Genomic DNA, 81,102 nt, shown 5'->3' with positions numbered 1-81,102 from the left:
TGCTCGTCGTCCTCGTCGGGGGGGAGATCGCCGAGCCCCTCACCGGGGAGGCTAATGAGATTTTCGCGGCCGATCCGAAGTTTGTCGATCCGGTCGGCCTCGTCCATCGCCGAGAGCAGCTGTGAGACCTTCGCGTTCGACCAGCCCGTCTCCTTGACGATCGTCGCCTGCTTCATCCGCCCGCCGTTGCGTTCGAGGAGGTACTCGACCCGCTCCTCGTCGGAGAGGAGATCGAAGTCCGGCTCGTCGTCGGGAGCGTCCCCGGCGGTTGCGGTCGCCGCGGCCGAAGCATCGGTGTCTGCGTCTTCATCGTCGGCATCTGCGGTGCTCACATCGGCGTCCCGAACATCTGAGGAGCTCGGCACCGACTCGTCGGAGTCGGGGGCCGAGTCCGAAGTGCCGGGGAGCAAGAGACCGCCGCCCTGGGTGCCATCACTCCGACGCCGCGCGAACAGGAGGTACACGCCGAGCAACAGCGCCGAGCCGCTCAACGCCAGCGCGCCGACGACGAGGACGGTCGAGGCGCCGCCGACCGGGCTCGCCGTCGAATTCGGGGAATACACGATAGTGAAGTATCCCGGTTCGAACGTCGCGGGGCCGCTCCAGTGGAGATCGCCCTCGTCGGCGCCGATCGGGGACGTCGTCGGGCCGCCGTAACCCGGTGGGGGGCGGATCGTCAGCGACTGCTCGGCGCTGAGTTCCGGAAGCCACGTCCCGTCGGTGGTGTTGAACGCGTCGCCGACGTACAGCGTGCTGTTCTCACCGACCCGGGCGAACGACTGCCACGTGAACGAGACTCGGAGCACACCGTACTGTGGGCCCGGCTCGGATTCGGTACCCGTTGCGGTCGGGGGGCTGTCTTCCGCGACGATCTCGCTGTCGCGACGTATCGACCGAATCGACATCTCCCGGCCGCTCGCCGCCGAGGCCTCGGCGGCGGCGCGCTCGAACGCGTCCGTGCCGAGGTCACCCTCTCCGGCCTCGAAGCGTTCGGCGAACGCCTCGAACTCCTCGCGATCGTCGTCGTTCTCGATTGGGACCCAGAGGGAGACGGTCCACGTCGCGTCGCCGTCGGCGTGAAGCTGTACGTCGAAGTGAGTCCCGCCGGTCTGTGGCTGTCCGGCGATGGGGATCGCACCGAACGGGGCAAGGACGAGGAGGAGGGCACAAAGCAGGATGGGGACCCGACACCGCATGGATAGATCATCGTCACCCATACGGGAAAACGCTTTCCATACCGCGATAAAACGTCTCCTGCCTCGATAAATCGTCTCGGCGACGCTCCGGCGCGCGTTCGGTCGGAGTCAGGACGGCGGATTTTTGGTTCTCCGGGCCACACCACGAACATGGACGGTCCGCGCGCGCTCGTCGTCGCCCTCCTCCTCTGTGTCGCCCCGATCGGCGGGGGCGTCGTCGCGGATACCGCCGGCGTCGCCGGCGAACCGCAGCAGACGGCAGAAGACTCCGAGCAGTTGATGTCGGTATACACGGCCGAGAACACTTCCGAATATCTCGCGCCACCGGGAAATAGGATCGATCGAGCGGACGGCCGAACGGTCGGACTCGATGTCGCCGCGGCGGTCGAGTCCGACGCCGGGGCGGTCGAGAGCGCCTACCTCGTGAGGCCGCTCGAACGACGCTACGCGAACGCCGAGACCGACGCCGAGCGTCGAGCCGTCGTCGAGAACGGCAGCGAACGGCTGGCGGCCCACATCGACGGGCTGGCCGCGAGAGAGCGGAACGCCGTTCGGCGGTACAACGACGGTGCGATCGGAACCCGAGCGTTGCTTCGAACGCTGACGGCCGTGAGCCGCCAAGCGGAAGTGACGGCCGACGCGCTCGAGTGGATGGAGAACGCGGCCGACGAGCTCGACATGGAAGCGGAGGCCGAGCGGGCCACGAGCGGGCAGGTGCGCCTCGTGCCGATGCGGGGACCGGTCAGAGCGGGGCTCGTCGACGCCGCGTCGGGCGAACAGTCACTCGACGTGTACGTGGAGACAGCCAGCGACGGGATCGTGCTCGCCGCGATCGATGGCGACGACGGTGTCTACCTTCGGGAGGCGCACGACCCGACGGTGAAGACCGACGCGGTGGGCGACCAGTACGGCGGCAATCCATCGCCCGCGTTGGACCGGTTTACCGAGCTCTACCCGTGGGCCACAAACAGCTTCGACGGGATCGACGCCATCGGACCCGAGCAGGTTCGACTGTATCGGTTCAGCGCGACACATTCTCACGGGGAGCTCCAAACGTATCTCGACAGCGGTTCGACGGAAATCCTGTACGAGCAACAGCGGATCAGGCCGGAATCGGTACCGACGACCACGCTCGAACGGACCGACGGCGACCTCACGGTCCGGCTCAACACCACCCGTCCGGGCGGGCCGCTCGGCGTCACGGTGCTCGACGCCGCGAGCGAGACGCCCGTTGACACCGAGATCGAGGTGAACGGCGATCCAATCGGCTCGACCGGCGGCGGTCGGTTGTGGACCGTCGCACCGCGCGGGTCGACTATAGTAAACGCGACTCACGCGGGCGAGGCGGTCTCGATCGAGACGACGTTCGGGTGAGCGACGATTTATATACAAAGACGGGACCAGACCCCCCGTGTCATCCCGTGGACTCACTCCCGTTGTCGGCGTCGTCTGTCTGCTCGCGGTGACGGTTCTGCTCGCCGTCACGGTGGGTGCGACCGCCTCGATCGAACCCCCTTCAGAACCGACCGTCGCCGCGTTCGAGTTGACCGTCGATCCTGCCGGCGAGCTACGAGTGACGCATCTCTCCGGTGACGCGATCGACCCCGAGGAACTCTCGGTTCGCGTTCGGGTCGACGGCGAGTCGCTCGACGAACAGCCACCCGTGCCGTTCTTTTCCGCGCGCGGGTTCGAGAGCGCTCCAACCGGGGCGTTCAACAGCGCGACGACGAGCGAGTGGCGGGCAGGTGAGACCGCCTCGCTCCGGGTGGCGGATACGAACCGACCGGCGATCGAACCGGGCGACACCGTGACGGTTCGGCTCGCCGTGAACGACGCGGTGATCGCCACCCTCGATGCGACCGCCTAGACCGGATCCACCGCGTTGTTGTCGTCCGGGACGCGCGCGATCGTGGTGATCGCCCGAGGCGTGCCGGACGCGCGCTGTTGGATGCGATGTTCGAACGTTTCGAACCCGGCCTCGGCGAACATACGGTCCGCCTCAGCCTCGTCGTAAAAGAGCATGATCGCGTCGGCGAGCCGCTGAAACACCGTCGAGTTCGGATAATCGGGGCCGACGATCAGGACGGGGCCACCGGGCTTCGTCACCCGGCGCGCCTCCCGGAGCGCGGCGACGGGGTCGGGCCAGTATTCGATCGAGCCGGACGACCAGTAGGCGTCGAACGAATCGTCGGCGAACGGCAATCGTTCGGCGTCGCCGCGGTGGAACTTCACCCGACCACGCTTGCCGAACTTCGCGTAAGCCTTCTCGAGTTGGTGTGCGGACTGGTCGAGCCCCCAGACGTCGTCGGTGTAGCCCAACAGCCCCTCGGTCGCGAAGCCGGTCCCACAGCCGACATCGAGGACGCGGTCGCTCGCGTCGATCCCGAACCACTCCAGCGCCTCGTTGCGCATCTCGTCGTTCCAGATGAACGGGTTGATTGTGTCGTACACCCTCGAGAGGTACTTATAAAAGAGGCGGGCGTGGGCCTTGTCTTCGAGCACTCCCATTGGGGTAGTGTTGTACCTCTCGGGGCATAACCCCCCTGATTTCTGTCCCGGTCGCGAAACGAGAGTGCGTGCCGTGTACGGACCGCACGAATCGTCAACACTCATTACGGGGCCCGCCCACAGACGAAGCATGGCTTTCGACGATATGGACGTCGACACGATCTGGATGGATGGCGAGTTCGTCGACTGGGACGACGCACAGACCCACGTGTTGACCCACTCGCTCCACTACGGTACCGGGGTTTTCGAGGGCGCTCGCTGTTACGACACCGTCGACGGTCCGGCGCTGTTCCGCTGGGAGGAGCACCTCGACCGACTTTTCGACTCCGCGAAGGTGCTCGATCACGACATCGATCACACGCGCGAGACGCTCACCGACGCGACGCTTTCGCTCATCCGCGAGCAGGGGCTGGCGTCGTGTTACATCCGACCGCTTGTCTACTACGGCTACAACTCCCTCGGCGTCTCGCCGAAGGACTGCCCGACGCGGACGACCATCGCCTGCTGGCCGTGGGGCACGTATCTCGGCGAGGAGGCGATCGAGGAGGGCGTCGACGTGATGGTCTCCTCGTGGCGCAAACACGCCTCCAGCCAGCTGCCGACCAACGTGAAGGCGACCGGGCCGTACCTCAACTCGATGCTGGCCGGCGAGGAGGCCCGCCGGAACGGCTACGTCGAGGCGATCGTCCTCAACAAGGAGGGCAACGTCGCCGAAGGACCCGGCGAGAACATCTTCATGATCAACGACGGCGAACTGTTCACGACCGGCGTCTCCGAGTCGACGCTCGACGGGATCACCCGCGATACGGTCATCGAACTCGCCCGCGATCTCGGTTACACCGTCCACGACGAGGCGTCGATCGGCCGCGGCGAGCTGTACACCGCAGACGAACTGTTCTTTACTGGCACGGCCGCCGAGGTCACGCCGATCCGAAGCGTCGACGACACGACGGTCGGCAACGGCAGCCGTGGGCCGATCACCGAGGAGCTCCAACAGCAGTTCTTCGATCTGGTCGAGGGGCGACTCGACGGCTACGACGAGTGGTTCCTCGAGGTGTAGGCGCGGGAACGGACGAAAGACAGAGCCCGAGCAGTTCAGTAGAAGGCGACTGGGGTGCCGGGCGAATCGTCGCGTTCGATCTTTTGTAGGGCGGCGTCGAAGTCCTCGCGGGCGACCTCCGTCCGGCCGTCGCGGATGGCGAACATCCCGGATTCGGTCGCGAGGCTCTCGAGTTCCGCCCCCGAGAACCCCTCCGTGTCCCCGGCGATCCGTTCGAGGTCGACGTCGGGATCGAGCTGCATGCGGCGGGTGTGAATCGAGAGGATCTGCGTGCGACCCTCGATGTCGGGCTCGGGCACCTCGATGAGTCGATCGAAGCGGCCAGGGCGGAGGATCGCGCGATCGAGCATGTCGAAGCGGTTCGTCGCCGCGATGATCGAGATGTCGCCGCGGCGGTCGAAACCGTCCATCTCCGAGAGCAGCTGCATCATCGTCCGCTGGACCTCGGCGTCGCCGGAGGTCTTCGATTCGGTGCGCTTGGCGGCGATCGCGTCGATCTCGTCGATGAAGATGATGGCGGGTTCGCGCTCGGCGGCGAGTTCGAAGAGATCACGAACCAGCCGCGCGCCCTCGCCGATGAACTTCTGGACGAGTTCGGATCCGGCCATCTTGATGAACGTCGCGTCGGTCCGGTTCGCGACGGCCTTGGCCATCATCGTCTTCCCGGTGCCCGGCGGCCCGTGCAACAGGACGCCGGTCGGCGGGTCGATGCCGACCTTCTCGAAGGCCTCGGGGTTCAACAGCGGATCTTCGACGGCCTCTCTGACCTCGGTGATCTGCGCCTCGAGGCCGCCGATGTCGGCGTAGGTGACATCAGGCTTTTCGGCGATCTCCATGGCCTGCGCGCGGGCGTCGGTTTCGGCGTCGAGGATCGTCTGGATCGCGAAGGAGTCGTTGATCGCGACCCGGTCGCCGGCCTCAAGCTGGTCGTACAGTCGCGGCGAGACGTCGGTGAGGACCTCCTGGTTGTTGCCGTGCTGTTTGAGAAGCACCTGATCGTCCGTCAGTTCCTCGACGGTAGCCAGATACAGCGAAGACGTTTTCAGCGCCTCGTTTTCCTTCTGGAGTTCCGTGACATCCTCGCGGAGCTCCGATTGGCGGTCGCGGGCGAGTTCGAGTTGATCTGAAAGCTCGTCGTGAACCCGTGAAACGTTGACGTAGTGCTCTCTGAGTGCGACCAAGCGCTCCTCGACCGGCATGTCGGGGTCGAGGTTGAGCGTCGGCCGGTCCGGGAGCGAGGGGCTATGCGACATTAGCGTCTGATAGTCGCCGGAGATTAAAAGGGCCTTTGGGTGTGGGAGATGCTTGCGGTGTACGTTGACACGGAGACTGCGGCGAGTCGTGTCGTTCCGAATGCGTCAAGATGTGCGAGTTACGTCAGCGACGCGAACTCGGCGACCATCTCGTCGTAGGTGTCGATCGCCGCCTCGACGGGGGCCGAGGACGACATGTCGATCCCGGCGATCTCGAGCAGTTCGAGCGGGTACTCGTGCGAGCCGGAGCGGAGGAACTCCCGGTAATCGGCGGCCGCGGGCTCGCCCTCGGTCGCGATACGGTCCACGATGGCGTTGGCCGCGCTGATGCCCGTCGCGTACTGGTAGACGTAGTACGCCCGGTAGAAGTGCGGGATGCGCATCCATTCGCGGGCGATCCGATCGTCGATGGTTGCGGGCTCGTAGTAGTCGGCCTTCAGCCCGCCGTAGAGCTCGTCGAGGCGGTCCGGCGTCAGCGCCTGTCCGTCGAGTTCGAACTCGTGGGCGCGGTGTTCGAAGTCCGCGAACATCGTCTGTCGAAACAGCGTCGATCGGAAGCGCTCGAGATACTCGTCGAGGACGTGTCGGCGGAACCGCTCGTCCTCGACGACGTCGAGTAGGTGCCGGGTCAACAGCGCCTCGTTGACCGTCGAGGCGACCTCGGCGACGAAGATCTCGTAGCCCGAGTAGACGTACGGTTGCGCCTCGCTGGTCAGTTCCGAGTGCATCGAGTGGCCCAGCTCGTGGGCGAGCGTGTACATTGAGGCGATGTCGTCCTGATAGTTCAACAAAACGTACGGCTGGCTGTCGTAGGTGCCGCCGCTGTACGCGCCCGACTGCTTGTTCGCCGTCTCGTATACGTCGATCCACCGCGAATCGAGCCCCTCGGCCATCCGATCCCGGTAGGCGTCGCCGAGCGGTTCGACGGCCTCGACCACGTACTCTCGCGCGCGTTCGTACTCCAGATTGGGACTCTCACCGTCGGCGAGCGGCGCGTAGAGATCCCACATCCGCAGTTCGTCGACGCCCAGCGCGTCGCGTTTCAACTCGGCGTGGCGGTGGAGCACGTCGAGATTCGATTCGACGGTGTCGACGAGCGTGTCGTACACCTCGCTCGGGACGTTCGGCCCGTCCAGCGACGCTTGCCGGGCCGAATCGTAGTTCCGCGCGGCCGCCAGCTTCTCGTCGGCCTTGACGCTGTTTTTGTACGCGGAGCCGATGCTGTTTCGGTACTCGGCCCACTCGTCGTAGAAGGCCTCGTAGACCCGCCGTCTGAACGCCCGATCGGGGTGTTTCTGCAGCTTCGTGAAGTTCGACAGCGTGATGCGCCGGTCGTCGCCGTCGGGGCCCTCGACCGTCGGGAACGCCATATCGGCGTTCGTCAGCATGTTGTACACGTCGCCCGCGGCCCCTGTCACCTCGCTCAGATCGGCGAGCAGCGCCTCGATCTCGGCCGACCGAGTGTGCGGTTTCATCCGCAGCACGTCGTCGAAGTAGTGCCGGTAGGTCTCGAGATCGGGACGCTCCTCGACGAACCCGGAGAGCGTCTCGCGATCGACCGACTGCAGCTCCGGTTCGATGAAGCTCGCCGCGCTGGAGGCGTCGGCTGCGAGCGACTGTGAGCGAGCCGTGAGCGCCTGGTACTGCTGATTCGTCGTGTCCTCGTCCCGGCGCATCCGCGCGTAGGCGGCGACGTTCGAGACCGCTCGCATGATCGACTCGCGGAGTTCGAGGATCTCCGCGAGCGTCGCCGCGCTCTCGGTGACGCGACCCTCGTAGGCCGACAGTTCGTCGATCCGATCGGCCGCAGCCTCGTAGGCGACCTCCCACTCGTCGTCGTCGGTGAACAGGTCCGTCAGATCCCAGGTGTACTCCTCGGCGATGTCGCTTCGCTCGGGAACCGAACTCATACCCGCGCTACGGATAGCAGCGCCCTAAACCCGTCGTCGTCGGTCGGAGATCGATAGCGGACTACGGCTCGCCGTCCACCAACGACCCGACGACGCGCGCCGTCGCGAGCCGGCGTCTGCGTCGCCGATCGAAGATCTTCCGCGTGGTCGCGAACGCGTCGTCGTCAGTCTCGAACTCGACGCCGGGGTAAACGACGTTCAGGAGGACCAGCGGTTCGGGGGCGGCGGGGGCGATCCCCTCCGGGCCCGAGAGCGGGTCGGAACCGAGCGCGAGGGTGAGAAACGACGGCTCACGGGCTCCACGCCCGATCGCCTCGACGACCGAGACGAGCCGACGGACGAGCTGTCTGGCGAACCCGCCAGCGACGCAGTCGATCACCAAAAACGCGTCCGCACGTCGGGTCGACATCGAGAGGTCTCGGACGGTCCCGTCGTCGTCGGGCGTGAAGTTGTGAAAGTCGTGTTCGCCGGAGAGCCGTCGGCAGGCCGCTCGTGCCAGTTCGTCGTCGACCGCGGGAGCGTGGAGGAAGTACCGGTAGCGTCGCTCTGCGGCGTCGTGGGTCGCGTGGAAGTCGTCGGGTACGTCGGCGGATGCCCACGCGCGAATCGATGCTGGGAGTTCGCTGTTGAACGCGCGGGGGGACAGCCATTCGGGCGCGTCGAAGGCGACCGTCTGCGTGCGCGCCGAGACGCCGGCGTCGGTCCGGCCGGCGGCCGCGTAGCCGACCGGCGCGCCGTCGTCGAACTCGATACCGAGCGCGTCGAGCCCCGCGAAGATCGTGTCCTCTATCGTCTCGCCATGGGACTGTCGCTGGAAGCCTCGATAGCCCGAACCGTCGTAGGCCACCCGGAACGCGCGCATGGTCCCGAGGAATCGTCCAGGCGGTTTATACGTGCCGTCCTCGCGCTCGCTCCCCGTCGACCAGCCGCTCCAGCCCTGTCTCCAGGTCGACGCTTGGCTCGTATCCCAACGCCCGCTCGGCCCGCGAGATATCGGCGCGGCTGTGGTCGATGTCGCCCTCGCGCGGCTCCGTGTGGACGATCTCGGAGTCGCTGTCGAGCGCCGAGCGGATCAGTTCGGCCAGCTCGCGGATCGTCACGGACTCGCCCGTCCCGACGTTGAACGCCCGACCGAACGCCTCCGGGTCGGCCGTGGCGGCGGCGAAGTTGGCCGCCACCACGTCATCGACGTTGACGAAGTCACGCGTCTGGGAGCCGTCACCGTGAACCGTGATCGGCTCGCCCGCCCGGGCCTGTCGGCGGAACACGTCGATGACGCCCGCGTAATCGCCGTCCGTCCCGCCCGGCCCGTAGACGTTGAAGTACCGCAACGCGACCGTCTCCAGCCCGTAGAGGTCGGCGTACAGCCGCGTGTAGTGATCTGCCGTCAGCTTGTCGACGCCGTACGGCGAGGTCGGTTCGAGCGGATGATCCTCCGCGATCGGCGTTCGTTCGGGGCGGCCGTAGATCGCCGCGCTGGAAGCCGTCACGACCCGGGCGTCGTGCGCTCGGGCGGCCTCGAGGATGTTGAGTGTACCGGTCGCGGTCGTCTCGTGGCTCACAGTCGGCCGCTCGACGGATTCGGCGACGCTGACGAGAGCCGCCTCGTGGAAGACGATGTCGCACCTCTCAACGGCCGCCGCGACGGCGTCCGCGTCGCGAATATCGCCCTCGAGCACCTCGCAGTCGGGATGGGGTGACTCCGGGGTGAGATCGAAGATCGCCACATCGTTGTCGTCGGCGAGCGTCCGCGCGATGTGGCCGCCGATGAACCCTGCCCCGCCCGTCACGAGCACCGAAGCGTTCTGCATTGTGTGTCCTGCGAGGTAACAGCCGAATAAGTATTCGGAGCCTATCGCCCGAAATGCGCGGCTAACCGCTCCGCCGCTTCCTCCGCCCGCGGCGTCACGACGGCGAATCGGAACCACTCGGCGTGCGAGTCGCCGAACGCGTCGCCCGGCATGCCGGCGACGCCGGCCTCGTCGATCAACCGCTCCGTATTGTCGAGCGTTCCCGGGTGGCCGTCGAAGCGCGCCATCACGTAAAACCCGCCCCGCGGCCGGGCGTACTCGGCGCCCGCGCGATCGAGCGCTGCACAGAACGCCTCGATCCGCTCGTCCAGCAGTTGCCGGTTTCGCTCGTAGTACGACTCGGGCGTCTCGCGGAGCGCGTCGAGGACCGCCCGCTGGGCCGGTCGCGAGCCGGCGACGTTGACGAGCATGTGTCGCGTCCGGATCGCGTCCGTCAGGTGATCGGGATAGATCCCGTAGCCGACCCGGAAGCCGGTGATCGCCATCGACTTCGAGAACGCGTTCGTGACGGCGACGTTCGCGGAGTCGAACCCGAGCGCCGTCTCGAAGGCCTCCTCGTCGTAGACGAACCGATCGTACACCTCGTCGGAGACGAGCAGCGCGTCGCACTCCTCGGCGATCGCGACGAGATCGCGTTTCGTCTCCCGACCGTAGACACCGCCGGTCGGGTTGTTCGGCGAGTTGATCACGATCGCGGCGGTATCCTCGCTCACCACCTCGCGAACGGCGTCGGAATCGAGCGTCCCGTCCGGTTCGCTCGGCACGAACGTGGCCGTCGCGTCCAGCATCTCCGTGCGCTTGTGGTAGTACGGGTACACGGGGGTGGCCATGGCGATCTTGTCGCCGCCGAACGCCTCGAGGGCGGTCGCCATCGCCAGATAGTTTGCCTCGCCCGCGCCGTTCGTGACGACGACGCGCTCGACGTCGACGTCGTGACGCTGCGCGATCTCCGCTCGGAGTTCCACCAGCCCGTCGCTCGGCGGGTACTGGAACTCGTCGGGCGTTCCGTCCGCGTACGTTTTCAGTCCGGTTCGAAGCGCCTCGGGCGGCTCCCAGTCGGGGTTCCCCGACACCATATCGACCACGTCCCGATCGGCCTCGGCCGCGTACTTCATCAGGTGGAAGAACAGCGGCCGTTCGTAGTCGTCCATGCCGCCGCTTGGCGCGGGTGATACCTCGGTCTATCGCTTTTGAGCCGGCAGCATCGCGTCGAGGGCCGGGTTCAAGTCCGCGGCGACCGTTCATCGCACATGGCAATCGAAGAATCGGTCGGCGACGCCCTCCGCGAGCGCGGGGAGTTCGTCGCAACGGCCGAATCCTGTACGGGAGGGCTCATCGGGTCGCTGCTCACGGACGTGGCTGGATCGAGTGACTACTTTGACCGATCGGTCGTCACCTACAGCTACGACGCCAAACTGCAGTCGCTCGCCGTTCCCCGGGAGATGCTTGACGAGGAGGGGGCCGTCAGCGACCCCGTCGCCGAGGCGATGGCGCGCGGCGTCCGAGACACGGCCGACGTGACCTGGGGCGTCGCGACGACGGGGATCGCCGGGCCGACCGGGGGAACCGACGAAAAGCCGGTCGGGACGGTCTACATCGGCGTCGCGTACGCCGACGAGTGGGGAACCGGCGGGTCGTGGTGTCGGGTCGAGCGGTACGACTTCGACGGGAGCCGAACCGAGATCAAACGGAAGATCGCAGAGCAGGCGCTCTCGGATCTGCTCGCCGCCGTCGAGGCCGCCTGACGTCGACGCGTAGCGAACACCCTTTTATCGCGGCGGGCATTCGGCCGATATGAACAAAGAGGGACACGTCCTCAACGCCGCGCTCTTGGGGATCGGCCTCGGGTTCGTCCTCGAACCCTCGGGGACGATCGAGACGCTTCGGACCGTCGTCGCGGTCACGGTCCCGGTCACGCTCGGCGCGCTGTTTCCGGACGTCGACACCGCCTTCGGCAAGCACCGAAAGACGCTGCACAACCTCCCGGTGCTTGTGATATTCGCCGCGTTCCCGCTGCTGTTCGAGAACCTCAGCTACGTCTGGATCGGCGTGCTCACCCACTACGTACTTGATTATCTCGGCAGCCGACGGGGGATCGCGCTGTTTTATCCGCTGTCGAGCCAGGAGTACGGCTTCCCGTCGGGCGTGACGACGTCGAGTCGGTTCGCAAACGTCGTCACGATGATGGTCACCGGTGTGGAACTGGCCGTCGCGGTCGCGATCGTACACGTCCTCCCCCAGTACGTCGACGTGGGGCGCGTCGCGGCGGCGCTCCCGATCTAGTCCGTATCCGTGTAGACGCTCACGGCGTCGAAGCGGCCCTCGTAGGCGATGTGTTCCGGGTGCGTCGGCTCCGTTCCGGACAGAAAGAGTCGGTCGATCTTTCCCCAGCTGTTCTCATAAAAGAGGTGCGCGAACTCCGCGGCGCACCGCACCCGGTGTCGCGGTCCCGATCGGTGATACACCGATCGAGGGACGCCGTCGCGAAGCGCCGCGACGACCTCGGGAACGGTCTCGAACGACCCCTCGAACGCCGTCCACACCTCGCCGACGGTCTTCGGGAGATGGGCGTACGACGAGCCGAACGCCGGCAGATTGAACGTCGCAGCGAGTTCGCGGGCACGTTCGGCGTGTCCCGCGAGGTATTTCGGATTGTACACCTCGATCCCGTGGATCCGGTCGCGGTGAGCGCGGATGTCGTGCGCCTCGAGACTGACGGTTGCGAACTCCGGATGCGGCGCGAGTACGGTCGCCCCCTGCTGTTCGAACTCGGCCATCGCCCCCTCGAGCGTGATGAAGTCCGGAACCGGCTCGGAGAGACCGAGCGCCAACACGTGTTTTCGGTTCCGCCAGTCGCCGGTAAACACCTCCCGGCCGGGCACGACCAACAGTTCGTCGTCGGTGAATCGCTCGGCGCGGCGGCGGATCTCCGGCAGGCGAACGAAGTGGGGCGCGTAGACGAGCGCGTCCAGCCCTCGATCCTTTGCCCGCTCGACCACAGCCTGGTCAAGTAGTTTCACGTGCGCGTCGAGACGAAACCGATCCATGGCCGAGACGGCGGGCGCGAGGGCGTTATCCGTTGCGATTCTGTACGAAGGGTTTTGTATCAGGACGACGACTGTCCGCGCATGTGGGAGTGCGCCATCGGCGGCTGTGAGTATGCGATCGATAACGCCGAGGACCTACTGGTCCATCAGGCGAACGCGCACGAACGGCACCGGTGTGCCGTCTGCGGGACGACGATGCCGGACGGCTACTTCGCGATTCGACACGCTTTCTCGGAGCATTCGCGGGCCGAGTATCTCCGCAGTTACGAGGCAGAGACCGACGACATCCGACTTCGAGAAATGTTGATAAAAGAGGTCGAGGCCGAGGCCGACATCGAGGCCGTCGTCCGGCGGCTCAGCGGCGACAGACAGGAAGCGGCGACCGAGGCGTGAGAGAAAAACAGCGTACGGTTACCGCTCGTCGGAATCGAGAACGCGTATCTGGTCGCCACGGACGGTGACCGGGATCGGCACCGTCGCCTCGTACAGTTCGACGGTGACCTGATCCTTTCCTTCGTCGATCCGCTGAACCTGCGCTTTCTCGCCCTTGAACGGCCCGGCGATCAACTCGACGATGTCGCCCTCCGCGATACCCTCGACATCGGGTTTCGGACTGAGGAAGTGTTCGATCTCGCTGAACGGTGAGGGACGATCTGACACCAGCGTCCGGGCGTGCGGGATATCCTCGAGCGCCCGCTCGATGACCCCGGTGTCGTCGGCTTCGACCATCACGTAACTCGTGAGCGCGTCCGGCGCGAGCGCGGCGTGGATCGAGGGCTCCTCGCGGTTGATGAGCATGTCGGCGACGGTTCGCTCCTGGCTCGCCGTCGTCTTGACCGCGTAGATAGACATCACGGACCCCCCGGCACGAACGTCATGACCGCGAAGATGACGAAGCCGATGAGGCCGACGAGCATGATGCCGAGCCCCGCGATCGTCGCGACTTTCGAGAACTCGTCCCACGCGGGCGTACTCGCGAGCTTCAACACGCGAACGTACGACGTGAGGTCGGTGGGCGTATTCATACTGGTCCGTTCCGTCTCCGGGGTTTTCTACTTGTTGATCCGTACAGCAGCCGTTTCGGGGCAGGGATCGCTCGGGAGACGATCACTCGACGAAGTCGATGTCGTCGCCGCCTGCGGTGACAGCGCGCTCCTGTTCGGCCTCGCTCTTGCCGTATATTTGGGGGCTCTCGACGCCCGTGACGACGATCATCGTCTCCATCTTGCCGTCGAACTCGGGGTTGACCGAGGCTCCCCAGATGATGCGCGCATCGGGGTCGATACGGTCGTAGATCTCCTCGACGACGCCCTCCGCCTCCTCGATCGACATGTCCGGACCGCCGACGACGTTGACGAGCGCGCTCTGTGCGCCGTCGAACTCGACGTCGAGAAGCGGCGAGCGGAGCGCCGAGCGAATCGAGTCCTGCGCTTTGTTCTCCGAGTCGGACTCGCCCAGCCCGATCATGGCGACGCCGCCGTTCTCCATGATCGTCTTCACGTCGGCGAAGTCGACGTTGACCAGCCCGGGCTTCGTGATGAGCTCGGTCATCCCCTTCACCGATCGCATGAGGACGCGGTCGCAGATCTTGAACGCGTCCTGCAGCGGCATGTTGGGGGCGTAATCGAGCAGTCGGTCGTTCGGGATCACGATGACGGTGTCGGCGACCGCCCGGAGTCGCTCCAATCCGGCGTCGGCGTTCGCCCGACGGCGTTCGCCCTCGGCCGTGAACGGGATGGTCACGATGGCGATGGTGAGCGCGCCCTGATCCTGGGCGGCCTGTGCGACGACGGGGGCCGATCCGGTGCCGGTTCCGCCGCCGAGTCCGGCGGTGATAAAGACCATGTCGGAACCGTCGATGGAGTTATTGATGTCCTCTAAGTTCTCTTGGGCGGCCTCCTCGCCGATCTTCGGAACCGACCCCGCACCGCGGCCGCCGGTTCGCTGTCGGCCGATGAGGATCTTCTCGTCGGCGTCGACCTCCGTGGCGAGGTGTTGGGCGTCGGTGTTCGCGGCGACCAGTTTCGCACCGTGGATGCCGGCGTCGGCCATTCGGGTGACGGTGTTGCCGCCGGCCCCGCCGCAGCCGACGACGGTGATCTTCGTTTCGAGATCCTTGACGACCTCCGCGAGCTCCTCGTCGGTCATCGTCCCGGAGCCCTTCACGTCGGAGGTTGTTCCCGCCGTGTCGGATGTGGCCTCCGCGGCGGGGACCTCCCCGTCCTCTTCGGCCTCTTCGATAGCGTCCTCGATAATCGAGTCCATTGTCGCCGTTGTAGCGTACGCGCATAAAGTATCTTTCCCTGCCCGTCTGACTGCCGTCAGACGTTGACCCGGTCACCGACGGCGTTGTGAGCGATAAACTAGATGATGGGATATCAATTCCGGATCTGGCGTCAAGTCGGGGGACGAGGCGATGGCCGAGACGCGGCGTGGCGGGGGTACGCCTATGCGTCTGCGAATCGAACGCTTCGGCCATGCCCAAGCCGCACGGGCTGGCTTCGGATCGTGTTCTCGATGACCTCGGCTCGCAGCCGGAGGGACTGTCGAGTGACGAAGCTCGTCGACGACTCGAATCACACGGCGAGAACGAGCTCGTCAGCGACGGCGGGCGGTCGCCGTTCGATATCGTGCTCGAACAGTTCGACAGCGTGCTGATCTGGGTGCTCGTGGCCGCCGCCGCACTCTCCATCTGGGCGGGCCACGCGGTCGATGCGGTCTTGATCCTCGTCATCGTGGCGGCGAACGGCGCGTTCGGGTTCGTCCAGGACTACCGAGCCGAGCGAAGCCTCCAATCGCTCCGCAAAATGGTGGCACCGACGGCCGCAGTCAGACGCGACGGCGACCTCCAAGAGATCGACGCGTCGGGCCTCGTTCCCGGTGACGTGATCGTGTTGGGCGGTGGGGACGTCGTTCCCGCCGACAGCCGGCTGCTCGGTTCGACCGATCTCGAGACTGACGAGGCCGCGCTGACCGGCGAGAGCGTTCCGGTTTCGAAATCGACGGATCCGGTGGGTTCGGAGACGTCGCTCGCGGAGCGGACGAGCATGGTGTACAAGGGGACGAACGTCACGCGGGGAAAGGGCGTCGCCGTCGTCACCGAGACGGGGATGGAGACGGCGGTCGGAGAGATCGCACAGCGACTCGCCACGACCGAAGACACGCAAACACCGCTGCAGGGCGAACTGGACGAGTTGGGGCGAACGCTCGGGGTCGGGGTCGTGATCCTCTCCGCACTCGTCGTCCCGCTTTTGTTCGTTCGTGGAACCTCAGCGGTACAAGCCGCACTCACGGCGGTATCACTCGCCGTCGCCGCGGTTCCGGAGGGGCTGCCGGCGGTCGTCACGCTCACGCTCGCACTCGGCGTCCGGAAGATGTCCGACGAGAACGCGCTCGTCCGTCGGCTCCCGGCCGTCGAAGCCCTCGGGGCCGTCGACGTCATCTGTACGGACAAGACGGGGACGCTCACTAGGGGACAGATGACCGTCGACAGACTCTGGATGAACGACTCGGTCGTCGACGCGACCGATACGTCGGATCCCCGTTCGGATCGGGAGAAACTGCTTCTGCGGATCGGCATCCTCTGTAACGATTCGACCCTCGAAGACGGCGATCCGACCGAGCAGGCACTCTTGGAGGTGGCCGACCGCCGAGGGCTGGACGTCGACGGGCTCAGAGCGGAGCATCCGAGGACCGGCGAAGTTCCCTTTTCGTCCGAACGCAAGTGGATGGGGACGGTCCACGGCGACGTCGGATACGTCAAGGGCGCACCGGAAGTCGTCATCGAGAACTGCGACCGGATACTGACCGCCGACGGTCCCGTCGAACTGACAGATACTGCTCGCGACAGGGTCGAGGCGACCGTTCGGGAGTTCGGCGACGACGCGCTCCGCGTCCTCGCGATGGCGTACCGCGAGGACCCAGCGGACGCCGACGACCTCGGTGACGGGCTGATCTTCGTCGGGCTGTCCGGGATGATCGATCCGCCGCGCACGGAGGTCGCCGACGCCATCGCCGCGACGACGCGTGCCGGGATCGCCGTGAAGATGGTGACCGGCGACAACGCCCGGACCGCGCGCGCGATCGCCGACGCGCTCGGGATCGGAACGAAAGTGCTGGAGGGCGGTGATATCGAGCGGATGGACGACGAAGCCCTCATCGGGCGCGTCGAATCGGTCGACGTGTTCGCTCGGACGTCGCCGGAACACAAGGTCCGCATCTTGCGCGCGCTTCAGGAGCTCGGCCACGAGGTCGCGATGACGGGCGACGGCGTCAACGACGCGCCGGCGTTGAAAAGCGCAGACGTCGGCGTCGCGATGGGGATCCGCGGCACCGACGTCGCGAGACAGGCGTCGGATATCGTCCTCCTGGACGACAACTACGAGACGATTGAACGGGCCGTCGAACGCGGCCGAGCCATCTTCGACAACATCTGGAAGTTCGTCGCCTATCTCCTCAGTGCGAACGTCGCCGAGGTCGCGCTCGTCTTCATCGCTTCGCTGTACGGCTACCTCATTTTGCCGGCCGTGCAACTGCTCTGGATCAACCTGTTGACCGACGGTCTGCCGGCGCTGGCGCTCGGTGCCGATCCGAAAGGCGAAGGCGTGATGAACCGACCGCCGCGCGATCCCGAGCGGGGCATCGTCGGGCGTCGGATGCTCGGCGTGATCGCCGCTACCGGAGCCGTCACCACGGTCGTCATGCTCGGGCTCATGGCGTTCGCGCTGGAGGGCGCAGCTGTCGTCACGCCGTACGCGATGACGATGGTGTTCACCGGCTTCGTCTTCCTCGAATTCGAGAAGCTCTACGTCATCCGCTGGCTGCGCGAGACCCCGACGCTGTCGAACCCGTGGCTCGCAGCCGCGGTCGCGGGGTCGGCCGTTCTTCAATTGGCCGTGCTGTACACGCCTCTCAATCAGTACTTCGGGACCGTCCCGCTCGGTCTGACCGACTGGGGGATCATCGCCGTCGTACTCCTCGTGTGTCTCCCGATCTACGTCGCGATCGCCGCGCTCATCCGACGAACCACCGGAACTGATCCGTCCCGATGATCATCGGGAGACGGACCCGGAACTAAGCGTGTGCAGGTCGATGGCGTGACTATGAACACCAAGATACGCCGCCTCGTCCTCGACGTCCTGAAACCCCACGAGCCCGATGCGATCGTGGTCGCCACCGCGATCGCAGACCACGCCGGTATCGACGGCGTCAACGTGACGCTGCTCGAAACCGACCGCGAGGTCCAGAATCTCACACTCACGATCGAGGGCGAAGCGATCGACGCGGCGGCGATCGAGGAGACCGTCAACGACCTCGGGGGAACGGTCCATTCGATCGATCAGGTCGTCTGCGGGGATCGAACGGTCGAGCGGGTCAAAACGCCTCAGGACCGCTGAGCCATGGGTCGACTGTCCGCCCTCCGAGCGCTCACCGACGACGAGGACGTGCGATCGATCTCCCGGCGATACTTCATCTCAAACGGGTTCGACGGGACGCTGACGAGCATCGGCGTCGTCGTCGGGGCGTACATGTCCGGCGTGACGGACGGGATAACGGTCTTCACCATCGGAATCGGCGCGGCCGTCGGGCTCGGAACCTCGGGCGTCTGGAGCGTCTGGGAGATCGAGCGGGCCGAAAAGCGGGCCGAGCTGCACCGGATCGAGCGGGCGATGCTGACCGATCTCGGCGACACGAGGGCCCAATCGCGGCGGACGAGCGCCCGAAAAATCAACGCGATCGCGAGCGGCGTCGGGCCGATCATCGGTATCGTCCTGCCCCTCCTGCCGTTTCTCCTCCACGGCGTCGTCTTCAGCCTGCTCGAAGCCGTCTTCGTCGCCGTCGGAATCGGGGTCGCCGTGTTGTTCCTGTTCGGGGCGTACCTCGGGTCGGTCTCGAAGCAAAACGTGATCGTGGCCGGCGTTCGGATGGGTCTCGCGGGGATCGTCGTCGCGATTCTCAACCTGTTGTTACCCGGGTGAACGCCCCAATTGCTTGGTCTCCGGAACGGTCGAGGATTCCGCCGGGTGGGTCAGATCTCGAAGCACCGCTCGCGCGTCGTTCGGACGGCGGCGGGCGCGACCTGCGCCCCGTCGACTTCGACCGCTTCGCCGGCCGAAAGCCGCCCGAACGCGGGGCCGTCCTCGACGCCGGCCGCCCGGGCGAGTTCGGGATCGAACGCCTCCCGCCGAACGAACACCTCCGAATCCCGTACGTCGACGACGTCGTATTTCTTCTCGAGGACGGCCGCGAGTTTGCGGATCACGGTGCGGTATCCGTCGGCGTCGAAAAGCGCGATGGATCCGGCGACGAGCGAGCCGCTATCAGCGGTCTCGTAGGCGATCGCGGTCGAATCGACTGCTTCCAGCACGGCACCGCGATCGATCCCGTTGGCCTCCTCGAGTAGTTCCGCGGGGAGATCTCGAGTGAGGAACTCGCCGTCGTGCGCCGTCGCGGACGCTCCGAGTCGGGTGCCGTCATCGATCGACCCGAGCGCTCGTTCGATTCGCCCGACGAGATCGAGGGAGACGCCGGTCGTCTCCCGGAGGAACGTTTCGGAGAGGCGTTCGAACCCCAACTCGTCGATAGCGACCTCGAGATCGGGGTGGGAACCGTCGAGCAGTGCAAACTCGCTTCCGCTCATCTGGAACGCCTTGGCGACGACGGCGCGCGCGTCGCGGGGGTCGCCCAGCTCGTCGAGCGCCCAGTCGGCCGCAACGTGGCCGACGCCCCAGTCCGTCTCGGTCAGCGCACGATCGAACCGCGGGGCGTAGTGGCTGCCGCCGAAGCCGACGACCGTCCGTTCGCGGTGGGGGGCGACGCCGCGGAGCTCCAGGATCGCGCGCGCGACCGCCCGGGCGGCCTCGGGATCGTGCCACTGCGGTTCGTCGCTCCCGACCTCCACGAACAACGACGGACAACCGACGGTGCTCGGACCGTGGTGGGTACACTCGACGCCGATGTCGTATCCTGACGGCGCGTGCGTTTCGAGCGCGCCGCGAACGACCGAGAGGGCGTTCGGCGCGGCGCGGGCGAGCGATCCCGCTCGGCCCCCGTATTCGGCCGATCCGAAGTTTCCGGTGGCGTGAGCGGTGAGCAACGGCCCGGTGTCGCCGGCGTGGCGGGAGGCGAAGACCAACAGATCGGGATCGTCGAAAGTGGCCGCGACGCCGTCGAGGTGAATGTGGAGGTCGTCGAACGTCCGGAGTTCGACGCCCTCGGCTCGGTAGTAGCGGCCGCCGCCGTTGGCGTCCGACCGGCGCTCGTCCTCGAGTTCGTCCCACTCTGCGAGGTCGAGGAGCTGTTCGCCGATGTGTTCGGAGGCTTCGTCCGCGCGAGAGACGACGACTGCGAGCATACTCACTCTCGGAGAGCGGTGAACAAAGGCCGTGTGATCCGACCTCAGGTAGATTTCGTATCCCGACATACGGTATACCAGGAGATTCGTTTAAACGCAGTCCCGCCGCTCACCGGAGCAACCGTCGAGCGGGCGGGAGAACGATGGTTCCAGCGGGACGGCGAGAGCTGAATCGCGGAATCCTTTTGCCCGCTCGCGGGGTCGCTCGCGTATGCAGGTCTTCGGTCTCATCGGAAATCCGGTCGGGCACTCGGTGTCGCCGCCCATGCACGAGGCGGCCTACGAGGAGCGCGGGATAGACGCTCGCTACGTGACGTTCGAGCCCGAACGGGGCTCGATCGAGCGCGTCATCGACGGCGCGGACGCGCTCGGGATCGCGGGGCTGAACGTGACGATTCCGTTCAAGCAGGACGTCGCGGCGGTCGTCGCCGCCGACCCCCTCGCCGAGCGAATCGGCGCGGTCAACACCGTCGCCTTCGACGGTGAACCGACGGGGTACAACACGGACGCCGCCGGCGTCGTCCGGTCGTTCGAGCACCACGACGTGGCGCTTTCGGGTCGGGCGGTCGTCGTCGGTGCGGGCGGGGCCGGTCGCGCCGCGGCGTTCGCGCTCGCCGACGCGGGGATGGAGGTGCACATCGCGAACCGGACCGTCGAGCGCGCAGAATCGCTCGCCGAAGCCGAGCCGAACGCGAGTGCGAGCGGCCTCGACGCTCTCGACGCGGCGCTGGCCGATGCGAGCGTGCTCGTCAACGCGACGAGCGTGGGCATGGAATCGGACGAGACGCCGGTGCCGAAGGCGGCGCTGCACGGGGGGCTGGCAGTGCTCGACGCCGTCTACGCGCCGATCGACACCCGGCTGCTCACCGAGGCGCGGGCCATCGGCGCGACGACGATCGACGGCGCGTGGATGTTGCTGTTTCAGGGCGTCGAGGCGTTCGAGATCTGGACCGGACGCGACGCGCCGATCGACGCGATGAACGCTGCCTTGCGGGACGCGCTCTAAAGAGCGGGGATCTCTCCTTGAATCAGGTAGCGCCGGCAATCCGACCGGGCCGTTTATCTTTCGTGGCCGGACACGTTCGGACGTGTATCTGTTGGAGTTGGCGGGCGATTCGGACGCCTTCGCGGTTCGCGAGGCCGAAAGCCGCTGCTCGGCGGTCGAACTCCTCGCGCCCGGACTGGCCACGGCGCGAGGCGTGGATCGACCCGACGCCCTCGCGTACACCCGTCGGGTCTGTCGACTGATCGGGACCTGCGAGCCCGACGTGGGGACGGCGGTCGCCCTGCTGCAGGCGGCGACTATCGAGCGAACGGGAACGGTGGCGGTCCGAGCCCGCGACGTGCGGGGACTGACCGGAATCGACACCCAAGCGATCGAACGCCGACTCGGGAGCGTCCTCGTCGATCGCGGCTTCGGTGTCGACCTCGACGAACCCGACTGGACGCTCGTCGCCCTCTTCTCGGAGGGCGTGGCCGCGTTGGGGTGGCTCGAAACCGAGACCGTCCGGGACTTCTCGACGCGCAAGCCGACGGACAAACCGTTCTTTCAGCCGGGGAGCATGGATCCGATGGACGCCCGGGCGCTCTCGAACATCGCCGGGGCCGCACCCGGAAAGCGGATCCTCGATCCGATGTGTGGAACCGGCGGGATCCTCGTCGAAGCCGGTCTGTCCGGGGCGGACGTCGTCGGCGTCGACGCTCAACAGAAGATGGTCCGGGGGGCGCGCCGGAACCTCGAGGCGTATCTCGACGCCGGCTCGGTCGTCCGGGGCGACGCGACGCGGCTCCCGTTCGTCGACGGGGGGTTCGACGGCGCGGTCTTCGACGCCCCCTACGGCCGCCAATCGAAGATCGAGGGCGAATCACTGGAGGAACTCGTCGGCGAGGCACTCGGAGAAGTTCGACGCGCCGCCCCGCGGGCGGTTCTCGTCGGCGATCGGCCGTGGAACGACGCCGCGGAGGCGGCCGGGTGGACGGTCACGGATCGGTTCGATCGTCGAGTGCACACCTCGTTGGTCCGGTACGTGCATCTCCTCGACTAACCGCTATCGGTCGAGCAACCTGAGCAACTCGTCATCCGTCGCGTTGCCGCATCGGACCGCCTCCCGCGGCGAACGACCGGCGTTTTCGACGGTTTCGATCGCCGACGCGGGTTCATAGCCGCGAGCGCTCGTCAGCCACGCGGCCCCGACGACGCCGGTTCGACCGAGCCCAGCGTTGCAGTGGAGGACGCAGCCGTCGCCGTCCGAGTCGGCCGTTCGGATCGCGTCGAGGGCGGTTTCGAGCACGTCGGCGTCCGGCAGGTGTCTGTCGCGGATCGGCGCGTGCGTCGTCTCGAACCGATCGGCGTAGGCGTCGGGCAACTGGTAGCGTCTGGCCTCCGACTCGGAGAGCAGACAGACGACGCGACCGACGTTTCCCGTCGAGAGCGTCGCCGTCCACTCCTTGAGGCTCTCGCCGAGGTGGCCCGGACGACAGACGCCGAAGACCGCTTCGGCGGGCGCGATCTGACCGAAGTTCGTCATCGGTTCAGCTCTGCGAGCAGCCGACCGAGGTGGACGCGATCGGACGTACCCTGGGTGAGTTCGAACTCGATTTCGCCCGCGAGTTGATGGACGCGAGCGAGCGCGTCGCCGCTGTATCGACCGCGGGCGGCGACGAGGAGTTCGCTCAGGATCTCCTCGCCGTCGTATCCCTCGTCGTAGATCAGTTCGTCGAGGCCGCCGCGGGCATCCTCAAACTCGCCGTCGTCTGCCGTCGCGAGGATCGACTCGAGGCGATCTCGCATGCCGATGTCCCCCAGCGCGTCGTATGCGGCATCCATCGTCACCGCGCCCGCGTCCTCGGCAGCCGTCTGTGCACTAAGAATCGCCTTCCGGAGGTTACCGTCGCCGTAGCCGGCGACGTATTCGAGGCCGTCGTCGTCGTACTCGACCCCCTCGCGGGAGACGATCCGTTCGAGGACCTCGACGGTCTCGGCGTGCGTCGGCGCGCGCATCGCGATCGGGAAACAGCGCGACTCGATCGGCGGGATGAGCTTCGACGGCTGACGGGTCGCGATGACGAACTGCGTCGCCTCGTAGTGTCGCTCCATCACCCGGCGCAACGCCTGCTGAAAGTCCTCGCGGATCGCCTCGGCGTTGTCGAGCAAGATCGTGCGGAAATCGCCCGACACCGGGCGGTAAGAGGCCTGCTCTTTTAGCACGTGGCTGATCATATCGCGCTTCGAGAGGCTCGATCGACCCTGCAGAAAGCCGCCGAAGCGCTCGTCGTTTTTTATCTCCGTTTTCGTCCGGTTGAAGAAGTCGGCGACGTTGATGACGACGAAGTCGTTGTCGGGGTCGGCGTGTGTTTCGCGTGCGAGCGCGCGCACGGCGGCCGTCTTGCCGACGCCGCGTGGGCCGAACACGACGAGGTTCATCGGTTCCGAAACCGCGCGCTCGAGGTGGTCACGAACCTCCGATTGCGGAAGCTCCGAGTGGTCCGGAGCGTGTAGGTCCGTCCAAAGCGGCCCGTCCATGTGCGTGGGTCGTTCCGGGGCGGCAAAAGCCCTCCTTTCGCGGCCGGCCGATCGCGCTACAATCGATCGACGACGGCTTCGGCCAACGCGTCGAACTGCGCCGTTTCGGGGACGACATCGACGTCGACGCCGAGCGCCTCGGCGGTCTCTCGGGTCGGTTCGCCGATCGCACCGACGACGGCGCGGTTCAACCCGTCGATCGCCTCGCGCCGGAGACCGCGGTCGTCGGCCGCCGCCAGGAAGTGTTCGACCGTCAGCGAGGAGGTGAAGCAGACGCCGCCAAGGTCGCCCTCGGCCGCGGCGACGGTCGACGCACCCGCGCCGTCGGGACGAACCAGCCGATACAGAACGGTTTCGTGGACGTACGCGCCAGCGTCGTTCAGCCCGTCGGTGAGGACGTCGGAGCCGTGATCGGAGCGAGCGACTTCGATCGACGCGCCCGGCGCATCGGCCCCCAGTTCCGACACGAGCCCCGACGAGGAGAACTCCGACGGGAGGCGATCGACGGTGTATCCCACAGCTTCGAGCGCCTCAGCGGTCGGCGTGCCGATGGCGGCCAGCTCGCCGCCGGGCGTCCAGTCGGTCTCGGCGACGAGTTCCGCGCCGGTCTTGCTCGTCAGGATCGTGATCGCGGCGTCCGTCCGTGGCGTGTCGCCCGTCGGTTCGACGGCCAACATCGGATCCGAGAGCGGCTCCGCACCCAGCGATCCGATGAACTCCGCGGCCGACTCGGCCCGATCATCGGCCGGCCGGAAAAAGGCGATCGTGCTCATATCGCCCCTCCAGACGGCATTTGGTATAGCGGTATACGGTTCATTTTTGCGACACCCCCGGGTCGGCCCCGTTTCGCAGAAAGTCGACGACGCGGGCTCTCGTGGCTGCAACGTCGCCGATAACGGTGATCGCCGGGGGTTCGATGCCGGCCTCGTCCCGCACGTCGACGATCGTCTCGAGGGTCCCGACCGCGACCCGTTGGTCCGGCCACGTCGCCCGTTCGATCAGCGCGACCGGCGTCTCGAGAGCCATTCCCGCAGACGTTAGCTCGTCGATGTACAGTGGCAACTTTCCAACACCCATCAGGACAACGAGGGTCCCGCCGGTCGTCGCGAGCGCCGCCCAGTCGATCGCCGATTCGTCCTTCGTCGGATCCTCGTGACCGGTGACGAACGAAACCGACGAGGCGTGTTCGCGGTGCGTGACCGGGATCCCCGCCACGCCGGGGCCCGCGATGGCGCTCGTCACGCCGGGAACGTACTCGAAGGGGACGCCGTGTTCTGCTAGGTGTTCGGCCTCCTCGCCGCCGCGGCCGAAGACGAACGGATCGCCACCCTTGAGCCTGACGACGGTTTGATCCTCGTTCGCAAGTTCGACGAGCCGTCTGTTGGTGTACTCTTGGGGTGTCCACTCCCCGCCCGCTCGCTTGCCGACGTCCTCGCGTTTCGCCGCGGGGATCGACTCGAGGATCTCCGGACCCGGAAGCTTGTCGTGGAGGACGACATCGGCCGTCTCGATGAGCCGCCTGGCCTTGACCGTCAACAGGTCCGGATCGCCGGGACCGCTCCCGACGAGGTACACCGTCCCGGTCATTCGTCCCTCCGTGCCCGCTCGATGAGGTCCGTTGCACCCTCGCGGGCGAGGGCATCGGCGAATTCCACCGCTGCTTCGGGATGATTCTCGATCGGGATATCCCGAGCCATGTCGATCTCCTCGCTGCCGTCCTGCGAGAGGACGCGAACGCGTGTCTGGACGAACTCACCCTGTACGATCGCGTAGATACCGATCGGGGCGACACAGCCCCCGCCGAGCGTGCCGAGGATCGTCCGCTCAACGGTGGTTTCGACCCGCGTTCGCGGGTGATCGAGCGCGCCCCGGATCCGGTCGGCGAGGTCGCCGTTGCGCGCCGTCACGGCCAGCGCACCTTGCCCCGGTGCGGAGACGAACGTCTTCGGGAGTCGAGTGTACTCGATAGCATCGAGCAACCCGATTCGGTCTAGCCCGGCCTCCGCGAGGACGATCGCATCGAATTCGGTTTCGACGTCCCGGCCGAGCGCCTGCCGCTCGAACTCGTCGAGATCGTCGAACCACTCCTCCGGCGAGCGGGCGTACGGGTCCTCCTCGTCGGCGTCATCGCTTTCGGTCGCTTCGAGACGCCGCTCGTGTTCAGCCTGAAGATTCGGCGCGAGGAGCTTTTCAACGCGCGTATCGACGTTTCCGCGAAGCGGTTCGACTCGGAGATCCGGTCGCGCCGCGAGGAGTTGCGCCTTCCGTCGCAGACTCGACGTCCCGACCGTCGCTCCTCGGGAGAGGGCAGAAAGCGCCGTTCCGTCGGGCGTGACCAGTACGTCTCCCGGCGCGGCGCGTTCCGGAACACCCGCAACGACGAGTTCGGTGGGAAATTCGGTCGGCATATCCTTCATGGAGTGAACGGCGGCGTCGACGTCACCGTCCAACACCTTCTCGTCGAGGCTCCTGACGAACGCACCGGTCGTTCCGAGTCGGTGGATCAACTCGTCTCGGACGGCGTCGCCGGTCGTCTCGACCGAAACGAGTTCTACGTCCCGACGGCGGCTCCCGAGGGCGTCGGCCACGCGCTGGGCTTGTCGTAGCGCGAGGGCCGACCCCCGGGTTGCGAGCCGGATCGTCTCTGTCATACCACCATCTCGGTTGCGGCAGTTGAAACGCCCTTCGGCTTTCGTGAGGCAGCATGCGTGGTCGTTTGCGCGGAGAAATAAACTAAATAGTGCGATATAGAATTCGATGTTCGGCCGAGCTCAGTACGTATTCAGCCAGAAAACGACTGCCCTGACGTAGAGAGCGGCCCCAGAGCTTCCGCGGTCACGTACACCGAGTGTCACACCTGCCATGCAGGGTTTCGACGGGTCGTGAGGAACACGTCGAGCAGTTGCTCGCGATCGGAGAGAGCAATTCGTACACATGACACGAGACAATGAAAAGCAAAACCAGGCCGCACACAACGACCAACCGACAACCCCGACACTCCGGTGACAACGGCGGACGAATTTCACGAGGTTCTCCAAGAGCTCGTTACCGCGGCAAGCTCGAACGGCGTCGACGTCCCTGGTAGCTGGCCGGTGGCTGGAAGCGAAAGAGAAACCAGTTGAGACATCGAGATAACGCGACTCACTCGGCGGTCGAGATTTCAGATCGACGAATCGGACGATCCGGCGTCGGCGGTCATCGACGCGTTCGCAACCCACAAACAGATTGAGGCGACCGAACTCCCGCCGCTGTACGACGCGATCGATCCGGAAATCATCAACACACTATCCGAACCGGGCGAGGGCGGGAACCGGAGACACATGACGTTTCAGTACTGTGGCTGTGAGATCGCGATCCACGCCGACGGCTCGATGATCGTCGACGAATAATCGTCCACCGCCGGAAGGCTCTCGAGTCGATCAGTGAGGGTCAGGCCTCGATCTCGCCGCGGTCGCGGATCAGGTTCTCGAGTTCCTCGGGATCGTCGATGCGCTCGAACTCCTCGCGCTCGATGAGTGCGGTCCCCTCGACGGACTCCTGACCGCCGGCTCGATCGACCACGTAGACGGAGCGCGTCCGCGTCACCTGACCGACCGAGGACATGATCCGGGCCCGCTTTTCCGCGGTTCGGTTGAAGTTCGAGTGGCCGGTGAGCATCGTTCGCTCGCGGGATTCGTCCTCGCTGACGGTCTTGAACGGCGCACGGGCGGTTGGGTGAACTTCGAAACCGACGCGTGTGAGCACCGTGACGATGTCGGCGTCGTCGGGGGTAGCCTCTGGTTCCTCCGGCGTATCGACCACGTCACGGACGTCCTCTGCCCCGTCCAAAACGTCGACAGGGCTTGCGAGCGGTTTGTTGAACAGCTCTTCGAGTTGGGCCGCGACCTCAACGCTCGCGTTCATGCCGTCCTCGTACTTCGAGACGGTTCGGCGGGAGACGCCGAGTTCGTTCGCCAACTTCCCGAGGGACATGTCGTGCTCGTTCCGGATATCCGAGAGGAGATCGCCGTCGATGTTGACGTACAGCCCGCCCGGCGCGGCGTAAATCAGCGGCGGCACGCCCTCAATAAACAGGTCCATCGCGGTATCGGGCGAGAACACCGGGACGCCGTGTCGGAAGTAGACGACGCCCGGGTTCAGTTCCTCGTCGCGCGTCCGGAGGCCGACGACGATCGGCGTCGCGTGAAGATATTCGCCCAGTCTACGCATCTCGGCACCAGTATATCCGTCGAACGCGTCGATATTCGCGAGCACTTTGAGCAGGAGCACGTCATCGCCCCGTCTCGCGGCGATATCGAAGCTCTTCGGGCGGATCGCACACCGGTCGCTCACTGTAAAGCCAGCGTCTTCGAACATCGCGGTGATGTTACCGACCAGTGCGGATCGGGACATAGCGATATGTAAGCGTTTTCCCGTTTAAATGTGTTTCCCCGATAGCGGGGATTTCTTCCGGATCGCAGGGAGCAACGGATCGAAACGTCGTTACGCATCGGTGGCATACGACCGGCAGTGACGATCATCGGGATCGACGACACGGATTCCCGAGAACGGGGGATGTGCACGACGTACGTCGCCGATACGGTCGCCCGTCGACTCACCGACCGGGGGGCGACAGTCGAACGTCTCCTGTTGATTCGATGCAATCCGGCCGTCGTACACAAGACACGGGGAAACGCAGCACTCGCGATTCATGCGGAGATAGCGGACGGTGTGGCGTTCGACGTCGCTCAGCGCGTTATTGACGACATCGCCGAATCGGCGGACGATCGGACGAATCCCGGGCTCGTCGTCGCAGCAGACGATCCGGCGCGCGTCTCCGATGCGGTCGTCTCGTTCGCTCGAGAGGCGATCGCCGACCATCACACTCGCGAGAACGCGCGTAGACTTCTCGAAGACGCTGGATACGCACACCGTGGGTGGAAGAACGGTCGTGGGCTCATCGGGGCACTGGCCGCGATCGGCGCGTGGCGGGCGCTCGACGCGTGGACCTACGAACACATCGCGTACAGAGCGCCCGAGCGGTGGGGAACCGAGCGGACGGTCGATCCGGAAAGCGTCCTCGATGCCGCGAACGAGCGCTATCCGACCGTGTGGGACACGGTCGACCGCGGCACCGGCGAGACAGTCTGTGTGCCGCGGACACCGGGACCGGTCCTGTACGGTATCCGGGGTGACGAGCCCGAAGCCTGTCGGTCGGTCGCGAAACGGATCGAGAGCGAACCGATCGATCGCGAGCGAACGTTCCTCACGAATCAGGGGACGGACGGGCATCTTCGGGACGGCACTGTCGAAGCCGTTGGCGACGGCTACGCATACCGCCTCGACGGAGCGGTCACGTCCGCACCCGAAACGCGCCGAGGCGGTCACGTGTTCTTCGAACTCGCTGACGGTCCAGCGACCATCGAGTGCGTCGCCTTCGAACCGACCAAGCGATTTCGCGAACGCGTCCGCGAGCTTCGCGTCGGAGACGAACTCACCGTCTGTGGCGAGGTGAGTCACGGAACGGTAAAGCTGGAGAAGTTCGCCGTTCGGGAGCGCGTCGAGACGAAACGGACGACGCCAACCTGTCCGGAGTGCGGTCGAACGATGGAGTCCGCCGGGCGTGAGCAGGGTTACCGGTGTCGGGCGTGTGGAACGTCTGCCACGGGAAAGACCGAGGAGCCGCTCGACCGCGCGCTCGAGCAGGGGTGGTACGAAGTCCCACCGCGGGCGCGGCGACACATCGCTAAGCCGCTCGTGCGGGGCGGATTCGACGCGCCGACGCATCCGGAACGGTGAGGGCGGCCACAGCTACGTTTTCCGCCCGGTCCCGAAAGCGGAACGACGCCGTCGGGAGCGATGATCCAAGTGTAGCGATCACGTCACACGGGACGGTACCCGCGCGATCTGATATAAACGCTCGCCCGGAGAGTGTTCGTTTAGACGCGATCGATACTCGTGCCGACCGAACAGACGTACTCGCCGGTGGCGACCTGCGGGAGCCGGCGGTGCCGCCAGAAGATTCCGTTGGAGTCGGCGGTGACCTTGGCTTTGACCGTCCCGAACGGATCGGTGACCTCGAAGAGCGTGTCCCCGCGTTCAACCTCGTCGCCGAGGCCGACTTCGAAACTGACGAGGCCGCCCGACGGCGATCCGTACTGTTCGAAACTCGACGCGCGGGTCTGCGTCGTGGTGGTGATCTCACCGTCGAGGAATCCGTAGTGATAGAGGACGTTGAACACCCCTTTGACGCCCTTCTGGATGGACGTTTCGTCCCAGCCGACCGCGCCTCCCAACTCGGGATCGACGGTCGGGATTCCCTTGTCTGGAGCCGCGCGCGCGAGTTGGCCGTCGGGGCCTTTGAGATCGAGAATGTAGCCGCAGCCGAACACCTTCGCAAGTTCGAGGCAGTCGTGGTGGAGACGGTGTCTGGAACCGCATCTGACGCGCGTCTCATTGATCATGCACGACGTCGAGCCCTGGTGGAGATCGAGCGCGAGATCGGCACGTTTTACCGCATCGAAGATCGCCGCCGAGATCCGTTCAGAGGCGGTTCCAGATGGGTTACCGGGAAACGTTCGGTTGAGTTTCGTGTCGTCGATGGGGTTTCGATGCTCGGCGACGAGAAACCCGTAGTAGTTGGCGATACCGACGATGAGGATCGTTCCGGCGAGTTCCTCCGGGTCGAGTTGCGGGACGAACCGGCGGATGACGCCGAGTCCGTTGAGCTCGTCGCCGTCGGACACCGCTTGAATGTAGAGCGTCTTGCCCTCGTGGCGTCCGTTTATTACGGCGACTGGAAGTCCGATTTCGGAGCCGTCGCGTGCTTCGCCGACCGGGAGCCGACCGATGTCGATCTCACCGGGTGCTGCACTCGCGGTGCCGAGGGTCGTCATTGTGTGTACTGGATTCGTGGCTGGTATTAGACCTACTGATCGATCGTTCGGGACCGCCCATCAGCCGGTAGGAGATCGTCGGTTGTGAATCGACCAGCGGCGGTAGGGGTGTGAAAAACGGACCGTAAACGACCGTCCACGGAAACGGTAACTCTTTTCTCCCGGGCACGGAAACCGGTATAACATGACCGAGGAGCTCAAAAAAGGGCTAGAAGGCGTTTTAGTCGCCGAATCGTCGTTGAGTTTTATCGACGGCGACGCCGGGAAGTTGATCTATCGTGGCTACACTATCGATGACCTCGCACGGAATGCAAGCTTCGAGGAAGTCGTCTATCTGCTGTGGCACGGTGAACTCCCGAGCGCTGCCGAACTGTCCGATTTCAAATCGTCGATGGCCGAAGAGCGACACATCAACGACGACGTCCAGCGACTCGTCCGCGATCTGGCCGAGGCCGACGAGGAGCCGATGGCGGCGCTTCGGACGATCGTCTCCGATCTCTCGGCGTACGATCCGGACGCGGACGCGGACCCGACCGCCGAGGCGGCGAATCTCCGGAAAGGTCGTCGCATCACGGCGAAGATCCCGACCGCGCTGGCCGCGTTTTCGCGGATCAGAGACGGGGACGAGCCGGTCGACCCCCGCGAGGATCTCGACCACGCGAGTAACTTCCTGTACATGCTCAACGACGAGGAGCCGGACGACGTGCTCTCGGAGACGTTCGACATGGCGCTCGTGTTGCATGCCGACCACGGCCTGAACGCCTCGACGTTCTCGGCGACGGTGACCGCTTCGACGCTCGCTGACCTCCACGCGGCGGTCACCTCGGCAGTGGGGACGCTCTCTGGGAGCCTCCACGGCGGGGCGAACCAGGACGTGATGGAGGCGTTGCTCGAACTCGACGACTCCGGCAAAGAACCGGTGCCATGGGTCGAGGACAGACTCGCCGCGGGCGATCGCGTTCCCGGGTTCGGTCACCGTGTCTACAACGTGAAGGATCCGCGCGCGAGGATCCTCTCGGCCGAGTCCGAAGCTCTCGGCGAGGCCGCGGGCACACCTCAGTGGCACGATTACTCGGTGACTATCGAGGAGTACCTCGGCGAGGAGAAGGGGCTCGCGCCGAACGTCGACTTCTACTCGGCCTCGACCTACTACCAGATGGGGATCCCGGTCGACATCTACACCCCGATCTTCGCGATGAGTCGCGTCGGCGGCTGGATCGCGCACGTCCTCGAACAGTACGACGACAACCGTCTCATCCGACCGCGCGCCCGCTACGTCGGCTCGGAGGATCGGACAGTCACGCCGATCGACGATCGATAACGGCTCTATCGGTGATGCTTTCAGTCGCCGGCGCGTAGCCGAAGCGAATGACCGAGGAGTATGGCCTGTTGGAGGTCGACGCGGACGAACCCGTCGGCGACGAGTGGGAGAACATCGACGTCGCCGACACGGAAGCTGACCGCATCGCCCGCAAGCAGGATCGCGAGTTCCTCGAGTTTCGCAAGCGGATCAAAGACACTGAACAGTTCAAAGTTGAGGCGTCTGTCTTCGACGACGCGACGCTCGGCGCGCTGTACAAACTCGTCCAAGACGGCTACATCGACGCCTTCGGCGGTCCGATCTCGACGGGGAAGGAGGCGAACGTGTACACGGCGTTGGGCCCCGACAGCGAGATCGCGGTCAAGGTCTATCGCATCAACGCCTCCGACTTCCGGCAGATGCGCGACTACCTCGACGGCGATCCGCGGTTCGAGGGGATCGGCTCGGACAAAAAGAAGGTCGTCGTCGCGTGGACCAAAAAGGAGTTCGCGAACCTCAAGCGGGCCCAGCGGGCGGGCGTCCGCGTTCCGGAGCCGATCGCCATCGAGCGAAACGTCCTCGTGATGGAGTATCTCGGCGGAGAGAACCGCCGTGCGAAACGACTCAGCGAGGTCGACGTCGAGAACCCCAAGACTGCGTTCGAGGTCGTCCGCGAGTACATGCGGCGGCTCTACCGCGCCGGCCTCGTCCACGGCGACCTCTCGGAGTACAACATCGTCGTCCACGACGGCGAGCTCTGTCTGCTCGATCTGGGGCAGGCGATCACCGTCAACCACCCGAACAGCCGGGAATTCCTCGAACGCGATTGTCACAACGTCGCGGCGTTCTTCGCGAGACAGGGGTTCAACGCGGACGAGACGGCGCTGCTCGACGCCGTCACCGAACCGGAGCCGGACCCGACCGGCGACGCCGGACGGGAAGCGTAGCTTTTTCGAACTGCCGCGAGATGAGCAGATATGTTCGATATCGTTCCGGAATCCGCCATCGACGAGGGGCGGGCGACGGACGCGTACTTCCTTCGGACGGAGGAAGCGCTCGCACACGCGGGAAAGAACCCGCGTGTGGTCGTAGAGGTGACCGCCGACCAGTTCCCGACGGGGGAGTTCGAGCTGTTGGCGGGAGTGGCTGACGTCGCACGACTTCTCGAGGGACGGAACGTGGACGCCGACGCGATCCCCGAGGGAACCCTGTTCGACGGCGGCCCAGTGATGCGGATCGAGGGGCCGTATCTCGAGTTCGCACGCCTCGAAACGTCTATTCTCGGCTTCCTCTCGCACCCGTCCGGGATGGCGACTGCCGCGCTACGAGCGCGTCTGGCCGCCCCGGAGACGTCGCTTTTGAGCTTCGGCGCGCGACACGTTCATCCGTCGATCGCCGGAACGGTGGATCGAAGCGCCCTTGTGGCTGGATTCGACGGATTCTCGCACGTGGCGGCCGGCGATCTCATGGGCCGAGCGGCCTCGGGGACGATGCCGCACGCGTTGATGATCTGTTTCGGGCCGGGGAATCAAGAGGACGCGTGGCGCGCCTTCGACGAGGCGGTCGACGCGGACGTGCCGCGCATCGCGCTCTGTGACACCTACGACGACGAGGTCAACGAGGCGATTCGCGCGGCCGAGTTGGGGTTCGACAGCGTTCGGCTCGACACGACCGGCTCCCGACGCGGCGATTTCCGACACATCATCCGAGAGACACGGTGGAAGCTCGACATGGCGGGTCACGAGGACGTCGACATCTTCGTGAGCGGGGGTATCACGCCGGCGGCGATCGACGAGCTCGCGGACGTGGTGGATGGGTTCGGCGTCGGCAGCTACATCACGAACGGCGATCCGATCGATTTCGCGCTGGATATCGTCGAACTCGAGGGCGAGCCCACGGCGAAGCGCGGAAAGCTCTCGGGGGTGAAATCGGTCTACCGGACGCCCGATGGCGGACACCACGTCGAGTTGGCCGACGCGGAGGCCCCCGCGGAGGGGACGCCGCTGCTCGAACCTCTGGTGCGCGACGGTGAGGTCGTCGCGGAGTTCGACATCGACGCGGCGGCCGAGCGGGCGATGGCGGAGGCGGAGCTGGTCGGCTTCGGCGAGTCGATGTCCGAATAGCCGGCCGTATTGGATCGGGGGTGCGTCCCGGAAGATCAGACGACGAGGAAGTAGACCTGCTTTCTGGCGTCGCGAAAGGAGTATCGCGAGTCGACGAGCGATGCCTCTTCGAGCCGGGTGAGGGCGTATCGGACGGTCCGGTCCGGGAGTAGCGACTCCTCGGCGAGTTGGCCCTGCGAGAGCGGCGGCGTGTCGTCGAGGACCTTCGCGACGAGCTTCGCGCTCGGGGGGAGTCCGCGAAGCGTCTCGCGGAACTCCGGATCGGCGAACGGCGATTCGGCCTGGCGTGAGCGGTCCTCCGTGATGGTGCTCATATCAGCCAGTGGTCGAACGGAGTGGGTAAACGTTCCCCATATGTATGACAAAACAATGAATACAATCAAGTGTGTATAATTATCCCTTATATATTTGACCGTCTGATGAGGCCGGCCCGACAGTGACGGCGAGTGGCGGGTTCCCGACGTATCCAGCATCCTTTTATGTCCTGGGAAGGTCGATCCTGATAGCGTGAAGGGACAGGAGTGGTACCAAGAGAACGACGTCGCGAATGCGTACGACGACAAACGGTTCTCCGGTGGCGGGCGTTTCATCGATCGCCGCGAGAAGGCGGCCGTGTTGGACGCCCTCGCACCGGTCGAGGACAAGCGGATTCTCGAGGTCGCCTGCGGAACCGGGCGGTTCACCGTCATGCTGGCCGACCGCGGTGCGAATATCGTCGGGATGGATATCTCCGAGGCGATGCTCGAACAGGGCCGCCGGAAAGCGCGTGCGGCCGGCGTCGCGGAGACGCTATCGTTTATGCAGGCGGACGCCGGGCGACTCCCGTTCCCGGATGATCACTTCGACACGGTCTTTGCGATGCGGTTTTTCCACCTCGCCCCCGATCCGGAGGGGTTCATCGAGGAGATGTGCCGCGTCTCGAAATCACAGGTGTTCTTCGATACGTTCAACCGATACTCCACACGATCGATCTACAACTGGGCGCTCCCCATGGGTTCGCGACTGTACTCCGGGCGAGAGGCGCGGGAATTGATCGTGGGATCGGGGCTCGAGCTCGCTGACGTCGCCCACGACTTCGTGCTCCCGTACGGGTTCTACCGAGCCATTCCGGATTGGATCGCCCGCCCGTTCCGCGCGGCTGACAGAGCGCTCGGCCGGACGCCGATCGGGGATCACCTCGCCTCGGTGTCGTACTGGGACACCCGGATTCGGGAGTAGCGCGCAGACACGGTACTTTTGGTGATCGGCCACGCTACCTTGGGTATGAACGTCTCGGTGGTGGTTCCGACGTTGAACGACCGTGAGGAGTTACGGGGGTGTCTCGACGCGATCGCGGCCGAGAACCCCTACGAGGTCGTCGTGGTTAACGGGCCCTCCACCGACGGGACGAGCGGGATGGTCCGGGATCGGACGGACGTCGACGTCCTCGTCGAGATCGACGAGCGGAACGTCAACGTCTCTCGAAACGCCGGACTGGATCGAGTCCGCGGCGACGCCGTGGGATTCGTTTCGCCCACGATGGCCGTCGAACCCGGATGGCTCGACGCAGTCACGGTTGCGCTGGAGAAGGCGGCGGCCGTGACGGGCCCGACCCACGAGCGACTGGACACCGGCGTCGCGACCGACACCGCCGAGTCCAGACGGATACGGGGGCGGACGGTGACGTACTTCAACGGTGGCAACGTCGCGTTCTCGACGGAGCTCGCGACCACCCTCGACGGGTTCGACGAGTACCTCGGGATCGGCGGCGCGCGCGATGCGGCCCACCGGATCGCCGGGCTCGGACACGAGGTCGCCTGGTCGGCCGACATGTGCGTCTCCAGGGAGGCGGCGGCGGACGGCGGGACGACAGAGCGCGACTGGCGAATGCGCTACCGGTCACTGTCGTACCGGTTGGCGAAGAACTACGGGATTTATCCGACCGTCCCACTCCGGACGCTCAGACACGCCATCGCGGACGCGGGCGGCGGGGTTCGAGACGTCGCCCGCGGCGACGCGAAGCCGACATCGTGGATCGGGAACGGGCGGGACGTCGTGCTCGGCGGCGGCCGCGGCTACGCGGACGGGCTTCGAGCCCGATACGCCGACAGAAGTCCGCGTCGGAATTCGCGAGGGGTCTCCTCGCGAGCGGACCGGGCCGTGGCGGTCCACGATCGGCGATGAAATCCACGGAGGGGACGCCAGTCAAACGGATCTCCATCTCCCGCTCGTTACGGAACGTTTATATAGAACCGCTGACGACATAGTAGATGAACATGTCACAGCAAATGCGTCAGCGGCGCGGACAGCCGCTCTTCATTCTCAACGAGGACACGGAGCGTACCCGTGGCAAGGATGCCCAGTCGTCGAACATCACCGCCGGCAAGGCCGTCGCCGAGTCCGTACGAACCACGCTCGGCCCCCGCGGGATGGACAAAATGCTCGTCTCCGACTCGGGCGACGTCGTCATCACGAACGACGGCGCGACCATCCTCCAGAAAATGGACATCGAACACCCAGCGGCACAGATGATCGTCGAGGTCGCCGAGACCCAAGAGGAAGAGGTCGGCGACGGCACGACGACGGCATCCGTCCTCGCGGGACAGCTGCTCGCGCAGGCCGAGGACCTCGTCGAGGACGACATCCACCCGACGACGATCGTCGAGGGGTATCGAGAGGCCGCTCGCCTCGCCCTCGAGGCGATCGACGAGGTCACGCTAACGGACGAACTCGACGACGAGCTGCTCGCCGCCGTCGCCGAGACGTCGATGACCGGTAAGGGAACCGGGGACATCGACGCCGCCGCGCTCGCGGAGACGATCGTCGCCGCGGTCCAGCAGGTCCGAAGCGACGACGGCGTCGACCGCGACGCGATCACGATCCGAACCCAGCGGGGAGCGGGCGCCTCGGCGACCGAGCTCGTACAGGGCGTCATCAGCGAGGAGGAACCGCTCAACGACGACATGCCGACGCGGGTCGATGACGCGTCGGTTGCCGTGCTCGATCTCGATCTCGAGGTCCGCGAGGCCGAGATCGACGCCGAGTACGATATCACCAACGTCGACCAGCTCAACGCCGCGATCGAGGCCGAGGAAGCCGAACTCCGCGGCTACGCCGAGTCGATCGCCGGGGCCGACGTCGACGTCGCGTTCGTCACGGGTGACGTGGACGACCTCGTCGCCTCGTATCTCGCCAAGGAGGGCGTGCTTGCGTTCGACTCCGTCGACGACGACGAGGCGAGCTCAATCGCCCGTGCGACCGGCGCGCGAACGGTCGGCACGCTGAACGACTTCGAAGCCGACGATCTCGGTCACGCCGAAGTCGTCCGCGTCGAGTCCTTCGGCGACGACGACCTCGCGTTCATCGAAGGCGGTGCGGCCGCCGAGACCGTTACCGTCTTCGCCCGCGGCGGAACCGAACACGTCGCCGACGAACTCGAGCGCGCCCTCGAGGACGCGCTGGACGTCGTCACGGCCGCGCTCGACGCCGGCGGCGTCGTTCCCGGGGCCGGCGCGACCGAGGTCGCCATCTCCGATCATATCCGCACGAGCGTCGCGAGCGTTCAGGGGCGCAAGCAGCTCGCCATCGAGGCGTACGCCGACGCGATCGACGTGTTGCCGCGAACGCTCGCGGAGAACACCGGCATGGACCCCATCGACGCGCTGGTCGAACTCCGCTCGGTCCATGACGCCGAGGGCCGAGCCGGACTCATCAGCCAGGGTCAGTCGGGCGATGTCGGCGACCCCGTCGAGTACGGCATCCTCGACCCCGCCGCGGTCAAGCGCGAAGCCGTCGAGTCCGCCACCGAGGCGGCCACGATGATCGCGCGCATCGACGACGTCATCTCCGCGGAATAAACGGCGAGGACTGCACCTCGCATTTTTCGACGCGCTGGCGTACGGCGAGCTACTGGCGTCTACATTGGCCAACATATTTGCATACTGTTGTATTTTTGAGCCGTGAAAACAGGTTCCAAAGGGCCTCTCAGGCGGCCAAAAACAATATCCTATCGAATTACTACCATTTAGGAACGAGCGGCGTCCTCGCGGAGGGCGGCGAGGCGAGCGTCGAAACGCCCGGCAGCGCGCCGCTGCAGTTCAAACAGGCCTTCGAGATCCGCGCCGAGAAAACATAGCGAGGCCAGCGGTGACGCCGCGTTTCAGAACGGCTCGACGTGCGGCCGGAGATCCAACTCCAGCGTCCACGACGACCGCTCTTGGGTGACGAGGTGCCAGTACGAATCCGCGATCGCGTCGGGGTCGAGCAGTTGCTCGTCGTCGCGCTCGCTATCGCCACCGGGCGGCCGAATCCCCCCGTCGATGACGACGTGGGCGACGTGGATCCCCTCGGGGCCGAGCTCTCTGGCCATCGATTCGGCCATGCCGCGGGCGGCGAACTTCGCGGCGCTGAAGCCGATTGCGCCGTCGCGACCGCGGATCGCGGAGGTCGCGCCGGTGAAGATGACGGTGCCGCCGTCACCGTCGAGCATGTCCGAAACCGCCGCTTGCGAGCACAACAGACCGCCGTGTGTGGAGACGCGCAACGCCTCCTCGAAGGCGTCCGGAGAGATGTCGCACAGACCCTGCCACGCGCCGCCGCTGGCGTTGTTGACGAGCACGTCGACCGGGCCGAACGCGGACCGGACCGCCTCGAAGCCGGCCTCCACCGCTTCCGGATCGGTGATGTCGGTCGGCACGGCGAGGGCGTCCGCTCCCAGTTCGGCCGACAGTTCCTCGAGATACGTCTCCGAGCGGGCGAAAAGGCCGACTCGGCAGTCCTCCTCGAGGAACCGTCGCGCGATCGATTCGCCCAGCCCCGATCCGACGCCGGCGATGACTGCGGTTCGCGTCATGGCCGCGCCGACGGCCGCCGGGGGCAAAACCGTGTCGTCCCTCGGATTTTTGAGCGGTCCACGCGACCGGATCCACATGGAACGACTCGACGGCGAGACGGTGATCGTGACCGGCGCGAGCCGGGGGCTGGGCGAATCGATGGCGAAGCGGTTCGCCCGCGAGGGTGCGAACACCGTGTTGACCGCCCGAAGCGGCGACGAACTGGGGGCGGTCGCGGACGCCGCGGACGGGGAGACACTCGTCTGTCCGGCCGACGTGACCGATGAAGCGGCGGTCGAAGCGCTCGTCGAGACGACGGTCGAGGAGTACGGCGAACTCACCGGGCTCGTCAACAACGCGGCGATCGGCATGTTGAGCCTCTACGACGAACGCCGGACAGTCGCGGAGATCGATGCCGACGACTGGCGAAAGATAATCGATGTAAACGTCACCGGCGCGTTCCTCTGTGCGAAACACGCCGCCCGAACCATGGAAGCCGGCAACGTCGTCAACATCTCCTCGGGGCTCGGTCGGCGCGGATCGGCCGGCTGGGGGCCGTACGTCGCCTCGAAGTGGGCGCTCGAGGGGTTCTCGAAGACGCTGGCGTACGAACTGGAACCGGCGATCAACGTCAACTGCCTCGATCCCGGCGGCCGGGCCAAGACGGGGTTTTGGGATCATCTCGGCGAGGCGGAGTACGAGACGATCCTCGACCCGGACGTGATGGACGGGGCCGCCGTGTTGCTGATCGAACAGGAGCCCGGCGATGTGACGGCCGAGTCGATGACAGCCGACGAGTGGGAAGCGCGGCTGGGTTAGGCCGGTTCGCCCTCGCTTTCTGGGTCACGCTCGCCGTTTTCGCCCTCCCGCCGGGTGCGATCCGCGGCGAGTTCCTCGTCGATCTCGTCTTTGAACGCCGAGAGCGATTCGACCGTCAACACGTTCCCGCCCCCGGGGTCGACCACCATCACCTCCTCCCCCTCGGTGATTTCGCCGTCGAGCGCCCGGGCCTGATAGTACGGATTGAAGCCGCCGCTTTCGAGTTTCACTTCACCGTCGCTTTTCGTGACGCGTTGGGTGACGCGGCCGGTCTTCCCCTGAAGCGATTTCGAGTCGCTCGTCTGCCCCGTTCCCTTCCCGCCGTAGAAATCGAACTGCCGATAGCCGTACAGCGCCACCCCACCGGCGACGAGGACGATCGCTGCCAGAACGATCGGCAACACCGCTGCCGGGAGGATGCTGCCCAACAGTAAGCCGACGAGCCCGGCCGCGAGCAGTGCGATCCCGACGACGATGAAGTGTGCGCCGGGGGCGAACGCCTCCATAACCATCAGGGCCGCCCCCACGAGAATCAAAAAGAACGGCAGTGACAGCCCGAACAGTTCAGCCATACACGTGGTAGGGTTCCGCGGTGGTTAACGCTTCGGACGCGAGTGGGCCGCTATCCGACGAACAGCCGAGAGATGATAAAGAGCGCCAGCGCGACGCCGAGCAGGACGAAGAGGACGTTCTCGGGGGACGGCGTACCAGGTTCGATCGGTTCCGTGCGTCGGCGTTCAGCTTCGGCTGCCGCCTCAACCGCTGTCTCGCGCGCCTCGATGTCATCGAGGGAGAACCGCCACTGACCGTCCGGTCCCCCGTCGCCGTCGCTTGGGACGCCAGCCGCGTCGTCCGATCCGCCGCTCGCCTCGTCGTGATCCCGGCTCATGATCGCGCTACCGGCGGCGATCGGAAAGGCGTGTCGACGCGGGTCACCGCACTTTCGTCCCGGGAACCGCGTCCCCGTGGGTGGTCAGAAGGTCCGCCTCCTCGCCGGCGGCGAGCAGCATACCGTCGGACTCGACGCCGAACAGCTCGCCCTTTTCGAGGTTCGCGACGACGACGATCCGGGTTCCGGGCAGCTCGTCGAGGTCGTGGAGCTGTTTGATCCCGGCGACGATCTGCCGCGTCTCGAGCCCGATGTCGACCTCGAGCTTCGCGAGCTTGTCGGCTCCCTCGATCGGTTCGGCGCTCACGATCTCGCCGACGCGGAGATCGAGCTCGGAGAACGTCTCGAAGCTCACGCGGTCGTCGGCGATCGGATCGAGGTCGGTGACGTCGGCGGCTTCGTCACCGGCGTTCGAGTCGTCGCCCTCCGCCTCCTCGTCGGCGGTCGCCGCCTCGACGCGCGCTTCGAGCTGCTCGTTGAGTTCCTCGACGCGGTCGTCCTCGATCTTCTCGAACAACTCCTCGGGCGCATCGAACGCGGCGGGCGGACTCGACAGCGCCGCCTCTACCTCGACGTCCGCGACGCGACCGTCCTCGCCGAGCTGTGCCCACAGCGCGTCGGCCTTCTCGGGCAACACCGGCTCCATCAACACGGCGATTGCCTTCGAGAGCTGGACGCAGTCGCGGATGACCTGGGCGGCCGTCTCCGGCTCGTTGTCGGTGAGCTTCCAGGGCTCGTGGCGCTGGATGTACTCGTTGCCGAACTTCGCCAGTTCGACCGGCACGCGCCCGAGGCCGCGGACCCGGTAGTCGTTGACCGCCTCGCGAAACTCCTCGATCGCCTCCTCAATCCGGGTTTCGACCTCCTCGCTCACCTCGGCGTCGGGCGTGCCGTCGTAGTTGCGCTCCGCGAAGAGCAGCGAACGGTACAGGAAGTTCCCGAGCGTGCCGACCAACTCGTTGTTGACCCGCTCTTGGAGGCCGTCCCACGAGAAGTCGACGTCGGCGGTGAACTCGCTACCCGTGACGATGTGATACCGGTACAGATCCGGGTGGAATCCGGACTCGACGTAGTCGTCCGCCCAGACTGCCCGGTTCCGGGAGGTCGAAAAGGCCTTTCCGGCGAGGTTGACGAACCCGCAGGCCATCACCGCGCGCGGCTCGTTGAACTCCGCCCCGCGCAACATCGCGGGCCAAAAGACCGTGTGGTGCTGAATGATGTCGTGGCCAATGACGTGGACGATCTCACCGCCATCCGGCTCGGTGTCGGTACCGTGGTTCTTCCAGACGGCCTCCCAGTCGAACTCGTCGGCACCGACGCGCTCTGTGTACTGCTTCGTCGAGGAGACGTACTCGATCGGCGCGTCGACCCAGACGTAGAGGACGAGGTCCTCCTCTCCCTCTCCGGGGAAATCGATCCCCCAGTCCATACCGCGGGTGATACACAGGTCCTGCAGTTCGCCTTCGATCCACTCACGTGGCTGGTTCCTCGCGTTGTCCGTGCCCTCGAGGCGGTCAATGAACCCCTGCAGGTACTCCTGGAAGTCCGAAAGGCGGAGGAACTTGTGCGGCCGGGTGCGGTACTCGGCTGGGTTGCCGGTGATCGTCGAGACGGGCTCTTCGATCTCGCCGGGTTCGAGGTGGCGCTGACAGCCCTCGTCGCACTCGTCGCCGCGGGCGAGCTCGCCGCAGTACGGGCAGGTCCCCTCGACGAACCGGTCCGGGAGGGGCTGGTCGGTCTCGGCGTCCCACGCGACCTCGATCTCCTTTTCGAAGACGTGGTCGCCGTCGATCCACGAGCGGACGAACGACTGGGTCATCTCCGTGTTCGTCTCGTCGTGGGTGTGGCCGTAGTTGTCGAACTCGACGTTGAACTCCGGGAACGTCGACTCGTACTGTTCGTGGTATTCGAGCGCGAACGTCTCCGGATCGACGCCCGCCTCCGCGGCGTTGACGGCGATCGGCGTTCCGTGCATGTCCGATCCGCAGACGAACGCGACCGATTGGCCGATCCGGTCGAGCGCCCGCGAGTAGGCGTCGCCGCTGACGTACGTCCGGAGATGGCCGACGTGGAGGTCGCCGTTGGCGTAGGGCAACCCGCAGGTGACCACCGCTGGGGAATCCGTCGGGAACTCCTCGTGCATACACGGTATCCGGAGCCAGGGCGGTAAAACACTCCCGTTCTCGCGGCGGCGGGAGATCAGGCGAGTCGATCGACATCGGCGAGGAACGCCTCGAGCATCGGCCGGGTGACGTGGGGCATACAGACCACGCGGCCCTCGCCGGCCTCGGTTCGGGAGATCCGCCAGCCGGCCTCGCGGAGGTCGGCGATCAACGCGTGGGGGAAGTCGATCGTGACGATCGGTAGCGTGGGTTCGACGACGTCGAAGCCGCGATCGCGAGCTTCGGCGGTGAGCCAGTCGGCGTTCGACCGAGCTGTGTGGTACTGCTTCTCGTAGCCGTCGCGCCACAGTTCCGAGAGTGCGGCGGCCGCGCTCGCGACGCCGGCACCGCTTCGCGTCCCGGTCAGCGTCATCTGCGAGGTGGATTCGAGATACGGCGTGTCGATGGCCAACTCGTCGAGTAGTTCGGGACCGCGGGCGAGCAGTCCGCCCGCGGGGACCGCCGCCCGCCCCATCTTGTGGGGGTCGATGGTTAGCGTGTGGATATCCGCGTCGGCGAAGTTCCACGCGTGTTTCGTGAACGGGAGGACGAAGCCGCCCCACGCCGCGTCGACGTGACAGAGCGCGCCGACGTCGTGGGCCATGTCCGCGAGCGCGGGGATCGGATCGACCCGGCCGTACTCGGTCGTGCCGGCGACGCCGACGATACAGACGGTGTCTGGGTCGATCAGTTCGGCGACGGCGTCGAGGTGCACCCGGTAGTCCTCGAGCGGCGCGGTGCGGAGTTCGACGCCGAGGACGTCTGCGGCCTTGTGGAACGAAAAGTGCGCCGACGCCGGCGCGACGAAGTTCGGCGTCCGCGTGTCGGCGCGGTTTCTGGCGAGTCTGATCGCCTGGATGTTGGACTCCGTGCCGCCCGACGCGACGTAGCCGGCCGCGTCGGGGAGGCCGGTGATCTCGCCGAGCAGATCGACTGCCTGCCGTTCGAGCTTCGAGACCGTCGCGTACGTTCCGGGGTCGCCGGGGTTGGTCGCTAAGAAGCGTTCGGCCGCCTCGCGAGCCGTCGGATGCGGAACCGTACACATCGACGACAGCACGCGGGAGAAATCCTGAGGCTCGGACCGCTGCATATCCGTTTCCAAACGGTGGGGCCGTTTAGCCGTTGTGTTTCCGGCCGTTTACCGGACCGAATCGAGCAGCAACTTCTGCTCTTTCCGTTTGACTTCGTGTTGGACGTCGCGAACAGCGTCGATGTTCGCGGAGATCGAGGAGACGCCCTCCGTGACGAGGAACCGAACCATGTCTGGTTTCGAGCCGGCCTGTCCGCAGATGCTCGTCGCGACGTCGTGCTCGCGACAGGTCTGAATCGTGTCGCCGATAAGTCGAAGCACCGCGGGGTGCAGTTCGTCGAACCGATCCGCCACGTGTTCGTTGTTCCGGTCGACGGCGAGGGTGTACTGGGTGAGGTCGTTGGTCCCGAAGGAGGCGAAGTCGATACCGGCCTCCGCCATCGCCTCGACGCCCAACGCCGCCGCGGGCGTCTCGATCATGACACCCCAGTTCCGTCGGTCGGGATCGATGCCCGCGGACTCCATCAGGTCCCGCGCCCGGATGACATCCTCCGCGTCGTTGACCAAGGGAAACATGATCTCGACGTTGTCGTAACCCATCTCGAAGAGGCGGCGAAACGCCTCGAGTTCGTAACCGAACAGTTCGAGTCGGTCGAGGCTGCGTCGGATCCCGCGATAGCCGAGCATCGGGTTGTGTTCGTGGGGTTCGTTCTCACCGCCCTCCATCTGGCGGAACTCGTCGGTGGGGGCGTCGAGCGTCCGCACGCGAACCGGCCGGGGGTAAAACTCGTCGGCGACGCCACGGACGCCGTCGACGATCTCCTCGACGTACGCGTCCTCGCCGTGATCTTCGATGTACCGCTCGGGCGTCTTGTTCGTCGAGAGGATCATATGTTCCATGCGGAGCAAGCCGACGCCGTCCGCGCCGGTCGCGGCGGCGCGTTCGGCGGCCTCTGGAATGGAGACGTTCACCTTCACCTCGGTCGCAGTCATCGGCTTGACCGGGTTCTGGGGTCGGACGTCGTCGACCGAATCGGTCTGCTCGTCCGGCTCGACGGCACCCTCGGTGACGCTCCCCTTGTCTCCGTCGATGGTGACGATCCGCCCGTCCTCGAGCTGTTCGGTCGCGCTGCCGGCACCGACGACCGCGGGCGCACCGAGCTCGCGGGCGACGATTGCGGCGTGGCTCGTCATGCCGCCTTCATCGGTGATGATGCCGCTGGCGCGCTTCATCGCCGGCACCATGTCTGGGGTGGTCATCTCGGTGACGATGATGTCGCCCTCGCCGACCTTGTCGAGCTGATCGAGCTTTCTGACGATTCGAACCGGACCCGATGCGATCCCCGGCGAGGCGCCGAGTCCGTTCAAGATTAGGTCGCCGCCGCCTTCGCCGTTGGCGGCCGCCTCGGCCGCCGATTCCTCCGAAATCGTCGTGATCGGACGGGACTGAAGCATGAACACCTCGTCGCCGACGATGGCCCACTCGACGTCCTGCGGTTCGTCATAGTGAGTCTCCGCGCGTTCGCCCAGCTCGACGAGTTTGGCGAGCTCTTCGTCGGCGAGGACGCGGGCGTTCCGCTTGTCGTCGGGGACCGCGCGCTCGACGGTCTCGCCCGTCTCCTCGTCTTTGAGCATCATGAGCTTCTTATCCGCGACCGTCGCTTCGACGGTCTCGCCCGTCTCGCGGTCGATAACGTAGTTATCCGGCGACACCGCGCCAGAGACGACCGCCTCACCGAGACCCCACGCGGCCTCGATGATGATCTTCGGCTTCCCGGTCGAGGGATGGGAAGTGAACATGACGCCCGACTTGTCGGCCTCCACCATCCGCTGGACGACGACGGCGATGTCGACGATATCGTGATCGAAACCCTGTTCGTTCCGGTAGTAGATCGCGCGCTGGGTGAACAGCGACGCCCAGCACTGTTTGATGCGCTCGATGAGATCATCGCGCGTGATGTTGAGGAACGTCTCCTGTTGGCCCGCGAAGGAGGCGGAGGGAAGGTCTTCCGCGGTCGCCGAGGACCGGACCGCGACGAACGCCTCGCCGTCGTCGAGGTCGTCGTAGGCCGCGAGGATGTCCTCGCGGACGGACCCTGGGATCTCCGTTTCGAGGATGAGTTCCTCCGCCTTTGCTTCGGCTCCCGAGAGCGCCTCGGAGTCGTCCGAATCGATCTCGACCGCGTCGAACAGTTCCTCGTCGATACCGGTCTCCTCGATGAACGCGCGATATGTCCCCGCGGTCACGACGAACCCCGGCGGGACGGGCAGTCCCGCGGCGGTCATCTCACCGAGAGATGCCCCCTTGCCGCCGACCGATCCGATGTCATCGGACCTGATTTCGTCCAACCAGAGTACGGGCGTATCGAGACTGTCTGTCCCGTCTGCTGTCATCGTTGGACGGTTTAGAGGCCCCCAACTTAGACCATTCGTTCGTCGTTCGACGTGTCCACGACCGAGGAGCGGCCACAAACGCAGGAGGGCGTCGCGAAGCGACTCGAACATCGCGTCGTCACGCTTCGATGATCTCGTCGGCCTCGAACGCGGGGACGGCGATCGTGCCGTCGAGCGCCGTCACCGCGCGGCCGCCGACGGCGATCGGGTCGGTCTCGCCGCGAACCCGTACCCGTCCCGGCCTGTCGACGAAGTGACCCTGCTCGAACGTCATCTCGTCCGGGAACTCGCCGTCGAAGGCGCCGAACTCCCGGAGATAAGCCGCGACTGCGCCTGAGGCAGTCCCCGTCACGGGGTCTTCCTCGATCCCGGCGCGAGGCGCGAACATCCGGCCGTGCAGCGTCGAGTCGCCATCGAGCGTGTCGAACGTGAACGCGTAGACGCCGGTCACGTCGAGCTCCACGCTCAGTGCTTCGATCGCCTGCAGGTCCGGCTCCAGTCCCGAAAGCGCCTGCAGGAAGTTCATCGGAACGACGAGATACCTGAGCCCCGTCGAGGCGATCGCCAGCGGAAGGTCGGCACCGATATCCTCGAGCGTCGCCGGGTCCGCCCCGAGCGCCGACGCGACTCGATCGTAGCCGAGATCGGAGCGAGTCACCGCCACGACCTCGCCGTCCATCCAGACCGTTTCGTCGTCGAGTTCGGTTTCGAGCGTGCCGACGTTCGTCTCGAAGGTGTGTGTGCCGTCCTCGATCCGTCCCGCTTCGGCCAACCATGCGACCGTGGCGACCGTGGCGTGCCAGCAGCGGTCGATCTCGCCCGCGGGCGTGAAGTAGCGAATTCGACGATCAGCCGCGTCGCTCGCGAGGAGGAACGCCGTCTCCGAGGCGTGCAGCTCGCGAGCGATCGCGGCCATCGCCTCCGTCGAAAGCCCGTCGGCGTCGGGGACGAGGCCGGCCGGGTTGCCCGAGAGCGGCTCGGTCGCGAACGCGTCGACGAGCAGTGTGCGTCGAGTATCCATGGCGGGCGTTCGGTCGGGCGCGTAAAAAGCCACCCGCCGATGCGACGACGACGACGACGATGTCTGTGAGGTCGGCAGCTATTAGGTCCGACACCGACCAGAGGTGGTATGAGCGACCTCCCGGAGGAGTTCAACTGCACCGTCACCAACTGGGAGTACATTTACGGCCTCTGTCGCGAGGTGGCCGACGCGATCAAGGCTGCCGAGTTCGACCCCGACGTGGTCGTCGCGCTGGCACGCGGCGGCTGGTTCGCGGGACGGTGTATTTGTGACTTTCTCGGGCTCGACGACCTGACGAGCCTGAAGATGGAACACTACATCGGAACCGGTGTGAAGGCCGACGAACCACAGGTGAGGTATCCGATGCCGGAGGGCAGCGTCGAGGACAAAGACGTCCTCATCATCGACGATATCGCCGACACCGGCGGCTCGATCCGGCGCGCTCACGAGTACGTCATCGAACGGAACGCAGCCTCGGTCCGGACCGCGACGCTGCAGCTGTTGCAGACGAGTGAGTTCGACCCCGAATTCGTCGGCGAGCGCCTCGAGACGTGGACGTGGGTCGTCTACCCGTGGAACTTCATCGAGGACATGATCGATCTCATCGGCGGCGTGATGGCGAAGGCCGACGCCGAGGCGTTCACCAGCGAGGACGTTCGCCACTACCTGTCGGTGTATCACGACCTCGAACGCATCGAGATGGAGGTCGCTCAGCCCGGCCGACTCGATGAGGTGCTCTCGGAGATGGAGCGCCGGGGGGTCGCGGATCGGAGCGAGGACGGCTGGCGGCTCGCCGAGTAACGTCCCGGCTCACCGCCGTCAAGCGTGTTCGTGGACGTACGACAGCGCCGTGATCACGTCGTCAGGGTCGACGCGCTCCCGTGTCTCCGCCAGCCGTTCTCGGAACTTTCGTGCATCGATGGTACGTTTTGCCATATGTATTAGTTATTATGTACATCTAGTGGAACCTTCCCAAAGCGCGGGTGAAAAACCAAGCGCTCGACGTGGAGAAATTTGTGACACCCCTACGGGGGACGAACCGCGGCCGACCGCAGTCCGCCTCAGTCGTCGGCCGAGGCGGGTTCCTCGACCGGAGTCGTGGCAGGATCGCGAACCCACAGATCCCCGAAGAGATCGTCCTGTTGGAGCCGAATTTGCCCCCGGTGCGCTAAAAACAGCAGCCCGAGGAACGTGTTGACGACGCTGCCGCCCGCCTCTCGAACCTCCGCGAACAACACCTCCTCGCGACCTCGGTCGTAGTGCGTCCGGAGCGCGCGGTAGACGTCGTTGATGATGTCCTCCATGTGCTCGTCGTGGGTCTGGCCGGTCACCTCCTCGGCGGTCGGCTCGTCGTCCAGCCGGAAGTCGTCGCCCGTGTGGTAATCGAGCGTCTGCGTCCCGCGGCTGTAGCCCGACGGGGAGCCGGAGGTGTCGTACGTCCGCGAGGACTTCCACCACGTGTCACGCTCGTGTTCGCGGAGGTCCCGAACCAGTTCGTCGAGCGTCTCGGGCATTCCGCGCGCGCGCTTTCGCTCGATCCGCCGGTCCATCTCCCGTTCGAGCCGATCGAACGGGTCCGGCTCGAACCCCTCGGGCTCCTCGCCGGGGGCGAGCTCCCACGGCTCCGGCTCGAACTCTGGCTCCTCGGGCTCGTCGTCGGCCCACATCGCGTCGCTTTTCATCCGCAACAACACGGAGGCGTAAAACAGCGCCCGTCCGCCAGTCCGCAGATCCGAGCCGTCGAGCCGATCGAGGAACTTGTCCGTTACCGTCACCACGTCTATGTCCCACGGATCGATCTCACCGTCGTCGGCCAACTGGACGAGCAACTCGACGGGTTCGACCTCGTCGTCGGCGCTCTCGCGGGGATCGGAGACGTCGAACTCGGAGAGGATGCCGTCGTCGTCAGCGTCCGCCTCGCGGCGCTTCTTCTCGGCGTCGTGGCCCGCGATGTTCAGCGGGATCTCGTCAGCCGCTCCGCCGTCAGTTCGGAGTTCGGAACGGTCGTTCTCGCTGCTCGCGTGTCGCCGCTCCGCTCCTCCCGCTCGCATCTTCGAGGATTCGCTTCGCTCATCCTCGCTGCTCGCGAGTCGCCGCTCCGCTCCTCCCGCTCGCATCTTCGAGGATTCGCTTCGCTCATCCTCGCTAGTCACCAGCAGCCACCCCCATACTCGACAGGTCGATCCCCGTCACGGCCGACACGTTGTCCTCTTGCATCGTCACGCCGATGGCGCGCTCGGAACGCTCCAACAGCGCCGCTCGGTGGGAGACGACCACGAACTGCGCGTCGCCAGCCAGCTCCTCGACCATCTCGCCGACCATCTCCGCGTTCGCGGCGTCGAGGAAGGCGTCGACCTCGTCGAGCGCGTAGAACGGGGCCGGGTTGTACCGCTGGATGGCGAAAATGAACGCCAGCGCCGTCAACGACTTCTCACCGCCGGACATCGCGTCGAGACGCTGGACGGGCTTGTCGCCCGGCTGGGCCTTCATCGTCAGCCCGCCCTCGAAGGGGTCGTCGGGATCCTCGAGGACGAGTTCGCCGCTTCCGCTCGACAGCCGCGCGAAGATGTCCTCGAACTCCTCGTTGATACCCTCGTAGGCATCCATGAACGTCTCGCGCTTGCGGGACTCGTACTGGTCGATCCGGTCCCTGATCTCGTCGGCCTCCTCGATCAGCGTCTCGCGTTTCGACTCCAGATCGTCGAGTTCGCCCTCGACCTCGTCGTACTCGTCGATCGCGAGCATGTTGACCGGTTCGAGCGCGGTCATCTCGGCGTCCAGTCGCGTGATCTCCGATGTGACCGTCTCGTGGTCGGGGATCTCCTCGGGATCGTACCCCTCGACCTGCGAGTCGAGTTCGTCGACCTCCCACTCCAGTCGCGATTCGGCGTCCCGGAGCTCGTCGAGTTTCGACGCGACGCGGGAGACAGCCTCCTTCTGCTCGTCGCGTGCCGCCTTCGCGTCGGCGAGTTCGTTTTTCAGCTCCTCGCGGTCGGCTTTGAGATCGGTCAACTCCTCTTCGAGGTCGGCGACGGCGGCCTCCTTCTCCTCGAGCGTCTCCCGTTCGGCCTCGATGTCGTCTTCGAGGTCGATGATGCGCTCTTCGGCCTCCGCCTTCTTGTTCTGAGCCGCCTCGATGTCGTCGTGGAGCTCCTCGATGGCTTCCTCGGCGTAGCGCTTCTCGAGTTCCAACTCGTTGAGGTCGCCGTCGATCTCGGCGATCCGATCCTCGAGCTCGCCGATCTCCTCGCGGATCTCCTCGGCGCGCTCCGTCAGTTCCGGGATATCGGAGTCGGCGATCTCTGCCTCGAGCTCCTCGATCTCGGACTCGACCGACGCGACCTGCTCGTCGATCGCGCCGATGTCGGCCTCGATGGAGTCCATTCGGTCGGCGACGGACCCCCGCTCTCCTTCAATCTCTTCGAGTTCGGTCTCGAGCGAGTCGATCCGGTCCTCGATCGATTCACGCTTCTCGTCGATCGATTCGATATCGGCCTCGATGTCTCGGACCTGCTCGGCGGCGTCCGTCTGGCGATCCCGCGCGTCGTCGAGCCGCGATTCGACGTCGCGCAGTTCGTCCCGGAGCGACTGCTTTCGGTCGTCGAGCTCCGTGATTCGCTCTGCGACCCGCTGGAGCTGTCCCTTGCCGCTTTTCGTGAACGAGTAGCGCGATCCCGAACTGGAGCCGCCGGTCATCGCGCCGGACTTCTCCACGAGATCGCCGTCAAGGGTGACGAGCCGGAACTCGCCCATCAGGTCGCGGGCCGTCTCCATGTCCTCGACGACGAGCGTGTCGCCGACGACGTAGGAGAACACGTCGGCGTAGCTGCCGTCGAAGTCGATGAGGTTGTACGCGAAGTCGACCACACCCGGCAGATCGGGCGCGGACGGGAGCGATCGACCCCGCATCTTCGTCATCGGAAGGAACGTCGCCCGACCCGCGTTCCTCGATTTGAGGTACTCGATACAGCGCTGACCGACGCCGTCGTCGTCGACGACGACGTTCGCCAATCGGCCGCCTGCGGCCGTCTCACACGCCGTCGCGTACTCGGCGGCGACGCCGCCCAGCTGGCCGACCGTGCCGTGAACGCCGTCCATCTCGGCGTTCAGCACGGTGGTCACCGCGCGCCCGTAGGAAGTGTCGCCGCTCTCGCCGGCGCGTGCCTCCAGTTCGGCGTACTCCTGTTGTTTCGCCGAGATCTCGTCCTCGACGGCGTCGAGTTCCTCCTGCAGGTCGCGCTTTTCGACCTTGAGATCCTCGACGACCTCGGTGATCGTCCCCCGGTTCGCTTCGGCCTTCTCGAGTTCGTTCTCAAGATCGGCGCGTTCGGCCTCGAGTTCAGGGAGTTTCTCCTCCGCGGCCTCGATCTGCTCTTTCGTCTCTCGCTCCTCGTTCGTCCGCCGGCGCGACTCGTCGAGCAGTCGATCCTGCGTGCGCTGGAGTTCGTTCCGCTCGTCTTTCAGCTCCTGCAGCGCCTCGCGACGCTCTTCGAGGGCGTCGCGGACGGATTCGTACTCCGTGTCGACCGCCTCGATCTCGGATTCGACCTCCGCGAGCTCGGCCTCTTTCTCCTGTACGTCGGCCTTCAGCGAGGACTTCTCCACCTTCCGGTTTCGGATGTCGGCTTCGAGCTCCTCGACGGTCTCGCCCTTGCGGTCGATCTGGACGAACGCCTGCCGGCGCTTGGCCTCGGCCTCCTGGATGCGCTCGTTTTCGGCGTCGATGCGGTCTTCGAGCCGGGCGATCTCGCCTTTGATCTCCTCGATCTCGCGTTTGATCTCGAGCTGTTCGTCCTCCCCCTTCCGCTCGATCTCCGCGTTGAGATCGGCAAGGTCCTCCTCGAGTCTGGTGAGGCGACCCTGTCGTTCGTCGAGTTCGCGTTGCAGGTCGTCCAGTTCGGCCTCCCGGTCGTCGATCCCCTCGCGAACCGCCTCGAGTTCGCCGCGCTTCTCTTCGAGTTCCGCCGCCTTGAGATATCCCTCGTACTCCTCCTTTTCCGACTTGAGCTCTTTGTACTCCAGCGCCGTCTCGCGTTCGTCCTCGAGCCGATCCAATCGCTCGCGCTTCTCCTCGATCCGGAGTTCAGCCTCGTCGACGCGGTCTTGGACCGTCTCGAGCTCGCCGAAGGCGTCTCCCTTTTTGTCGTCGAACTGGGCGACGCCCGCGATCTCGTCGATGATCGCCCGGCGGGAGCCCGAGGTCATCGTGATAATCTCGGTCACGTCACCCTGCATGACGACGTTGTACCCCTCCGGCGTGACGCCGGCCTGAGCGAGCAGATCACGGATGTCAGAGAGGTTCACAGAGCGGCCGTTGAGGTAGTAATACGAGTAGTAGGTCTCCTCGTCGGTCTGTTTGACGCGCCGCCGGATCGAGATTTCCTCGATATCGCCGATCTTTTCGGAGCCAGCCGCCGAGACGACCTGCTCGCGCGCCAGCGTGCCGTCGTCGTTGGCGAGGATCACCTCGACGCTCGCCTCGCGCTCGCCGCCGAAGTCGTCGGCGTCGTCGTCGTGACCGGGGTTGTAGATCAGATCGGTCAGCTTGTCCGCCCGAATGCCCGACGTTCGGGCGAGTCCGAGCGCGAAGAGCACCGAGTCGATGATGTTCGACTTGCCGGAGCCGTTCGGCCCGCTAATGGTAGTGAAATCCTCGTACAGCGGGATTCGGGTCTTGCGGCCGAAGCTCTTGAACTTGTCGAGGACGAGCGCTTTGATGTGCATGGGGTGTGGTGGTCGACCCGATCAGGCGACGATAATGTCGTCGCCGAGGGTGTCCGCCGTCTCCTCCGTCTCCCCCTCGCCGTCCTCGCTACTTTTGTGTGCCGATGTCTCGCCGTCGGTCGGGTCCTCGGCGTCTGACTCGTCGGACCGGCCGGATCGCGTGAGTCGTCCCTCCAGTACCTCGAGTTCGATACCCGCCTCGTCCTCGATGGCTCCCAACCGCTCTTTCGTTTCGACGAGTTCGTCTGTCAACCCGTCGATCGTCGCCTCGAGTTGCCGCACTTTGGCCTCGAGTTCCTCCACTCGGTTCCCAGACATACATCCGTTTCGTCCCCCCGAACGTATAAATGTGCGTCAGACGTTACCACCGCTTCGCACGAGCAGCGGCGATCGATAAGCGGTGCTTACTCGGCGTACTCGTCATACGTCGGTCGCCCCTCCGCTGGCGGAAACTCCGCCAGCGGCACCTTCGTCTGCTCGCCGGAGCGCATGTCCTTGATCGTCACGCAGTCGTCTTCGAGGTCCTGTTCGCCGACGATCACGACCGTTTCGGCACCGATGCCGTCGGCATACGAGAGCTGGTCGCCAAAGCCCCGACCGTGCAGATCCGACTCGACGACGTGACCGAGTTCGCGGAGGTCGCGTGCGATCCTCGCGGCCACGTCACGGGTGTCGCCGACTGTCAACACGTAGTAGTCGGTCTCGACGGTCTCGTCGGGCCAGACGCCGGCGCGCTGACACAGAAGCGACAGCGTCTCGTGGCCGATGCCGACGCCGACGGCGGGGGTCGGCTGCCCGCCGAAGCCCCCGATGAGGTCGTCGTAGCGGCCGCCGCCGAAGACGGAGCGAGAGACCTCGCCGGCGGTGTCGAAACACTCGAAGACGACGCCGGTGTAGTAATCCAGCCCGCGCGCGGTCTCGAGCGACACGGTGCAGTACTCGCGAACGCCGAAGTCCGCCGCGGCCTCGAGGACCGCGCGCAGGTTCTCGACGGCGGCGGAAACGCGCTCGGTGTCGGCGAACGCGACGAGGTCGTCGAGGTCGTCCGTCCCAAGCACGTCGTCGAAGCGCTCGGCCTCGCCGCGCGAGAGCCCCGCGTCGACGAGGAGGTCGTAGTACGCCTTGCGGTCGATCTTCTCGCGTTTGTCGACCGCGCGGATCGCGTCCGCGGTCTCGACCTCGCTGTCGAGCGATTCGAGCAGGCCGCCGAGGATGTCGCGGTGGGAGACGCGGAACTCGAACTCGTCGACCTCGAGGCCGAGGTCCGTCATGAGGTCGGCGGCGACGGCGAGGATCTCGGCGTCGGACTCCGGCCGGCTCGATCCGAAGATGTCGACGTTCGTCTGGTAGAACTCCCGAAATCGCCCCTGTTGGACCTGTTCGTAGCGCCAGAAGGAGCGAGTCGAGAACCACTTGATCGGCCGGGAGAGCGCGCCCTGCCTGGCGACGACCATCCGGGCGACCGTCGGCGTCAGCTCCGGCGTCAGCGCGACCGATCGGCCCCCTTTGTCCTCGAAGGCGTACAGTTCGTCGACGATCTCCTCGCCGGATTTGTCGACGTACATCTGCGTTCGCTCGAGCGCCGGCGTCCCGATCTCCCGGAAGCCGTACCGCCGGACGCGTTCCTCGATGGTGTCCGTGACCGCCCGGCGGGCGGACATCTCGCCGGGGTAGAAATCCCTGAATCCCTTGAGGCCGTCGTACATGGCCTGAAGTTCGGTGGCGAGACCCTAAAAGGTGCGATCCTCGTCGGTCGGGCGACGATCGAGATCACGTCGCCAGGGCTATCCGACATCGTGAAGAAACAGAGAGTGTCCGTGGCGATCAGTCGTCGACGATCACTTCGACCGGTTCCTCGCCGACCTCCTCGTCGACGGAGCCGGTCGATCCCTGCTGTTGGTAGAACAGCGCCGCCGCGACGCCCAGCACGATCCACGAGCGCCAGTTCGCCAGGTTCAGCGTGTAACCGATCCCAAACGGTTTCTCGACGAGCATCCCCTTTCCTGGCTGCCAGTACGCCGATAGCATCCGCCCGAGAGAGGGTCGAGCGAAGTTATACGGAACCCCGAACAGTTCGCCGGATTGTGGCTTCTCGGTCATGCTCGCTCCTACGAGAGGGCGGGACTTATAGACATGCCCTCGCGCTCGATCACTGGTAGCGACCGCGGGTTTCGATCTCCCGCAACCGGCCAAGAACCCGCTCGTCGCCGACAGCTCGGTAGGCGTCCTCGAAGGCGCCGATGCACGCCGCGGGATCGTCGGCCGTGCCGGCGACCGCGCCCTCGAAGACGTGCAGATCCATCGCGTAGTCCTCGACGTGATCGCTGTGGTAGCCGAGGCCGAAGTCGATGAGATAGACGAGGTCGTCGGCGGCCTCACCCCGACGGACGCGAACGTTTCGCGGCGTCGGATCGCCGTGGACGAACCCCGCGCCGTGACACCGCGCGAGGTGCTCGCCGACCCGCCGAACGCGCGTCTCGGAGATCGCGTCCCGGAGGTCGGCGTCGCCGACGAACTGGAGTTCGAGCAGTCCCTCGCGGGGATCGACGTCGAAGACGACCGGCGTCGGGACGCCGACGCGACGGGCCTCGCTGGTCAACCGCGCCTCCGAACGCGTCCGCCGTCGCCGAAGCCGGGCGTCGAGTTCGGGGTGTCGATACGCCTTCGAGAGCCGACGTTTGTACGCCGATCCCCCGTCGCGGTCGAGGTCGACGATCGCCTCCGCGCCCCGCGTTTGCGCCGGCTCCGTGCCTGTGGGGGCTCGATCACTGCCGTCGTCCGCTCGCCACGTCACGGGTACCTCGTCGGGGCGGAAGTCCGGTCGAACCCGCGACTCATCGATCGTGATCGTGTCGCCGGCCTCGTACATTTTCGCGCCGAGGACCGCGATCATGCCGGCGTTGTCGCGGAGAAATCGCGGTTCCGGCGCGTAGAACGACGCCCCGCGCTCGGCGCACATCGTCTCGAGCATCTCGCGAAGCCGCCCGTTTTGCCCGACGCCGCCGCCGAGGACGAGTTCGTCCGCGCCGGTCAAAGAGAGCGCGCGCTCGCTCACCTCAGTGAGCATCGCGAACGTCGTCTCCTGGAGGCCACGGCAGACGTCTTCGACCGGCGTCCCGTCGTCGATGGCGTCCTGCGCCGCGGAGGTGATCCCGGAAAACGAGAAGTCCATCCCCTTGACGACGTAGGGCAACGCGACGTACTCACCGTCTTTCGCTCGCCGTTCGACCTTCGGCCCGCCGGGATGCGTCCAGCCGACGTGGCGGGTGAACTTATCGATCGCGTTGCCGATCCCCGTGTCCATCGTCTCGCCGAGCACCCGGTACCGCCCGTCGTGATAGCCGAGCACGTGGGCGTTCGCCCCCGAGGCGTTCAGGCAGACGGGTGCGTCGAACCCCGATCGGTGGCGACCGATCTCGAGGTGAGCGACCATGTGGTTGACGCCGACGAGCGGGAGGTCGAGCGATCCGGCGAGCGCGCGGGCGGCGGTCGCGGCGATCCGCAGACACGGTCCGAGTCCTGGCCCGCGGGAGAACGCAATCGCGTCGATCGCCCCGCCCGGAGCGCCGTGTTTCGATTCGACCAGTTCGACGGCCTCGGCGACGACCGCCGGGATTGCACTCCGCATGTGTTCGGCTGCCTCGCGCGGGTGGATTCCACCGCTGTCGGGTTGGTAGGCATCGGAGAAGATCCGAACGTCGTCGCCCGTGACGTCGAAGACGGCCGCGCTAGCGCACCAGGCGGTCCCCTCGATACCGAGCACGCGGGTCACGGCCTAGTTGAATTCGGTGTAGCTGCACTTGCCGCAGTGTTTACGGTCGCCGTACTCGCCGAGAAACGTGTCGCCGCAGCGCGGGCAGTGCTCGTGATCCGTGGTGCCGTCCTCGTTGTACAGTTCGTAGCGCGCCATCTCAGGCTTCCTCCGCTTCGACCTCGGCATCGGCGTCGACGTCGTCGTCGGCGTCGTCCGCCCCGGCGATCTTGTTGCGTTCGAGGGCGTGGCCCTGCTCGACGGCCTGGGCATGTTCGGCGTCGTCGTAGACCTTCGCGTGACCGATGGTCTTTCGCATCCCGTACTTCGTGTCGAGCATCCGAACGACGACCTCGCTCGCGTCCTTGTTCAGCTTCGCGGCGAGCGAGTCTCGAACCGAAAGCCTCGACGGCGTCGCTTCCTCGTGGGTCAGCTGGAACCGGACGTCGGTCCGGTGCAACATCGGATTTTCGTCTTCGTCGATGATTTCGACTTCCATGGTTACGTTGTCCGAACGTTTCGCCGAAACGCGTAAAAGGATTTCGAAGCCGCAGACGGACGCTACGCACCGATTCGACGATCGTACAGCTCACGTCCGACCTCGATGAGCAACACGACGAGGAGGGCGACCACGAACGGGAATCCGGCCGGTTGCCAATCGCCACCCTGCACGCCGTACAGATAGACGTTCCCGACGACGATGATCGCGCCACCGATGAGGAAGGGCCAGTACTCGCGTACCCACGCTCGGTCCATGCCCGTCCGACGGGTCGATGTGTAAAAAGCGCTACGGGGCGAGGATTTCGGCGATCCGCTCGTAATCGCTCTCCATCCGCTCTAAGAGGTCCCGACAGCGCGCCCTGGTCTCGTCGGAGATCGACACGAGCACCATCCCCTCGTCGGGTTGCCCGTAGACGATCGAGCCGCCCTCGGGGACGGCGAGCACGGCCGGAATCGCGGCGAGGTCCTCCTCGCCGTCGACGACGATGACGGTCGACGCCGACCGACCGACCGCGCTCGCGAGCGCCTCGAGGAGATCGTCGGTGATCGTCGATTGGGGGTTCACGACGTCGATCCGGTCGTCGAAGCCGTCGATGGCGTCGAGCACCTCGCGCTCGACGCGCTCGCGCTTCGTCTTTCCGTCGACGATGGCGATGTCGGGGCGCCGGTCGGCTTCCAGAAGGTGGTACGTGACGATGTCGCCGACTGCGACGATCGGGTCGCCGGCCTCGGCGAGGAGTTCGTCGGTGTCGGTGTAGATCGGGCCGAGCGGCGCTTTGAGATCCTCGCGCATCTCGATCGGGAGCTTCGCCAGAATCGTCGACATCTCAGCGGACCTTCAGCGCGTATCGACCTGCTTCTGTGATCCCCATCGCCTCGGCGATCTCGCTCTGGTCAGGGTGGGCGATGACGACGTAGCCGGCCCAGTCCTCGCTGAGGGAGTTCGAACCGCACGCCGGACACTGCTCGCCGCTCTCGACGTCGAGCACGCGGTGACAGTCGCGACACACCAGTCGAGTCGCCATCTAATCACCCGCCTGCGCCTCGCGGCGCTGCCGTTCGTCCTCGAGCCAGCCGTGCTTGCCGAGCCCCGGCTGCTTCGCGGTCAGCCCGATCTTCGAGTCGCGGGGGTTCCGCTCGTCGATGCTCTTCGTGACGATTCGCGCGCGAACGGCGTCGCCGACGCTCAACACGCGGTTCGAATCCCGCGATGCGAGCTGTTGGTTCTCCCCGTCGTACGCCAGATACTCATCGGATATCTGAGAGACGTGGAGCAGCCCGTCGACCGGGCCGATCCCGACGAACGCGCCGAAGTTGACGACCTCGACGACCTCGCCGTCGACGACCTCCTGCATCTGCGGATCGAAGGTGACCGCGTCGAACTCGGCCTCGTAGTAGACGCCGGGACGGTTCGGAAGCACGGCGCCGTCGCCGATGTCGTGGACTTTCGTCACGGAGACGACGCTCCCGACATCCCCATCCATCTGTCCTTCGAGCTTGTCCTGCAGCAGCCGCTTGACCAGCTCGGGCGAGACGTCAGCGAGGAACCTGGGCGGAACCTCCACCGTATCTTTGAGTCGGACCCGTTTGTACATACTATGGTTCAGTGATCTCGAATTTGGTTCGCCCCCGTAAACAGATTACGGGAACGTTCGCTTCCAACAGCCGCCCTCTGAGCGGCATATCGCTCGTGACCGCGTAGTCGACACGCTCGGCGAGTTCGAGCACGGCGTCGTCGGCGTAGCTCGCGTCGTGGCCGACGGGGCGACACTCCCGCCGAGCGAGATCGGCACCGACGCTCGCGGCCGTGGCCTCCTTCCCGTTCCCCTCCCCGAGCCGGTCGAGTTCGGCGATAACCGCCTCGGGAACGAGCGCTTCGTACTCCCCGAGGAGCCGATCGAGTTCCTCGAACGTCCTGACGCCGACCTCGACGGGGGCCATCAGCGCGTTCGCGTCGAGCACCACGCGCATCACCGCAGCGTCCCGACGCCGATGAGCCGCCAGCGCGCGCCGACGCGGCGGTTAATGGCGATCTTCGCGCCCTCGGGCGCACAGACGGGGCGTTTCAGATTGACCTCGCACTCGTCGTCGCGGGCGCTGGTCACCGCACCGACAGTTGTCGCCGTCCCGACGGTGAGCATCAGCGGTTCGCCGGTGTTGATCGGCTCGATCTCCTCGGCGTTCTCGCCGACGACTCGATCGAGCAGGTCGACGTCCATCGTGAACGCCTCCCGCGTGGGGGGCAGCGATCCCGGTGGGCCCGCGACCTGTCCGGCGAGCGCGTCGCCCTTCGTCAGCGAGGGATCGAGTCCCGTCCCGACGCCGAGCAGTCCGCCAGGCGTCACCTCGTCGACGAACTCGCCGCCCGCCTGAAGCGATCGGATCGTGGTCTCGACCGGTTGGTACTCGGACTGACCACCCTCCTCGACCTCTCGGCCGGGCTTGATCTCGATCTCGTCGTCGACCGTGAGACGGCCTCGGGTGGGCGATCCGCCGATGACTCCGCCGATGAGATCCTCCCACGTCGTCCCCGGTCGGTTGATATCGAACGAGCGGGCGACCTGCATTCGCGCGTCCGTGTCGGGGTCGCGCTCGGGTGTCGGGATCTCCTCCTCGACCGTTTGGATCAACAGATCGACGTTGACGTCGCGCTGGGCGGAGATCGGGACGATCGGCGCGTCCTCGGCGACCGTTCCCTCGACGAACTCCTCGATCTGCTCGTAGTTTCGCACCGCCTGTTCGCGATCCACGAGGTCGATCTTGTTCTGGGCGATGACGATGTTCTCGATCCCGATGATATCGAGCGCCATGAGGTGCTCTTCGGTCTGGGCGCGCGGAACCGGCTCGTTCGCCGCGATGACCAACACCGCACCATCCATGATCGCCGCGCCCGACAGCATCGTCGCCATCAGCGTCTCGTGACCGGGGGCGTCGACGAACGACACCGTCCGGAGGTGCTCGCTCTCGGAGCCGTCCGGACAGGTTTCGTCGACGGTGTAGCGCTCGGGCTCGTCGAGCCCCGGACACTCCCGGAACGTCGCGTCGGCGTAGCCGAGGCGAATGGAGATGCCGCGTTTCATCTCCTCGGAGTGTTGATCCGTCCACTCGCCGGAGAGCGACTCGACGAGCGTCGTCTTTCCGTGGTCGACGTGGCCAACCAGCCCGATGTTCACCTCCGGTTGTCGGTGTTTCTGCGTCATTTAGTAATGACGTGAATATCCACCCCTGCGACTGATAAACCTACTGTTCCGACGACGCTGGCAAGCCCACGCTTCGGCGGGGCGTTAAAAGTCGCTCTCGACGGTGCCGTCCGCGTCGAGGGTGACGACGCCGTCGAACAGCGTCTTGAACGCGTCGACAGTGGCCGCGTCGTGAACCTCCTCGGAGAGGTGAAACAGCCCGACTGCGTCGTACTCCTCGAGCAACGCGAGCAGTTTCTCGACCGTTTCGATGGCGCGCTCCTCATCGGCGTAGTACGCCATCTCCGTGACTGAGTCGAGGCTAATCCGCCGTTTGCCCCCGTGTTCGTCCAGAAATCGGCGGGTCGTCTCGACGATCCCGTCGAGGTCGTCGGGTGCGGAGACGTAGTGAACGTGCTCGGAGGATCGTCGCGAGTACCCACGCTCGACCGAGAGCGTGTCCAAGATGTCCGCTTTCGTCTCGTCCACGTCGTAGTACTCGAGTTTCTGTTGAACCTCGCGGGCGGTCGTCCGCGTCGAGATGACGAGGATCCGGTCCGTGTCCGTCTTCAGAAAGTCCGTGTCGATGCGGTCGGTCTCGCCGGTGCTCGGGTGGATCAGAAGGATTCCGGTGCCGCCCGGGATCGTCTCGGGCGCGTTCTCGATGGCGAGGTCGTAGTCCATGGAACGTCTGGCGTGCGGCGGTGCCTTAAATCATTGTTCGTCGCCGCGTCTCACGGCGGAAAGACCGTGATGAAAAGCGGCCGGGGGTGCGGTGAGTGTGTGAGGTCCGACCATCGATCTGTGCCGCTCCTCGCGTTCGCTACGCTCACGGATTCACTGCACGGGCCGAGAGGGATTCGAACCCCCGACCGTCTGGTTAAAAGCCAGACGCTCTGCCGAACTGAGCTATCGGCCCTCACCACTCCCTTACCGTGGTCGTCGATAAACTCTTTCGATTAGAGATACTCGATCAACGCTTGGGCGACGATCTGCCCGGGATCGGTCTCCTCAAGCGCGGCGTGCCGACGGAGTTCCCGATAGGTTCCCGGCGGCAACGAGACGGTGAGGCGCCCGAGATCGATTCCCTCGATCGCGAGCGCGTCCGCGACGCCTTGGCCCTCGTTGACCCCGGAGGCGATCGAGCGAACCTCTCGGACGGTCAAGTTGTGATCGAGGGTCGCCCACGCGAGGAGAAAACGTGACTCACCCGAGACACGGGCGATGTGTTTCGCCGCCGTCGGCGCGATCTCCCCCAGGGCGACGTGGCGACGGATCGACCGGGGGAGGTCGTGCACTCGGGCCCACTTTCGGATGAACGAGACCGTCGCCTCGCCGCCGGCCCGCTCGACGGCGGCCTTGTACGAACCGGTGCCGCGAACCAGCGCTGCGCAAGCGGCCGCCCCGCGGAGCATGTAGACGTTGTCCTCGCTCCCGGCGGTGTTCGAGGCGAACCGACGGACGGTGTCGGCGGCCTCGGCGACGCTTTCGGGGTCGCTCGGGTCGAAGCGGACCGCCTTCTCGCCCGCGACCGCCGGATCGCGACGGATGACCGGCTCGCCGACCGGCGACTCGCGGTCCGTTGGGGGATCGTCGCCGGGATTTTGACTCATGAGGCGGTGATACGGTAACGGGGGTGAAAAACGTCTCGCCGCGGCGTGCAGCGTACACACACGGTCACTCGTCTCGCTCGTCGGAGAGGTGCTCCCAGATCTCCGTACAGCCCGCACCCTCGACGATGTCGTCGAGGTGGCTCGTGTCGATCGGCTCCGGGTCCTCGTCCGCATCGTCGACGCGTCCGGTCATCGCCGATCCTCCTCGTACAGTTCGGGAGCGACGTCAGCAGATGTGTGCTGCCGCTTTGTCTTCCGCTGTCTGTCTCTCATTGGCCCGTCGTAGGTCCTGTCGAGTATTAAGCGACGCTGCACCCCTAAACGCTGCCCGAGATCCCGAATACCGGAAGCAACGTCCCCTTTCGACGACGAGCCGGCTCGACACATTCGGCCGGAGTACGTCGATTAAGTCGAAATCGTCCGTCACCGCAGTTCGTGACGCCCGGCAACCGCCGTGGGGTGTCGACGGGCTTACTCCGGGCGCGGACGTTTCGGGTGTATGGCGACCTCGGTACACCAACTCGACGACGGGGCGTGGCTGAGCGTCAACGACTCGCGCGTCGTGAACGTGAGCGACCTGTGGTGGCTCGCACGCCACGACGTCTGTTCGTGCGAAATGGCCGACTTCCTGGCCGAGAGGTTCGTCGAGATCGGCGTCGATCACCCGGCGATCGAGGGGCGGATCGCCGGGCGGTGCATCGAGTGCGGCGAGAGCGGCGTCACGGACTGGCTGACGCTCGGCCGCGTCGTCGATCCCGAATCGGGACGATTCTTCGGCGTCGACCCGGCGAGCGTCCACGTCCCGAGGCGCAGGCAGCGGCTCGCGTCGTCGACCGGGTAACCGGAGAGACTGTCCGCTACGGGGGAGTCGCGGGGAGGATTGACGACACGGGTGGTCGTATATGTTCGGCGACACTGCATCGCGGTATGCCGAGCAAGGTCGAGGGCTGGAAGGACGAAGCGTACGGGATGGAGGTCAAAGATCACCTCTATCGGTTCGCCGAGGAGGGCTGGAGCGCCATCCCGGAGGACGAACGCGACGCGTGGTTCGAACGGTTCAAATGGTGGGGGCTGTACCACCAGCGGAAGGGCCAAGAGGGCTACTTCATGATGCGAATCGGCCTCCCGAACGGCCGAATGGCGCCCGATCAGTTGCGCGTCGTCGGCGAGATCGCCGACGAGTACGCCAGAGGGCCGGTCGAGAACCCCGAATTCGGTGGCGCGTACTGCGATTGGACGACCCGACAGTCGATCCAACTGCACTGGATCCAGCTGGGGGACATCCCCGAGATATTCGACACACTAGAAGCCAACGGGCTCTCGACGATCCAGGCGTGTGGCGACTCGTGGCGGAACATCGTTGGTTCGCCCGTCGCCGGACGGGACAGAAAAGAGCACGTCAACGCGTGGCCGGTCATTCAGTCGCTCAACGAGGCGTTCACGGGCAACGACGACCACTCGAACCTCCCGCGAAAATGGAAGGTGGCCGTCACCGGTGACACCCGTGGATCGGGGCAGGCGGAGATCAACGACCTCGGCTTCGAGCCCGCGACGAAGGAGATCGAAGGTGAGGCGACGAAGGGATTCAACGTCACCGTCGGCGGCGGCCTCGCCCGCAAGGAACCACGCTTCGCCCGCGATATCGACGTGTTCGTCACGCCAGAGGAGGTCCCCGAGGTGGCCGGCGGCATCTCCGCGCTGTTCCGCGACCACGGCGACCGCGAGAACCGCTTCAACGCCCGGATCAAGTTCCTCGTCGACGAGTGGGGGCCCGAGAAGCTCCGGCACGTCCTCCAGGACGACTACGTCGACTTCGAGCTCCGGTCGGCCGGTGATGACCTCCGCGATCAGTACAGCTACAACGCCGGTAGAGCCGACGAGGTCGGCGATTACGTCGGCGTCCACGAACAGACGGACGGCGACTACTTCGTCGGCCTCTCGGTGCTCGTCGGGCGGATGGGGGCCGAGGACGTGATCGAACTCGCGGACCTCGCCGAGGCGTACGGCTCCGAACTGGTCGGCCTCACCCAGCGGCAGAACGTCATCGTCGCCGACATCGACGAGGAGGACCTCGATGATTTCCTCGCCGAGGAGTTGCTGCAGTACTACTCGCCAGAGCCACACCCGTTCCTCCGCGGGTCGATCGCCTGTACCGGCACGGAGTACTGCTCGCTGTCGATCGTCGAGACGAAGAACCGGATGGTCCGATACGCCCGCTGGCTAACCGACAACGTGGACGTCCCCGACGGCGTCTCGGAGTTCCACATCCACCTGTCGGGCTGTACGGCCTCCTGCGCGCAGCCCCAGATCGCCGACATCTCTCTGCGCGGGATGAAGACCCGAAAGGACGGGGAACCCGTCGAGGCGTTCGACATCGGCCTGGGCGGCGGCCTTGGGAAGAACCCACAGTTCGCCGACTGGGTGGAGATGCGCGTCGCCGCCGACGAGGTGCCCGGGTATATCCGGAACCTGCTCCGGATCTACGAGGACGAGCGGGCCGACGGCGAGTCCTTCCGCGAGTTCATCGCCCGCCACGACGAGGACGACCTCAACGGGCTCGCCGAGACCGAGGAAACGTCCTACGAAGATCCCTACATGGGGAACACGAAGATGACATGGTACCCCTACGCCGAGGACGCGGAGATGGACGCCTCGCCGGCCCCGTCGCTCGCGGACGACTGATAGTCGCCATCGGCCGCATTTTTAAGCGGATTAGCGGGGGAGCGACGGTGTTTATATACCCCTCTACTGCCACGCAACCGCGACGGAAGCAGTGCCCGTGGATCCTATCCGCCAATTGTGGGCGATTGCGCCGGGCACGGGTGATATATAACCCGAGTCGCCATCCACCGCCGCGATCGTTTATAAATCCACGGTCCGACGGATCAGCGCCGCGAGTCGGTCGTAAAACCCCGCTTCGTACTTCGTCTCGGCGTCGACGGTCGGGCGCGCGTTCGTCTCGTTGACGACGGCCCGATCGCCGGCGACGAGGACGTCGACGCCGAGCCAATCGATATCGAGTTCGCGAGCGGTCGCCTCGGCGAGTCGCCGGTGTTCGTCGGCGAGTTCGACGCCCGTCGCCACCGCACCCCGGTGGACGTTGTGTTTCCAGCGACCCGCGGCCCGGTCGTCGTCCGGCAGTCGGCGTTCGACCGCGCCGACGTACTCGCCGTCGATGACCATCGCGCGGAAGTCCCGAGCCTCGGGGAGGTACTCCTGCACGAGAAACGAGCGGTCGTCGGCGACCCGGAAGTCGTGGATGACGGAGAGGTAGTCGCAGAGGCCGAGAAACGAGTCGAGGTCGTGCGCCTTCGCGATGCCGACGCCGCGGGTCGTCGAGTTGGGCTTGACGACGACGGGCGGCTCGAACCGCTCGAAGGCGGCCCGAAGCTCGGATTCGGCGGCGGGGTTCGAGACGTAAACGCTCTCGGGCGTCGGGATCCCGGCTCGTCCGAGCCGGGCGAGCGCGCCCGCTTTGTTCCGACTGCGGAGGATCGCCTCCCGACCGTTGACCCACGGGACGTCGAGGAGCGCGTCGGCGACGCCGCCTTCCATCAGTCGGGAGGGGTAGACGAACCCCGCGTCGAAGCGCTCCTCGACGAGCGGTTCCGAAAGCGGCTGTGCGCGTTCGGTCGTCGGGAGGTGGATCGCCTCGATACCGCGCTCCGCGAGGGGGTCGCGGATCCGTTCGAGGGTCTCGGCGTTCGTCGCAACCGCGAGCCGGAGCATACCTCACGCAGGGACGGCGATGACTTGAAAACGCCGGTCGGTGGGGCGGCAGCGAACGCCCTCAATCAGTCGTCGTCGGCCTCGGTCCGGGCCTGCCGTTCCGCGGCGCGCTCGATGAACTCCTCGGGCAGTTCGTCGATCTCGCCCGCTTGCACGCCCCAGAGGTGGGCGTAGAGGTCGCCGTTCGCCAGCAGTTCCTCGTGGGTGCCGCGCTCGACGATCCGGCCGCCTTCTAACACGACGATCGTGTCGGCGTCCTTGATCGTCGAGAGCCGGTGGGCGATGGCGAACGTCGTCCGATCGGCGGTGAGCCGATCCAGCGATCGTTGGATCAGCATCTCCGTCTCGGTGTCCACGTCGGAGGTCGCCTCATCGAGGACGAGGATGGATGGGTCTTTCAACACCGCGCGGGCGATCGAGAGGCGCTGGCGCTGGCCGCCGGAGAGCTTCACGCCCCGCTCGCCGACCATCGTGCCGTAGCCGTCGGGGAGGTTCGCAATGAACTCGTGGGCCTCGGCGGCCTTCGCGGCCTCGACGATCGCCGACTCGTCGGCGTCGAAGGTGCCGTACGTGATATTCTCGCGCACGGTGCCGTAGAACAGGAAGGTGTCCTGTCCGACGTAGCCGATGTGCCGCCGAAGCGAGGGAAGCGTCACCTCGCGTAGATCTTGCCCGTCGATCCGGATCGCGCCCTCGTCGACGTCGTAGAGGCGCAAGAGGAGCTTGAGCACGGTCGATTTGCCTGCCCCGGTCGGCCCCACGAGCGCGAGCGTGTCGCCGCCGTCGACGGTGAAGTCGACGTTTTGGACTGTCGGCTCCGCAGTATCCTCGTCGTAGCCGAACGTCACATCGTCGTACTCGACCGTACCCTCACGGATTTCGAGAGGGGTCGCGTCGGGTGCCACGGGAAGGCGGTCGGGTTCGTCCATCAGCCCGAAGATGCGCTCGGCGGAGGCGTGCGCCCGCTGGTACATGTTGATGATCTGGCCGAACTGGGCCATCGGCCAGATGAACCGCTGGGTGAAGAGGATGAAGACGACGAACGTCCCGACGGTCAACTCCCCGGTGAGCGGGCCGGGGGCGCTGCCGGTGAACACCCACAGGCCGCCGACGATGAAGGTGACGACGAAGCCGATGCCCGCGAGCAGCCGCAGCGCGGGGAAGAACTTGATCCGCGTCTCGATCGCGTCCCAGTTCGCGTCGAGGTACTCTCCGGAGACGTCGTCGACGCGCTCCGATTCGTACGGTTCGGTGTTCGAGGACTTGATCACCTGGATGCCGCCGAGGTTGTTTTCGAGCCGGGAGTTGACGGTGCCGACGGCGGATCGAACGCGGGCGTACTTCGGCTGGATCGTCTCGATGAAGCGGTACGTGAAGAGCGCGATGAGCGGGACCGGCAGCAGAGCGATGATCGCGAGTTGCCAGTTGTAGTAGAGGAGGACGCCGCCGATCCCGAGCACCATCACCCCGAGCCGAAACACCGAGTTGAGCCCGTCGTTGAGGAACCGTTCGAGGCGGTTCACATCGTTCGAGAGCACGGACATCAGTTCGCCGGTCTGTTTGTCCGCGAAGAAGTCCATGTTCAGCCGCTGCATCGTGTCGTAGGTGTCGGTCCGGACGTCGTGTTGGATCCGCTGGGCAAAGGCGTTGAACCCCCAGTTTCGGACCCAGTGAAAGATCGCGCCGAAGGCGAACGCCCCCGCAATGATCCCGATGACGAGCCAAAACTGCATCGCCGGATCGGCCGGGATCCACGCGTCGGGGACGAGCCACAGCGAGAACGACTGCTCGTCGCGGAAGACGGCGTCGATCGCCAGCCCGAGCATGATCGGCGGTAAGAGGTCCAAGAGTCGGGCGAGGACGCTCGCGACGATCCCGATGCTCATCGGGAGCAGATTCGGCCGACCGTAAACGCCGAACAGTCGGCGCATCGGGTCGTCGGTGTTCGCCCGCTGTTTCTCGAACGGGTCGTCGTCGTCCCAGGCGATATCCTCCATTACCGCTAGTCACCGGTCGGCGGGCAAAACGTTTGGCCTAGAGGCGAGTCGGCATGTACCAAACCGTTACAGATCGAATCGGACCTCGTCGCCGACCTCGACTCCCCGCTCGGCCATCCACCCGCGGTTCACTTCGAGAACGTACTGACCCGTTCCGGGATACTCCTGTGCGTTGCCGTCCTCGTCGGGGGCCGGCTCGGGCGCTTCGTGAATCGTCGTGATCGTCCCATCGGCGTCGGCGAAGACGATGTCGATGCCGAAAGACATGTTTCGCATGACGTAGGTCCGTTCGGCGACGCCGTCGTGGACGAACAGCATACCGCGATTCTCGGGGAGGTCGTCGGTGGCGCTGAGGCCGAGGTACCGCGTTCGCGACGTGTCGGCGATCGCCGCCTCAACGTGCCCGAGTTCTTCGCCGGAGTCGGCGTCGTGGACGGTGACGGTCGTGTGCTTGTAGCCGTCGTGCGTCCCATTCGCCGGCTCGGCCGCCGGATCGTACCCGTCGCCGAGGAACGGCACGATCGCGCCCGTGGAGAACGCGAGCACGCCAGCGGCGAGCACGAACGCGACTGCCGCGACGCCGTAGGTGAGCCACCGCGAGTCCATTGATCGGGAGGACGTGGCGAACGCGCCTAAGGGTTGCCGTCCGAGAAGGTAAGCGTTATCCGCCCCCGGAGGCTCCCTCAGGACGTCGGGTCCGTGGTCTAGTGGTTATGACGCGTCCCTTACAAGGACGAGATCGGTGGTTCGACTCCGCCCGGACCCATGCGATTCTGCGAGGAGCGCAACGCGACGAGCGAATCGTACGTTGGGCGGATCGAACCCTAAAAGACGAACGCAGTGAGTCTTTTTTCCGGTTCGACTCCGCTCGGATCCATTTTGTGCCGCAACGCGACGAGCGAAGCGAGGAGTCCGCGGTACAAAATGGGCCAAAGGAATCGGACCCTGCCAGTCGCGCGCAGCGGAGCGAGCACGTCTGGCTCCGGTTCGACTCCGCTCGGATCCATTTTGTGCCGCAACGTAACGAGCGGAGCGAACGGACAGTAGTGATTTGGGCTGCCGCCCCGATGGTCGAGTATCGATATGTTCCGCCGATCCCGGGAGCTCGGTCCGGCACTACTGGTACCGTTCGCGTGGACGTTCGTCATCGCCGCACATCTGGGAGTCGTAATCCCTCGGACGCTGTTCATCGCGCACGTCGTGATGACCGTGCTGCTCGCGGGGTTCGCGGTGACCGGACGGGGAGACATGCGCGAAGGGGTGTTGCACGTCTGGTGGCGGATCATCGCCGTCGGGGTCTTCGTGACGCTGGCTGGCGTGTTCAGTTTCCGCGTCGACGCGGCGACCCTCGTTCTGTCGGGGATCGCCCTCGGGGGCTGGATGCTCCTCCCTGCCGCCGGATTCGTCTACACGGGACGACGGGTCGCAGGGGGCGGCTGGATATATTTCAGCGCAGCCGCGGCCTGTCTGGTGGGCGCGTCGCTGTACACGATCGGGCTCTTCGAGGCTGTCCTCCCGCTGTGGCTAGCCGGCTTGGTCTGCGTCGGAATCGGGCAAACGGTCGGTATCCTCGATGCGGTCCTCCGATACTGACTCGGCGCGGTGCGGCCGGCTCGCGTTCGCTCAGAGCTCGCCGTTCGCGGCCAGTTCGCGCAGTCGATCGACCCGATCCCGGAGTCGGTCCATCTCCCCCGATTCGCGCTTGGTATCGACGTGGCTGTACATCAGCCCCATCCGGTGATTGCTTCGGAGCGGCGTCTCGTTGCGGTCGAGAAAGTCCCAGTAGAGGGCGTTGAACGGACAGGCATCGGCACCGGAGCCAGCGTTCTCGTCGTATCGACAGCCCTCACAGTAGTCCGACATCCGGTCGACGTAGTTGGCCGAGGAGACGTACGGCTTCGTGGCGAAGGCGCCGTGACCGTACTGCCCCATCTCGACGACGTTTGGCGTCGTCACCCAGTGGTAGGCGTCGACGAAAGTGGCGTGGAACCACTCGTTGAGCTCGCTCGGCTCGACGCCCCACAGCGTCGCGAAGTTCGCGAGTACCATCAGCCGCTGGATGTGGTGGGCGTATCCGCGCGTGTGGACGTCATCGACAGTGTCCGCGAGACAGCGCATAGCCGTCTCTCCAGTCCAGTAGAACTCGGGAAGGTCGCGGGGGGCCCCCAGCGCGTTCGCGGTCGCCAACTCCGGCATGGTGTGGCGATAAACGTGTCGCACGAACTCCCGCCAGCCGAGTACCTGTCGGATACACCCCTCCGCGGAGGCCAGACCGACGTGCTCGCGCTCGTGGTACGCGTTCTCGACGGCCTCGATGACCTCGACCGGGTGGAGCAGCCCGACGTTCAGCGAACTGCTCAACAGCGCGTGCGTCATCGCCCAGTCGTCGCGTCGCATCGCGTCCTGATAGGGGCCGAACTCGGGCAGCCGTTCGTCGACGAAGTGGTCGAGGAGGTCGCGGGCCTGCTCTCGCGTGACTGGCCACCGGAACCCATCGGTACGGCCCCACGTGTCGAACGTCTCGGCGACCCAGGCAGCGGTCTCCGCGGTCCGGTCATCGTGTTCGACCGACGGGATCGGCGGTGCACGCCACTCGTCGGGTGGAAACTCCCTGTTGTGCTCGTCGAAGTTCCACTCGCCACCGAGCGGTTCCTCGTCCTCCATCAACACGCCGGACTCCCGACGCATCCACCGGTAGAACGGCTCGTGTTTGAACGAGCCGTCGTCGTTCGCCCACTCGTCGAACGCTCGCCGGGTGCTGACGAACAGCTCATTTTCGACGAATCGTACGGCTCCCCCCGCGGCTGCGACCAGTTCGCGAAACCGCCGTTCGGAGCCGTAACTGGGCGAGCGCATCGACACCAGCGTCGCTTCGGGATTGTCCTCGAAGAACCGCTCGAGCCCCGCTCCGAACGTGTCCGCCCGGATGTAGCGAACGTCGTAGCCGTCCGCGCGGAGACGATCGCCGAACTGTCGCATCGCAGCGAAGACCAGTGTGAGCTTGTGGTGATGATATGGCATCCGGCGGGCGAAATCGTGCGCCTCGATGAGGAGCACTCGACTGTCCTCGGCGGCGCGGGCCAGTGGCCCACACTGCTCGGTGAGTTGGGTGCCCAGGATCCACGGTACCTCGTCGGCCCCGACTGTGTACTCCGGACCGGTCCCGACTATCGGCTGGCGCATGCCTCCAAGAGGGGCTGCGGACACATAGACCTCCGCCCGACGGTCCGGGGACAGACCGTCGTCGCGCGGCGGCGAAAATCGCAGACTCCGACACCACGGCCGGCTTTCGAAACCCTTTTTGATAGCGTCGGCGTCGGTGTGAATGCGAGCCGCCTTAGCTCAGACTGGGAGAGCACTCGACTGAAGATCGAGCTGTCCCCGGTTCAAATCCGGGAGGCGGCATTTCTGTCGCGAACAAAGTCGTGAGCGACAGAAATGGGACTCGACCGGATTTGAGCCCTGGAAGACGAACGGAGTGAGTCTTCCTCTGGTTCAAATCCGGGAGGCGGCATCATACTCACAGTTCAAATGCCCGCTAGTTATGGGTGCGCGCAATTTGTTTACTAGATCAAGCCGCTCGATTCTGATTAAATAGGCCTTGGACGATCCACCGACAGGCAAACCAAATCTTGCCACCGCTCGCATCGACAGAATTCTTCAGGACAGCGTGAGGAGGTCATCTATCTCTGCGAGATCCCATAGCGACCAGTGGTCGTCGAGTTGATCTTCGAGTCCCTCAACGAACCCGCTCTTTGAGAACAGCGCGAAGCACTCCTCCCGCTCATCTGACCCCCATCTAACGTTCCCCGCTTTTGTCTGCAGATCCTCGACGAGCGCCGTCCCGACTGGCTTCGCTGTCCACTTGCACTCGGCGAACAGGATCCGGTTGTCGTTCGGTGCGAGCCCGAGAATATCGATCTCGTCTTCGCCGTACCACCAGCGGCCAACCTCCGAGTACGCCTCGAACTCACCGCGTCGAATTCCTTCCCACACGGCTTCCTGACACACGTCCTCGAACGTGGTGGCGACGTGCATTGGGAGATCCGGCGCGATCGTTCCATCGTACACGATCTCTGGTGCTTCCTCGATACTGGAACGGTTCGGCTCGACGTACCGGAACCAGAACCGAAGGAATTCGTCCGCAACGCGGTACCGCGACCGCTTGGACTTCTTTCCCGACGCTGTCACGGGGACTTCCCGATCGATCAGTCGGAGCTGCCGCAACGTCTGCAAATACTTCGATAGCGGACCGACATCGATTCCCGTCGCCCCTGAAATCTCGTTCGGCGTCGTGTGCCCCAGCGCGACCGCTTCGAGAATACTCATGTACCGCGCGGGATTCCGGAGCTCGGTTCGGAGCAAGAACTCCGGCTCGTTGTACAATATCGCCGACGGCGACAGCACCTGCGATCGGACGTTTTCGGCGAGCGATCGCCCGTAATCGAACAGCGTGAGATACATCGGTGTCCCACCGGTGATCGCGTAGGATCGAATCGCGTCTACCATCTCGTACTCGATGACTTCACGCGCCTGCTGGAACGAGAAGGGTCGCACGTCGAGCTGTCCCGTACGACGTCCATACAACGGGCTCTCGTGGCCGAGTACCTCTGATTCCATCGTACTCACGCTCGACCCACAGAGAATCAGCATCGAATCGGTTCCTTGGAGTTGCTCGTCGACGAATCCCTGCACGTACGATGGAACCGAGTCGTTCTCCGTGACGAGGTACGGAAACTCGTCGATGACGACCACCACTGCCTCGGACTGGAGTTTCTCCCCGAGGTAGTCGAAGGCCTCGTCCCACCCGTCGATCCGCGGGGTGCGGTCATCGAAGAACGCCGCGACCTTGTCGATGAACTTCTCGCGTTGGCGGTGTTCGGCTTCCTGTGCCGCGAGAAAGTACATATGCGGCCGATCAGTACAGAACTCCTTCAGCAACTCGGTTTTGCCGACACGCCGACGCCCGTAGACGGCGAACACGTCTGAACCAGGCGACTCAAACGCGTCTGAAAGCGCAGTAAGCTCCTCTCCCCGGTCATAGAACGTCATACTTTGAATAATGATTACTGTGATAATGACTTATGCGTTTTGGCGCGGCTCTTCGATTGTGACAAGGATGTTCATCCTGGTTTGGATACTATTTGGAAGTGCCTGGAGTGTGCCGCTATCTGAGTGTGAGTTGAACGATTTCGGATCGCGGGGGGTTGAACGTTACCAGCGCCAGATTTTGGCGGCCCAGCTATGGTCGGATTCGTTGACTTCTGTCTCCCATTCTTTCTCTTCTAAGAGGTCAGGAAGGCTGTCGAGGTGTGCATCACCGCAGGACACGACCACGGTTTCGTACCTGTTTTCGTTTGAAATCCGATCGATTTCTTCGGCCATATCTCTGTCGCGGGTCCCAAGTCGTCGTTCTTCAAGGATGATCAGGAAGAAAGAGAACAGTAGCGGTGCGCCGATCACCATCAGTGGTTTGACTAGTGCTGTGAATGTGAGAGAGGCAATCGTTGGTGCCTCGATAACCGGGAACGAGAAGACTGGGACGAACAATCCGGCGGCGAAGACTGAGATGGAGAAAATCCCAGAGCCAAGTATCCAGCTCTTTGGCTCTATTGAAATCCTCAGAGATTGATAGGTACTGGCTGCTGAATACAGAGGATGGATGCAGTACTGGGCAAGAATTTATTATAGCTTCTCTGTTCTGAAATACAGAGCCGTTTTTATTCACAATGAAAATTGTCTTGGCTTTGAAACTCGTCAGAGTGTTTTTAAGTACTGCTCATATATCGGGATCATATGGCTCTAGACCCGGATGAGTTCAATGAGTTTCGGGATCGGATGGACCACATAGCCGAAATGGCGCCTCTCAAAAACGAGGAGAGTAAGGAGTTAATGAAGAAATTGCTGGGTGAAGCTTTCCAAGAAATTGACGAATTAGTTGATGAATCTCGCCCTCCCCGATTATACGTATTCGGACGATCTGGCGCTGGTAAATCCTCGCTTATAAATGCGCTCGCCGGGAAGGACGTAGCCGATATCGGTGCCATTGAACCAGAAACTACGGGGTCGAAACTCTATAATATTCCATTCACGGACCATTATGCCAGTTGGGATGTCGTCGATTCACGAGGCCTATTTGAAACCGTCCCAGCCGATGGCGAAATCCCGGTCGATACTGTCGAATTTATGAGAGAGGATTTAGAAGAGTATCGCCCAGATGTTCTTATTCACGTGATGACGCCGGGGCAGCTACGAGCTGGTGAACAAGACTTCGAGACGGTAAGTCAGCTTCGAAACGAATTCGGGACGGCCTTCCCTTCGATTCTTTTTTGTCTCAATCAAGTGGATACCCATATACCCCAAGGCGAAAAGCTCGAACCCGGTAAAAAACCCATCGCAAGCCGGGGTAATTAAGGAGAATCTTGATTTTGTCCATCGTGTACTAGAGAAGGAAACCGAGACAACCTTCGAAAAAACTCCCATTACACAGAACCAACCGGTATATGGCTATACGTTCGATTCCGATAAGTACGTCGGCGTTGTCCCAACCTACCTCCACTCCGAACCTTACTGGAATGATGAGACCCTCGCCACACTCATCGGCGATTTTTTACCTGAACAAGCTCGACTTCAGTTCGCTCAAGCCCAACGACAACAGCGCGAAAAACTAATGCGGAAACTATCTAGGGACGTTACAGACCGCTTCGCTAAAATCGCCGGAGGTGTCGGTGCTTTCCCAACTCCAGTCGCAGACATCGCCGTACTTAGCACAATGCAATTAATGCTCATCTGGCTGATTGGGAGTTTCTCGTGTCGAGAAATTGAGACAGAAACTGTAACCGACTATATGAGCACCGCAGGAGTTTCAATCGGAGCAGGTGCCGGAGTTCGGGAGTTGGCAAGAGCTGCGATACAGATGCTCCCTGGCCTCGGCTCGGCGGTATCGGCTGTCATCGCTTATGGGACAACGTGGGGAATCGGACGCTCTGCTGAAGCCTACTTTTTTAATGATGAAATCAAGTCACCTGGGAACGCGATCGAGGAAGGAATTAGCAAATTCAAGAGCCGGAATTTCGGAGACTAGCCCCTCGACGAAAGACGTTCGGTAAATGAATTCTTAGCTATTTGGCTCTGGTGAAGTCCTTTGCATCTCTGTCGCGAACAAAGTCGTGAGCGACAGAAATGGGACTCGACCGGATTTGAGCCCTGGAAGACGAACGGAGTGAGTCTTCCCCTGGTTCAAATCCGGGAGGCTGCATCCAGTTTTCACATGATTGTATTCGAGAGCGTTACGTACTCGACTGAACGTCGAGCTGCCCCCGTTCCCGCGAGCGAAGCGAGCGGGAAGTCGAAAGACGAGCACAACGAGTCTCGCACCGAATTCACGTCCGAGAGGCGGAATCAGACGCAGCGTTCGAACGCTTGTAGCGTCTGCGGTCGGACCATGGAGGAACATGAGTCGAGCAGCACCGAGTGCGCCAACCGTATCACATCCGGAACCTGAATGCCAACTCGAACAGAAACGGTCGGCCGATAGTGAGCCACCTCGGGGACAAGCCTCAAGGCACTCGGCCAGTTCCGACCGTAGGCAGGGTAACTGTCGTGAACACGGCTCACGGTACCGCGGAATCCGACCGTCACAATGGCCTGTAGTCAGGTGATTGGTGGGAAAGAATCGAACAGAACGGCTAAATGCGATGGCTGACAGTAACAAGCATGGTAAATAAGTCGAACCCCAACGCCATGCCGGACCAGTGGGACGAGCTCGTCGCGCAGATGAACGAGCAGTTGGTCGAGAGCATGGAAGCCAGCGCGGAGGCGCAGGCGGGGTTCGTCGAGTCATGGGTAGACGCGTTCGAGTCGATCAACGAGAAGCAGTACGCCAACGAGGGGATGGAGGGGTACTCGCAGGCGCACTCGGTGTGGATGGAGGCCGCCGAGGAGACCACGGAGAAGATGGCCGAGCTGGCGAGCGGGAAGGAGGTGTCGCCGAACGAGTTTCGAGACCTGTGGCTCGACGCGGCCAACGACGCGTTCAAGAAGGTGATCTCGACGGACACGTTCGCGGCGATGACCGGGCAGACCGTCGAGGACGCGCTCGATTTCAGACGGATGGCCGACGAGAGCGCCCAGGAGACGCTCCACGAGATGGGCTTTGCGGCCGAACGCGATATTCGAGAAGTTGGTGAGCGCCTCGTCGAACTCGAACGCCGCGAGAAGAAGGTCGAACGGAAACTCGAACGGCTCGAGGACGTCGAACGAAAGGTGGATCGTGTTCTCGAGCATGTAGAGGACGAAGGATGACGAAGTTATCGGAGGCTGCGTTCGATCTCCAGCGACAGACCTGGGAGAACGCCGCGGAGTTCGTCGACAAGCTCTCGCACGTCGACGACGCCAATCGACACATCGCGGCGGCCGACGTCGGAGAGACGCCGAGCGAGGTCGTCTACGAAGAGAACAAACTCGAACTGCTGCACTACGAGCCCCGGACGGAGGAGCAACGCGACGTGCCGATTCTGTTCGTCTACGCGTTGTTCAACAAACCGTTCATCCTCGACCTCCAGCCGGATCGCTCCGTGATTCGAACGTTCCTCGATGAGGGATTCGACGTGTACATGATCGACTGGAACGAGCCGTCGCTTTTGGATCACGCCCTCGGATTCGACGACTACGTCGACCGATACGTCGACAACTGCGTCAACGTCGTCCGCGAGCGCTCCGGACAGGACGCGATCAACCTCTTCGGCTACTGCATGGGCGGGGCGATATCCGTTATCTACGCGTCGCTGTACCCCGATCAAGTCAGGAACCTCGCGCTGATGGCCGTCTCGGCGAGCCTCCGAGACACCGACAGCGTTCTCGACCAGTGGGTCGGGAACGACTTCTTCGACGTACAGAAGCTCGTCGACACCTACGGCAACGCCCCGGCGGAGTTCGTCGACGCCGGCTTTTCGCTGCGCGAACCCGTCCGGGACAACCTCTCGAAGTATCTCCGCTTCTTCGACGGGATCGACGAGGAGGACTTCGTCGAGAACTTCGCCCGCATGGAGCGGTGGGTCGACGAGAGCATCGACATCCCTGGCCGGGTGTTCGTCGAGTTCGTCGAGACCGTCTACGAGGAGCAGAAGATATACAACAACGAGATGTACATCGACGGCGAGCACGCCGATCTCGGGAAACTGGACATGCCGATCGTCCAGGTCATCGGCAACTACGACCACGTGGTCCCGCCGGAGGCCCAACGGAAGTTCAACGAGGTGCTCCCGGGCCGAACGACCGTCTTCGAATCGGATACGGGGCACATGGGACTGGCCGTCTCCGGGCGCGCCCACGCCGAGCTGTGGCCGAGCGTCTGTTCGTGGTTCGAGGAGCGGTCCCGGATCGGGGCCGATGAACGCGGCGAGAGCGGTGCGCACGACTCGGACGGCGACCTCGAATCGATCGACGGGATCGGACCGATCTACGCCGAGCGTCTCCGCGAGGCCGGGGTCGAAACCGTGGCCGATCTCGCCGATGCGGACGCCGACGCGCTCGCAGAGACAGCGGGGATCCCCGCGAACCGTCTCGACGGCTGGATCCAACAGACACGGGAGTGAACGCCGTCGTCGGGAACGGCTTCGGATCAGCCGAGTATTGAAAGATGTTCTCACACCACAGCATATAAATGATGTTCTATCGTTATAGAAGACAGACGTGTACGGATTAATAAACAATACCACGGGTACCGGCAGCGTCGGACCGTTTAGCTGCGTCGGGGATGGCGTACGATCGAGGGGGTCGTAGGCGATGTCTACCGGTGCGTCCCCTGGGAGCTGGCCGTTCTCGCCGGCGCTGTTCCGCATCGTCCGACGGATCCGTCGCTCCCGGCGGAACGGCGGGTGCGTGATCGACTGCGAGCACGACCGAACCGACGATAGCCGTCTCCCGTGGTCGACCGACGGGGCCTACGGCGGCTGGGGCGGTCGGGCGTTCCACGGTGTCGACGAACCGACGGGGGCGTTCGGCGGGGAGCGCGAGCCGACGCCCGTCGTTTTCGTGCACGGCACCCAGCGGGACGCCTGTGACTGGGAGGACCATGCCGAGTTCTTCTTGGAGCGTGGTTACGGCGGCGACGACCTCTGGGCGATCACCCTCCAGGACGGGGCGTCGACGCATCCTGAGATGGCCGATCAGCTCGACGACTTCGTCGGGCACGCCCGCGAGCACACGGGGGCGGACACGGTCGCGCTCGTCGGTCACAGCCTCGGCGTGACGGGCATCCGCTACTGGCTGGCGACCGAGGGGCGCTACGAGTGGGTCGACACCGTCGTCGGCCTCGCCGGACCGAACCACGGGACGGTGTTCAACACGTGGTGTACCGAGGCCGGCATGGTGACGGACGAGTACCAGGTGAGCCCGTTTCTGCGCGCCGACTACGAGACGCTCGACAAGCACCCGCTCGCCAGCCTGAACGCCGACGAGACGCCGGGGGATGTCGACTACTACACGATCCGCGGCACCGAAGACGCGCTGTACTGGGGCTGTGCACAAAGCCCCGAACTCGAGGGTGCGACGAACGTCGCCGTCGAGACGGGCCACGACGGCGTCCGAACCCATCCGGCCACGAAGGAGTACCTGTTCTCGTGGATCACGGGCGAACACCCCTACGATCTCCGCAATCAGGTCAGCGTTTCCCGTTGACGTCTGCCGGGCACTCGATACCGGTACCCACGCCAACGCTTTTTGCGGTTCCGTTCACGGAGATATGGCGCTGCAGCTCGCGACGCGCATCGTCGAGCAGACGCTCGCGGAGATATCGAAACACGGATCGCGCGCCTCGCCTCTGGACTCGGTCTCGTCGCCTACGTGACGATCCGACTCGCGTCGGGAGACGAGGGGCACGATACTGGCGAATCGGGACGTCGAAGCGGAGTGGGCGAAACGGGCGACCGGTGACTCCGACGGCTAAACCGAGGCGCGCGGTCCGATCCGGCGTCGACGCGGCCGTCCGAACTGACGTTATCGGAGACTGAGACGTGGAGATAATCATAACCGGTTGGCGAGCCTACGTCTATCCGAGTATACATGGACATCGCCGACGTTCACTCGACGGACTTCACCGAATTCGACGCTGAAACGCCGCTGTCGAAGGTCGCCGGAGCGTTCGAAGATCGAGAGCTCGACGCCGTCATCGTGACCGACGGCGGCGACTACCAGGGGATCGTCAGCCGTCGACAGCTGGCGGCCTCGTCCAATCAGCCGTCCACGAAGGTCGGCACGCAGGTCCGGCACGTCCCGAGGGTCGATCGGACGGAGGACGTCCGGGAGGTGGCCCGGCTCATGATCGGCGGCGACGCGAAGAGCCTCCCGGTGTTCGACGACGGCAATATCGTCGGCGTGGTGACCGCCGACGCGGTCATCGACGCCGTCCGCCCGTATCTCGACGCCGTCACCGTCGAGGACGCGTACACGGCGGAGCTGACCAGCGCAAGGCCCGAGACGACGCTTGGAAAGGCGCTCAACACGCTCAGAGAGACGCATATCGCTCACCTCCCGGTCGTCGACGACGGTGATCTCGTCGGGATGGTGAGCCTCTACGACCTCATCGACTTCACGACGCGCGACGAGCGCAAGAGTCAGGGTGGCTCCTCGGGCGGGTTCGGCGGCCGCGGCGGTGGGAGCCGATCGGCGGGTGGACCGTCTGGCGGCTTCGGCTCGCGGGAGGGAGACGTCGATCGGATGCTCGATCTCCCCGTCCGGAACGTCATGTCCGAGACGGTCGCGACGATCGGCCGCGCCGCGCCGCTCGACGAGGCCGTCGAGGCGATGCTCGATCGGGGGATCTCCTCGCTCGTCGTCACCGACGAGAGCGACGATCCGGTCGGAATCGTCACCAAGACGGACGTCATCGAAGCGCTCACGTGGGAGCGAGAGGATCGCCGCGCAGTGCAGGTGTTCGGGCTCGATCTGCTCGACGAGATGAGCTACGACGACGTGGCGGCGCTAATCGATGAGGTAACCGCGAAGTACGGGGAGATGACCGTGGTCAAAGCCAGCGTCCAACTGCAGGCGCACAAGGAGCAAACGCGGGGCGTTCCGCTGGTGTTGGCCCGGATCAGGCTGGTCACCGATCGCGGCTACTTCACCGCCGACGGTGAGGGCTACGGCGCGTCGCACGCGCTCCGGCTGGCCGCGAACGCGATCGAGCGGCAGGTGCTCAAAGGGAAGACCTACCGGCGGTCGAAGAAGCCGGTCGGGCCCGAGGAGCAACGACAGCTGTACGGTTGGTGGCTCGGCGGCTAACCGAAAGACGGGCGCTTCAGCGTCGGCCGCGGCGTGCTCACCGGCAGGCCCGATCGAGGATCGTCACCCGCTGCGGATTCGTGTCGTCCCCGTCGATCCGTTTCGAGCGGTGGAGACGGTAGACCGCCACCGACTCGATGTCGCCGCCAGTCGGCATCGCGCGCTCGCACCCCCACTCGGCGTACCGGTCGGCGAGGGGGCCGTCCACCCGCGCCGAGCCGTCGACCGCGCTCGCGAACCGCCGGTGGCGGAACGTCTCGTAGGCCGCGCTCGCGTCGGGCGGGCGGTCGAAGGAGGAGCCCGATCCGCCGTCAAGACCGACCGTCGAGCCGTCCTCGCGCTCGGCGACGACGACGTGCCAGCTGTACGATTCGGCCGGGTCGGGCGCGTACAGCCCCCAGTCCTGCTGGTCGAGATGCTCGGAATCGAGCGGTTCAGGCGGGTCGACGCCCGCGACGTCGACGCCCGCGAAGCCGAGCATCCAGGCAAGAACGACGACGGAGAGCGCGGTCGCGATCGGGCGGGCGCGGGACGCGTCGAGGGGCGAACGCGGCCGGCCGGTCGACGGGACGAACCGAACGAGGTGAGATCCGAGACAGGCGCGCAGATCGGAGCCGGGGAGCCGATCCCAAAACGGCGTCGCGACGAACGGGAGCACCGACGCCGCGAGCGCGAACGGGAACAGCCCGACCGACAGCGACAGCCCTATCCCGACGAACGCGCCGAGGTACGCGAGCGCCGCGAGCGTACGGAGGCGGCCGACGGTGAGCAACAGGAAGCCGGCCGCCCCGGCCAGAAGCGCCACCCAGGCGTAATTCAACGCCGTCAGAAGGGGCGGATACGCGAGCAACTGCGCGCCGAGTTCGGTCGTCATCGTCGGGTCCGACAGCGCGAGTTCGAGGCCGTCGCCGGCGTACCAGTGCTCGCCGCGGTGTTTTTCGACGGCGTTCGTCGTGAACACGACGACCGGTTGACACAGGAGGGCGACCGTCCCGACGCTTGCGACGCGGCGTCGGATGTCGCCGCGCCGGAGGGCGTCGACCGACCACCGCTCGCCGAGCGGCGTCAGGAGAGCGACGAGAAGGAGCACCCGGAGCAGACGATCGCCGCCGTTGAGCACCATCGGATAGCGAACGTGTAGCGATACTAACAGGAGCAGCGAGATCGCGCCGACGAGACGAGTCCGATACCCGAGGAGAAACGCGACGGCGACGACGGCGGCGAAGACGAACAACCCCGC

At 65.1% G+C, this 81,102-nt stretch carries 82 protein-coding genes and 3 tRNA genes; 33 read left to right on the top strand and 52 right to left on the bottom strand.

Features of this window, described 5'->3' with window-relative positions; all coding sequences use genetic code 11:
- On the bottom strand, nt 1-1,217 hold a 1,217-nt coding region (locus tag DM868_RS14385), incomplete at its 3' end, for a helix-turn-helix transcriptional regulator (protein ID WP_187349125.1).
- A 129-nt stretch (nt 1,218-1,346) separates the two neighbouring features.
- On the opposite strand from DM868_RS14385, the gene DM868_RS14380 reads away from it, so the two are divergent.
- Both DM868_RS14380 and DM868_RS14375 read left to right on the top strand, forming a co-directional pair.
- A complete protein-coding gene (locus DM868_RS14380; protein ID WP_137277531.1) occupies nt 1,347-2,570 on the top strand; it encodes a DUF7096 domain-containing protein in 1,224 nt (407 codons plus the stop codon).
- 37 nt (nt 2,571-2,607) lie between these two features.
- On the top strand, nt 2,608-3,063 hold the full coding sequence (locus DM868_RS14375; protein WP_137277530.1) for a type IV pilin N-terminal domain-containing protein: 456 nt from the start codon (nt 2,608-2,610) through the stop codon (nt 3,061-3,063).
- On the opposite strand, the gene DM868_RS14370 is transcribed toward DM868_RS14375, so the two are convergent.
- Nucleotides 3,060-3,704 carry a methyltransferase domain-containing protein gene (locus tag DM868_RS14370; RefSeq protein WP_137277529.1) on the bottom strand — a complete coding sequence of 215 codons (645 nt, stop codon included), beginning with the start codon at nt 3,702-3,704 and terminating at the stop codon, nt 3,060-3,062. The genes DM868_RS14375 and DM868_RS14370 overlap by 4 nt on opposite strands.
- Nucleotides 3,705-3,834: 130 nt before the next feature.
- On the opposite strand from DM868_RS14370, the gene DM868_RS14365 reads away from it, so the two are divergent.
- Nucleotides 3,835-4,764 (top strand): branched-chain amino acid transaminase, encoded by a 930-nt coding sequence (locus DM868_RS14365; RefSeq protein WP_137277528.1) that lies wholly within the window; start codon nt 3,835-3,837, stop codon nt 4,762-4,764.
- Between the two features lie 35 nt (nt 4,765-4,799).
- On the opposite strand, the gene pan2 is transcribed toward DM868_RS14365, so the two are convergent.
- The 5 genes from pan2 to DM868_RS14340 form a co-directional block, all read right to left on the bottom strand.
- A complete protein-coding gene (gene pan2, locus DM868_RS14360) occupies nt 4,800-6,017 on the bottom strand; it encodes a proteasome-activating nucleotidase Pan2 (RefSeq protein ID WP_137277527.1) in 1,218 nt (405 codons plus the stop codon).
- 119 nt (nt 6,018-6,136) lie between these two features.
- A complete protein-coding gene (gene pepF / locus DM868_RS14355; protein WP_137277526.1) occupies nt 6,137-7,927 on the bottom strand; it encodes an oligoendopeptidase F in 1,791 nt (596 codons plus the stop codon).
- 61 nt (nt 7,928-7,988) lie between these two features.
- Nucleotides 7,989-8,789, bottom strand: coding sequence for a tRNA pseudouridine(38-40) synthase TruA (gene truA, locus DM868_RS14350; protein WP_137277525.1), 801 nt, complete (start codon nt 8,787-8,789; stop codon nt 7,989-7,991).
- A gap of 25 nt (nt 8,790-8,814) precedes the next feature.
- On the bottom strand, nt 8,815-9,738 hold the full coding sequence (locus DM868_RS14345) for an NAD-dependent epimerase/dehydratase family protein (RefSeq protein ID WP_137277524.1): 924 nt from the start codon (nt 9,736-9,738) through the stop codon (nt 8,815-8,817).
- 41 nt (nt 9,739-9,779) lie between these two features.
- Nucleotides 9,780-10,889 carry a pyridoxal phosphate-dependent aminotransferase gene (locus DM868_RS14340; RefSeq protein ID WP_137277523.1) on the bottom strand — a complete coding sequence of 370 codons (1,110 nt, stop codon included), beginning with the start codon at nt 10,887-10,889 and terminating at the stop codon, nt 9,780-9,782.
- Nucleotides 10,890-10,988: 99 nt separating this feature from the next.
- On the opposite strand from DM868_RS14340, the gene DM868_RS14335 reads away from it, so the two are divergent.
- Entirely contained in the window at nt 10,989-11,483 is a 495-nt protein-coding gene (locus tag DM868_RS14335) for a CinA family protein (protein WP_137277522.1), read from the top strand.
- Nucleotides 11,484-11,532: 49 nt separating this feature from the next.
- Nucleotides 11,533-12,021: a metal-dependent hydrolase gene (locus DM868_RS14330; RefSeq protein ID WP_137277521.1), complete on the top strand. Its 489-nt coding sequence runs from the start codon at nt 11,533-11,535 to the stop codon at nt 12,019-12,021.
- On the opposite strand, the gene DM868_RS14325 is transcribed toward DM868_RS14330, so the two are convergent.
- Nucleotides 12,018-12,785, bottom strand: coding sequence for a PHP-associated domain-containing protein (locus tag DM868_RS14325; RefSeq protein ID WP_137277520.1), 768 nt, complete (start codon nt 12,783-12,785; stop codon nt 12,018-12,020). The genes DM868_RS14330 and DM868_RS14325 overlap by 4 nt on opposite strands.
- 81 nt (nt 12,786-12,866) lie before the next feature.
- Between DM868_RS14325 and DM868_RS14320 the strand changes: the two genes are divergently transcribed.
- A complete protein-coding gene (locus DM868_RS14320; RefSeq protein ID WP_137277519.1) occupies nt 12,867-13,178 on the top strand; it encodes a DUF7565 family protein in 312 nt (103 codons plus the stop codon).
- Between the two features lie 18 nt (nt 13,179-13,196).
- On the opposite strand, the gene DM868_RS14315 is transcribed toward DM868_RS14320, so the two are convergent.
- From DM868_RS14315 to ftsZ, 3 genes are all read right to left on the bottom strand, one after another.
- A complete protein-coding gene (locus DM868_RS14315; protein ID WP_137277518.1) occupies nt 13,197-13,637 on the bottom strand; it encodes a transcription elongation factor Spt5 in 441 nt (146 codons plus the stop codon).
- Nucleotides 13,637-13,810: a protein translocase SEC61 complex subunit gamma gene (locus tag DM868_RS14310; RefSeq protein WP_137277517.1), complete on the bottom strand. Its 174-nt coding sequence runs from the start codon at nt 13,808-13,810 to the stop codon at nt 13,637-13,639. The genes DM868_RS14315 and DM868_RS14310 overlap by 1 nt, the downstream gene beginning before the upstream one ends.
- A gap of 82 nt (nt 13,811-13,892) precedes the next feature.
- Nucleotides 13,893-15,050, bottom strand: a complete 1,158-nt coding sequence (gene ftsZ, locus DM868_RS14305) for a cell division protein FtsZ (RefSeq protein WP_137277516.1) — start codon at nt 15,048-15,050, stop codon at nt 13,893-13,895.
- Nucleotides 15,051-15,262: 212 nt separating this feature from the next.
- On the opposite strand from ftsZ, the gene DM868_RS14300 reads away from it, so the two are divergent.
- The 3 genes from DM868_RS14300 to DM868_RS14290 are packed head-to-tail and all read left to right on the top strand — an operon-like array spanning nt 15,263 to nt 18,763.
- On the top strand, nt 15,263-17,836 hold the full coding sequence (locus DM868_RS14300; RefSeq protein ID WP_137277515.1) for a calcium-translocating P-type ATPase, PMCA-type: 2,574 nt from the start codon (nt 15,263-15,265) through the stop codon (nt 17,834-17,836).
- Between the two features lie 51 nt (nt 17,837-17,887).
- The gene (locus tag DM868_RS14295; RefSeq protein WP_137277514.1) at nt 17,888-18,181 is read left to right on the top strand and encodes a DUF211 domain-containing protein; all 294 of its coding nucleotides are present in this window, start codon (nt 17,888-17,890) and stop codon (nt 18,179-18,181) included.
- A 3-nt stretch (nt 18,182-18,184) separates the two neighbouring features.
- On the top strand, nt 18,185-18,763 hold the full coding sequence (locus DM868_RS14290) for a VIT1/CCC1 transporter family protein (protein ID WP_170964536.1): 579 nt from the start codon (nt 18,185-18,187) through the stop codon (nt 18,761-18,763).
- Between the two features lie 50 nt (nt 18,764-18,813).
- Here DM868_RS14290 and DM868_RS14285 read toward each other — a convergent pair whose 3' ends face one another.
- Complete coding sequence (locus tag DM868_RS14285) at nt 18,814-20,139, bottom strand: D-aminoacyl-tRNA deacylase (protein ID WP_137277513.1); 1,326 nt, start codon at nt 20,137-20,139, stop codon at nt 18,814-18,816.
- A 211-nt stretch (nt 20,140-20,350) separates the two neighbouring features.
- On the opposite strand from DM868_RS14285, the gene DM868_RS14280 reads away from it, so the two are divergent.
- Together DM868_RS14280 and DM868_RS14275 are read left to right on the top strand one after the other, a co-directional pair.
- Nucleotides 20,351-21,145 carry a shikimate dehydrogenase gene (locus DM868_RS14280; RefSeq protein ID WP_137277512.1) on the top strand — a complete coding sequence of 265 codons (795 nt, stop codon included), beginning with the start codon at nt 20,351-20,353 and terminating at the stop codon, nt 21,143-21,145.
- A gap of 91 nt (nt 21,146-21,236) precedes the next feature.
- The gene (locus DM868_RS14275; protein WP_137277534.1) at nt 21,237-22,184 is read left to right on the top strand and encodes a methyltransferase domain-containing protein; all 948 of its coding nucleotides are present in this window, start codon (nt 21,237-21,239) and stop codon (nt 22,182-22,184) included.
- 3 nt (nt 22,185-22,187) lie between these two features.
- On the opposite strand, the gene DM868_RS14270 is transcribed toward DM868_RS14275, so the two are convergent.
- Genes DM868_RS14270 through hemC form a run of 5 tightly spaced genes read right to left on the bottom strand, consistent with a single transcriptional unit; the run spans nt 22,188 to nt 26,313 of the window.
- The gene (locus DM868_RS14270; protein ID WP_137277511.1) at nt 22,188-22,667 is read right to left on the bottom strand and encodes a protein-tyrosine phosphatase family protein; all 480 of its coding nucleotides are present in this window, start codon (nt 22,665-22,667) and stop codon (nt 22,188-22,190) included.
- Nucleotides 22,664-23,662 carry an AAA family ATPase gene (locus DM868_RS14265; RefSeq protein ID WP_137277510.1) on the bottom strand — a complete coding sequence of 333 codons (999 nt, stop codon included), beginning with the start codon at nt 23,660-23,662 and terminating at the stop codon, nt 22,664-22,666. Before DM868_RS14265 ends, DM868_RS14270 begins: the two co-directional genes overlap by 4 nt.
- A 56-nt stretch (nt 23,663-23,718) precedes the next feature.
- Nucleotides 23,719-24,435, bottom strand: a complete 717-nt coding sequence (locus DM868_RS14260) for a uroporphyrinogen-III synthase (protein WP_137277509.1) — start codon at nt 24,433-24,435, stop codon at nt 23,719-23,721.
- Between the two features lie 40 nt (nt 24,436-24,475).
- Nucleotides 24,476-25,249 carry a uroporphyrinogen-III C-methyltransferase gene (gene cobA / locus DM868_RS14255; protein ID WP_137277508.1) on the bottom strand — a complete coding sequence of 258 codons (774 nt, stop codon included), beginning with the start codon at nt 25,247-25,249 and terminating at the stop codon, nt 24,476-24,478.
- The gene (gene hemC / locus DM868_RS14250) at nt 25,246-26,313 is read right to left on the bottom strand and encodes a hydroxymethylbilane synthase (RefSeq protein ID WP_137277507.1); all 1,068 of its coding nucleotides are present in this window, start codon (nt 26,311-26,313) and stop codon (nt 25,246-25,248) included. Before hemC ends, cobA begins: the two co-directional genes overlap by 4 nt.
- Before the next feature lie 474 nt (nt 26,314-26,787).
- Here hemC and DM868_RS15855 point away from each other — a divergent pair, with 474 nt between their 5' ends.
- Nucleotides 26,788-27,051: a HalOD1 output domain-containing protein gene (locus DM868_RS15855; protein ID WP_170964537.1), complete on the top strand. Its 264-nt coding sequence runs from the start codon at nt 26,788-26,790 to the stop codon at nt 27,049-27,051.
- Nucleotides 27,052-27,091: 40 nt separating this feature from the next.
- Here DM868_RS15855 and DM868_RS14245 read toward each other — a convergent pair whose 3' ends face one another.
- Entirely contained in the window at nt 27,092-28,054 is a 963-nt protein-coding gene (locus DM868_RS14245; RefSeq protein WP_137277506.1) for a transcriptional regulator, read from the bottom strand.
- Between the two features lie 117 nt (nt 28,055-28,171).
- On the opposite strand from DM868_RS14245, the gene DM868_RS14240 reads away from it, so the two are divergent.
- Nucleotides 28,172-29,440, top strand: a complete 1,269-nt coding sequence (locus DM868_RS14240) for a tRNA(Ile)(2)-agmatinylcytidine synthase (protein ID WP_137277505.1) — start codon at nt 28,172-28,174, stop codon at nt 29,438-29,440.
- Nucleotides 29,441-29,580: 140 nt separating this feature from the next.
- Here the strand turns inward: DM868_RS14240 and DM868_RS14235 are convergent, their stop codons facing one another.
- On the bottom strand, nt 29,581-30,537 hold the full coding sequence (locus DM868_RS14235) for a succinylglutamate desuccinylase/aspartoacylase family protein (RefSeq protein ID WP_137277504.1): 957 nt from the start codon (nt 30,535-30,537) through the stop codon (nt 29,581-29,583).
- Nucleotides 30,538-30,721: 184 nt separating this feature from the next.
- Between DM868_RS14235 and citZ the strand changes: the two genes are divergently transcribed.
- The 3 genes from citZ to DM868_RS14220 are packed head-to-tail and all read left to right on the top strand — an operon-like array spanning nt 30,722 to nt 33,960.
- Nucleotides 30,722-31,858, top strand: a complete 1,137-nt coding sequence (citZ, locus tag DM868_RS14230; protein ID WP_137277503.1) for a citrate synthase — start codon at nt 30,722-30,724, stop codon at nt 31,856-31,858.
- A 47-nt stretch (nt 31,859-31,905) separates the two neighbouring features.
- Entirely contained in the window at nt 31,906-32,784 is an 879-nt protein-coding gene (gene rio1 / locus DM868_RS14225) for a serine/threonine-protein kinase Rio1 (RefSeq protein ID WP_137277502.1), read from the top strand.
- 30 nt (nt 32,785-32,814) lie between these two features.
- On the top strand, nt 32,815-33,960 hold the full coding sequence (locus tag DM868_RS14220) for a nicotinate phosphoribosyltransferase (RefSeq protein ID WP_137277501.1): 1,146 nt from the start codon (nt 32,815-32,817) through the stop codon (nt 33,958-33,960).
- 35 nt (nt 33,961-33,995) lie between these two features.
- Here DM868_RS14220 and DM868_RS14215 read toward each other — a convergent pair whose 3' ends face one another.
- Entirely contained in the window at nt 33,996-34,274 is a 279-nt protein-coding gene (locus DM868_RS14215) for a MarR family transcriptional regulator (RefSeq protein ID WP_137277500.1), read from the bottom strand.
- A gap of 193 nt (nt 34,275-34,467) precedes the next feature.
- Here DM868_RS14215 and DM868_RS14210 point away from each other — a divergent pair, with 193 nt between their 5' ends.
- From DM868_RS14210 to thsA, 3 genes are all read left to right on the top strand, one after another.
- Nucleotides 34,468-35,178, top strand: a complete 711-nt coding sequence (locus DM868_RS14210) for a class I SAM-dependent methyltransferase (protein ID WP_137277499.1) — start codon at nt 34,468-34,470, stop codon at nt 35,176-35,178.
- A gap of 45 nt (nt 35,179-35,223) precedes the next feature.
- Nucleotides 35,224-36,123: a glycosyltransferase family 2 protein gene (locus DM868_RS14205; RefSeq protein WP_137277498.1), complete on the top strand. Its 900-nt coding sequence runs from the start codon at nt 35,224-35,226 to the stop codon at nt 36,121-36,123.
- A 92-nt stretch (nt 36,124-36,215) separates the two neighbouring features.
- On the top strand, nt 36,216-37,796 hold the full coding sequence (thsA, locus tag DM868_RS14200) for a thermosome subunit alpha (protein ID WP_137277533.1): 1,581 nt from the start codon (nt 36,216-36,218) through the stop codon (nt 37,794-37,796).
- A 302-nt stretch (nt 37,797-38,098) separates the two neighbouring features.
- Here the strand turns inward: thsA and DM868_RS14190 are convergent, their stop codons facing one another.
- The gene (locus DM868_RS14190) at nt 38,099-38,791 is read right to left on the bottom strand and encodes an SDR family NAD(P)-dependent oxidoreductase (RefSeq protein WP_137277496.1); all 693 of its coding nucleotides are present in this window, start codon (nt 38,789-38,791) and stop codon (nt 38,099-38,101) included.
- A 76-nt stretch (nt 38,792-38,867) separates the two neighbouring features.
- On the opposite strand from DM868_RS14190, the gene DM868_RS14185 reads away from it, so the two are divergent.
- Nucleotides 38,868-39,590, top strand: a complete 723-nt coding sequence (locus DM868_RS14185) for an SDR family NAD(P)-dependent oxidoreductase (RefSeq protein ID WP_137277495.1) — start codon at nt 38,868-38,870, stop codon at nt 39,588-39,590.
- Here DM868_RS14185 and DM868_RS14180 read toward each other — a convergent pair.
- The 6 genes from DM868_RS14180 to DM868_RS14155 form a co-directional block, all read right to left on the bottom strand.
- Nucleotides 39,587-40,162, bottom strand: coding sequence for an NfeD family protein (locus DM868_RS14180; protein WP_137277494.1), 576 nt, complete (start codon nt 40,160-40,162; stop codon nt 39,587-39,589). The two genes, DM868_RS14185 and DM868_RS14180, sit on opposite strands and share 4 nt — an antisense overlap.
- A gap of 50 nt (nt 40,163-40,212) precedes the next feature.
- Nucleotides 40,213-40,479 carry a DUF7312 domain-containing protein gene (locus tag DM868_RS14175; protein WP_137277493.1) on the bottom strand — a complete coding sequence of 89 codons (267 nt, stop codon included), beginning with the start codon at nt 40,477-40,479 and terminating at the stop codon, nt 40,213-40,215.
- 43 nt (nt 40,480-40,522) lie between these two features.
- Nucleotides 40,523-42,622 carry a methionine--tRNA ligase gene (gene metG, locus DM868_RS14170; protein ID WP_137277492.1) on the bottom strand — a complete coding sequence of 700 codons (2,100 nt, stop codon included), beginning with the start codon at nt 42,620-42,622 and terminating at the stop codon, nt 40,523-40,525.
- A 56-nt stretch (nt 42,623-42,678) separates the two neighbouring features.
- The gene (mfnA, locus tag DM868_RS14165; protein WP_137277491.1) at nt 42,679-43,731 is read right to left on the bottom strand and encodes a tyrosine decarboxylase MfnA; all 1,053 of its coding nucleotides are present in this window, start codon (nt 43,729-43,731) and stop codon (nt 42,679-42,681) included.
- Nucleotides 43,732-43,779: 48 nt separating this feature from the next.
- Nucleotides 43,780-46,065 carry a phosphoenolpyruvate synthase gene (gene ppsA, locus DM868_RS14160; protein ID WP_137277490.1) on the bottom strand — a complete coding sequence of 762 codons (2,286 nt, stop codon included), beginning with the start codon at nt 46,063-46,065 and terminating at the stop codon, nt 43,780-43,782.
- 118 nt (nt 46,066-46,183) lie between these two features.
- Entirely contained in the window at nt 46,184-47,086 is a 903-nt protein-coding gene (locus DM868_RS14155; protein ID WP_137277489.1) for a PhzF family phenazine biosynthesis protein, read from the bottom strand.
- Between the two features lie 108 nt (nt 47,087-47,194).
- On the opposite strand from DM868_RS14155, the gene DM868_RS14150 reads away from it, so the two are divergent.
- The gene (locus DM868_RS14150) at nt 47,195-47,887 is read left to right on the top strand and encodes a phosphoribosyltransferase (protein WP_137277488.1); all 693 of its coding nucleotides are present in this window, start codon (nt 47,195-47,197) and stop codon (nt 47,885-47,887) included.
- Nucleotides 47,888-48,147: 260 nt separating this feature from the next.
- Here the strand turns inward: DM868_RS14150 and DM868_RS14145 are convergent, their stop codons facing one another.
- From DM868_RS14145 to DM868_RS15690, 18 genes are all read right to left on the bottom strand, one after another.
- Complete coding sequence (locus DM868_RS14145; protein ID WP_246049145.1) at nt 48,148-49,239, bottom strand: segregation and condensation protein A; 1,092 nt, start codon at nt 49,237-49,239, stop codon at nt 48,148-48,150.
- Nucleotides 49,232-52,810, bottom strand: a complete 3,579-nt coding sequence (smc, locus tag DM868_RS14140; RefSeq protein WP_137277487.1) for a chromosome segregation protein SMC — start codon at nt 52,808-52,810, stop codon at nt 49,232-49,234. The genes DM868_RS14145 and smc overlap by 8 nt, the downstream gene beginning before the upstream one ends.
- Nucleotides 52,811-52,831: 21 nt before the next feature.
- Complete coding sequence (locus DM868_RS14135) at nt 52,832-53,128, bottom strand: DUF7518 family protein (protein ID WP_137277486.1); 297 nt, start codon at nt 53,126-53,128, stop codon at nt 52,832-52,834.
- Nucleotides 53,129-53,214: 86 nt separating this feature from the next.
- Nucleotides 53,215-54,516, bottom strand: coding sequence for a histidine--tRNA ligase (gene hisS / locus DM868_RS14130; protein ID WP_137277485.1), 1,302 nt, complete (start codon nt 54,514-54,516; stop codon nt 53,215-53,217).
- Between the two features lie 118 nt (nt 54,517-54,634).
- Entirely contained in the window at nt 54,635-54,910 is a 276-nt protein-coding gene (locus tag DM868_RS14125; RefSeq protein ID WP_137277484.1) for a DUF5808 domain-containing protein, read from the bottom strand.
- 49 nt (nt 54,911-54,959) lie between these two features.
- Nucleotides 54,960-56,582, bottom strand: a complete 1,623-nt coding sequence (locus DM868_RS14120; protein ID WP_137277483.1) for a bifunctional N(6)-L-threonylcarbamoyladenine synthase/serine/threonine protein kinase — start codon at nt 56,580-56,582, stop codon at nt 54,960-54,962.
- 3 nt (nt 56,583-56,585) lie between these two features.
- Nucleotides 56,586-56,720, bottom strand: a complete 135-nt coding sequence (locus DM868_RS14115) for a 30S ribosomal protein S27ae (RefSeq protein WP_246049143.1) — start codon at nt 56,718-56,720, stop codon at nt 56,586-56,588.
- Nucleotide 56,721: 1 nt separating this feature from the next.
- Nucleotides 56,722-57,060 (bottom strand): 30S ribosomal protein S24e, encoded by a 339-nt coding sequence (locus DM868_RS14110; protein WP_137277481.1) that lies wholly within the window; start codon nt 57,058-57,060, stop codon nt 56,722-56,724.
- Nucleotides 57,061-57,122: 62 nt separating this feature from the next.
- Complete coding sequence (locus DM868_RS14105; protein ID WP_137277480.1) at nt 57,123-57,317, bottom strand: hypothetical protein; 195 nt, start codon at nt 57,315-57,317, stop codon at nt 57,123-57,125.
- Nucleotides 57,318-57,348: 31 nt separating this feature from the next.
- Nucleotides 57,349-57,888, bottom strand: a complete 540-nt coding sequence (locus tag DM868_RS14100) for a GTP-dependent dephospho-CoA kinase family protein (RefSeq protein WP_137277479.1) — start codon at nt 57,886-57,888, stop codon at nt 57,349-57,351.
- Nucleotide 57,889: 1 nt separating this feature from the next.
- A complete protein-coding gene (gene spt4, locus DM868_RS14095; RefSeq protein ID WP_137277478.1) occupies nt 57,890-58,087 on the bottom strand; it encodes a transcription elongation factor subunit Spt4 in 198 nt (65 codons plus the stop codon).
- Entirely contained in the window at nt 58,088-58,657 is a 570-nt protein-coding gene (locus tag DM868_RS14090) for a DNA-directed RNA polymerase (RefSeq protein ID WP_137277477.1), read from the bottom strand.
- Between the two features lies 1 nt (nt 58,658).
- Nucleotides 58,659-59,033, bottom strand: coding sequence for a DUF188 domain-containing protein (locus DM868_RS14085; RefSeq protein WP_137277476.1), 375 nt, complete (start codon nt 59,031-59,033; stop codon nt 58,659-58,661).
- Nucleotides 59,033-60,262, bottom strand: coding sequence for a translation initiation factor IF-2 subunit gamma (locus tag DM868_RS14080; protein WP_137277475.1), 1,230 nt, complete (start codon nt 60,260-60,262; stop codon nt 59,033-59,035). Before DM868_RS14080 ends, DM868_RS14085 begins: the two co-directional genes overlap by 1 nt.
- A gap of 84 nt (nt 60,263-60,346) precedes the next feature.
- Entirely contained in the window at nt 60,347-60,925 is a 579-nt protein-coding gene (locus tag DM868_RS14075) for a DUF7090 family protein (RefSeq protein WP_137277474.1), read from the bottom strand.
- 161 nt (nt 60,926-61,086) lie between these two features.
- Nucleotides 61,087-61,160, bottom strand: a tRNA-Lys gene (locus tag DM868_RS14070).
- 40 nt (nt 61,161-61,200) lie between these two features.
- Nucleotides 61,201-61,854 carry a DUF7119 family protein gene (locus DM868_RS14065; protein WP_137277473.1) on the bottom strand — a complete coding sequence of 218 codons (654 nt, stop codon included), beginning with the start codon at nt 61,852-61,854 and terminating at the stop codon, nt 61,201-61,203.
- A gap of 64 nt (nt 61,855-61,918) precedes the next feature.
- Entirely contained in the window at nt 61,919-62,047 is a 129-nt protein-coding gene (locus tag DM868_RS15690; protein WP_281280728.1) for a hypothetical protein, read from the bottom strand.
- Between the two features lie 306 nt (nt 62,048-62,353).
- Between DM868_RS15690 and DM868_RS14060 the strand changes: the two genes are divergently transcribed.
- A complete protein-coding gene (locus tag DM868_RS14060) occupies nt 62,354-62,695 on the top strand; it encodes a hypothetical protein (protein ID WP_137277472.1) in 342 nt (113 codons plus the stop codon).
- An 86-nt stretch (nt 62,696-62,781) separates the two neighbouring features.
- A complete protein-coding gene (locus DM868_RS14055; protein WP_137277471.1) occupies nt 62,782-64,536 on the top strand; it encodes a nitrite/sulfite reductase in 1,755 nt (584 codons plus the stop codon).
- 180 nt (nt 64,537-64,716) lie between these two features.
- On the opposite strand, the gene DM868_RS14050 is transcribed toward DM868_RS14055, so the two are convergent.
- The 3 genes from DM868_RS14050 to DM868_RS14040 form a co-directional block, all read right to left on the bottom strand.
- Nucleotides 64,717-65,583 carry an ATP-grasp domain-containing protein gene (locus DM868_RS14050; protein ID WP_137277470.1) on the bottom strand — a complete coding sequence of 289 codons (867 nt, stop codon included), beginning with the start codon at nt 65,581-65,583 and terminating at the stop codon, nt 64,717-64,719.
- Between the two features lie 65 nt (nt 65,584-65,648).
- Entirely contained in the window at nt 65,649-67,580 is a 1,932-nt protein-coding gene (locus DM868_RS14045) for an ABC transporter ATP-binding protein (protein ID WP_137277469.1), read from the bottom strand.
- Between the two features lie 66 nt (nt 67,581-67,646).
- On the bottom strand, nt 67,647-68,186 hold the full coding sequence (locus tag DM868_RS14040) for a DUF192 domain-containing protein (protein ID WP_137277468.1): 540 nt from the start codon (nt 68,184-68,186) through the stop codon (nt 67,647-67,649).
- An 87-nt stretch (nt 68,187-68,273) separates the two neighbouring features.
- On the opposite strand from DM868_RS14040, the gene DM868_RS14035 reads away from it, so the two are divergent.
- Both DM868_RS14035 and DM868_RS14030 read left to right on the top strand, forming a co-directional pair.
- Nucleotides 68,274-68,346: transfer RNA gene (locus DM868_RS14035), tRNA-Val, on the top strand.
- 317 nt (nt 68,347-68,663) lie between these two features.
- Nucleotides 68,664-69,173 (top strand): hypothetical protein, encoded by a 510-nt coding sequence (locus tag DM868_RS14030; protein WP_137277467.1) that lies wholly within the window; start codon nt 68,664-68,666, stop codon nt 69,171-69,173.
- Nucleotides 69,174-69,203: 30 nt separating this feature from the next.
- Here the strand turns inward: DM868_RS14030 and DM868_RS14025 are convergent, their stop codons facing one another.
- Nucleotides 69,204-70,763 (bottom strand): cryptochrome/photolyase family protein, encoded by a 1,560-nt coding sequence (locus DM868_RS14025; RefSeq protein WP_137277466.1) that lies wholly within the window; start codon nt 70,761-70,763, stop codon nt 69,204-69,206.
- Between the two features lie 148 nt (nt 70,764-70,911).
- Here DM868_RS14025 and DM868_RS14020 point away from each other — a divergent pair.
- Nucleotides 70,912-70,985: transfer RNA gene (locus tag DM868_RS14020), tRNA-Phe, on the top strand.
- Between the two features lie 255 nt (nt 70,986-71,240).
- Here the strand turns inward: DM868_RS14020 and DM868_RS14015 are convergent.
- Nucleotides 71,241-72,632 carry an ATP-binding protein gene (locus DM868_RS14015; RefSeq protein ID WP_137277465.1) on the bottom strand — a complete coding sequence of 464 codons (1,392 nt, stop codon included), beginning with the start codon at nt 72,630-72,632 and terminating at the stop codon, nt 71,241-71,243.
- Between the two features lie 162 nt (nt 72,633-72,794).
- Nucleotides 72,795-72,965, bottom strand: a complete 171-nt coding sequence (locus DM868_RS15225) for a hypothetical protein (protein WP_170964535.1) — start codon at nt 72,963-72,965, stop codon at nt 72,795-72,797.
- Nucleotides 72,966-73,002: 37 nt separating this feature from the next.
- Between DM868_RS15225 and DM868_RS14010 the strand changes: the two genes are divergently transcribed.
- The 7 genes from DM868_RS14010 to DM868_RS13980 all read left to right on the top strand — a co-directional run bounded on the left by DM868_RS14010 (nt 73,003) and on the right by DM868_RS13980 (nt 79,862).
- Nucleotides 73,003-73,212, top strand: a complete 210-nt coding sequence (locus DM868_RS14010; RefSeq protein ID WP_137277464.1) for a hypothetical protein — start codon at nt 73,003-73,005, stop codon at nt 73,210-73,212.
- Nucleotides 73,213-73,376: 164 nt separating this feature from the next.
- Entirely contained in the window at nt 73,377-73,994 is a 618-nt protein-coding gene (locus DM868_RS14005) for a GTPase family protein (protein ID WP_137277463.1), read from the top strand.
- A 256-nt stretch (nt 73,995-74,250) separates the two neighbouring features.
- On the top strand, nt 74,251-74,664 hold the full coding sequence (locus DM868_RS14000) for a hypothetical protein (RefSeq protein ID WP_137277462.1): 414 nt from the start codon (nt 74,251-74,253) through the stop codon (nt 74,662-74,664).
- Between the two features lie 632 nt (nt 74,665-75,296).
- Nucleotides 75,297-75,884, top strand: coding sequence for a poly(R)-hydroxyalkanoic acid synthase subunit PhaE (locus DM868_RS13995; protein ID WP_137277461.1), 588 nt, complete (start codon nt 75,297-75,299; stop codon nt 75,882-75,884).
- On the top strand, nt 75,881-77,176 hold the full coding sequence (locus tag DM868_RS13990; protein WP_137277460.1) for an alpha/beta fold hydrolase: 1,296 nt from the start codon (nt 75,881-75,883) through the stop codon (nt 77,174-77,176). Before DM868_RS13995 ends, DM868_RS13990 begins: the two co-directional genes overlap by 4 nt.
- Before the next feature lie 190 nt (nt 77,177-77,366).
- Entirely contained in the window at nt 77,367-78,260 is an 894-nt protein-coding gene (locus DM868_RS13985) for an esterase/lipase family protein (RefSeq protein WP_137277459.1), read from the top strand.
- Nucleotides 78,261-78,644: 384 nt separating this feature from the next.
- Entirely contained in the window at nt 78,645-79,862 is a 1,218-nt protein-coding gene (locus DM868_RS13980; RefSeq protein ID WP_137277458.1) for a CBS domain-containing protein, read from the top strand.
- Between the two features lie 37 nt (nt 79,863-79,899).
- On the opposite strand, the gene DM868_RS13975 is transcribed toward DM868_RS13980, so the two are convergent.
- Nucleotides 79,900-81,102 (bottom strand): HTTM domain-containing protein (locus DM868_RS13975; protein WP_137277457.1); only part of this gene is annotated, 1,203 nt, incomplete at its 5' end.

Origin of the sequence: Natronomonas salsuginis, assembly GCF_005239135.1 — an archaeon.
GTDB lineage: Archaea > Halobacteriota > Halobacteria > Halobacteriales > Haloarculaceae > Natronomonas > Natronomonas salsuginis.
Note: the sequence above shows the minus strand (reverse complement) of the source record. Positions and strands in the feature narration are given on the sequence as shown.

Coding starts and splice junctions, on each gene's coding strand:
- DM868_RS14380 (WP_137277531.1), top strand. CDS start 1,347: ATGGACGGTCCGCGCGCGCTCGTCGTCGCCCTCCTCCTCTGTGTCGCC.
- DM868_RS14370 (WP_137277529.1), bottom strand. CDS start 3,704: ATGGGAGTGCTCGAAGACAAGGCCCACGCCCGCCTCTTTTATAAGTAC.
- DM868_RS14365 (WP_137277528.1), top strand. CDS start 3,835: ATGGCTTTCGACGATATGGACGTCGACACGATCTGGATGGATGGCGAG.
- pan2 (WP_137277527.1), bottom strand. CDS start 6,017: ATGTCGCATAGCCCCTCGCTCCCGGACCGGCCGACGCTCAACCTCGAC.
- pepF (WP_137277526.1), bottom strand. CDS start 7,927: ATGAGTTCGGTTCCCGAGCGAAGCGACATCGCCGAGGAGTACACCTGG.
- truA (WP_137277525.1), bottom strand. CDS start 8,789: ATGCGCGCGTTCCGGGTGGCCTACGACGGTTCGGGCTATCGAGGCTTC.
- DM868_RS14345 (WP_137277524.1), bottom strand. CDS start 9,738: ATGCAGAACGCTTCGGTGCTCGTGACGGGCGGGGCAGGGTTCATCGGC.
- DM868_RS14340 (WP_137277523.1), bottom strand. CDS start 10,889: ATGGACGACTACGAACGGCCGCTGTTCTTCCACCTGATGAAGTACGCG.
- DM868_RS14335 (WP_137277522.1), top strand. CDS start 10,989: ATGGCAATCGAAGAATCGGTCGGCGACGCCCTCCGCGAGCGCGGGGAG.
- DM868_RS14330 (WP_137277521.1), top strand. CDS start 11,533: ATGAACAAAGAGGGACACGTCCTCAACGCCGCGCTCTTGGGGATCGGC.
- DM868_RS14325 (WP_137277520.1), bottom strand. CDS start 12,785: ATGGATCGGTTTCGTCTCGACGCGCACGTGAAACTACTTGACCAGGCT.
- DM868_RS14320 (WP_137277519.1), top strand. CDS start 12,867: ATGTGGGAGTGCGCCATCGGCGGCTGTGAGTATGCGATCGATAACGCC.
- DM868_RS14315 (WP_137277518.1), bottom strand. CDS start 13,637: ATGTCTATCTACGCGGTCAAGACGACGGCGAGCCAGGAGCGAACCGTC.
- DM868_RS14310 (WP_137277517.1), bottom strand. CDS start 13,810: ATGAATACGCCCACCGACCTCACGTCGTACGTTCGCGTGTTGAAGCTC.
- ftsZ (WP_137277516.1), bottom strand. CDS start 15,050: ATGGACTCGATTATCGAGGACGCTATCGAAGAGGCCGAAGAGGACGGG.
- DM868_RS14300 (WP_137277515.1), top strand. CDS start 15,263: ATGCCCAAGCCGCACGGGCTGGCTTCGGATCGTGTTCTCGATGACCTC.
- DM868_RS14295 (WP_137277514.1), top strand. CDS start 17,888: ATGAACACCAAGATACGCCGCCTCGTCCTCGACGTCCTGAAACCCCAC.
- DM868_RS14290 (WP_170964536.1), top strand. CDS start 18,185: ATGGGTCGACTGTCCGCCCTCCGAGCGCTCACCGACGACGAGGACGTG.
- DM868_RS14285 (WP_137277513.1), bottom strand. CDS start 20,139: ATGCTCGCAGTCGTCGTCTCTCGCGCGGACGAAGCCTCCGAACACATC.
- DM868_RS14280 (WP_137277512.1), top strand. CDS start 20,351: ATGCAGGTCTTCGGTCTCATCGGAAATCCGGTCGGGCACTCGGTGTCG.
- DM868_RS14270 (WP_137277511.1), bottom strand. CDS start 22,667: ATGACGAACTTCGGTCAGATCGCGCCCGCCGAAGCGGTCTTCGGCGTC.
- DM868_RS14265 (WP_137277510.1), bottom strand. CDS start 23,662: ATGGACGGGCCGCTTTGGACGGACCTACACGCTCCGGACCACTCGGAG.
- DM868_RS14260 (WP_137277509.1), bottom strand. CDS start 24,435: ATGAGCACGATCGCCTTTTTCCGGCCGGCCGATGATCGGGCCGAGTCG.
- cobA (WP_137277508.1), bottom strand. CDS start 25,249: ATGACCGGGACGGTGTACCTCGTCGGGAGCGGTCCCGGCGATCCGGAC.
- hemC (WP_137277507.1), bottom strand. CDS start 26,313: ATGACAGAGACGATCCGGCTCGCAACCCGGGGGTCGGCCCTCGCGCTA.
- DM868_RS14245 (WP_137277506.1), bottom strand. CDS start 28,054: ATGTCCCGATCCGCACTGGTCGGTAACATCACCGCGATGTTCGAAGAC.
- DM868_RS14235 (WP_137277504.1), bottom strand. CDS start 30,537: ATGACGACCCTCGGCACCGCGAGTGCAGCACCCGGTGAGATCGACATC.
- citZ (WP_137277503.1), top strand. CDS start 30,722: ATGACCGAGGAGCTCAAAAAAGGGCTAGAAGGCGTTTTAGTCGCCGAA.
- rio1 (WP_137277502.1), top strand. CDS start 31,906: ATGACCGAGGAGTATGGCCTGTTGGAGGTCGACGCGGACGAACCCGTC.
- DM868_RS14220 (WP_137277501.1), top strand. CDS start 32,815: ATGTTCGATATCGTTCCGGAATCCGCCATCGACGAGGGGCGGGCGACG.
- DM868_RS14215 (WP_137277500.1), bottom strand. CDS start 34,274: ATGAGCACCATCACGGAGGACCGCTCACGCCAGGCCGAATCGCCGTTC.
- DM868_RS14205 (WP_137277498.1), top strand. CDS start 35,224: ATGAACGTCTCGGTGGTGGTTCCGACGTTGAACGACCGTGAGGAGTTA.
- thsA (WP_137277533.1), top strand. CDS start 36,216: ATGTCACAGCAAATGCGTCAGCGGCGCGGACAGCCGCTCTTCATTCTC.
- DM868_RS14190 (WP_137277496.1), bottom strand. CDS start 38,791: ATGACGCGAACCGCAGTCATCGCCGGCGTCGGATCGGGGCTGGGCGAA.
- DM868_RS14185 (WP_137277495.1), top strand. CDS start 38,868: ATGGAACGACTCGACGGCGAGACGGTGATCGTGACCGGCGCGAGCCGG.
- DM868_RS14180 (WP_137277494.1), bottom strand. CDS start 40,162: ATGGCTGAACTGTTCGGGCTGTCACTGCCGTTCTTTTTGATTCTCGTG.
- DM868_RS14175 (WP_137277493.1), bottom strand. CDS start 40,479: ATGAGCCGGGATCACGACGAGGCGAGCGGCGGATCGGACGACGCGGCT.
- metG (WP_137277492.1), bottom strand. CDS start 42,622: ATGCACGAGGAGTTCCCGACGGATTCCCCAGCGGTGGTCACCTGCGGG.
- mfnA (WP_137277491.1), bottom strand. CDS start 43,731: ATGCAGCGGTCCGAGCCTCAGGATTTCTCCCGCGTGCTGTCGTCGATG.
- ppsA (WP_137277490.1), bottom strand. CDS start 46,065: ATGACAGCAGACGGGACAGACAGTCTCGATACGCCCGTACTCTGGTTG.
- DM868_RS14155 (WP_137277489.1), bottom strand. CDS start 47,086: ATGGATACTCGACGCACACTGCTCGTCGACGCGTTCGCGACCGAGCCG.
- DM868_RS14150 (WP_137277488.1), top strand. CDS start 47,195: ATGAGCGACCTCCCGGAGGAGTTCAACTGCACCGTCACCAACTGGGAG.
- smc (WP_137277487.1), bottom strand. CDS start 52,810: ATGCACATCAAAGCGCTCGTCCTCGACAAGTTCAAGAGCTTCGGCCGC.
- DM868_RS14135 (WP_137277486.1), bottom strand. CDS start 53,128: ATGTCTGGGAACCGAGTGGAGGAACTCGAGGCCAAAGTGCGGCAACTC.
- hisS (WP_137277485.1), bottom strand. CDS start 54,516: ATGTACGACGGCCTCAAGGGATTCAGGGATTTCTACCCCGGCGAGATG.
- DM868_RS14125 (WP_137277484.1), bottom strand. CDS start 54,910: ATGACCGAGAAGCCACAATCCGGCGAACTGTTCGGGGTTCCGTATAAC.
- DM868_RS14115 (WP_246049143.1), bottom strand. CDS start 56,720: ATGGCGCGCTACGAACTGTACAACGAGGACGGCACCACGGATCACGAG.
- DM868_RS14110 (WP_137277481.1), bottom strand. CDS start 57,060: ATGGAAGTCGAAATCATCGACGAAGACGAAAATCCGATGTTGCACCGG.
- DM868_RS14105 (WP_137277480.1), bottom strand. CDS start 57,317: ATGGACCGAGCGTGGGTACGCGAGTACTGGCCCTTCCTCATCGGTGGC.
- DM868_RS14100 (WP_137277479.1), bottom strand. CDS start 57,888: ATGTCGACGATTCTGGCGAAGCTCCCGATCGAGATGCGCGAGGATCTC.
- spt4 (WP_137277478.1), bottom strand. CDS start 58,087: ATGGCGACTCGACTGGTGTGTCGCGACTGTCACCGCGTGCTCGACGTC.
- DM868_RS14090 (WP_137277477.1), bottom strand. CDS start 58,657: ATGTACAAACGGGTCCGACTCAAAGATACGGTGGAGGTTCCGCCCAGG.
- DM868_RS14085 (WP_137277476.1), bottom strand. CDS start 59,033: ATGCGCGTGGTGCTCGACGCGAACGCGCTGATGGCCCCCGTCGAGGTC.
- DM868_RS14080 (WP_137277475.1), bottom strand. CDS start 60,262: ATGACGCAGAAACACCGACAACCGGAGGTGAACATCGGGCTGGTTGGC.
- DM868_RS14075 (WP_137277474.1), bottom strand. CDS start 60,925: ATGGACTACGACCTCGCCATCGAGAACGCGCCCGAGACGATCCCGGGC.
- DM868_RS14065 (WP_137277473.1), bottom strand. CDS start 61,854: ATGAGTCAAAATCCCGGCGACGATCCCCCAACGGACCGCGAGTCGCCG.
- DM868_RS15690 (WP_281280728.1), bottom strand. CDS start 62,047: ATGACCGGACGCGTCGACGATGCGGACGAGGACCCGGAGCCGATCGAC.
- DM868_RS14060 (WP_137277472.1), top strand. CDS start 62,354: ATGGCGACCTCGGTACACCAACTCGACGACGGGGCGTGGCTGAGCGTC.
- DM868_RS14055 (WP_137277471.1), top strand. CDS start 62,782: ATGCCGAGCAAGGTCGAGGGCTGGAAGGACGAAGCGTACGGGATGGAG.
- DM868_RS14050 (WP_137277470.1), bottom strand. CDS start 65,583: ATGCTCCGGCTCGCGGTTGCGACGAACGCCGAGACCCTCGAACGGATC.
- DM868_RS14045 (WP_137277469.1), bottom strand. CDS start 67,580: ATGGAGGATATCGCCTGGGACGACGACGACCCGTTCGAGAAACAGCGG.
- DM868_RS14040 (WP_137277468.1), bottom strand. CDS start 68,186: ATGGACTCGCGGTGGCTCACCTACGGCGTCGCGGCAGTCGCGTTCGTG.
- DM868_RS14030 (WP_137277467.1), top strand. CDS start 68,664: ATGTTCCGCCGATCCCGGGAGCTCGGTCCGGCACTACTGGTACCGTTC.
- DM868_RS14025 (WP_137277466.1), bottom strand. CDS start 70,763: ATGCGCCAGCCGATAGTCGGGACCGGTCCGGAGTACACAGTCGGGGCC.
- DM868_RS14015 (WP_137277465.1), bottom strand. CDS start 72,632: ATGACGTTCTATGACCGGGGAGAGGAGCTTACTGCGCTTTCAGACGCG.
- DM868_RS15225 (WP_170964535.1), bottom strand. CDS start 72,965: ATGGCCGAAGAAATCGATCGGATTTCAAACGAAAACAGGTACGAAACC.
- DM868_RS14010 (WP_137277464.1), top strand. CDS start 73,003: ATGATCAGGAAGAAAGAGAACAGTAGCGGTGCGCCGATCACCATCAGT.
- DM868_RS14005 (WP_137277463.1), top strand. CDS start 73,377: ATGGCTCTAGACCCGGATGAGTTCAATGAGTTTCGGGATCGGATGGAC.
- DM868_RS14000 (WP_137277462.1), top strand. CDS start 74,251: ATGCGGAAACTATCTAGGGACGTTACAGACCGCTTCGCTAAAATCGCC.
- DM868_RS13995 (WP_137277461.1), top strand. CDS start 75,297: ATGGTAAATAAGTCGAACCCCAACGCCATGCCGGACCAGTGGGACGAG.
- DM868_RS13990 (WP_137277460.1), top strand. CDS start 75,881: ATGACGAAGTTATCGGAGGCTGCGTTCGATCTCCAGCGACAGACCTGG.
- DM868_RS13985 (WP_137277459.1), top strand. CDS start 77,367: ATGTCTACCGGTGCGTCCCCTGGGAGCTGGCCGTTCTCGCCGGCGCTG.
- DM868_RS13980 (WP_137277458.1), top strand. CDS start 78,645: ATGGACATCGCCGACGTTCACTCGACGGACTTCACCGAATTCGACGCT.